This is a genomic window from Kitasatospora sp. NPDC088160 (assembly GCF_044741445.1).
Lineage (GTDB): Bacteria > Actinomycetota > Actinomycetes > Streptomycetales > Streptomycetaceae > Kitasatospora.
Window position 1 is genome coordinate 165,831 of sequence record NZ_JBIUSS010000012.1, and the last position, 96,905, is coordinate 262,735.

78 protein-coding genes, 1 tRNA gene, 1 other RNA gene and 1 riboswitch (1 of these 81 only partly in view) are annotated in these 96,905 nt (G+C 73.4%); of the genes, 21 read left to right on the top strand and 59 right to left on the bottom strand.

Going from position 1 to position 96,905, the window contains the following annotated elements:
* Together ACIOGZ_RS20585 and ACIOGZ_RS20590 are read left to right on the top strand one after the other, a co-directional pair.
* On the top strand, positions 1-83 hold the 3' portion of the coding sequence (locus ACIOGZ_RS20585; RefSeq protein WP_400986676.1) for a hypothetical protein. It extends 514 nt beyond the left edge of the window; only the last 83 of its 597 coding nucleotides appear in the window; its start codon lies beyond the left edge, outside the window; it ends in the stop codon at positions 81-83.
* A gap of 714 nt (positions 84-797) precedes the next feature.
* The gene (locus ACIOGZ_RS20590; protein WP_063349204.1) at positions 798-1,238 is read left to right on the top strand and encodes a hypothetical protein; all 441 of its coding nucleotides are present in this window, start codon (positions 798-800) and stop codon (positions 1,236-1,238) included.
* Positions 1,239-1,244: 6 nt separating this feature from the next.
* Here the strand turns inward: ACIOGZ_RS20590 and ACIOGZ_RS20595 are convergent, their stop codons facing one another.
* From ACIOGZ_RS20595 to ACIOGZ_RS20615, 5 genes are all read right to left on the bottom strand, one after another.
* Positions 1,245-1,775, bottom strand: coding sequence for a DinB family protein (locus ACIOGZ_RS20595; protein ID WP_400986678.1), 531 nt, complete (start codon positions 1,773-1,775; stop codon positions 1,245-1,247).
* Between the two features lie 123 nt (positions 1,776-1,898).
* Positions 1,899-3,068: a S8 family serine peptidase gene (locus ACIOGZ_RS20600; protein ID WP_400986679.1), complete on the bottom strand. Its 1,170-nt coding sequence runs from the start codon at positions 3,066-3,068 to the stop codon at positions 1,899-1,901.
* A 149-nt stretch (positions 3,069-3,217) separates the two neighbouring features.
* Entirely contained in the window at positions 3,218-4,657 is a 1,440-nt protein-coding gene (locus ACIOGZ_RS20605) for a WXG100 family type VII secretion target (protein ID WP_400986680.1), read from the bottom strand.
* Positions 4,658-4,700: 43 nt separating this feature from the next.
* A complete protein-coding gene (locus tag ACIOGZ_RS20610) occupies positions 4,701-5,126 on the bottom strand; it encodes a hypothetical protein (protein WP_400986681.1) in 426 nt (141 codons plus the stop codon).
* Positions 5,127-5,223: 97 nt separating this feature from the next.
* Entirely contained in the window at positions 5,224-5,970 is a 747-nt protein-coding gene (locus ACIOGZ_RS20615) for an endonuclease V (protein ID WP_363628108.1), read from the bottom strand.
* Between the two features lie 202 nt (positions 5,971-6,172).
* Between ACIOGZ_RS20615 and ACIOGZ_RS20620 the strand changes: the two genes are divergently transcribed.
* Positions 6,173-6,415 (top strand): hypothetical protein, encoded by a 243-nt coding sequence (locus ACIOGZ_RS20620; RefSeq protein WP_363587192.1) that lies wholly within the window; start codon positions 6,173-6,175, stop codon positions 6,413-6,415.
* Between the two features lie 42 nt (positions 6,416-6,457).
* Here ACIOGZ_RS20620 and ACIOGZ_RS20625 read toward each other — a convergent pair whose 3' ends face one another.
* Both ACIOGZ_RS20625 and ACIOGZ_RS20630 read right to left on the bottom strand, forming a co-directional pair.
* The gene (locus ACIOGZ_RS20625; RefSeq protein WP_400986682.1) at positions 6,458-7,228 is read right to left on the bottom strand and encodes an RDD family protein; all 771 of its coding nucleotides are present in this window, start codon (positions 7,226-7,228) and stop codon (positions 6,458-6,460) included.
* A gap of 128 nt (positions 7,229-7,356) precedes the next feature.
* Positions 7,357-8,997: an RDD family protein gene (locus ACIOGZ_RS20630; RefSeq protein WP_400986684.1), complete on the bottom strand. Its 1,641-nt coding sequence runs from the start codon at positions 8,995-8,997 to the stop codon at positions 7,357-7,359.
* Positions 8,998-9,443: 446 nt separating this feature from the next.
* Between ACIOGZ_RS20630 and ACIOGZ_RS20635 the strand changes: the two genes are divergently transcribed.
* Entirely contained in the window at positions 9,444-9,860 is a 417-nt protein-coding gene (locus tag ACIOGZ_RS20635; RefSeq protein ID WP_063349195.1) for an SsgA family sporulation/cell division regulator, read from the top strand.
* 107 nt (positions 9,861-9,967) lie between these two features.
* On the opposite strand, the gene ACIOGZ_RS20640 is transcribed toward ACIOGZ_RS20635, so the two are convergent.
* The 4 genes from ACIOGZ_RS20640 to ACIOGZ_RS20655 all read right to left on the bottom strand — a co-directional run bounded on the left by ACIOGZ_RS20640 (position 9,968) and on the right by ACIOGZ_RS20655 (position 15,685).
* Positions 9,968-11,368: a glycosyltransferase 87 family protein gene (locus ACIOGZ_RS20640; RefSeq protein ID WP_400986685.1), complete on the bottom strand. Its 1,401-nt coding sequence runs from the start codon at positions 11,366-11,368 to the stop codon at positions 9,968-9,970.
* Positions 11,369-11,616: 248 nt separating this feature from the next.
* Entirely contained in the window at positions 11,617-13,212 is a 1,596-nt protein-coding gene (locus tag ACIOGZ_RS20645) for a cellulose binding domain-containing protein (protein WP_400986686.1), read from the bottom strand.
* 335 nt (positions 13,213-13,547) lie between these two features.
* Positions 13,548-14,963, bottom strand: a complete 1,416-nt coding sequence (locus ACIOGZ_RS20650; protein ID WP_363628196.1) for a HAMP domain-containing sensor histidine kinase — start codon at positions 14,961-14,963, stop codon at positions 13,548-13,550.
* 17 nt (positions 14,964-14,980) lie between these two features.
* Positions 14,981-15,685 (bottom strand): response regulator transcription factor, encoded by a 705-nt coding sequence (locus ACIOGZ_RS20655; RefSeq protein ID WP_350881149.1) that lies wholly within the window; start codon positions 15,683-15,685, stop codon positions 14,981-14,983.
* 133 nt (positions 15,686-15,818) lie between these two features.
* Here ACIOGZ_RS20655 and ACIOGZ_RS20660 point away from each other — a divergent pair, with 133 nt between their 5' ends.
* Positions 15,819-16,376, top strand: coding sequence for a hypothetical protein (locus tag ACIOGZ_RS20660; protein ID WP_400986687.1), 558 nt, complete (start codon positions 15,819-15,821; stop codon positions 16,374-16,376).
* Positions 16,377-16,383: 7 nt separating this feature from the next.
* Here ACIOGZ_RS20660 and ACIOGZ_RS20665 read toward each other — a convergent pair whose 3' ends face one another.
* The gene (locus tag ACIOGZ_RS20665) at positions 16,384-16,914 is read right to left on the bottom strand and encodes a VOC family protein (RefSeq protein WP_400810311.1); all 531 of its coding nucleotides are present in this window, start codon (positions 16,912-16,914) and stop codon (positions 16,384-16,386) included.
* A gap of 203 nt (positions 16,915-17,117) precedes the next feature.
* Here ACIOGZ_RS20665 and ACIOGZ_RS20670 point away from each other — a divergent pair, with 203 nt between their 5' ends.
* Positions 17,118-17,678, top strand: coding sequence for an Lrp/AsnC family transcriptional regulator (locus tag ACIOGZ_RS20670; protein ID WP_350881144.1), 561 nt, complete (start codon positions 17,118-17,120; stop codon positions 17,676-17,678).
* A gap of 32 nt (positions 17,679-17,710) precedes the next feature.
* Here ACIOGZ_RS20670 and ACIOGZ_RS20675 read toward each other — a convergent pair whose 3' ends face one another.
* The 3 genes from ACIOGZ_RS20675 to ACIOGZ_RS20685 form a co-directional block, all read right to left on the bottom strand.
* Complete coding sequence (locus ACIOGZ_RS20675; protein ID WP_400986689.1) at positions 17,711-18,517, bottom strand: S16 family serine protease; 807 nt, start codon at positions 18,515-18,517, stop codon at positions 17,711-17,713.
* Between the two features lie 35 nt (positions 18,518-18,552).
* A complete protein-coding gene (locus ACIOGZ_RS20680) occupies positions 18,553-19,203 on the bottom strand; it encodes a helix-turn-helix domain-containing protein (RefSeq protein WP_350881140.1) in 651 nt (216 codons plus the stop codon).
* Between the two features lie 454 nt (positions 19,204-19,657).
* Entirely contained in the window at positions 19,658-21,490 is a 1,833-nt protein-coding gene (locus ACIOGZ_RS20685; RefSeq protein ID WP_363587210.1) for a DEAD/DEAH box helicase, read from the bottom strand.
* Positions 21,491-21,800: 310 nt separating this feature from the next.
* Here ACIOGZ_RS20685 and ACIOGZ_RS20690 point away from each other — a divergent pair, with 310 nt between their 5' ends.
* Positions 21,801-22,241, top strand: coding sequence for an SsgA family sporulation/cell division regulator (locus ACIOGZ_RS20690; protein ID WP_350881138.1), 441 nt, complete (start codon positions 21,801-21,803; stop codon positions 22,239-22,241).
* A gap of 74 nt (positions 22,242-22,315) precedes the next feature.
* Here the strand turns inward: ACIOGZ_RS20690 and ACIOGZ_RS20695 are convergent, their stop codons facing one another.
* The 3 genes from ACIOGZ_RS20695 to ACIOGZ_RS20705 are packed head-to-tail and all read right to left on the bottom strand — an operon-like array spanning position 22,316 to position 26,810.
* Entirely contained in the window at positions 22,316-24,856 is a 2,541-nt protein-coding gene (locus tag ACIOGZ_RS20695) for a phosphatidylglycerol lysyltransferase domain-containing protein (protein ID WP_400810313.1), read from the bottom strand.
* A complete protein-coding gene (locus tag ACIOGZ_RS20700) occupies positions 24,853-26,169 on the bottom strand; it encodes an alpha/beta hydrolase-fold protein (RefSeq protein ID WP_363628101.1) in 1,317 nt (438 codons plus the stop codon). The genes ACIOGZ_RS20695 and ACIOGZ_RS20700 overlap by 4 nt, the downstream gene beginning before the upstream one ends.
* Positions 26,166-26,810, bottom strand: coding sequence for a class F sortase (locus ACIOGZ_RS20705; protein ID WP_363587202.1), 645 nt, complete (start codon positions 26,808-26,810; stop codon positions 26,166-26,168). The genes ACIOGZ_RS20700 and ACIOGZ_RS20705 overlap by 4 nt, the downstream gene beginning before the upstream one ends.
* A gap of 404 nt (positions 26,811-27,214) precedes the next feature.
* Between ACIOGZ_RS20705 and ACIOGZ_RS20710 the strand changes: the two genes are divergently transcribed.
* Positions 27,215-28,501 carry a hypothetical protein gene (locus ACIOGZ_RS20710; protein WP_363628100.1) on the top strand — a complete coding sequence of 429 codons (1,287 nt, stop codon included), beginning with the start codon at positions 27,215-27,217 and terminating at the stop codon, positions 28,499-28,501.
* Between the two features lie 3 nt (positions 28,502-28,504).
* On the opposite strand, the gene ACIOGZ_RS20715 is transcribed toward ACIOGZ_RS20710, so the two are convergent.
* Together ACIOGZ_RS20715 and ACIOGZ_RS20720 are read right to left on the bottom strand one after the other, a co-directional pair.
* The gene (locus ACIOGZ_RS20715; RefSeq protein WP_400810315.1) at positions 28,505-29,962 is read right to left on the bottom strand and encodes an MFS transporter; all 1,458 of its coding nucleotides are present in this window, start codon (positions 29,960-29,962) and stop codon (positions 28,505-28,507) included.
* 116 nt (positions 29,963-30,078) lie between these two features.
* Positions 30,079-30,393 carry an SMR family transporter gene (locus ACIOGZ_RS20720; protein WP_350881126.1) on the bottom strand — a complete coding sequence of 105 codons (315 nt, stop codon included), beginning with the start codon at positions 30,391-30,393 and terminating at the stop codon, positions 30,079-30,081.
* Between the two features lie 43 nt (positions 30,394-30,436).
* Positions 30,437-30,503: riboswitch (guanidine-III (ykkC-III) riboswitch) on the bottom strand.
* Between the two features lie 85 nt (positions 30,504-30,588).
* Between ACIOGZ_RS20720 and ACIOGZ_RS20725 the strand changes: the two genes are divergently transcribed.
* A tRNA-Cys gene (locus tag ACIOGZ_RS20725) sits at positions 30,589-30,660 on the top strand.
* Positions 30,661-30,756: 96 nt separating this feature from the next.
* Here ACIOGZ_RS20725 and ACIOGZ_RS20730 read toward each other — a convergent pair.
* The 6 genes from ACIOGZ_RS20730 to ACIOGZ_RS20755 all read right to left on the bottom strand — a co-directional run bounded on the left by ACIOGZ_RS20730 (position 30,757) and on the right by ACIOGZ_RS20755 (position 38,121).
* On the bottom strand, positions 30,757-33,084 hold the full coding sequence (locus tag ACIOGZ_RS20730) for a xanthine dehydrogenase family protein molybdopterin-binding subunit (protein WP_079135849.1): 2,328 nt from the start codon (positions 33,082-33,084) through the stop codon (positions 30,757-30,759).
* Positions 33,081-34,277 (bottom strand): 2Fe-2S iron-sulfur cluster-binding protein, encoded by a 1,197-nt coding sequence (locus ACIOGZ_RS20735; protein WP_400986691.1) that lies wholly within the window; start codon positions 34,275-34,277, stop codon positions 33,081-33,083. Before ACIOGZ_RS20735 ends, ACIOGZ_RS20730 begins: the two co-directional genes overlap by 4 nt.
* Entirely contained in the window at positions 34,274-35,140 is an 867-nt protein-coding gene (locus ACIOGZ_RS20740; RefSeq protein WP_363587211.1) for an FAD binding domain-containing protein, read from the bottom strand. The genes ACIOGZ_RS20735 and ACIOGZ_RS20740 overlap by 4 nt, the downstream gene beginning before the upstream one ends.
* 310 nt (positions 35,141-35,450) lie before the next feature.
* Complete coding sequence (locus ACIOGZ_RS20745; RefSeq protein WP_400810320.1) at positions 35,451-37,061, bottom strand: beta-N-acetylhexosaminidase; 1,611 nt, start codon at positions 37,059-37,061, stop codon at positions 35,451-35,453.
* A 129-nt stretch (positions 37,062-37,190) separates the two neighbouring features.
* On the bottom strand, positions 37,191-37,475 hold the full coding sequence (locus tag ACIOGZ_RS20750; protein WP_063349181.1) for a DUF3039 domain-containing protein: 285 nt from the start codon (positions 37,473-37,475) through the stop codon (positions 37,191-37,193).
* Between the two features lie 61 nt (positions 37,476-37,536).
* Positions 37,537-38,121, bottom strand: a complete 585-nt coding sequence (locus ACIOGZ_RS20755) for a YqgE/AlgH family protein (RefSeq protein ID WP_063349180.1) — start codon at positions 38,119-38,121, stop codon at positions 37,537-37,539.
* A gap of 299 nt (positions 38,122-38,420) precedes the next feature.
* Between ACIOGZ_RS20755 and murA the strand changes: the two genes are divergently transcribed.
* Positions 38,421-39,761 (top strand): UDP-N-acetylglucosamine 1-carboxyvinyltransferase, encoded by a 1,341-nt coding sequence (gene murA / locus ACIOGZ_RS20760; protein ID WP_363587206.1) that lies wholly within the window; start codon positions 38,421-38,423, stop codon positions 39,759-39,761.
* 97 nt (positions 39,762-39,858) lie between these two features.
* Here the strand turns inward: murA and ACIOGZ_RS20765 are convergent, their stop codons facing one another.
* From ACIOGZ_RS20765 to ftsE, 8 genes are all read right to left on the bottom strand, one after another.
* On the bottom strand, positions 39,859-40,140 hold the full coding sequence (locus ACIOGZ_RS20765; protein WP_030059737.1) for an HU family DNA-binding protein: 282 nt from the start codon (positions 40,138-40,140) through the stop codon (positions 39,859-39,861).
* A gap of 509 nt (positions 40,141-40,649) precedes the next feature.
* Complete coding sequence (locus ACIOGZ_RS20770; RefSeq protein ID WP_063349178.1) at positions 40,650-42,122, bottom strand: NAD-dependent malic enzyme; 1,473 nt, start codon at positions 42,120-42,122, stop codon at positions 40,650-40,652.
* Positions 42,123-42,445: 323 nt separating this feature from the next.
* Positions 42,446-44,749, bottom strand: a complete 2,304-nt coding sequence (locus ACIOGZ_RS20775) for a UvrD-helicase domain-containing protein (RefSeq protein WP_363587207.1) — start codon at positions 44,747-44,749, stop codon at positions 42,446-42,448.
* A gap of 128 nt (positions 44,750-44,877) precedes the next feature.
* Positions 44,878-45,259: a transfer-messenger RNA gene (ssrA, locus tag ACIOGZ_RS20780) on the bottom strand.
* 85 nt (positions 45,260-45,344) lie between these two features.
* On the bottom strand, positions 45,345-45,821 hold the full coding sequence (gene smpB, locus ACIOGZ_RS20785) for an SsrA-binding protein SmpB (protein WP_350881115.1): 477 nt from the start codon (positions 45,819-45,821) through the stop codon (positions 45,345-45,347).
* Positions 45,822-45,864: 43 nt separating this feature from the next.
* Positions 45,865-47,001, bottom strand: a complete 1,137-nt coding sequence (locus tag ACIOGZ_RS20790) for a S41 family peptidase (protein WP_363628098.1) — start codon at positions 46,999-47,001, stop codon at positions 45,865-45,867.
* Positions 47,002-47,111: 110 nt separating this feature from the next.
* A complete protein-coding gene (gene ftsX / locus ACIOGZ_RS20795) occupies positions 47,112-48,023 on the bottom strand; it encodes a permease-like cell division protein FtsX (protein ID WP_350881111.1) in 912 nt (303 codons plus the stop codon).
* A gap of 86 nt (positions 48,024-48,109) precedes the next feature.
* Positions 48,110-48,799, bottom strand: coding sequence for a cell division ATP-binding protein FtsE (gene ftsE / locus ACIOGZ_RS20800; protein WP_063349173.1), 690 nt, complete (start codon positions 48,797-48,799; stop codon positions 48,110-48,112).
* A 351-nt stretch (positions 48,800-49,150) separates the two neighbouring features.
* On the opposite strand from ftsE, the gene ACIOGZ_RS20805 reads away from it, so the two are divergent.
* Positions 49,151-49,345 carry a hypothetical protein gene (locus ACIOGZ_RS20805; protein WP_363370334.1) on the top strand — a complete coding sequence of 65 codons (195 nt, stop codon included), beginning with the start codon at positions 49,151-49,153 and terminating at the stop codon, positions 49,343-49,345.
* A gap of 67 nt (positions 49,346-49,412) precedes the next feature.
* On the opposite strand, the gene prfB is transcribed toward ACIOGZ_RS20805, so the two are convergent.
* The 3 genes from prfB to ACIOGZ_RS20820 form a co-directional block, all read right to left on the bottom strand.
* Positions 49,413-50,525: a peptide chain release factor 2 gene (gene prfB, locus ACIOGZ_RS20810; protein WP_363587366.1), complete on the bottom strand. Its 1,113-nt coding sequence runs from the start codon at positions 50,523-50,525 to the stop codon at positions 49,413-49,415.
* Between the two features lie 80 nt (positions 50,526-50,605).
* Positions 50,606-51,865: a serine/threonine-protein kinase gene (locus tag ACIOGZ_RS20815; RefSeq protein ID WP_363587364.1), complete on the bottom strand. Its 1,260-nt coding sequence runs from the start codon at positions 51,863-51,865 to the stop codon at positions 50,606-50,608.
* Positions 51,866-52,093: 228 nt separating this feature from the next.
* Positions 52,094-54,013: a protein kinase gene (locus ACIOGZ_RS20820; RefSeq protein ID WP_400986693.1), complete on the bottom strand. Its 1,920-nt coding sequence runs from the start codon at positions 54,011-54,013 to the stop codon at positions 52,094-52,096.
* Positions 54,014-54,333: 320 nt separating this feature from the next.
* Between ACIOGZ_RS20820 and ACIOGZ_RS20825 the strand changes: the two genes are divergently transcribed.
* Positions 54,334-57,288: an FtsK/SpoIIIE domain-containing protein gene (locus ACIOGZ_RS20825; protein ID WP_363587360.1), complete on the top strand. Its 2,955-nt coding sequence runs from the start codon at positions 54,334-54,336 to the stop codon at positions 57,286-57,288.
* A gap of 356 nt (positions 57,289-57,644) precedes the next feature.
* Here ACIOGZ_RS20825 and ACIOGZ_RS20830 read toward each other — a convergent pair whose 3' ends face one another.
* The 14 genes from ACIOGZ_RS20830 to ACIOGZ_RS20895 all read right to left on the bottom strand — a co-directional run bounded on the left by ACIOGZ_RS20830 (position 57,645) and on the right by ACIOGZ_RS20895 (position 76,005).
* Positions 57,645-58,499 (bottom strand): hypothetical protein, encoded by an 855-nt coding sequence (locus ACIOGZ_RS20830; RefSeq protein WP_363587358.1) that lies wholly within the window; start codon positions 58,497-58,499, stop codon positions 57,645-57,647.
* A 70-nt stretch (positions 58,500-58,569) separates the two neighbouring features.
* Positions 58,570-59,379, bottom strand: coding sequence for a hypothetical protein (locus ACIOGZ_RS20835; protein WP_363587356.1), 810 nt, complete (start codon positions 59,377-59,379; stop codon positions 58,570-58,572).
* Between the two features lie 166 nt (positions 59,380-59,545).
* The gene (locus ACIOGZ_RS20840; RefSeq protein WP_400986695.1) at positions 59,546-60,481 is read right to left on the bottom strand and encodes an enoyl-CoA hydratase/isomerase family protein; all 936 of its coding nucleotides are present in this window, start codon (positions 60,479-60,481) and stop codon (positions 59,546-59,548) included.
* Entirely contained in the window at positions 60,478-61,668 is a 1,191-nt protein-coding gene (locus ACIOGZ_RS20845; protein WP_363587376.1) for a cytochrome P450, read from the bottom strand. The genes ACIOGZ_RS20840 and ACIOGZ_RS20845 overlap by 4 nt, the downstream gene beginning before the upstream one ends.
* 266 nt (positions 61,669-61,934) lie before the next feature.
* Positions 61,935-63,320, bottom strand: coding sequence for a cytochrome P450 (locus ACIOGZ_RS20850; protein WP_363587352.1), 1,386 nt, complete (start codon positions 63,318-63,320; stop codon positions 61,935-61,937).
* A gap of 111 nt (positions 63,321-63,431) precedes the next feature.
* Positions 63,432-64,022: an ATP/GTP-binding protein gene (locus ACIOGZ_RS20855; protein WP_350881092.1), complete on the bottom strand. Its 591-nt coding sequence runs from the start codon at positions 64,020-64,022 to the stop codon at positions 63,432-63,434.
* Complete coding sequence (locus tag ACIOGZ_RS20860; RefSeq protein ID WP_350881090.1) at positions 63,997-64,371, bottom strand: DUF742 domain-containing protein; 375 nt, start codon at positions 64,369-64,371, stop codon at positions 63,997-63,999. Before ACIOGZ_RS20860 ends, ACIOGZ_RS20855 begins: the two co-directional genes overlap by 26 nt.
* Positions 64,368-64,778: a roadblock/LC7 domain-containing protein gene (locus ACIOGZ_RS20865; protein WP_400986697.1), complete on the bottom strand. Its 411-nt coding sequence runs from the start codon at positions 64,776-64,778 to the stop codon at positions 64,368-64,370. Before ACIOGZ_RS20865 ends, ACIOGZ_RS20860 begins: the two co-directional genes overlap by 4 nt.
* Positions 64,775-66,082: an ATP-binding protein gene (locus ACIOGZ_RS20870; protein WP_363628094.1), complete on the bottom strand. Its 1,308-nt coding sequence runs from the start codon at positions 66,080-66,082 to the stop codon at positions 64,775-64,777. Before ACIOGZ_RS20870 ends, ACIOGZ_RS20865 begins: the two co-directional genes overlap by 4 nt.
* 420 nt (positions 66,083-66,502) lie before the next feature.
* Positions 66,503-71,449: an NAD-glutamate dehydrogenase gene (locus ACIOGZ_RS20875; protein WP_400986699.1), complete on the bottom strand. Its 4,947-nt coding sequence runs from the start codon at positions 71,447-71,449 to the stop codon at positions 66,503-66,505.
* Positions 71,450-71,732: 283 nt separating this feature from the next.
* Positions 71,733-73,358, bottom strand: coding sequence for an L-glutamate gamma-semialdehyde dehydrogenase (gene pruA / locus ACIOGZ_RS20880; RefSeq protein ID WP_400986708.1), 1,626 nt, complete (start codon positions 73,356-73,358; stop codon positions 71,733-71,735).
* A gap of 150 nt (positions 73,359-73,508) precedes the next feature.
* Entirely contained in the window at positions 73,509-74,168 is a 660-nt protein-coding gene (locus ACIOGZ_RS20885; RefSeq protein WP_363587346.1) for a haloacid dehalogenase-like hydrolase, read from the bottom strand.
* A gap of 85 nt (positions 74,169-74,253) precedes the next feature.
* Entirely contained in the window at positions 74,254-74,763 is a 510-nt protein-coding gene (locus tag ACIOGZ_RS20890; RefSeq protein ID WP_350881082.1) for a DUF6912 family protein, read from the bottom strand.
* A gap of 90 nt (positions 74,764-74,853) precedes the next feature.
* Positions 74,854-76,005 (bottom strand): patatin-like phospholipase family protein, encoded by a 1,152-nt coding sequence (locus tag ACIOGZ_RS20895; RefSeq protein WP_363587344.1) that lies wholly within the window; start codon positions 76,003-76,005, stop codon positions 74,854-74,856.
* A 360-nt stretch (positions 76,006-76,365) separates the two neighbouring features.
* On the opposite strand from ACIOGZ_RS20895, the gene ACIOGZ_RS20900 reads away from it, so the two are divergent.
* A complete protein-coding gene (locus ACIOGZ_RS20900) occupies positions 76,366-76,806 on the top strand; it encodes an Rv3235 family protein (RefSeq protein WP_063349159.1) in 441 nt (146 codons plus the stop codon).
* Positions 76,807-76,946: 140 nt separating this feature from the next.
* Here the strand turns inward: ACIOGZ_RS20900 and secA are convergent, their stop codons facing one another.
* Complete coding sequence (gene secA / locus ACIOGZ_RS20905; RefSeq protein WP_363587342.1) at positions 76,947-79,709, bottom strand: preprotein translocase subunit SecA; 2,763 nt, start codon at positions 79,707-79,709, stop codon at positions 76,947-76,949.
* Between the two features lie 242 nt (positions 79,710-79,951).
* Between secA and ACIOGZ_RS20910 the strand changes: the two genes are divergently transcribed.
* Positions 79,952-80,524, top strand: coding sequence for a GNAT family N-acetyltransferase (locus tag ACIOGZ_RS20910; protein ID WP_363587340.1), 573 nt, complete (start codon positions 79,952-79,954; stop codon positions 80,522-80,524).
* A gap of 56 nt (positions 80,525-80,580) precedes the next feature.
* Positions 80,581-81,804 carry a DNA glycosylase AlkZ-like family protein gene (locus ACIOGZ_RS20915; protein WP_363587338.1) on the top strand — a complete coding sequence of 408 codons (1,224 nt, stop codon included), beginning with the start codon at positions 80,581-80,583 and terminating at the stop codon, positions 81,802-81,804.
* Between the two features lie 19 nt (positions 81,805-81,823).
* On the opposite strand, the gene ACIOGZ_RS20920 is transcribed toward ACIOGZ_RS20915, so the two are convergent.
* Together ACIOGZ_RS20920 and hpf are read right to left on the bottom strand one after the other, a co-directional pair.
* A complete protein-coding gene (locus ACIOGZ_RS20920; protein ID WP_079135841.1) occupies positions 81,824-82,582 on the bottom strand; it encodes a response regulator transcription factor in 759 nt (252 codons plus the stop codon).
* Positions 82,583-82,787: 205 nt separating this feature from the next.
* The gene (gene hpf, locus ACIOGZ_RS20925) at positions 82,788-83,480 is read right to left on the bottom strand and encodes a ribosome hibernation-promoting factor, HPF/YfiA family (protein WP_363587336.1); all 693 of its coding nucleotides are present in this window, start codon (positions 83,478-83,480) and stop codon (positions 82,788-82,790) included.
* A gap of 370 nt (positions 83,481-83,850) precedes the next feature.
* Here hpf and ACIOGZ_RS20930 point away from each other — a divergent pair, with 370 nt between their 5' ends.
* Positions 83,851-84,570: a phosphoribosyltransferase family protein gene (locus ACIOGZ_RS20930; RefSeq protein ID WP_363628092.1), complete on the top strand. Its 720-nt coding sequence runs from the start codon at positions 83,851-83,853 to the stop codon at positions 84,568-84,570.
* Positions 84,571-84,631: 61 nt separating this feature from the next.
* On the opposite strand, the gene ACIOGZ_RS20935 is transcribed toward ACIOGZ_RS20930, so the two are convergent.
* The 3 genes from ACIOGZ_RS20935 to mtrA form a co-directional block, all read right to left on the bottom strand.
* The gene (locus ACIOGZ_RS20935; protein ID WP_363587332.1) at positions 84,632-86,497 is read right to left on the bottom strand and encodes an LpqB family beta-propeller domain-containing protein; all 1,866 of its coding nucleotides are present in this window, start codon (positions 86,495-86,497) and stop codon (positions 84,632-84,634) included.
* Positions 86,472-88,508: an MtrAB system histidine kinase MtrB gene (gene mtrB, locus ACIOGZ_RS20940; protein WP_400331400.1), complete on the bottom strand. Its 2,037-nt coding sequence runs from the start codon at positions 88,506-88,508 to the stop codon at positions 86,472-86,474. The genes ACIOGZ_RS20935 and mtrB overlap by 26 nt, the downstream gene beginning before the upstream one ends.
* Before the next feature lie 70 nt (positions 88,509-88,578).
* On the bottom strand, positions 88,579-89,256 hold the full coding sequence (mtrA, locus tag ACIOGZ_RS20945) for an MtrAB system response regulator MtrA (protein WP_030247322.1): 678 nt from the start codon (positions 89,254-89,256) through the stop codon (positions 88,579-88,581).
* A gap of 288 nt (positions 89,257-89,544) precedes the next feature.
* On the opposite strand from mtrA, the gene ACIOGZ_RS20950 reads away from it, so the two are divergent.
* The 5 genes from ACIOGZ_RS20950 to ACIOGZ_RS20970 all read left to right on the top strand — a co-directional run bounded on the left by ACIOGZ_RS20950 (position 89,545) and on the right by ACIOGZ_RS20970 (position 94,975).
* Positions 89,545-90,720, top strand: a complete 1,176-nt coding sequence (locus tag ACIOGZ_RS20950) for a hypothetical protein (RefSeq protein ID WP_400986702.1) — start codon at positions 89,545-89,547, stop codon at positions 90,718-90,720.
* Between the two features lie 5 nt (positions 90,721-90,725).
* Positions 90,726-91,385 carry a DUF4129 domain-containing protein gene (locus ACIOGZ_RS20955; RefSeq protein ID WP_363587328.1) on the top strand — a complete coding sequence of 220 codons (660 nt, stop codon included), beginning with the start codon at positions 90,726-90,728 and terminating at the stop codon, positions 91,383-91,385.
* A complete protein-coding gene (locus tag ACIOGZ_RS20960) occupies positions 91,382-92,614 on the top strand; it encodes a DUF4350 domain-containing protein (protein WP_400986703.1) in 1,233 nt (410 codons plus the stop codon). The genes ACIOGZ_RS20955 and ACIOGZ_RS20960 overlap by 4 nt, the downstream gene beginning before the upstream one ends.
* Before the next feature lie 101 nt (positions 92,615-92,715).
* Positions 92,716-93,636: a MoxR family ATPase gene (locus ACIOGZ_RS20965; RefSeq protein ID WP_363587370.1), complete on the top strand. Its 921-nt coding sequence runs from the start codon at positions 92,716-92,718 to the stop codon at positions 93,634-93,636.
* A gap of 28 nt (positions 93,637-93,664) precedes the next feature.
* Positions 93,665-94,975: a DUF58 domain-containing protein gene (locus ACIOGZ_RS20970; protein ID WP_363587324.1), complete on the top strand. Its 1,311-nt coding sequence runs from the start codon at positions 93,665-93,667 to the stop codon at positions 94,973-94,975.
* 125 nt (positions 94,976-95,100) lie between these two features.
* On the opposite strand, the gene ACIOGZ_RS20975 is transcribed toward ACIOGZ_RS20970, so the two are convergent.
* Both ACIOGZ_RS20975 and ACIOGZ_RS20980 read right to left on the bottom strand, forming a co-directional pair.
* A complete protein-coding gene (locus ACIOGZ_RS20975) occupies positions 95,101-96,246 on the bottom strand; it encodes an RNA polymerase sigma factor (RefSeq protein WP_400986710.1) in 1,146 nt (381 codons plus the stop codon).
* Between the two features lie 8 nt (positions 96,247-96,254).
* A complete protein-coding gene (locus tag ACIOGZ_RS20980) occupies positions 96,255-96,662 on the bottom strand; it encodes a YciI family protein (RefSeq protein ID WP_063351357.1) in 408 nt (135 codons plus the stop codon).
* Positions 96,663-96,905: the final 243 nt, after the last annotated feature.

Consider the following 96,905-nt stretch of genomic DNA (forward strand, 5'->3'; position numbering starts at 1 on the left):
TCGAGTCCTTCCCCGCCCAGGTCGAACGGAGCAGCGCCGTCGACGACCGCCTCTCCCCGACGGAGGCCCGACCGCAGTCCTGACGGCAGACCACCCCACCCGCGCCTCGACCCCCGGGCCGGACGGCCCCAGGCCGCCGAGGCGTGGCCGACGTGCACGGTGGCGGCCAGCAGGCGCGGGACCGTCCGGATCAGCGCCTGCTCCGCCCCCTCGGCCACCCGGTGCGCCGCCGCCGCGGCGAGCGCACCGCCCACCCACCACCCCTGCCGCCACGCCCGCCTCGGCGCGCAGCGCGGCCACCTCGCATCCACCGCGCGCATCCACCGTCCGTACCCACCGCCCGCACCCGGGCTGCGCGCCCCCGGTGGAGACATGCACGTCGGAGTCCACCCGGCCCGTCACGCCACGCCGGAACGGGCGCGACCGAAGGTGTGGTTGCGCGGACGGTTGTGCGGCCGCAGCTTCGCGCCGTGGGCGTGGACGCCAGCCTCCATAAGCCCTACGGTGGCACATCAACCGTCCTGCAACCACGGCCCTTCTGCACCCCCTGACCAGCCGCGACGCGCTCGCAACTACACCCCCCGCACCACTGCGCCACCCTCCCCCACCGATCCCCCGCCCGGCCGCCCCACCACCGCCGCACCACCACGCCCCACCGGTCGACACCGGAACCGGCCGAGCGGCGGCGGGTTCCGGGCATTCAATCCGATTGGTAACCCAGCGCACCGAGGGCATATCGTAGAGTGAGCGCAGATGATCGACCGTCAGCCACCCATCTCCCTTTCCGAGAAGCCGAGATGACCAACCGTCACGCGAGTTCCGCCGAGCCGCCCCCAAGGCCCGGTGAACCGGAGGACGTACCACTGGAGTTCGCCGCCTTCTGCGAACTCCACCGCCCCCGGTACCTCAGCTACGCCCGGGTGTGGCTGACCGAGCACAGCAGCGCGGCCACCGCCGTCCAACAGGCGTTCGCCGAAATCGCCGTCCAATGGCGCGAGTTGCTGGGCAGCTCCAACCCCACCGCGAACGCCTGGCAGATCCTGCGCAGCACCGTCGCCGACCACACCCGGCACGTGCCCGCCGCACCGGACCGCCACCCCGCCGACGACGACCTGGCGATCCTGCACTACGTCGTCGGCCTCGCCGCCCCCGAGATCGCCGACGTCATCGGCACCGACACCGCCAGCGTCGCCGGCCGGCTCCGGCGCACCATGCTGTGGGAGGCCTCCGGCTGGTGAGCCCCCTCAGACCCGCTCACCCGTCACGTCGAACAAGTGATGCACCGGGTCGTGGATCAGATAACGGGCGAACGACTCCACCGTGAACCGTGCCCCGTCACTACGGCCCCCGGTCCGCCCCCACTGCTCGCCCGCCACCCGCCCGAACGCCGCCGCCAGCGCCTCCGCGGCCGCCGCCAGTTCCCCGGCCACCACCGCCGGCACCTGCTCCCCGTACCGCTCGGCGACCGCCGTCTCGTCCTGGTCCCAGTTCGGGAACAGCGGGTCGCCCTCGGCCAGCATCAGGTCCAACCGGACCCGGAACAGCCGGAACACGTCCCGGACATGGCACGCGTACTCCAGCCCCGACCACACCCCCGGCCGCGGCCGCCGACGCAAACCCTCCTCGGCCCCGGCCAACAACGCCACCCAGGCCTCCGCATTGGCCCGGACCATCCCCGCGACGTCCTCCCGCACCACCGCCGGAACGTCCAGCCCACAATCCGGACACGGACGTTCCAACACCCACGTCCAGTCCTTGCCGTCCGGCACGACCACACCCACCGGATCCACGCCACGCTCAGAAGCACTCATGACCCCAGCATGGCCACCCCACCACCCGCCCCACCAGCGGCAAGGACGCCAACCGCCACCAAAATGCTGCCACCCCGCCCGCAGCCCTCAGCCACCCGCACCCCTGCGCCGCCGCACCCGCACCACCCACACCACGACCGCCACCACCCCGCCGACCAGCACCCCCCACAACGCCACCCCCACCGCAACCCCGACCCCGAACCAGCCGCCCCCGCCGGCCCCACCGGCCCCACCGGCCCCAGCCGCAGGCACCACGGCCTCGCCCCCCGGCGGCTCCGTCACCCCGTCCCCCGCAGCCCCCCGCGACTCCGCCCGCCCCACCAACGGATTCTCCCGAGACCCGCCGTCCACCCCCGGATCGGCCTCCAACGCCTTCGCCGGCGCCAGCACCCCGAAGCCGTACCTGCTCCCCGGCACCGCCGACCCGTCCTGCGGCGGCGTGGCAGTCCTGATCATCCGGTTGATCACCTGCCCCGCCGAAAGCTCCGGATACTTCGCCCGGATCAACGCGGCGGTGGCGGAGACGTAGGCGGTGGCATCCGAGGTGCCGTTGCCCACGCCGTAGCCGGCAGAGGTCTTCGCACTGGCCCGGTAGATCTCTGCCCCGGGGGCGACCAGTGTGGTCTCCGGTCCGTAGCTCGACTTCTCCCACAGTCGCCCCTGCCGGTCCACCGCGCCGACCGCCACCACTCCGGGGAAGGCCGCCGGGTACTCGACATGGGTGGCCTGGTTCCCACTGTTTCCCGTCGCGGCAACCATGACCACGTCGTGGTCGACGGCGTACTTGACTGCCGCCCTGGTCTCCTGGTCCGCCCCGGCGTAACCGCCGATGGACATGTTGACCACCTTGGCACCGTGGTCAACGGCGAACCGGATCGCCCGGACGAGACCGGCCTGCGCCACGGCGTCAGTGGAGTCCCAACTCACGCGGACCGGGAGGATCTTCGCCTTCGGCGCCAGGCCCATGATGCCGGCTCCGTCGCCATGGCCGTGACCGGCGATGAGACTCGCCATCCCGGTGCCGTGGCCATCCTTGTCAACCGTGCCGTCTCCGCTGTCACCGGAGAAGTCGGCCCCGGGCACCACCTGTCCGGTCAGATCCTGATGGCTCGTCATCACACCGCTGTCGATGACAGCCACCGTGATACCTCCGCCCTGCGACACCGGCCACAACGCCGTTTCGGCCCGGTAGTCGCCGAGCACCCACTGCTCGTCGCGGACACTGTCCGCGCCGGCCCGACCCGCCCCGATCGCCACAACCAGACTTCCTGCCGCCAGCACGGCCAGTCCGCGCCCAAGTCGCCCGTCCCTCAAGCCCGGTCACCCCACTCAGCACAGCGACGCCCCCGTGGTCCACGAACCGCGAGGGCCCCGATCGAATCACCCGGTCGTCTGCGGACCAGGAGTCATTTCACCACGTTCGGATTGACGGGCCCTTCCGATGCCCAGGTCTGCTCGTCCTCGACCAGGTAGTCCGGCCGTTTGCGGCCGCCCTCCTTGTCCTTGGCCCGCCCCTGGGCGCCCCCGTACGGAACTGCCGACACCTGGGACGACGTGGGGACGCCCGCAGACTCCGGCCGCGGGCGATTGCGCAGCCCGAGACCGGACCCACCCTCGGTGAAGGCCCGCCTGCCGCCGGAGGCGCCCTCCCCGGCGGGCGCCCGGCCACCCGGTACGGCTCCCGGTCGTTCGCCGACACCCACCACCCCGCCCCCGACCCGACCGGCCACCGAACCACCTCTGCCCCCGTCACCCTGGCCGCCGCCGTGGACGCCCTCGGGGACCTGGCCGCCGCGGCCTGCACCGGGTCCGGCCGGTAGGTTGCCGCGGCCCCCCAGCTCTCGCTCGACGACCGCCGGCTTCTCCCTCACCCCGTCGAACAGACCCGGCGTCGTTGCGCCACCGCCCGGCCCGAACCCTCCTGGGCCGGCAGCGGTCTGGGTGCCCGGCCCCGGGGAGGCCGGCGTGCCCGTCACCCCGGTCGACGCCGGCCTCCCGGCCGCCGTCGGCGGCGCGATGCCCGCACCGTCCACCGTCGTGCCCGCGCCGAAGTTGACCGGCCCCGGCTTGACCGTGGCCACCCCGCCCTTGATCCCGGGCTCCGAGACCACCAAGGTCTTTCCCGAGGCACCCGGCGACTCCGGGGCCGCACCGGCGCCGCTCGGCCTGCGACCCCGAGGCTTCGAGGGCTCCGTCTCCGATGGAGTGAAGAGGCCTCCGAGCGAGCCCATGTTGCCAACCCCCATGCCGGCCATGAGGCCGCCCACCGCAGCCGCCCCGCCTTGGTCGGCACCGGTCTTGTCGGCGAAGTCGTCGCGAGCTCCGGGCTTCGACGGGGTTCCCGGTGGGGGTGGCGGCTTCAGGGTGGGGGTGGCGATGCGGTAGTGCATGGCGAGGGTTTGCATGACGGTGGCGGCTTCGGCTTTTCGGCGGTCGGCGACGGGGATGTGTTCGTCGTCGCCACCGAAGACGGAGGAGACGCCGTCGCCGACGGTGTCCTTGACCTTTTCCCAGGTGCTGGGTTCCTCGGGCATGTCGCGCTTGGCCTTGGCGATGGCCTCGGACATGTTGTGGAGGGTGTTGGCCGCGTCGTTGGCGTAGGAGGCGGCGTTGTTGATGCTGTCGGCGAGGTGGAGCATGCGGGTGTGGAAGGCGTCGCTGGTGGCGCCTTCCCAGGTGACGGCGGCTTCGGTGCTGGCGCGGGTGAGGGTGGCGCGGATGGCCTTGAGGGTGTCTGCGGCGTGGCGCCAGGGGTCGCCGGCGGCCATGACTTCGCCGGGGTTGAGGGCCTGGGCCATGGTGCGGAGTTGGGCGTGGCTGTAGGCGGTGAAGTCGGTGTAGGCCATGGGGGGTCGCCTCCGTTCGGGCTCGGCCGGTGGTGGCCGGGGGTCAGGGGGCGGGTGGGGCGACGGTGTGCTCGTAGGCGGCCTTGCTGCTGGCGGAGGGGTTGGCGACGGACCAGCCGTCGTCGCCGAGTTTGAGTTTCTTCGCGGTGTGCTGGTCGTGTTCTTCGTAGGTGGTGGCGGTGAGTTCGGCGTTCTTCTGGGCTTCGTCGACGGCTTGTTGGAGTTGGTTGAGGACGTCGCGCAGGCCGTCGCGCATGGTGTTGTAGCGGTTGTGGATCTCGGTGGCTTCGGCGAAGGTGCCGAAGGCGGTCTTGCCGATGCCGCTGCGCCCGTGGGTGCCGGTGCCGTCGGCGTGGCGCTGGAATTCGGCGAGGAGGAGCCGGACTTGGGCGGCGAAGGCGCGGAGTTGTTCGACCTCGACGCGGTAGCCCCGGCCGGCGCCTCCGGTCGTACCGGTTCCTGTTGCCATTTCGGCGCCTCCCCCGTGCGTCCGTGGGTCGCTGCCGGGGTTGGGCCCCGGTGTCTCATGTCTAACACACGGGGCCCGAATTCCGCCTGGTACCTGGTCAGTTCGCAGGCGTCCTCGCGTGGAGGGCGTCGGCGAGGGCGCGGCGGCAGAGGGAGTCGGCGTGCCGGGTGGTTTCGGGGAGCCGGTAGTGGGGGGCGAGTTGGAGGGTGGTGCGGACGGCGGTGTCGAGGCTGATGCGGTGGCCGACGGAGACGTAGACGGGTTTGACGCCGGGCCGGGTGCGGAGGGCGCGCCCGACTTCTTCGCCGGTGGCGGGGTCGGTGAGCGGGGTGGTGGAGCCGCGGGGGGTGTCGGGGTCGTGGTGGTGGAAGGTGAAGGGGGTTTTGGCGACGCCGAGGGTGCGCAGGCCGGTGAGGACGCCGAGGTGGCTGGCGAGGCCGAGGCGGCGGGGGTGGGCGAGGCCGTAGCCGTCGCAGACGACGGTGTCGGGGGTGCGGGTGAGGGCGGCGAGGGCGTCGAGGACGGCGGGGAGTTCGCGGAAGGCGAGCAGTCCGGGGGTGTAGGGGAAGGGGATGCGGCCGACGGCGGTGGACTGTTCGACGACGGCGAGGGTGTCGTGGTCGAGGAGGACGGCTGCGGCGGCGACGAGGTCGTGTTCGTCGTCGTAGGCGACGTCGACGCCGGCGATGAGCCGCCCGACCCCGCCACCGCCGGAGCCGGAACCGGAACCTGAGCCGGAACCGTCGGGGTCGTCGGAGTCGTGGGTCTGGACGAGGGGGCGCAGGCGTTCCTGTTCGGCGAGTGCCTGGGCTTCGGTGGTGGGCCAGTCGGCGGGGATGGGCACGGGTGTTCCCCCGGGTGGGTGGGGCGGGCGCGGTCGGGTTCACCGTACCGAGGGGCGGACGACCCCGGGGTGAGCCTGTGCGCCCCCCGTGCTCCCGGTCCGGCGGGTTAGCCTGGACTTACCGAACTCCCTTGCCGGGCAGTACTTCTGGGACCGGCGCCATTCCCGCTCGTTCCCCCCGACGTGCGAAGGACCCCCCGCCATGCCTCGTCCGTCCGCTGCCCAGTACTGCCTCGGCTCGTTCACCGTCGTCGCCGCCACTGTGGCGCTGCTGGCCGTTTCGGGCGCCTCGGGCGTCCTGGAGGTCGCGGTGCTGGAGGGGTTCGCCCTGGCGCTCGGCACCGTGGTGACGGTGTTGTCGCTCGCCGTGTCCGGCCGGTCGGCGGCGAGGGCGGGAGCGGCCTCCCCGGCCCCGGCCGGACACGAGTACGCCCGGCAGCGCTAGCAACGCCAGTCCGCCGCCGGGCGTCGCAGCCCGCTCGGCCGGTCAGTCGGTGGTGACCACCACGGTCTTCGCGGCCTTGTCGTGGATGCACTGCCGGTAGGGCTTGTCGAAGACGCCGAACATCCCGTCGATGATCCACCAGAAGGCGGCGCAGCAGATCACGGCCGGGAGGATGTAGACGGCCGCGCGGGTCCAGGCGGCGCCCTGGGTGGGCTTGTTGCCGTCGATCAGCATGGCGACGCGGACGTGCATCGCCTTCTTGCCGAGGGTCTGGCCGTCCCGGCCGAGCATCAGGCCCTCGTAGAGGAGGTAGATGCCGCAGCCGAGCCAGAACGCGCCGACCTCGCCGGAGCGGTTGCCGAAGTCGGCGAAGGGGGCCACCACGATCACGGCGACGGCCTGGACGAGGAGGTAGTCGATCAGGCGGGCGAGGATGCGCCTGGGCCAGCTGCCGATCGGCGGCATGCCGGGGACGGGCCCGGCGCCGGGGGTTCCGTAGCCGGGGGTTCCGTAGCCGGGGGTTCCGTAGCCGGGCGGGGGCTGGTCGTAGGGGTTCTGGCCGTAGGGGCTGCCACCGGGCGGGCTCTGGCCGCCGGTCGGGCCGCCGTAGGTGCCGCCGTACGCGCCGGGGCCGTCGGACGGGGTGTCGGAGGTGCCGTCGGACGGGCCGTCGGCGGGCGGCGGGGCGGGCGGCGGGTTCGGGTCCGACGGCCGGTCTTCCGGCGTGCCGCCGCCCGGCTGCGGGGACTGCTTGTCGAAGGAGGGCTGGCCGCCCCCCTCCGGCTGGGAGCCTGAGGGGTCGTGAGTGCTCATCCGTCGAGTAGAACATCACACATTCTCGCCGTTTGGGACATTATGTCCGTTTTGCCGCCAGGGCCGGACGACGCCTCCGCTCCGGATGATGCCTCCGCGCCGGGAGCCGACCGCCACGCCGGGAGGCCTCAGTCGCGGACCACCCGGGTGCGGGCGGCCCGGTCCTGCCAGCCGCGCCGGGCCGGGCGGTCGAACACGGGCCAGACCAGGCCGACGAGCAGCAGCAGGCCGAGCTGCCTCACTGCCCACCGGAGCAGCGAGCGGCCGAGGCTCAACCTGGCCCGGGCGCCGGGGGCGGCGGCGTCCGCCACCCGGATCCGGGCCAGCCGTTTGCCGAAGGTCTGGCCGGTACGGGCGGTCGGCAGCACCTCGTAGAGCAGGCTGACGAAGAGCAGGATGCCGAGCAGGACCGCGACCTTCCCCAGCACCACGTCGTCCACCAGCCAGACCTGGACCTGGCGCCGGGTGAGGGAACTGGCCATCCTGGCCTGATCGAGCTTCTGCTGGAGGTGCTCGGACGCCGAGCGGCCGAGCGGGATTCCGGCGGCGACGGCGACCACGAGGAGTACGACGGTGTCCACGGCGCGCGCGGCCAGCCGACGTCCGAGTCCGGCGGGCGTCACGGAGGCGGGCACGGTGGGGGCAGGCGCGGCCGGGGCGGGTCGGCGCCGCGCGACGGCCTCCCGGGCCGGGCGCACGACCGGCAGCGACCCGGCGGGCGCGGCAGGCGCGGGGGGTCGGCCCTGAGCCCGGACCGGAACCGCTCCGGCGGCGGCCGGGGCCGGGGCTGGTACGGCGGGCTCGGACGCGGACTCGGACGCGGACTCGACGGCACGCCCGGCCCCGCGCACAGCCGCCGGAACGGACGCCGCGACGGGTGACGCAACGGGCGACGGCGCCTCCCGCACCGCCACCGCCGCCGGGACGGTCGCGGGCGCTCCGGAGGCGGCGGCCACCTCCACCCCGACCGAAGCGGCGGCCGGCCTTCCGGCCGAAGCCCCGGCCGGAACAGCAACCGAAGCGCGGACCTCCCTCACGCGCCCCTCCTCCCCGTCGGGCGCCCCCGAAAGCACCCCCCAGGAGACCCGGTGCGGCTCGCCACCCGTCTCCATCAGCCCCCGCTGCGCCTGCGGAACGACCTGCCAGCCGAGCTCCTCCACATCGCCCTGGCCTGCCGCACCCCCGACCGCCGAAACCTCGACCACCGGCTCGCCCAGGACCGCTTCGCCCAGGACCGCCTCGCCGAAGACCGGCACCTCGACTGCCGCCATCTCCGGCCCGGACGCCCCAGCCATCCCGGGCACCCCAGCCATCCCGGACACCTCAGGGTTCTCGGACGCCTCCGGCTCCCCGACCGTCCGGAACACCGGCCCGCCGATCACCTCCGCCACCCGCGACCCGAGGACGAACTTCGCCCCGCCCGCGGTCTGGTCGAAGTACACCGGCCCGGTGTCCCCGCCCCCACCCCCGCCGTGCGCGGTCCCGCCCCAGGACGGCTCCGGGGACGCCGCCTCCGGAACGGCCGCCTCCGGCACCGCCGGTGGCGGCACCGCCCGCGCCGTCCCCGCCGCGCCGGCGGCGGGCCGCCGGGACGCGAACCGGGGCGGATCCAGCACCTCGCCCTCGGCGGGTGCGAGCCGGCTGGTGCCCGGCACCCAGGCCGAGCCGCCCCAGTACCGGACGAAGCCGGGGATGGAGGGGTCGGGGTAGTAACCCGGCTCGGGTCCGACGGCCGAGTCGCCGGCGCCGGCGAAGGGGCGGTCCGTCATGGGGTCTTCTCTCCTGGCGGGTCCTGGCGGGGCCGACACGGCACGCCCGCCCGGCGCACCCGCGAGCCGTCCGGCGCGCGTGGGTGGGGGGCACCGCCGGTAGGCGGACAGTCGCCGGACAGTAACAAAGGGTAGTGCCTCGTCGAGGTGTCGACGGAAAGTTGGTCAATCACCGGACAGCGGAGGGCCCTCCGGGGTAAGGGCGGCCGAACCGTCCCGGCGCGCGGCGGGCGTCCGCGCGCCGCGGTCCCCACCGGTCACCACCCCGCGTCTCACCACCCGTCGCCTCACCACCCCGCGCCTCACCACCCGTCGCCTCACCACACCCCTCGTCGAACTTCCCGAAGAAATCCCGGAAACGTGTGTAAGAGCCGGCGTGGACCGCCCTCTCAAAGGTCACCGGGCCCGGAACCGGGCAGGAACCCAAGGCCGAGAGGAAAACGATCATGGAGCGCCCCACCAGCGTGGTCGAGCACGAACTGGAGCTGAACCTGGTGCTCTCCCCCGAGCACAGCGTCCCCGTCCCGGCCCGGCTGTCCTACGGCAGCCACGACCCGTACGCGGTGCACATCACCTTCCACCTGGACACCGGCTCCCCGGTGACCTGGGTGTTCGCCCGCGAGCTGCTGGTCGAGGGCACCTTCCGGCCGTGCGGCCAGGGCGACGTGCGGATCTGGCCGACCCGCTCGGGCCGGCGCAGCGTGCTCTGCCTGGCGCTGAGCTCCCCGGCCGGCGACGCCCTGCTGGAGGCACCGCTGCCGGTCGTCGCGGCCTGGCTGGAGCGGGCCCACCGGCTGGTCCCGCCGGGCAGCGAGATGGCCGCGCTGGACATGGACGGCTCGCTCGCGGACCTGCTTGCGTGAGCACGCGCACGACCACCAGCACGCGCACGACCGCGAACGCACCGGCCGGCCACAGCACGCACCCTGCCGGGACCTCGCGACGCGACGGGAGCCGCGCCCCCGCCGGCTCAGCGGGCCGCGGGGGCCTGCTGACGGCCGCGGGTGGCATCCGGGCCACCGCCGTCGCGCTGTCCGGGCAGCCGGACCAGCGGTGCCCCGGCGGAGCGTCGCCTGGCCCTTATCCGGATGGCGGCGGCGAGCAGGAAGCAGAGCCCGACCCACGGGTAGACCGAGGTCGGCAGCTGGCGCAGCGGCGCCATGTGGAGGACGGCCGGCCCGAGCGGCTTGGCGGCCCACATCGCGAAGGAGAGGAACGCGAGCAGTGTCGCCCAGAAGGCGGCCCGCCAGCGCAACCGGCGGACGCCGACCGGACGGGCGTGCTCGACGGAGGCCTCGGTGGCGAGCAGGACGAGCACCGGCACGCACCAGACCCAGTGGTGGGTCCAGCTGATCGGTGAGATCAGCACGGCGGTGACGGCGGCGCAGCAGACGCCCCAGGCCTCGGCCCGGGGCAGCCAGCGGGCGCTGCGGTGGGCCCAGGCGGCGACGGCGAGGCCGGCCACCGCGACCAGGCCGGCCGCGAGGGTGGCGAGGGTGCCGGGGTCGGCGGTGTGCAGCAGCCGGGCGAGGGCGCCGCGCAGCGACTGGTTGTCGACGATCTCGGTCTTGCCGACCCGGGAGGAGTCGTAGAGGTACTTGGTCCAGAAGCCCCAGGTGGCGTCGGGCAGGACGACGGCGCCGATCAGGAAGGTGCCGAGGAAGGTGAGGCCGGCCACGAAGGCGGACCGGACCCGGCCGGTGATCAGCAGGTAGACGGCGAACAGGCCAGGGGTGAGCTTGAGGCCGGCGGCGATGCCGATCGCCATGCCCTTGCTGCGGCGGGCGTCCGAACGGGTGAGGTCCCAGAGGATCAGGCAGGCGAGCGCGAGGTTGATCTGGCCGTACCGGAGCGTGGTGAAGACGGGTTCGAGCCAGACGCCGAGGCCGGTCACCAGGATGACGCCGATCGGCCGCAGTTCGCGGCGCGGCCAGCCGACCAGCTTGAAGGACAGGTGGGTCAACAGGGCGAGCAGCCCGAGGTTGCCGAGAGTGATCGCCACCCGGAGGAACGGGACCGGGAACCAGGTGGTGGGCACGAACAGCATGGCCGCGAACGGAGGGTAGGTCGCGGGCAGGTTCCACTCGGTGACGCGCAGTGCGTACAGGTCGGTGCCGTTGGCCACGGCGGCACCCTCGGCCCGGTAGACGATCATGTCGACCATCGAGGTGTTGACGAAGTGGCGGACCACCGCGTACACGACCAGGGAGAGGAGCGCCAGGGCCGAGGCGGCCAGCAGCGGTCGACGGGGGGCCTCGCGCAGCGCGCGGACGGGGGCGCCGAGCACGGTCCGCAGCCGGTCCGACAGGGGGGCGGGCGCGGGGTCGGGTGCGGTCCGCACCGGGCTGCGCTCGTCTTGCACCGCTGTCACCAGTCCACTCCGTCCACCGCTCGACCAATCGCCGACGATACCGGATGCGGGCCGACCGGGCCTGGGCACAGGCAGTCACGCAGGGTGACGAATGGGCCCCGACCGGCCGTACTCCGTTGCGGGCGGAGCACGGACGGCCGAGGCCACCGGGGGGAGGCTCAGGGCCTCAGCGGCCTCAGCGGCCCCAGGGGCTCAGGGCCTCAGTGCCTCAGGGGCTCAGCGGCCCCGTGCCTCAGCGGCCCCGTGCCTCAGCCCGTGTAGGCGCCGAGGGCCCGGGTGAAGTCCAGCGGCTGCTGGACGACGCTGCTGCAGCTGGCATCGGCGTAGGCCTTGGCCCCGCCGTCGCAGGCCTTGTCTCGGGTGCCGGACCACACGGCCAGCCACGCGAGGTGCCTGGACGTCGCGAAGTCGGCGAGCTGCTTGGCGTCGGCGACGGTGAAGACCTCGCTGGCGACGTCGTTGACGCCGATCATCGGGGTGACGGCGACCTTGCGCCAGGCGGCCGCGTCGTCCAGTCCGAGCACGCTCTTGACCTGGGCCTGGGTGGCGGTGGCCGCGGCGATCGCGTACTTGCCCATCTGGCCCTGCGGGTTCGGGGCGACGCCGTCGCCGAAGTCCATGGCCATGATGTTGACCGCGCCGATCGCGACGCCGTTGTTCTTGGCGTCGGCGACCAGGTTGACGCCCTCCTGGGTCAGGCCGGAGGGCAGCGCGGGCAGTGTGAAGGAGACGTCGAGCGCCTTGCCCTTGGCGGCGGCGTTCTTCTGCAGCTGGGCGATGGCCTGGGCGCGGCGGGTGTTGGCGGCGGTGTTGGCGATCGCGCCGCCCTCGACGTCGAAGTCGAGCCTGGTCAGGCCGTAGGCGTCGACGGCCTTCTGGTAGACGGCGGCCAGGTCCGCGGTGGAGCCGCAGGCGAGGGCCAGCTCGCTGCCGTTGGCGCCGCCGAAGGAGACCCGGACGTCGCCGCCGATCGCCCGCAGGGCGCCGATCTGGGCGGCCACCGCGTCGGCGGACAGGTCGCTGACGCCGCCCCACTTGGGCTGGCAGCCGCCGCCGGACACCACGAAGGCGAGGGTGTAGTTCTTGACCCCGGTGGCCTTGGCGGTGGCGACCAGGTCGTACGGCGGGTAGAGCGAGGTGTCGACGTACGGGGCGAAGCCGGCCCCGGCGCCGGCCGGGGGTACGGGCACACCGGTCGCCGTGGGGGTGGCGGTCGGGGTGGGGGTCGGCGCCGGGGTGGTCGGCTTCGCCGAGGGGGTGGCACTCGCGGTCCCCGTGGGGGAGGGGGCCACGGTGGGGGTGCCGGTCCCGGTCGGCTTGGGAGCGGTCGACACCGGACTGGTCGGCGCGGTGGTGGTGGGGCGGCCCGAGGGGGTGGGCGCGGTGCCGTCACCGGCCTTGCAGGAGGTGTTGTCGATCAGGCAGTTGCCGGGTTCGGCCTGCGCGGCGCCGGCGCCCTGGGCGACGAAGCCGACCACCACGCTCTTGCCCGGCTCCAGCCGCTTGCTCCACGCCTCCGGCTTGACGGTGACGTGCTGGCCGGCGGCGGTGAAGGTGGCGTTCCAGAGCGAGTCGATCTTCGCCCCGGCCGGGAGGTCGAAGCTGAGCGTCCAGTCCTCGATCGGGCCGCTGTCCGGGTTGGTGACCAGGTACTGGCCGGTGTAGCCGGAGTCCCAGCTGCTGGTCCGGCTGTAGACGGCGCCGAGCGAGGCGGCGCTGGCCGAGGAGGCGAGGACGACGACACCGCCCGCGACCAGGGCGGCGGCGACCGCCGAGGCCCCGACGATCGCGCCCTTGCGGCTGCGCCTGCGGCGGCCTGGGCGGCGGTTGGGCTGGGTGGTCATGGCGCGTTACCTCCGGGGTGCCGTCGGTCGGCCGCGGTCCGGGCGCGGGTGCGTGCGGACGTCCGGGCGGCCGGCCCGGCTCGGTCGGGTGACCGGCGCGACCGACGCTAGCGGCGGCCGGGGGGCCGAACCGGCGGGCTGAGCGAGGGGAAGAACTCCCTTAGGCCGCGCTTAAGGAAGATCCCGAAGCCGACAGGGCGTCAGGCGCGCACGAAGACCGGCCACCACGGTTCCCCGGGCCTCGGCCGAGGTCGAGGGAGCGATCGAGGAAGCGGTCGAGGAAGTGGCTGAGGGAGCGATCGAGGAAGCGGCCGAGGCAACAGCCGAGGAAGCGGTCACTTCTGGAACAGCGCGCCCCGGCCGCGCCGCCGCCCCGCCCGCGCGGGGGTGCCGTCCGGGCGGGTCCGCAGCCGCAGCCGGACCTCGGCGCCGCCGAGCACGGCGGAGCGGCCGAGCGCCAGGTCGCCGCCGGTGGACTCGGCGAGTTTGCGGACGATGTCGAGGCCGAGGCCGGTGGAGCCCTCGCCGCCGTGGCCCTCGCCGCGCTTGAGGGCGGCGGCCGGGTCGCTGAAGCCGGGGCCGGCGTCGCCGACCAGGACGATCACCGAGGTCTCGGTGGCGAGCACGTCCACCGAGAAGGCGGTGCCGACGGCGGTGTGCCGGAAGACGTTGCCGAGCAGCGCGTCGACGGTGGCGGCCAGGTCGGCGCGCTGGACCGGGACGGGCGTCGCCCGGTCGGCGCCGGCCAGTTGCCAGCAGCGGCCCTCGTCCTCGGCCAGCGCGGACCAGAAGCCGACCCGTTCGCGGACCACCTCGGCGACGTCGCAGCCGACCGCGACGGCGGGCACGTCCTCGGGGTCGCGGCGGGCCGAGCGGATGATCTGGTCGACCTCGCGCTCCAGTTGGGAGACCGCGTGCCGGGTGGCGTCGGCGGCGTCGCCCTCGCCGAGCGAGGCGGCGTTGAGCCGCAGCACGGTCAGCGGGGTGCGCAGCCGGTGGGACAGGTCGGCGGCCAGTTCCCGTTCGGCGGCGAGGAGTTGGACCACCCGGTCGGCCATGGTGTTGAACGCGTGGGCGGCCTCGCGCAGTTCCTCGGGGCTGCCGGCGGCCTGCTTGCCGTCCACCGGGACCCGTACGGCGAGGTTGCCGGCGCCGAGCGAGCGGGCGGCGCCGGCGAGCCGCCGGGCGGAGGCCACGATCCGGCCGCCCATCCGGTCGGCGACCAGGACCGAGATGGCGACCAGGCCGAGCGCGACGCCCGAGAGCACCAGCCAGGCGGTGGAGACGCCCCGGGTGAGGTCGCCGTCGGCGACGAACACCTCGACCACGGCGGTGCGTCCGGTGTCCACCGCGACCGGCTGGAGCAGCGCGTAGCCGCCGGGCACCTCGACGGTGAAGGAGCGGCCCTGGCCTCCGGCGGTGGACACGTCGCCGGCGGCGGCCCGGGCCTCGCCGATGGTGGGCCCGCCGGGGCCGCCGGGGCCGGGGAGCGCGTCCGGGGCGGCCGGGGCGGGCAGGTGGACCGCCATCCTGCCCTGCCCGCCGGCGTCGGTGCTGGCCAGGGCTCGGTCGATGGCGATCTGGTCGGTGGTGATGGCGAGGGCCGGGCCGAGCGCGGCGGCCTGCCGCTCGGCGGCGGTGAAGGCGTGGTCCCGGGCGGTCTGCTGGACCATCAGGCCGAGCGGGATGAGGAAGGCCAGCGCGACCATGGTGGTCCCGGCGACGGCGGCCTTGATCAGGGCCCAGCGCAGCGAGCGCCCGAACCTCCTCATGTCCGGTGCTCCGCCAGTCCCCCGGCGGCCTCCAGCCGGACCCCGACTCCCCGGACGGTGTGCAGGTAGCGGGGGCTGGAGGCGGTCTCACCGAGCTTGCGGCGCAGCCAGGACAGGTGGACGTCGATGGTCTGGTCGCCGCCGTAGGTCTGCTGCCAGACCTCGGCCAGGATCTCCTTGCGCGGCACCACCACGCCGGGGCGTCCGGCCAGGAAGGCCAGCAGGTCGAACTCACGGCGGGTCAGGTCGAGCAGCCGCCCGTCCAGCGAGGCCTCGCGGCGCTGGAGGTCGATGGCGAGGCCGCCGACCCGCAGCACCTGGGCGACGGGGGCGGCGCCGCCGCCGAGCCGGCGCAGCACGGCGGCCATCCGGGCGCTGAGGTGTTCCCCGGAGAAAGGTTTCACCAGATAGTCGTCGGCGCCGTCGTTGAGCAGCCGGACGATCTCGGCCTCGTCGTCGCGGGCGGTCGAGATGATCACCGGCACATTGGTCAGGCCCCGGATCATCTTGAGTGCCTCGCTGCCGTCCAGGTCCGGCAGTCCCAGGTCGAGGATCACCAGGTCACAGCCGACCTGGGCGACCTCCCGCAGCGCCTCAAGTGCCGTGCCCACGCTGCGGACCGCATGACCGGTGTCGGTCAGGTGCCGGATGAGGGCGGAGCGTACGAAGGGGTCGTCCTCGACCACGAGCACTGTTGCCATGGCCCTGCACGGTACGCCATCGACGGGCAGTGGTCTGTACCTCGGGGTGGCCTCCGGACATTGTGCAACTCCCCTGACTAATAACGGGGCTGCCCGGCTGCGCAGGCCCGGAATACGGCAGGATGAGCGGACGATGCGGAACGGACTGGTACAGCTCGGCGCCTGGGCGGCGGCCACCGGGGCGGCGGTGGCGCTGTCCTGGCTCGGCGTGCACGCGGTGCTGACCGGTGCCGCGTTCGAGCAGCCCACGGCCCTGCCGCTGCCCTCGCCGAGGGCCGACGGCACGCCGCACACCGCGACCGTCACCCCCGACCAGGCGCGGTCGGCCACCCAGACCGGGACCCCGACCCCACCACCGGCCTCCCCGACCGCCGCCACGACGACGCGCGGGCCGGCCCCCGCCACCACCCTCGCCGCCGCCTCTTCGCCGGCCACCCGCCGCCCCGCTCCCGCCACCACCACGGCGGTGTCCTCCGTGAAGAGCTACCCGGTGCCGGGCGGCAAGGTCGCCCTGGACATCCGGCCCGACAAGGCCTCCCTGGTCTCCGCCACCCCCGACCCGGGCTGGCAGATGCAGGTGTGGAACGGCGACCAGTGGATGCGGGTGGACTTCACCAAGGGCGAGCAGGCCAACTCGGTCTTCGTCTACTGGAACGGCCACCCGCCGGTGGTCGAGACGGTCATCCGCTGAGCCCCCCTCACCAGGTCTCGAACGGCAGGTACCCCGGCAGGTACGGCCCGGCGTAGCCGGACCGGTCGACCAGGGTGTGCCTGGTCCCGCCCGGCACACCGATCGTCGCGAGCACCGCCGTGCCGAAGCGGTCCCGCGCCTCGTACGGCTCGGCCAGCGACAGGGCGCCCCGGTCCACCGCGTAGTCGTAGGCGTAGAAGACGTCCGGCACGCTCACCGCGAGGTCCAGCACCCCGTCCCCGTGCCGGGCCAGGTGCGCGGCCAGCTCCCGGCCGCGCGGGCCGATCACCTGGACCAGCGAGGTGAGCACGATCCTGGTCCCGGGCGCGTCCAGCACGTACGAGACCGTCTCCGGCTCCCCGGTCTCCGGCCCGGCGTACGCGGTACAGCGCAGTCCGAGCGCGGCGGTGTAGCGGCGGGCGGCCCGCTCGGCATCGCCGACCGCGAAGACCACCGCGTCGGCGCGGCCCATCGGGAGGGGGTCGGACTGTCCGGGTCCTGCGGCGAGCAGGACGGGTTCGGCGGCGGTGTCGGTCATGACGGCCCTCCCGGTAGGCGTGCGGACCACGGCGGGTGCGACCGTGCGCCGGTGTGGGGCCCGGCGCACGGCGTTGTGGCTGGAGGGTGGCGCCGAGCCGACCGGCGCGCAACTGTTCCGTTTCCTCCTGGTCAAGCTGTGCGTCGGGGCGGGAGAATCGGCGGCGCCGCTGTACAGAATGCCCACCGGAGGACGGAGCCGCGATGCCCCCCGCCCAGTCCCCGAGCTCCCCCGGCTCGCCCAACTCCCCCGCCCCGCCGGGCGCTTCGGCCGCCCCCGGGACGGGCGGCGGGAACGACTCGATCGACGCGCTGGACGGCCGGCTGATCCGGCTGCTCGCCGAGGAGCCCCGGATCGGGGTGCTGGAGTGCTCGCGCCGGCTCCAGGTCGCCCGGGGCACCGTGCAGGCCCGGCTGGACCGGTTGCAGGCCAAGGGGGTGATCGGCGGCTTCGGCCCGGAGGTCGACCCGGCGGCGCTCGGCTACCCGGTGACGGCCTTCGCCACCCTGGAGATCTCCCAGGGCCAGGGCGCCGACGTCCGGACGCACCTGGCGAACGTGCCGGAGGTGCTGGAACTGCACACCATCACCGGGGCCGGGGACATGATGGTGCGGATCGTGGCCCGCTCCAACGCCGATCTGCAACGGGTGATCGACCGGGTGGTGGGCTTCGACGGGATCGTCCGCTCGGCGACCGCGATCGCGCTGGAGAACCCGGTGCCGTACCGCATCCTGCCGCTGGTGGACCAGGCCGCTGCCGAGTAGGGCCCGCGCGACGGCAGAGGCCTCCGCCCCCGTCAGCAGCTGGGGACGCCGCCGCCGCTCTTCAGCGCCTCCAGCACCGAGACCGCCTCGCCGAGCGTGCCGACCGGTACCAGGCGCAGCGTCTTGGGCGTGTTGACCTTGGCGTCCGTGCACTCGTCCTTGGGCAGCAGGAACACCGTCGCGCCGTCCCGGGCGGCCGCCTGGGTCTTGAGCGGGACGCCGCCGACCGCGCCGACGACGCCCTGGTCGTCGATGGTGCCGGTGCCCGCGATCGTGAGCCCGCCGGTGAGGTCGCCGCCCTTGCCGTCGCCGGCGAGCTTGTCGATGATGCCCAGCGCCAGCATCTGCCCGGCGCTCGGGCCGCCGACGTCACCCAGGTCGACCTTCACCTTGACCTGGTCCGGCGAGAGGTGGAGGTAGCCGAGCGCGGCGGCGGTGGCGCTGTTCTGCGACTCGGCCATCTGCTGGGCGGTCTGCTCCTCGGCCTTGGCCGGGTTGCCCGGCGGGTAGACCGTGTCGGTCGGGCGCACCGCCTCGTCCTGGTCGAACCAGGCCTGGAGCGCGCGCCAGAAGGTGGTCTTCTCCCCCGGGTTGGTGGCCGAGATGGTGACCATCCGCAGCTCGCCCTCGGTGGTGCGCAGCGGCGCCCCGGTCACGGTGAGGACCGGCTTGTCCTTGTACGTGCCGAGGGTGTCCGCGGTCAGGCCCGGCCAGGTCAGCGTGTACGGCAGCGGGACGAAGGCGGCCACGCCGAACAGCGCGGCGACCAGCACCCCGCAGAGCGTGAGCGCGCGGGTCCGCGGGGAGGTGAGGGCCTTGGGCAGCTTGGTGTCGGACACAAGGGGAATCCAAACACACCGGGGCCCGTGCCGGCCTACCGCAGCGCGTCGGCCACCTCGGTCGCCGCCTCCACCACCCGGGGGCCGACCCGCTCGGGGACCAGCCCGTTCAGCATCACCACGCCGACGCTGCCCTCGATGCCGCTCAGTCCGATCAGCGCGGCGGCCGCGCCGCAGGCCCCGGACTGCTCCTCCGCACGGGTGATGACGAAACCCTGCTCCGGCCGGCGCTGGCTGGGGAAGGTGCGCGCCTCCAGGATGGCCCGGCCGGCCGCGCTCTCGCCGAGCGGGTGGCGCAGCCCGGTGCGGTAGGCGACGTGGAAGTCGGTCCAGCTCGGCTCGACCACGGCGACGGCCAGCGCCTCGTTGCCGTCCACCAGGGTGAGGTGGGCGGTGGCGCCGAGGTCCTCGGCCAGGCTGCGCAGGGCCGGCAGCGCGGCCTCGCGCAGCAGCGGGTGCACCCGGTGGGCCAGGCGCAGGACGCCCAGGCCGACCCGGGCGCGGCCGCCGATGTCCCGGCGGACCAGGCCGTGCTGTTCCAGGGTGGCCAGCAGCCGGTAGACGACGGTGCGGTTGACGGCCAGTCGGGCGGCCAGCTCGGTGACGGTGAGCCCGCGCTCGGAGTCGGCGAGGAGTTTGAGGACCCGGACTCCACGGTCCAGGGTCTGGGAGGTCTCGGCAGTCACGACGGGCATCCTTTCCGCGGCGCTCGCGGGGCAGGCGGCGCCGGACCGGGTTCGGTGTCGCGCGCAGGTGGGGTGGCCGCGCTCGGACCGCTCGCGGTGTCGTCCTTGACGTGCGTGCGGTCCTGCGGCGCCCGTCCTGTGGGGGTTGCCCGGTGGAAGAGCGTGGGGGAAAGGTAGTGAAGGAAATGTCGCGACGGAAGTGGTTGTCCAAAATTCGGGCGTGATCGACTTCAACAGCGCGACGGAACCGGGACAAATGCCCGCATTTCTCCGGGCCCGCCGGCGCGCGGGTCCGGCCGCGCTCCGGAGTCCGGACACGCGGGAACGGAGCGGCCGGCCCGCGGCCGCGCGCCGTGCCGTTCCCGCGCCTGATTCCGCGGCTGACTCCAAGCCCGTTTCCGAGCCCGTTCCCGAACCCGCCTGCCCGGCCCGCCTGCCCGCCTGCCCGCCGCGGCTACTTCGCCCACTCGCGGATCTTGGCGATCCGCGCCTTCAGCTGGTTGGCCGTGGCCTGCGCGGTCAGCGGGCCGCCGCACTGGCGGCGCAGCTCGTTGTGGACGGTGCCGTGCGGCTGGTCGGTGCGGTGGTGCCAGGCGGCCACCAGCGCGTTCAGCTCCTTGCGCAGCTCCCGGAGTTCCTGGTGGGTGACGACCGGCCGCTGCTCGGCCGGCAGCTCCAGCAGGTCGGCCTCCTCGGCGGGCTTGCCCTTGCTGCGCTGGATCTGCCGGTGCTGGCGCTTCTGCAGCAGCATCTGCACCTGGTCCGGCTCCAGCAGGCCCGGGATGCCGAGGTAGTCGTCCTCCTCCTCGCTCCCCGGGTGGGCCTGCATGCCGAACTCCATGGAGTTGTACAGCACCCGGTCGAAGACCGCGTCGGAGCCGATCGCCTCGTAGGAGAACTCGTCGCCGCCCGCGCCGTCCGGCCCGTCGTTGGCCCGCTCGGCCTCGGCGAGCAGCCGGTCCTCCTCGTCGAAGAGGCCCTCGCCCTCCTTCTTCGGCCGGTCCAGCACGTGGTCGCGCTGGACCTCCATCTCGTTGGCGAAGCCGAGCAGCGTCGGGATGGTGGGCAGGAACACCGAGGCGGTCTCGCCGCGCTTGCGGGCTCGCACGAAGCGGCCGACGGCCTGGGCGAAGAACAGCGGGGTGGAGATCGAGGTGGCGTACACCCCGACGCACAGCCGGGGCACGTCGACGCCTTCGGACACCATCCGGACCGCGACCATCCAGCGCGAGTCCCCGGCCGCGTAGTCGGAGATCCGCTGGGAGGCCTCGGTCTCGTCGGAGAGCACCACGGTGGCCTTCTCGCCGGAGATCTCGCGCAGGATCTTGGCGTAGGCGCGCGCGGTGTTCTGGTCGGTGGCGATGACCAGCCCGCCGGCGTCCGGGATCGCCTTGCGGACCTCGGACAGCCGCCGGTCGGCAGCCTGCAGCACGGACGGGATCCACTCGCCCTGCGGGGCCAGCGCGGTGCGCCAGGCCTGGGCGATCAGGTCCTTGGTCATCGGCTCGCCGAGCCGGGCCTCCAGCTCGTCACCGGACTTGGTGCGCCAGCGCATGTTGCCGCTGTAGCTGAGGAAGATCACCGGGCGGACGACGTGGTCGGCGAGCGCGTGCCCGTAGCCGTAGGTGTAGTCGGCGACGGACTTGCGGATGCCGTCGCCGCCGGCCTCGTACTGGACGAACGGGATCGGGTTGGTGTCGGAGCGGAACGGCGTCCCGGTCAGCGCCAGCCGGCGGGTGGCCGGCTCGAAGGCCTCGAAGCAGGCCTCGCCCCAGGACTTGGAGTCGCCGGCGTGGTGGATCTCGTCCATGATCACGAGGGTCTTGCGCGCCTCGGTCCGGTTGCGGTGCAGCATCGGGTTGACCCCGACGCCCGCGTAGGTGACCACGATGCCGTGGTAGTCCCGGGAGAGCGGGCCGGAGGAGTAGGCCGGGTCGAGCCGGATGCCTATCCGCGCGGCGGCCTCGGCCCACTGCTTCTTCAGGTGCTCGGTCGGCGCGATGACGGTCACCTGCTGCACCAGGTGGTTGTGCAGCAGGTACGAGGCCAGGGTGAGCGCGAAGGTGGTCTTACCGGCGCCCGGGGTGGCGACCGCGAGGAAGTCGCGCGGCTGCGTCTCGATGTACCTGTCCAGCGCGCCCTGCTGCCAGGCCCGCAGCTTGCCCGCGGTGCCCCAGGGGGCGCGGCCGGGGAAGGCCGGCGAGAGGTGGTGCGAGGCGGCGGACGCGGCGGGTCCGGCGCCCCGGGCGGGCGCCTGCGGCTCCGGCACGTCGGAGAACAGCGGCATCGAGGAGGCGGCGGCAGTACTCACGGTCTCCGAGGGGGGATCATCGCAGGTCAGGGGCGGTTTCTCAGCCCCGCCCCGCGGAAGGGCGGCGATCGGACAACCCGCCCAGCGTACCGGCCCGGCGCCGTCGGGGCGGCCAGGCGAGGCTCCGCGCCGGGCCCGGGCGGCCGGAAATCGACGTGACCCGGATCACATCCGATCGATTCCGAAACCGAGTAATCACGGCCGGTCCCGGGACTCTCACCAGGGTGAGGCCGCCCCAACCCTCCCCCTTGTCGACCGGCCTCACACCGACCCGAAGGGACTCGCCGTGCACACCGCCGCCGAAGAGACCGTCCAGGCCCGTCTGATCCTCTCGCTCCACCGCTCCGTCCGGCTGCGGGTGCTCCTGAGCTACCTGCCGGAGGACCCGCTCGCCGTCCGGATGGCCTTCCCCGCCGAGTTCTCGCTGGACGAACCGGCGGACGGCGGCGCGGGCTCGGACGGCGCCGACGACATCGTCTGGGTCTTCGCCCGCCAGCTGCTCTCGGCCGGCCTGGAGCTGCCGGCCGGCGTCGGCGACGTCCACGTCCGGCCCGCGGTCGGCCGGCGCACCATGGTCGAGCTGCGGGCGCCGGAGGGCACCGCGCTGCTCCAGTTCGACACCACCGACCTGCGCCGCTTCCTGTGGCGCAGCCGGCTGCTCGTCCCCGAGGGCGAGGAGCACCTGCACCTGGACGCCGACCGCGCGCTCGCCGAGCTGCTCGGCTGAGCGGCGCGCGGGGCCGGCGTCCGGGGGCGTCAGCGCGCTTCCGGCCGTCACCCGGGTCCGGGGCCCAGGGCGCCTCAGCCCGACAGCCTGCGCATCAGCCGGACGCCCTGCGCCGGCGTCAGGTGCGGCAGGTACGCCTTGCCGATCGCCCTGGTGATGCTCGGCAGCGCGGCGGGGTCGGGGTAGGCCATGTACATCGGCCGGTACTCCGGCTGGAACTTCGCCTTGAACGCGAGCAGCGAGCGGAAGCCGTACACCGGCTCCAGCACCCGTCCCATCCAGTCCAGCATCCGCTGCAGGCCGGAGGGCTCCTCGTCCTGCCCGGAGCGGGCCAGCGGCGCGCCGGACAGCGACAGGAAGCGCGCGCCCTCCTCCTTGAAGCCCAGCGCGGCCGAGGCGATCAGGAACTCGTTGACGCCGCGGAAGCCGTCCGAGCGCCGGCGCATGAAGTCCAGCGTCCAGCCGACCGGCACGCCGTTCTCGTACACCGGCATCCAGCTGGTCAGGCCGTGCACGACACGCTGCTCGTCCACCGCGATCAGCACCCGCACGTCCGGGTCGTCCAGCTCCTCCAGTCCGCCGAGCGTGAAGCCCATCTCGGGCAGGCCCTTCTCGGAGACCCACTCCTCGGAGATCGCCCGGATCTGGTCCCGCAGCGCGCGCGGCGCCTCGTGGTGGGACCACCACTCGGCGGTGATGCCCTGCTTGCCGGCCTTGTTCAGCGCGGTCCGGATGTCCTGCCACTTGCGGCCGGTGAAGGCCAGCTCGGGCAGCGCCACCACGGTGTCCTCGGCGACCTGCACCGAGCGCCAGCCGAGCTGCGCGGCGGCCTCCCGGGTCTGCGGGGAGACGCTGTAGAAGCACGGGGTCCAGCCGCGCTGGTCGCAGAACCGGGCGAACCCGGCCACCGCCCGGGCCCGGGCCTCCGGCGCGCCGAACGGGTCGCCGGTGGTCAGCGCCACCGTGTTGTGCACCCGGTAGGCGACGGCCGCCCGGCCCTCCTCGTCGAACCAGTAGTGGTTGCCGTCCCAGGTGGTGATGAAGGACAGCGTCCCGCCGCCGTACGCGGTGAGCAGCGCCCTGGCCCGGGCGGCCGCCTCCGCGTCGGTGTGCAGCACCGGCCGGCGGAAGGCCAGCAGCAGCGCGGTCAGCGCGACCACCCAGAAGGCCAGCCCGCAGTACGTCTCCAGGAACAGCGCCACCGGGCCGACCGCGATCGGGTAGTCCGGCAGCAGGTCGTTGTAGGCGGGCGGCAGGAACTGCGCGGGCAGCCCGTGCAGTAGCCGGCGGATGTTCGCCCCCGGCTCGAACTGGTCGGCCGCGAGGCGCCCGAGCCCCACGTACGCGGCCGAGGCCGCCAGGGCGGCGCCGCCGAGCAGCGCGCCCAGCCGCAGCACCGCCCGGCCGGCCAGCCGCAGCCGGAAGCGCTGCCGGGTGGCCAGCAGCAGGCCGAGGGTGAGCAGCGGCAGCAGCAGCGCCTCGACGAAGTACTGGACCACGTCGCCGCTGACCGGGCCGGAGTCGAGGTACAGCCAGCCCAGCAGCGCCGCCCAGAGCAGCTCGGTGGCGACGGTGATCCGCCAGGCGAGCCGCAGCCCCCGGCGCAGCCCCTCGGCCAGGACCAGCAGCAGCGCCGGGAACAGCGCGGCCATCAGCCGGCCCGGGGTGTCGAAGATCCGCTCGACGGCGTGCGCGCGGGCGCAGTCGTGCGCCGACAGCGCGCAGAAGTCGGCCACCTCCTCCGGGCTGAGCCGGTGCGAGAAGTACAGCTCGGAGAAGGTGTTGAACGGCCCGCTGGCGTTGTCGTACAGCGAGGCGATCAGCGGGCCGAGGGCGGCGGCGACCAGGCAGAGCGCCACCAGCACCCGGGTCTCGGAGTGCGAGGAGCGGTGGGTGCGCAGGTGCAGCCCGCCCCGGGCGAGCAGCGCGCCGGCGCCCAGCCCGACGAACGCGGCGGCGCACCGCTGGACGCTCTGCAGGTGGCCCACGTACAGCGTCATGACCAGCGGGGCGAGCAGCACCAGCAGGTGCAGCCGGCGGCGCCAGAGCACGGTGAGCCGGTAGCCGAGCACCCCGGCCAGCGCGAACAGGCCGACACCGGGGCCGACCGAGGTCTGGTCGGCCACCGAGACGGTCCACTGCTCGCCGACCCGGGAGCCGACCGCGATCAGCCCGGTGCCGAGCAGGGTGCCCGCCAGCTGCCCGCCGACCAGCACCGCGAGCGTGCGCAGCCACCCGAGCCGGTGCTCGGCGGCCGGGCCGACCAGGACCAGCAGCAGGCTGGTGAACACGTACGAGCCCAGGCCGGAGCACCAGAACAGCGAGGTGAACGGCGTCCACCAGTGGCCCTCGGCGAGCGTGGGCACGCCGGCCCCGACCCGGTCGAGCAGCCGCTCGGACGGCCCGTGGGCCAGGCTGCCGGTGGCCGCGCCGAGCGCCCAGAGCCCGGCCAGCAGCACCAGGGTGAGCGGCGCCGAGCGCAGCCACACGCCGAACGTCCGGGTCGCCCGCCAGGCCCGCTGCGGGCGCGGCTCCGGCGTCCCGGCGACCGGCGCGCGGTCCGACGGCCACTCCTGCTCCTTGGCCGGCGCGGGGGCCGCGGGGAGCCGGATCACCGGATCAGCCCGGTCTGCTGGGAGAGCCAGGCCAGGTTCTGTTCGAAGGCCTGGCGGAACACGACCCAGCTGTGCCAGCCGGGGATGGTCTGGTAGCCGACCTTCATTCCGGCCGCCTGTGCCGCCGCATAGGCCTTCTCCTGCATGGGTCGGAAGTCCGGGTCGTTGGCGCCGACCACGAACATGCCTGCGGTGTCGGGGAACTTCTGCCGGGCCATGACGTGCACCGGGTCGACGGCGTCGAACGCGGCCTCGTCGCCGCCGAAGGCCTTGTCGACGGTCTCGCCGCGGTCGCCCAGGGTCGGCTCGTCCTGGCCGGAGATGTCCAGGAAGGTGCCGTAGACCCCCGGCGCGTTGACGGCCAGCTGGAGCGAGCAGGTGCCGCCGAGCGAGAGCCCGCCGATGGCGAAGGCGCCCCGGCCGGTGGCGGTCTGCAGGTTGTGGTGGATCCAGTCCGGGACGTCGGTGGCCAGGTAGGTGTGCGCCTTGGCGATCCGGGAGTCCATGCAGAGCGTGTTGGTGAACGGGCTGCCGGTGGGGTCGGCGACCACCACGATCGGGGCGAGGCCCTGGTGGTCGGCGGCGAAGGCGTCCAGGGTCTCCTGGATGGCCCCGGAGGTGATCCAGTCCACCGGGGCGCCGGGCTGGCCGGGCAGCAGCACCACGACGGGCAGCAGCGGCCGGGGGTTGGCCTGGTAGGCGGGCGGCAGGTAGACGTACCCGTCGCGGGCCGTGAAGCCGGACTTGGTGCCGGGGATGGTCACCGTGGAGAGGGTGCCCTTCGCGGGCAGGCCGGGCGGCGCGTGCCAGAGCTCCTCGACGGGCTTGCCGGGCGTGGCGGCGACGGTGCTGGCCACCTTGCCCGTGGTCAGCGCCTGGACCCCGGGCACCAGCATGGCCCGGGCGGTCGGGTACTGGTCGAAACCCCGGTTGACCTGCGAGGCGGCCATCAGCAGCACCAGGACGGCGGCTCCGGTCGCCAGCAGCCGGCGGCGGACGGCGAGCAGCGGCGCGCGGAAGCAGACCAGGGATATCGCGAACAGCGCGACGGCTATCCAGCGCAGGACGAAGTCCGGTGTGCCCTCCGGGAAGGGGTGCCACCAGCCGTCGACGCCGAGCTTCACCAGGGCGGTGAGCGTTCCGGCCAGCATCAGGGCGCCGAAGAGGCGCGGGGCCCGCCAGCGTTCGTGGCGGGAGAACGCGAGCAGGACCAGCGACCCCCAGCCCGCGGCGAGCACGGCGTACGGGATCGGGCCGTGGGTGAGCGGCCAGTCGATCGGGTTCCAACGGGTGGCGAGGGTCAGCGTGGTCATGCGGCTTTGCCCGGCCGGGTGGTGTCGGCCAGGAAGCCGTAGGCGACGACGTTGCCCTCGTAGCCGTGCTCGGCGCTGTACGCGCCGCCGCAGGTGATGACCCGCAGCTGAGCGTCGGCGGCCTGGCGGTAGACCCGGTCGTCCGGGAAGTCCTTTCGGTCGTGCACTTCGATGGCGTACAGCTGGTAGACGGCGACGGCGCCGTCCGCGCGGGCGATCTCGATCCGGTCTCCGCGCCGGAGCGCCCCCAGGTTGTAGAAGACGGCCGGGCCGGCCTTGTTGTCGACGTGCCCGGCCAGGATGGCGGTGCCGCGCTGCCCGGGGCTGGCTCCGCCGCGGTACCAGCCCGCCAGGTTGCGGTCCGCCTCGGGCGGGGCCTGGAGGTGGCCGTCGGGGTCGAGCCCGAGCGCGGTGACCGGGGCGTCCAGCCGGACGGCCGGGATGCGGATGCGGATGGGGTCGGAGGGGCCCAGCGGCGGGACGACGGAGACCGGGGCGAAGCCGGACAGCGTCTGCGTGCTGCCGGGGGCGGGCGGCAGCGCGCCCTGCCCGCCGTCGTGCAGCAGCCAGGCACCGAGCACCAGCGCGGCACCGGCCGCCAGGGTGCCCGGCCACGGGCTCCTGCTCTGCTGGACGCCCACGGGCGCTCCCCTCTACCGACGGATTCCCGATCCTGGGAGTTTCCTGGGAAACAATTCAATCGGATCGGACCTTAAAGCACGTCCACACGATGGGCGTAATGACACCCCCCGATCGGCAGGGCAACCGCCCGAATCCGTGCGCCCAGTGGGCATCCGGTGACGGAACGCGACGGCCGTTTCCCAGGTGACGGCGCCACCGGAACGCCTCGGTACGAGCTTCGACGGCGCGGGGGGTCGGTCCGGTTGCGTCAATCGGGCGATCGATGACGACCGCCAGTGGCGCCTGGCCGACCGATCGAGCCCAGCTGCCATGCTGACCCGGTCACGGGTTCTATCACCCCACTTGTCCGACCGGATTTCCGCACGCCTGTACGCCTGCCGAACGCCTCATGAACGGAGTGACCATGGCCGCTCTCTCCCGCCGCACCCTGCTGGCCGCCGGTGCGGCCTCCGCCGCCACCCTGGCGACCGGCTGCGGAAGCAACAGCGCCGACAAGCCGATGATCGGTTCGGCCGTTCCCCCCACCGGCGCGGCCGTCGACCAGAGTTCGGACCCCACCGACGCCACCGAGCAGCAGGCCGTCCTGATCGGCGACGGCTCCACCTCCGACACCGGGGCCCAGCCCCACCAGCCCACCCCCGAGCGGCTCAAGGCCGGCGAACGGCCGCCGCAGTTCGTGGTCTTCTCCTGGGACGGCGCCGGCGAACTCGACAACGGACTGTTCGCCCGCTTCCGCCGGCTGGCGCAGGAGCACAACGCCTCGATGACCTTCTTCCTCAGCGGCCTCTACCTGCTGCCCGAGTCCAAGAAGGACCTCTACCGCCCCCCGCAGCACAAGGTCGGCGCCTCCGAGATCGGCTACCTCACCGACCAGCACATCCACGACACCCTGGAGAACGTGCACGCGGCCTGGCTGGAGGGCCACGAGATCGGCACCCACTTCAACGGCCACTTCTGCGGCGCCACCGGCGTCGGCAAGTGGTCCCCGGAGGAGTGGGACAGCGAGATCCAGCAGGCCATGGACTTCGTGACGAACTGGCGCACCAACACCGGCTTCACCGACCTGCCGGCCCTGCCCTTCGACTACCGCAGGGAGCTGATCGGCAGCCGCACCCCCTGCCTGGAGGGCCAGCGCAACCTGCTGCCCACCGCGGTCAAGCGCGGCTGGCGCTACGACAGCAGCGGCAACGGCACCCAGGTGTGGCCGCAGAAGATCCAGGGCGGTGCGCTCTGGGACCTCCCGCTGCAGTCCATCCCCTTCCCCGGGCACACCTTCCAGGTGCTGTCGATGGACTACAACATCATGTACAACCAGTGCGGCCCCAACACCAAGGCCGACCCGGCGCTCTACCCGGGCTTCCAGGCCCAGGCCCGCGACTCCTACCTGCTGGGATTCGACCGCACCTACAACGGCAACCGGGCGCCGTACGTCATCGGCAACCACTTCGAGGAGTGGAACGGCGGCATCTACATGAACGCCGTCGAGGACGTGCTCCGGACGATCGCGGACAAGCCGGAGGTCCGGCTGGTCTCGTTCCGCCAACTGGTGGACTGGCTGGACGCCCAGGACCCGGCGGTGCTGCGCAAGCTCCAGGGCCTCGCCCCGGGCCAGGCGCCGACCGGCGGCTGGGAGGCCTTCCTCGGCACCCCCGGGGCACCGCCGGTGCCCTCCGCCGCCGCTGCCGGCTGACCCTCAGGACCTGGCCCGGACCCGGCCGGCGAGCAGCGCCCCCAGCAGCGCCACGCCGGCCATGGCCAGCAGGATCACCGCGAAGGCCCCGGGCGAGCCGGCGGCCCCGGACGAGGCGGTGGCCCCGGCGCCCTCGTGGGCGGCGGCGAGCGAGCCGCCGCCCAGCACCGCGAACATCACCCCCGCCAGGCCCGTCAGCAGGACGTTGCCCAGCGCGTCGCTCATCTGCAGGGCCGCCGAGTTCACCCCGGCGTCCTCCGGCGCGGAGAGCTTCATCATCAGCACGCTGACGCTCGCGACCGTCAGTCCCATCCCGATGCCGCCGACGCCCCAGGCCACCGCCGCCACCCAGGCCGGCACCGCCGGGACCAGCACCAGCGCGGCGCCCGCGATCGCCACCGCGGTCAGCACGAACCCGCCCCGGATCATCGCCTCGCGGTAGCGCTCGGCTCCCGGCCGCCCCTGTAGCCAGGAGCCCAGCGCCCAGGTGAGCCCGCCGCTGGTCAGGGTGAGCCCCGACATCGTCGGCGAGAGGCCGCGCTCGGTGGTCATCATCAGCGGAACGAAGGCCTCGGCCCCGAGGAACGCCCCGGCCGCCAGTCCGCGCAGCAGGATCACCGCCGGCAGCCCCCGCCCTGCCCGCAGGGTCCGCTCGGGCAACAGCCCCAGGACGGCCGGCACCAGCAGCGCCGCCCCGACGATCCCGGGGAGCAGCCCGATCAGGTCGTGCCGCCCGCCCGCGTACTGCAGCAGGCCGGCACCGAGCGCCGCCATCGCGGCCAGCAGGGTGCGCCGGCGGTCGAAGTCCGAGCCCCTGGCCACCGGGTGCTCCCGCTCGGAGCGGGTCAGCGCGGGGCCCATCACGGCCAGCGGCAGCAGGATCAGCACCGGCACGGCCAGGAACACCCAGCGCCAGCCGAGGTGCTGGGTGATCGCGCCGGAGACCAGCGGCCCGATGATCGAGGGCAGCACCCAGGCCGAGGAGAAGGCCGCGAACACCGCCGGCCGCAGCCGCTCCGGGTAGGCCCGGCCGACCACCACGTACAGCGCGACGATCACCAGCCCGCCGCCCAGGCCCTGGATCGCCCGCCCGGCCACGAACACCCACATGCCCGGCGCCGTCCCGGCCACCACCAGGCCCACACCGAACACCGCGATGCCGGTGAACAGCGGCTGCATCGGCCCGCGCCGGTCGCACCACTGCCCGGAGACGACCAGCGCGAACAGCGTGGTGGTGAAGTAGCCGGAGAAGGCGAAGGCGTACAGCCCGATGCCGTTCAGCTGGCGGGCCGCGGTCGGCATCGCGGTGTTGACGGCGGTCGCCTCGAAGGCGATCACCAGGACCACCGACACGATCCCCAGCGTCAGAGCGCGGTAGCGGCCGCTGAGGACCCCGCCACCTGGGTCGAGTTCGGAGGGTATCGAGGCGGAGTCGACCGAGGTGGGGGAGGCAGTGGTCATACGTAACATCGTAAGGGCCGTCTGCCTTCATGACCCCTGACCCGAGTCGGTGACCAGCTAGGTCGCTGGGCCTAGGACCGGGGTCGGGGGAAGGGCGGGCGAAGCTCAGGCGGCGGTCAGTGGAGCACCTTCAGGCCGACCACGCCGGAGACGATGAGCAGCAGGCAGCCGATCCGGGCCGCCGTCACCGCGTCCCCCAGGACGGCCATGCCGTAGAGCGCGGTGCCGACCGCACCGATGCCGACCCAGACCGCGTAGCCGGTGCCGATCGGAATGGTGCGCATCGCGTACGCCAGCCCGCCCATGCTCAGCAGCAGGGCCACACCGAAGACGAGGCTGGGGGTGAGCCGGGAAAAGCCCTTGGACGACTCCAGGGCCACCGCCCACACGGTCTCCAGGACACCCGAGATGATCAGAACGAGCCATGCCATGACGGCCTACCTCCGCAGTCCACAGCGGCCGGATTGCCGCTGAACTGCGCCGTCTTGTCGTCACCGGGTACGACGCGCTCGTCCGGGGCGGCCGGGCAACCGACCACCTGGTTCCGACCGTAGCACAAGCCGCCATACAGAATTTACATTCCGCCGTTGACGGCCCCCCGCGCATTCCGCCACTATGAATTCACTGGCCGTGTGCCCGAGTGGCTTAGGGAACCGTCTGCAAAGCGGTGTACACGGGTTCGATTCCCGTCATGGCCTCGCCGGAAATGGAATTGCCGGTCGACATTCCGTCGACCGGCAATTCCTGTTTCCGGTATTTCCGGGGCGGTCGGCCGAAGCCGCCGCCCCCGCCCGTCAGACCGCGACCGCGTCCTCCGGCCGGATCGGCAGCCGGCCGACCGGCAGGCCGGTGGCCGCCCGGACGGCGGCGGCCACGGCCGCCGGGGCGACCACCGCGGGGGCGGCGCTGACCGCCTTGGCCCCGAAGGTGGCGACCACGTCCCGCTCCTCCAGCAGGGCGGCGATGCGCACCTGCGGGGTGTCCAGCGCGGTGGGCAGCCGGTAGCCGGTGAGCGAGGGGTTCAGCAGCACGCCGCCCTCGGTGCGCAGGTCCTCCAGCAGCGCCAGGCCGACGCCCTGGGCCACGCCCGCCTCGATCCGGTCCTCGATCTGCCGCGGGTTCAGCGCCCGGCCGACGTCCTGGGCGACCGTCATCTCGACCACCCGGACGGCGCCCAGCTCGATGTCCACGTCCACCACCGCGCGCATCGCGCAGAACGCGATCGACACGAAGGCGTCGCCCTGCCCGGACTCGTCCAGCGGCTCGGTGGGGTGCGGGCGGCACTGGGCCGTCGCCCAGAGCTCCTTGCCCTCCAGCGCCTCGGCGACCGGCATGCCGAGCACCCCGTCGTACGAGGTGATCTTGCCGTCGGCGATCTGCAGCAGTTCCACCGACATCCCGAAGTTGGCGGCGATCGGCTGGAGCAGCTGGTGGCGGACCATCAGCGCGGCGCGCTCGACGGCGCCGCCGGAGACCCAGGTGTGCCGGCCACGGGCGGAGGGACCGGCGATGGACTGGTCGCTGTCGGCCGGCGCGATGTACACCTCGCTGACGCCCAGCACGGTCTGCACGATCTGCCGGGCCAGCGTGGCGAAGCCCTGTCCGGAGTCGACGGCCGCGCAGATCACCGTGGCGTGGTCGCCGCTGACCCGCACGGTGGCGGTGGAGACCTCGTCCTCGCCCTCGGCGCCGAGCATGTGCACCATGCCGACGGCGTAGCCGATCCCGCGCCGCACCGCCGCCGGGTCGCCGGCCCCACCGGGCCCGCCCGGCAGCAGCCACTCGGCGTCCGGGTCGTCCACCGGCAGGGCCGGCAGCGGCTCGGCCGCGACGGCCTCCAGCAGCGCGCCGACCGGCGCCGGGCAGGTGACGGCCTGTCCGGTGGGCATCGGGTCGCCGGTGGCCATCGCGTTGCGGCGGCGGATCTCCACCGGGTCCACGCCGATCCGGGCGGCCAGCTGGTCCAGCTGCGACTCGTAGGCGAAGCAGGCCTGCAACGCGCCCTCGCCGCGCATCCGCCCGGCCGGCGGGTTGTTGGTGCGCACCGCCCAGGCGTCCACGAAGACGTTCGGGCAGACGTACGGGCCGACCGAGAACGCGGTGGCGGCGGCCAGCGCCTCGGCGGAGACGTCCGCGTACGCGCCGCCGTCCAGCAGGATCTGCGCCTCGACCTTCACCAGGGTGCCCTCGGCGTCGGCGTGGTGGCGGTAGCGCAGCAGCGCGGGGTGGCGCGAGGGGTGGGTGTGGAAGGACTCCTCGCGGGTGAGGGTCATCTTCACCGGGCGGCCGGTGCGCAGCGCCAGCAGCGCCAGGGTGACCTGGAAGGAGAGGTCCTCGCGGTCGGTGGTGGCCCCGGGCACGCCGGTGACCACCAGCCGGACCCGGTCGGGCTCCAGGCCGAGGCAGGCGGCGGTGCGGTCGCGGTCGCCGTGCGGGTCGGTGGAGGACAGGTGCAGTTCGACGCCGCCGTCCGGGCGCGGCACGGCCAGCCCGGCCTCGGCCCCGAGCGGGGCCGGGTCCTGACGGCCGACCTGGTAGAGGCCCTCGATGATGATCTCGCCGGCCGCGTCCGGGTCCCCGGTGCGCAGCGGCAGGTGGCGGAACAGGTTGCCGTCCGGGTGCAGCGACGGGGCGGTGAAGGCCTGCTCGGGGTCGGTGACGGCCTCCAGCGGCTCGTAGTCGACCGCGATCAGACCGACCGCCAGCCGGGCGGTGTCCGGGTGGTCGGCGGCCACCGCGGCGATCGGCTCGCCGTGGTGGCGCACCACGCCCGCGGCCAGCACCGGCCGGTCGGCGACGATCGGCCCGGCCGGGGCGCCGTCCGGGGTTCCGTCCGGGCCGGGCGGCAGGTCGGCGGCGGTGACCACGGCGTGCACGCCGGGCAGCGCGAGCGCGGCCGCGGTGTCGATGCCCCTGATCCGGGCGTGCGGGTGCGGCGAGCGCAGCACCGCGCCCCAGAGCAGCCCCTCGGCCCACAGGTCGGCCGCGTACGGGTAGATGCCGAGCGCCTTGGGCAGCGCGTCGCTGCGCAGCGGTGAGCTGCCCAGGCCGAACGGCTCCGGTGCGCCGCCCTCGCCGCCGTCCTGCTGGAGTGCTGCGCCGATGTCGGTAGGCGACGTCATGATGCGTGGTCGTCCTCGGGGAGCCGGATGCCGTGGGCGGGGGTGGCGCCGTACGGGACGCCGGCCGGGGCGGTGCCGCCGGCCGGAGCGCCGTGCGGGGGCGTGGCGACGTACGGCGTGCCGTGCGGGGGCGTGGCGACGTACGGCGTGCCGTGCGGGGGCGTGCCGTCGAAGGCGGCCCCGGGCAGCGGCGTGCCGTGCGCGGGGGTGGGTTCGTAGACCGGGGCGTCGTACCCGGCGTCGTAGCCGTTCTGCTGCGGGTAGCCGCCGGGCACGTAGGTGCCGTGGGCGGGGGTGCCCTGGTACGGCTGCTCGGGGTAGCCCTGGGGCGGGTAGTACACCTGGTCGTCGGCGGTCTGGGCGGGGATGCCCTGGACCGGCGTCAGGACGGCGGTGTCGTACACGCCGGTGTCGTAGCCGCCCTGGCCGTCGCCGTACGGCTGGTCGGTGCCGGCCGGGGGCTGCTCGGCGGGCGGCTGCGGGACGTGCTCGATCCAGGCGTCGGCGTCGGCGTAGACCGGCGGTTCGGCGGCCGGCTCCGGTCCGGCGGCCGCTTCCCCGGCGGGCTGTTCGGCGGGCTGTCCCGCGACCGGGGCGGCGGCCTGGGCGGCGACCGGAGAGGCCGCTTCCTCCGTCTCCTCGGCGTCCTCGGCGCGCGCGTCGGCGATGCTCTGGACGGCGGCCAGCACGCCGCGGTAGCCGGTGCAGCGGCAGAGGTTGCCGCAGAGCGCCTGGCGGGCCTCGACCTCGGTCGGGCGGTGGTTGCGCTGGAGCAGGTCGTGCACCGCCATCGCCATGCCGGGGGTGCAGTAGCCGCACTGCACCGCGCCGGACTCGGCCAGCGCCTGCTGGACGTCGCTCGCGCCGCCGGCGGCCGACAGGCCCTCGACGGTGTTGATCTCGCTGTCGGCGGCCAGCGCGGCGGGCACCAGGCAGCCGGCCACCAGCTGGCCGTCCACCTGCACCGAGCAGGCCCCGCACTCGCCCTGCTCGCAGCCGTCCTTGGCACCGGCCAGGCCGAGCCGCTCGCGCAGCACGTAGAGCAGGCTCTCGCCGATCCAGGCGTCGGTGACGGGCCGTTCGAAACCGTTGACCCGCAAGGTGTACGAGGCGCACGGGCGCAGCTCGCGACTGACCTGCGGGGTGAGGCCGAGCGGGTCGGCGTCGAGGGTCTCGATGGGGTCTGTGGTCACTTCAGCGCCCTTCCCAGTGCCCGTCGGGCCAGCACCGATACGGTACGCCGCAGCCGAACGGCGGCCGCGCTCGGCCCCTCGGTCACGGCCTCCCAGGCGCCTTCGGCGCCGTAGCTGTCGGGGACGCAGGCGGTGGCCACGTACTCGCCGAAGGCGGCGGTCGCGGCCGGGTCGATCTCCCGGCTGCCGTCCCAGTCGATGCAGCCGGCGACCCAGGCCTCGGCCTCCAGCGGGCGCAGCGGCACCGGTGCGACGGCGCCGACCGCGCAGCGCACGGCGCGCCGGGCGGGGTCGAGGACCAGCGCGACGGAGGCGGTGGCGCGGGCCGGGCCGCTGCGGCCGGTGGCCTTGAGGAAGACCTGCGGGGCGTGCAGCAGCGGGACGCGCACCCAGGTGAGGAGTTCGCCGGGGCGCACCGGGTCGAGGCCGGTGAGCAGGTGACTGACCGGCACCTCGCGGCTGGCGCCGGCCCGGGCGAGGGTGACGCTGGCCTCCAGGGCGGTGAGCACCGGGAGGGTGTCGCCGGCCGGGGCGGCGGTGACGATGTTGCCGCCGAGGGTGCCGACGTTGCGGACCTGCGGCGGGCCGGCGGTGCGGGCGGCGTCCGCGAGCGCGGGGATGAGCGCGGCGAAGTCGGGGCGGTCCATCCGGGCGTGGGTGAGTCCGGCGCCGAGGACGGCGGTGCCGCCGTCCTCGTAGCGCCAGCCGCGCAGTTCGGTGATCCGGCCGAGGCCGACCAGGGCGGCGGGGCGTAGCCGTCCGGCGTTGACGGCTTCCATCAGGTCGGTGGCTCCGGCCACCGGTACCGCGGCCGGGGTGGCGGCCAGCGCGTCGACGGCCTCGTCGAGGGAGGCCGGCAGCATGATCGTCCGGTTCACCTGGGTCCCACCGTGCTCCACTTGCTCATCGATCGGCTGCCGCCCGCGGCCTTCGGCCGTGGTGTCCGCGTCAGCAGCCCGGCCTGGCCCGTAGGGTACGGGCGATCGGGCCGGGTTGGGCAACTCTGGCACACAATGCTCGATGATCATTTCGGGGCAGGTGAACGGGACTGCCCGATTGGGACGGATACCGGGCGGTATCTGCCCCGGCCCGAACCGGACCAGGGCAGATGTTCATCTGTTCTTGACGTCAGATGACCACTCAGAAGTTCCCGCCGGAACGAGTCCGTCGCGCTCAGCGCACCGGCGGCGGGCCCTCGATCGGCCGGCCGGCCACCCCAGGCCAGCGCTGCCAGGGGTGCGGGCCGTCCGCCGGGCGGTACTCCACGCCGAGCGCGTCCAGCACCTTCAGGTGCGCCTCCAGCCGGTGCTGGAAGCCGGCGTAGTCGCGCTCGGCCGGATCGGTGGGCAGGTCGGACCAGGCGACCTCGGCGAAGGCCACCAACCGGGGGAAGGCCCGGTAGTCGATGTCCCGGGCGCTGTCCATGAACTCGCTCCACAGGTTGGCCTGGGTGCCGATCACGTGCCGGGCCGCGGTCTCGTCCAGCTGCCCGGGCACCGGCTCGAAGCGGTACACGTCCTCCAGCGTGCGCACGAAGCCGACCGGGATCGGCTCGTCCGGGCCGTCGGCCTGCCGGTGGTCGAAGTAGACGTGCTGCTCGGGGCACATCACCACGTCGTGCCCGGCCTTGGCCGCGGCGATCCCGCCACCGAACCCGCGCCAGGAGGAGACGGCGGCGCCCGGGGCGAGCCCGCCCTCCAGGATCTCGTCCCAGCCGATCAGCCGGCGGCCGCGCTCGGCCAGCCAGCGGTCGAAGTGCCGGATCACGAAGCTCTGCAGCTCGTCCTCGTTGGCCAGGCCGAGCTCGCGGATCCGCGCCTGGGCGGCCGCGCTGTCCTTCCACTGCTCCTTGGGGCACTCGTCGCCGCCGAGGTGGATGAACTCGGACGGGAAGAGTTCCAGGACCTCCTCCAGCACGCCCTCGAAGAAGCGCAGGGTGTCCTCGGAGGCGTTGAGCACGTTGTGGCTGACGCCCCAGTCCGTCCAGACGCCGAGCGCCGCGGTGTCCACCACGTCGGTGTTGCCCAGCTCGGGGTAGGCCGCGACGGCGGCCTGGGTGTGCCCGGGCAGGTCGACCTCCGGGACGACGGTGACCCCGCGCGCGGCCGCGTAGGCGACGATCTCGCGCAGGTCGTCCTGGGTGTAGTAGCCGCCGTGCGGGCGGTCGTCGCGGCGCTGGCCGGCCCGGTAGCCGACCATCGAGCGGTCCCGCCAGGCGCCGCGCTCGGTCAGGCCGGGGTAGCGCTTGATCTCCACCCGCCAGCCCTGGTCGTCGGTCAGGTGCAGGTGCAACACGTTGAGCTTGTGCGCGGCCAGCAGGTCGACGAAGCGCAGCACGTCCGACTTGGGCAGGAAGTGCCGGGCGACGTCGAGCAGCGCACCGCGCCAGCCGAACCGCGGGGCGTCCTCGATGTCCGCGCCGGGCAGCACCCAGCCGGTGCCGCGCAGCGGGGAACGGCGGAAGGCGTCCGGGCCGAGCAGCTGCCGCAGGGTCTGCGCCCCCCACAGCGCACCGGCCGGCCCGCCCGCGGCTATCAGGGCGTGGCCGCGGCGCACCGTGATCCGGTACGCCTCGGCGGCCAGCGCGTCGTCCTGGACCAGTTCGATGCCCGCGCCCGGCCGGCCCGGGCCGAGCGGCAGCCCGGTGGCCGCGGACAGCGCGGTGCGCAGCCACCGCTCGGCGTCGGCCAGCCCGGGCGGCGCGGTCAGCGTGGTGGCGTCGTCGAGGGGGAAGTCCTCGTCCGGGCGGCGGACGGCACTCGAAGGCACGGGAATGAGGTCCATTCCGACATCCTGCCCCCGCCCCGGACGACTGGCATAGACCACTTCGGAAACGCGGCACTATGCAAAACGGCGCTGTGCACAACCACACCGTGCGCAACGGCGCCGGGCACCGGCCCGCGGCGGTCGGTGCTACTTGCCGCCGTTGTTGTCGTCGCCGCCCTGCGGCTTGCCGATGCCGTCGTAGATCTCCTTGCACATCGGGCAGACCGGGTACTTCTTCGGGTCGCGCCCGGGCACCCAGACCTTGCCGCAGAGCGCCACCACGGGCGAGCCGGAGAGCGCGCTCTCCATGATCTTGTCCTTCTGGACGTAGTGCGCGAAGCGCTCGTGGTCGCCGTCCCCGTGGGACACCTGGGGGACTGGCTCGACCAAGGTGCCGGTGCCGAGGCCGCGCTCGGGCTCAAGAGTGCTCATAGGTGCCAAGTCTATGGGCGCCCCGCGAAACCCGGCCAGTATCGCGACGGCGGCCCGTACGTCAGTTCAGCGTCGGGTCGTCCGGATAGGTCGCGAGCAGCGCCAGCGGGCCGCGCTGGCGGCGCAGCACCGAGCGCCACAGCCGCTCCGGTTCCGGGCTGGAGATGTCCCCCGGCTCGCAGTCCACCAGGTACCAGGCGCCGCTCCCCAGTTCCGTCTCCAGCTGGCCCGGCGACCAGCCGGCGTACCCGGCGAAGATCCGCAGCGCGCCCAGCTCGCCGGCCAGCACCTCGGGCGGCGCCTCCAGGTCCACCAGGCCGATCGCGCCGTGCACCCGCCGCCAGCCGAGCGGCTCGCCGGTGCCCGGCTCCCCCGGCGCCACGGCGAGGCCGAGCGCCGAGTCCAGCGCCACCGGTCCGCCCTGGAACACCACGGCGGGCTGCCCGACCAGCCGCCCCCAGCCGTCCAGCACGCTGCCCACCTCGACCGGCGTCGGCCGGTTGAGGACCACGCCGAGCGCCCCCTCGACGTCGTGGTCGAGGAGCAGCACCACCGCCCGGGCGAAGTTCGGGTCGGTGAGCAGGGGCGTCGCGACGAGCAGACGGCCGGTGTGGGACCGTCCTGCGTGCGAGTGGGCCGCCGTCATGCCCACATGATCCCGCAGAACGGCCGGAGTCGGACACCTCAACGATCGAAACCCCGCCACGCCGGACAAACACCCGAACGGCCCCTCCGGCGGGCGGGAGCGAGCCCGGAGAGAGGACCATCACGGGAGAGGCTCACGGGAACCATCGGCACGCCCACTACCATCTACGGATGGTGGACGCCCTTCTACGGTGCCGACTCGGTTTTGCCGGGGGCCCGAGCGCGCCCGTACCAACCGGTCCACCACCGGCTCTCTACCGGAGCCTTCCCACTCCTCTGGCACCCCGGATTGCGAGAACGATGACCGACGACGTCCTGCTGGTCCACGGCGGAAACCCGCTCGAAGGCGAGATCCGCGTCCGCGGTGCGAAGAACCTGGTGCCCAAGGCCATGGTCGCCGCCCTCCTCGGCCAGGGCCCCAGCAGACTGCGCAACGTCCCGGACATCCGCGACGTCAAGGTGGTCCGCGGACTGCTCCAGCTGCACGGGGTCACCGTGCGGACCGGCGACGAGGACGGCGAGCTGATCCTCGACCCGTCGCACGTGGAGAGTGCGAACGTCACCGACATCGACGCGCACGCGGGCTCCTCGCGGATCCCGATCCTGTTCTGCGGCCCGCTGCTGCACCGCCTCGGCCACGCCTTCATCCCGGGCCTGGGCGGCTGCGACATCGGCGGCCGTCCGGTCGACTTCCACTTCGAGGTGCTGCGCCAGTTCGGCGCCACCATCGAGAAGCACCCGCAGGGCACCTACCTGGTCGCCCAGCAGCGCCTGCGCGGCACCAAGATCGAGCTGCCCTACCCCTCGGTCGGCGCGACCGAGCAGGTGCTGCTCACCGCCGTCCTCGCCGAGGGCGTCACCGAGCTGCGCAACGCGGCCATCGAGCCGGAGATCGTCGACCTGATCTGCGTGCTGCAGAAGATGGGCGCGATCATCACCCTGGGCACCGACCGGACCATCCTGATCACCGGCGTCGACGAGCTGGGCGGCTACACCCACCGCGCGCTGCCGGACCGCCTGGAGGCCGCTTCCTGGGCCTGCGCGGCGCTGGCCACCAGGGGCGACATCTACGTCCGCGGCGCCCGCCAGCTGGAGATGATGACCTTCCTGAACACCTTCCGGAAGGTCGGCGGCGCCTTCGAGGTGGAGGACGAGGGCATCCGTTTCTGGCACCCGGGCGGCGAGCTCAAGGCGATCGCCCTGGAGACCGACGTGCACCCGGGCTTCCAGACCGACTGGCAGCAGCCGCTGGTCGTCGCCCTGACCCAGGCCACCGGCCTGTCCATCGTCCACGAGACGGTGTACGAGTCGCGGCTCGGATTCACCGGCGCGCTCAACCAGATGGGTGCACACATCCAGCTGTACCGCGAGTGCCTGGGCGCCACCCCGTGCCGCTTCGGCGCGCGCAACTTCCTGCACTCGGCGGTCGTCTCCGGCCCGTCCAAGCTGATGGGCGCCGAGCTGGTCATCCCCGACCTGCGCGGCGGCTTCTCGTACCTGATCGCGGCGCTGGCGGCCGAGGGCACCTCGACCGTGCACGGCATCGACCTGATCAACCGCGGCTACGAGAACTTCATGGACAAGCTGCGCGACCTGGGCGCCCACGTCGAGCTGCCGTCCGAGCAGCTGGTCGACGCCTGATCCGCAGGGCCCACCGGGCCACGGGCCCGCGGGCCCACGACGAGAGGCCGGGCTCCCCAGAAGGGGAGCCCGGCCTCTCGGGCGTTCAAGGGGTGGTTCAGGCGCCCTTGGCGGCTTCCTTCAGCTTGGAGCCGGCGCTCACCTTGGCGCTGTAGCCGGCCGCGATCTGGATCGGCTCACCGGTCTGCGGGTTGCGGGCGGTGCGGGCGGCGCGGTGGGTGCGCTCGAAGGTCAGGAAACCGGGGATGGTGACCTTCTCGTCGCCCTTGGCGACGACCTCGCCGACGATCTCGGCGAAGGCGGCCAGAACGGCGTCGGCGTCCTTGCGGGTCACCTCGGCGCGCTCGGACAGCGCGGCCACCAGCTCACTGCGGTTCATGTGTACTCCTGTGGTCTGTTCGCTTGCGGTGTGCGGGGGCCCATCGGTACTCCCACCGGGGGGCACCCGGATAGGCCGCAGGTCCGCACACTGTGCTCATGCAGGCAATGCGTGGTCGCAGGCCGGGTCCGTACCCGATGCCGCGCGCCGGTGCCGTCGAAGGCCCGTCCGCCTGCCTGGATACGAATCCTGCCCCGACCAGCCCCGAGAAAGCCAATCGGGCCCCGGCCACGACACCCGAACGAACCCCACCCGTTGGAGGTGTGACGCTCCGTCGGCTCCGGCGGACCGGGCCCGGGCGGCGGTCGGGATGACGCGCCGGAAGACCAGGGGGACGTTCCGTACTTGTCGGACACGCCTGCCCCGTGCAGGGCTACCGTACGCCCTAGGCACGACAAGCCCAAACACGCCCCTCGCCCTTGTGTCGCAAGGGTTCGGGGCGGGCTCGGGCGGGTAAGGCCGCTATTCGGACATTTGACCGATCAGCGACACGTCGGCCGCCTCGCCGGTCAGAGCTTGACGGTGGGGAAGGAGGAGGCGTCGAGCGTGCCGACGATTCCCGGGGTCGGACGGGCCGGCTCCGTGCTCTCCTGGACGCCCGCCAGCGCCGCCTCGCGCACCGCCGAGGCGACCGTCTTGGCGACGTCCTTGTGGAAGACGCTCGGGATGATGTAGTTGGCGTTCAGCTCGTCGTCGGCGACGGTGGTGGCCAGCGCCCGGGCGGCGGCGATCATCATCTCGGTGTTGACGGTGCGGCTCTGGGCGTCCAGGAGGCCGCGGAAGACACCCGGGAAGACCAGCACGTTGTTGATCTGGTTGGGGAAGTCGCTGCGGCCGGTGGCGACCACGGCGGCGGTCTGCCGGGCGATGGCCGGGTCGACCTCCGGGTCCGGGTTGGCCAGCGCGAAGACGATCGAGTCCTCGGCCATGGTGGCCAGGTCGTCGCCGTCCAGGACGTTCGGGGCCGAGACGCCGATGAAGACGTCGGCGTCCGCCACGGCCTCCTTGAGGCTGCCCGTGCGGCCCGAGCGGTTGGTGTGCTCGGCGATCCAGCGCAGGCTGTCGTTGAGGTCCTCCCGGCCCTGGTGGACCACACCGCGCACGTCCGCCACGGTGGCGTGCTCGACGCCGGCCGCCAGCAGCAGCTTGAGGATCGCGGTACCGGCGGCGCCGGCGCCCGACATCACCACCCGGATGTCGCTGATCTCCTTGCCGACCACCTTCAGCGCGTTGGTGAGGGCGGCCAGCACCACGATCGCGGTGCCGTGCTGGTCGTCGTGGAAGACCGGGATGTCCAGGGCCTCGCGCAGCCGGGCCTCGATCTCGAAGCAGCGCGGCGCGGAGATGTCCTCCAGGTTGATGCCCGCGAAGCCGGGGGCGATCGCCTTGACGATGGCCACGATCTCGTCGGTGTCCTGGGTGTCCAGGCAGATCGGCCAGGCGTCGATCCCGGCGAAGCGCTTGAACAGGGCCGCCTTGCCCTCCATGACCGGCAGCGCGGCGGCCGGGCCGATGTTGCCCAGGCCCAGCACCGCCGAGCCGTCGGTGACCACAGCGACGCTATTGCGCTTGATGGTGAGGCGGCGGGCGTCCTCGGGGTTCTCGGCGATCGCCATGCAGACCCGGGCGACGCCCGGGGTGTAGATCATGCTGAGGTCGTCACGGTTGCGGATCGGGAGCTTGGACGACATCTCGATCTTGCCGCCGAGGTGCATCAGGAAGGTGCGGTCCGAGACCTTGCCGATCGACACGCCGTCGATCGCCCGCAGCTTCTCGACGATCTCCTCGCCGTGCGCGACCGAGGAGGCCGCCACCGTCACGTCGATCCGCAGCGCCTCCAGGCCGGAGGCGGTGACGTCGAGACCGGTCACCGAACCGCCGGAGGACTCCACGGCCGTGGTGATCGCACTGACGGCGTTGCCCCGGGCCGGGACCTCCAGCCGCACCGTGATCGAGTTGGAGACACTGGGCACCGTCGCCATCGACGCTTCCTTCTTCCGTCCGTGCGGCAGGTTCAACATTTTGTTGAAGGCATCGCCTGCGCATGCTAGACCTCGATCGTCGCACCTTCCAAGGGATAGCCAGAAATAACGTTCATTGAGTGTGCGGACCCGACAACTTCTTGCCTCTCCGGGCCGATGCGTTACATTGGACGGGACACCGGCTCGATCCAAGCCCCCGGGCCCAACCTTCGTCCCTTCGAGGGACCACTTGCCGCGAGGCGAGCATGGCGGGTCGGTGTCACTAACGTCTGAAGGCCCCTCACCATCCGGTGAGGGGCCTTCTTCGTCCGGCGGACCGGCCGTCAGCCGTGCAGCAGCGCGGGCACGCCGGCCGCGTCCGGCAGGTCGTCCGGACCGGACAGCACGGTCAGCCGCTGGGTCGCCCGGGTGAGCGCCACGTACAGCACCCGCAGGCCGGCCTCCGACTCGCCGGCGATGCCGGTCGGGTCGGCCACCACGGTCGCGTCGTACTCCAGACCCTTCGCCTCCAGGCTGCCCAGCACCACCGCCCGCTCGCCCAGGCCCTCGGCCCAGCCGGCCGCCTCGGCCCGGCGGTCCATCGGCACCACGATCGCCACGGTGCCGTCCACCTCGCCCAGCAGCCGCTCCAGCTCCGCCCGGGCCGCCGCGCCGAAGGCCTCCGGGGCGGGGTCCACGACGGCCGCGAAGCGCGGCTCGACGCCGACCCGGCGCACCGCGGTCGGCGACGGGGTGCCCGGCGCGGCCAGCGCCAGCACCTTGGCCGCGACCTCGGCGATCTCCGCCGGGTTGCGGTAGTTGACGGTCAGCGTGAAGCGGCGGCGCGGCTTGCCGGACAGCACCTCGTCCAGCGCGGCCTGCGCCTCCTGCGGGAACGGCCAGGAGGACTGCGCCGGGTCGCCGACGATCGTCCAGGTCGCCATCCGGGCCCGGCGGCCGATCATCCGCCACTGCATCGGGGTGAGGTCCTGCGCCTCGTCCACGATCACGTGCGCGTACTCGGTGCGCTCGACGGGGACGCGCTCGCGCTGGCGGGAGCTGCGGTCGGCGAAGGTGGTGACCTCCTCCAGCCCGCTCAGCAGGTCCACCGCGTCCACCTCGCGCACCTTCGGCCGGGCCGCCTCGCCGAGCAGCACCTGGAGCTCGTCCACCAGCGCGACGTCGTGCGCGGACAGCGCGCCCTCGCCGTTCGGGGACAGCCGGCGCCAGGACGCCGCCAGCAGCCTCGCCTCGTCCGGGGAGACGGCGCGGCGGGCGATCCGGTTGATGTGCCGGTGCTGCTTGAGCGTGCCGAGCACCCGGCGCGGGGTCACGGCGGGCCACCAGGCGTCCAGGAAGTCCAGGAACGACGCCTCGTCCGAGACGTACTCGTCGAAGGACTCCTTCTCCTCCTGGCGCTGCTCGCGGGCGTAGTGGTCGGTCGGCTTCGGCAGGTGCCGGGTGACCTCCTGCCACAGGGCGTCCAGCAGCAGGCGGCGGGCGCGCGGGCGCAGCAGGTTCAGCGGGGTGCCGCCGGAGCCGATCACGTTGCCGCGCACGGCCTTGAGTCGGCCCGCGTCCAGCTTGAGCACCTCGCCGCGGGCGACCACCTTCAGCTCCTGCGGCGCGCCCAGCTCCAGCGCGGCCCGGGCCGCCCGGCGCAGCAGCTGAACCATCCGGCCCGAGCCCTTGACCCGGGCCGCCTCCGGACTGTCGTAGGTGCCCGCCTCGATGCCGTCCACCAGCGAGCCGACCGCGCGGATGGCGACCTGCCCCTCCTCGCCGAGCGAGGGCAGCACGCCCTCGGTGTAGGAGACCAGCAGCGGGGTCGGCGAGACCACCAGGATGCCCCCGGCGTAGCGGCGGCGGTCCTGGTACAGCAGGTACGCGGCGCGGTGCAGGGCCACGGCGGTCTTGCCGGTGCCCGGGCCGCCGGTGACGAGCGTGGCGCCGGCGGCGGCCGCCCGGATCACCTCGTCCTGCTCCTTCTGGATGGAGGAGACGATGTCGCGCATCGAGTGGCTGCGGGCGCGGCCGAGCGAGGCCATCAGCGCGCCGTCGCCGACCACCGCCAGCTCCCGGCCGTTCAGGGTCGGGGTGAGGTCGGGACGCAGCAGGTCGTCCTCGACGCCGATCACCCGGCGCCCCTTGGACCGGATCACCCGGCGGCGGACCACCCGGCCCGGCTCGACCGGGGTGGCGCGGTAGAACGGCGCGGCGGCGGGCGCCCGCCAGTCGATCACCAGCGGACCGTACTCGGCATCCAGCACGCCCAGACGGCCGATGTGCAGGGTCTCGGCGACGGCCGGGTCGGCCGGGTCGAGCGGCGTGTCGGAGGGGATGCCGTGTTCCTCCGGGGCGTCCGCCCGCTGGAGGTCGATCCGGCCGAACAGGAAGTCCTCGAACTCGTTGTTCAGGCGCTGGAGGTGGGCGCCGGCCCGGTAGACCTGGGCGTCGCGCTCGGCGAGCGCGCCGGGGGTGCCGACGTGGACCCGCTTGGCGGCGTCCTCCAGGATGTACTCGGCCTCGGCGAGTTTCTCCTCCAGCCGGCGGTAGACGGTGTCGAGGTGCTGCTGCTCACCGGCGATCTCGCGCTCGCGCGCGGTCTCGCGGTCGGTGGCGGCGGTGGTGTCCGTGTTGCTCTGCATGGCCTCGGTGGTAGCGGCGGAATCCGGCTCCGGAAAACGAGCGGACGGATGATCCTACGCCCCAACCGGGGTAAACGTGAAGGCCGCCCACCGCAAAGCGGTGGACGGCCTTCACTGTCAACATGGGGTGGTGGAGATGCCGGGAATCGAACCCGGGTCCAGTGGAGTTAATTCAGGGCTTCTCCGAGCGCAGTCCGCTGTGATTTTCTCGGCCCTGGCAGTCACACGGACAAGCCGCCAACAGGCCCAGCTGCTGTTTGATTTCCCATCCACCCTCGCAGCCCGGGTGGACGGTTGAGTTCCCTAGATTATGCCAGGGTCCGGGTCGGGAACTCCCCGGTCTGACACCCAAGCGCTATCGGTGCTTATTAGGCAGCGAGAGCGAACTGCTGGGAATCGCGCTTAGAGTTGGCGATTATTTTTTTGCGACACGTGGTTAACGAGATCATTGCCGCGTTCCTCGGCTCGCTTCCCCTGTTTCAACATCCCCTGTCGAAACCGATCATCCCCATGTTTTGTTGAGAAACAGCCGGACGGTGACCGTCCGTGTTGCTGCCGCCATAGTACGCGAGGCAGCGGGTGAGGGTCCAGCGGATTAACGCTGGCGCCGCCGGGCGGCCGCCACCGCACGGGCCGTCTCGCGGGTGTCCTGCTTCTCGCGCAGCGTCTGCCGCTTGTCGTACAGCTTCTTGCCGACCGCGAGCGCCAGTTCGAGCTTCACCCGGCCGTCCTTGAAGTACAGCGAGAGCGGGACGAGCGTGTGGCCCGCGTCGCGGACCGTGCTCTCGATCTTGCGGATCTCCAGCCGGTGCAGCAGCAGCTTGCGCTTGCGCCGGGCCGCGTGGTTGGTCCACGTCCCCTGGGTGTACTCGGGGATGAACACGTTGTCGATCCAGGCCTCGTGGTTCTGGATGTAGGCGTAGCCGTCGACCAGGTTGGCCCGCCCCTCGCGCAGTGACTTCACCTCCGTACCGGTGAGCACGAGGCCGCACTCGTAGGTGTCGAGGATCGTGTACTCGTGTCGCGCCTTCTTGTTCTGCGCGATCAGCTTCTGTCCGGTTTCCTTTGCCATAGCGCGGCCATTCTCGCACTTCGGCCGGTTCGGGGCAGCCCCTTTAGGCCCGGGTACCGAGCCCGGCCAGCACCCGCAGGGCGAGCGCGTCGGCGTCCTCGCCAGCCGCCGCCGGGACGTCCGGGGTCAGGCCGGTGCCCTCCGGGGAGCGGCCGGCCGGGGTGTAGTAGCGGCCGACGGTCAGCTCCAGCACGGCGCCGTCGGCGAGCCGGCTGGGCTGCTGGACGGTGCCCTTGCCGAAGGTCCGGGAGCCGACCACCACGGCGCGGCTGCGGTCCTGGAGCGCGCCGGTGAGCAGTTCGGCGGCGCTCATCGTGCCGCCGTCGACCAGCACCACCAGCGGGGTGCGCTGGTCGCCCCCGGGCGGGGCGGTCAACTCCCGGGTCTCGCCGCGCTCCTGGTACGAGCCGACCGCTCCGCCGTCCAGGAAGATCCCGGCAGTGCCGGCGGCCTCCTCGACCAACCCGCCCGAGTTGCCGCGCAGATCGAGCACCACACCGGCGTGCGGGGCGCGCAGCGCGGCGCGCACCTGATCGGTCACGCCGCTGGTGAAGGCCCGCACGGCGATCCGCAGCACGCCCTTCTCCAACTGCTCGGCGGTGACCTGCTGGCTGTCCAACAGGGCCCGCCGCAGCCGCAGTTCGCGGACCTCGCCGACACCGCGCCGCACGGCGAGGGTGACCTCGGAGCCCACCCCGCGCTCGCCGTCGCGCCCGCGCAGCCGGGCCACCACCTCGGTGACCGGCAGGTGGTCGGCCTGGTCCTGGTCGATCCGCAGCAGCCGGTCGCCGGCCTCGATCCCGGCCGTGGCGGCGGGCCCTGCGGGCGCCACCTGGGAGATCGCGGTGACGCCGTCCTGGCCGCGGCCGACCGAGAGCCCGACGCCCAGGTAGCGGCCGTCCAGTCCCTGGCTGAACGCGGCATACTCCTGGGCGCTGTAGTAGGCGCCCCAACGGTCGCCGTTGGCCCCGAGCAGGTGCTCGGCCTGCTGCTCGGACAGGGCGGTGCCGGCCGGGTCCGCCGGGAGGCCCGGGGCGGCGCCCGCGACCGGGGCGGCACCGGCGGCCGGGCGCCGCGGCGGGTCGCCCCAGGCGCCAGTGGCGGCCCCGGCGATCAGCACGACGCCGAACACCAGGCTGAGGGTGGCCACCTGACGTGCCCTGCGCGGAGTTTCCAGCATGGCACCGGAGTGTAGACACCGCGTCGGGCCCGACGGGCCGCAACGGCGGGCGAAACGGCGGCGGCCCCGGACGGCGCAGTGCCGTCCGGGGCCGCCGGGGCCGGGGATGGTCAGACCTTGAGGTACTTGCGCAGGGTGAAGAACGCCGCCACGCCGGCCATGCCCATACCGACCACGATCAGCAGCGGTATCACCGCGAGCACCGAGCCGAGGCCGATGAAGTGGATGAACTGCACCCGGTCGGCCAGCCAGTTCTGGACGAAGAAGTGCCCGCCGACCAGCAGCCCGGAGGCCATGGCCGCGCCGAGCAGCGCGGAGAACGCGGCCTCGGCGATGAACGGCATCTGGACGTAGAAGTTCGAGGCACCGACCAGGCGCATGATGCCGGTTTCGCGCCGCCTGCTGTACGCCGACACCCGGACGGTGTTGACGATCAGCAGCAGGGCGACGAACAGCATCAGCACCATGATCACGAAGGCCGCCGTCTGGAGGCCGTTGAGCAGGCCGAACAGGTTCTCCAGGATCTTCCGCTGGTCCTCCACCGACTTGACGCCGGGTTTGCCGGCGAAGGCGCTCTGGATGACGTCGTACTTGGTCGGGTCGTTCAGCTTGACCCGCCAGGACTGCGGCATCGCGTCCGGGCCCAGGACGGAGATGAGCGGGTTGTCCGGGTTCATCTCCTTCCAGTGCTTGTACGCCTCGGCGGAGCTCTCGAAGGTCGACGACTGGACCACCGAGTCCATCTTGTCCAGCTGGGCCTTGATGTCCTGCACCTGCTGGTCGGTGGCCGCACCCTTGTCGCACTGCGGCGAGTTGCGCGCGTCCGACTTGGTGCAGAAGTAGATGCTCACCTCGACCTTGTCGTACCAGTACCCCTTCATGGAGTTCACCTGGTCACGGACCAGGAGCGAGGAACCGGCCAGGGCGAGGGAGAGCGCGACACTGACCACGACCGCGATGGTCATCGTCAGGTTGCGGCGGAGACCCACACCGATCTCCGACAGGACGAACTGGGCACGCATGCGGGTAACAACTCCAGGGTCGGTACTGCTGGTCTGGCGACGCGGGCGGACGGCCCTACGGGTTCAGCGCCGGCTGCGCCGGTCGGTCAGTGCTGGTATCCGTAGACGCCGCGGGCCTGGTCGCGGACGAGCAGCCCCTTGTCGAGCTCGATGACGCGCTTGCGCATCTGGTCGACGATGGCCTGGTCGTGGGTGGCCATCAGCACCGTGGTGCCGGTGCGGTTGATGCGGTCGAGCAGCTTCATGATGCCGACCGAGTTCTGCGGGTCGAGGTTGCCGGTGGGCTCGTCCGCGATCAGCAGCATCGGACGGTTCACGAACGCGCGGGCGATCGCCACGCGCTGCTGCTCACCGCCGGAGAGCTCGCCCGGCATGCGGTCCTCCTTGCCGCCGAGGCCGACCAGCTCCAGCACCTCGGGCACCACCTTGTTGATGGCGCTCTTGGGCTTGCCGATCACTTCGAGGGCGAAGGCGACGTTCTGCGCGACCGTCTTGTTGGGCAGCAGGCGGAAGTCCTGGAAGACGGTGCCCAGCTGGCGGCGCATGTGCGGCACCTTCCAGTTGGACAGCTTGCCGAGGTCCTTGCCCAGCACGTGCACCTCGCCCGTGGAGGGACGCTCCTCGCGCAGGCACAGGCGCAGGAAGGTGGACTTACCCGAGCCGGACGAGCCGACCAGGAAGACGAACTCACCCTTCTCGATCTCCAGCGAGACGTTGTCCAGGGCGGGACGGTTCTGCTTGGGATAGGTCTTGGAGACGTTGTCGAATCTGATCACGGCTGCATCACGGAGGCCATCCTAGGCGGCGCCAGTCCTCGGTCGATCCACCCCGGGCGCCCGGCCCTGGGGCGGGTGGCGGGAGCGGAAAGGGCCGCTCCCGGTCTGGGACCATACGCGAATCGGCGGTCGGCGTGCAGGGCCCGCCCAGGACAGCCGTCGGAATCTGGGGGAGAATGTCTGGTTATGCCCCGAAAATTGGGAGGCATCTCACAGCCCGGGAGCCGGAACGGTCAGAACCTGGCAGAGTGGAGGTGGCGTCCCCGTGTTCGGGCGCTCCCCCGCACAGGGCAAGAAGAGGAACCAAAGCCCCGTCCGGTGCGTTGGCTGTAGCAGCGAGGAGGAGATCGCATGACCTGCGACCATCTGGTGTGCGCCAACTGCAACGGCCGCGTGAGTGACGGGCGCTGCGCGGTCTGCCGCGCCAACCGGGCCCGGCTGCAGGAGCAGCAGGGTCCGTTCGCGGCGCTCTCCCCCGCGATGCTGCTGGCCCTGCTGGCCGGTCTGCTCGCGGTGGCGCTGATCGCCCGGCAGGCACTGGCCTGAACCCACCGAGGCACACGAAAGGGCCCCCGACCACTGCGGTCGGGGGCCCTGTTTCGTCCGTCGGCGCCTACTGCGCGGCGGTCTCGCGCTGCTTGCGCCAGCGGATGCCGGCCTCGATGAAGCCGTCGATGTCGCCGTCCAGCACGCCCTGCGGGTTGCCGACCTCGTACTCGGTCCGGACGTCCTTGACCATCTGGTACGGGTGCAGCACGTAGGAGCGCATCTGGTTGCCCCAGGAGCTGCCGCTGTCCTTGAGCGCGTCCATCGCCGCCCGCTCCTCCTGGCGGCGCCGCTCCAGCAGCTTCGCCTGGAGGACGTTCATCGCGGACGCCTTGTTCTGGATCTGCGAGCGCTCGTTCTGGCAGGAGACCACGACACCGGTCGGGAGGTGCGTGATGCGCACCGCCGAGTCGGTGGTGTTGACGCCCTGGCCGCCGGGACCGGAGGCGCGGTAGACGTCGATCCGCAGGTCGCCCTCGTCGATGTCGACGTGGTCGGACTGCTCGACGACCGGGAGCACCTCGACACCGGCGAAGGAGGTCTGCCGGCGGCCCTGGTTGTCGAAGGGCGAGATGCGGACCAGGCGGTGGGTGCCCTGCTCGACCGACAGGGTGCCGTAGGCGTACGGCGCCTTGACCGTGAAGGTCGCGGACTTGATGCCGGCCTCTTCGGCGTACGAGGTGTCGTACACCTCGGTGGGGTACCCGTGCCGCTCGGCCCAGCGCAGGTACATGCGCATCAGCTGCTCGGCGAAGTCGGCGGCGTCGACGCCACCGGCCTCGGCACGGATGTTGATCAGCGCCTCGCGGGCGTCGTACTCGCCGGACAGGAGGGTGCGGACCTCCAGCTCCTCGACCGCCTTCTGGAGGGAGACGAGCTCGGACTCGGCCTCGACCCGGGTGTCCGCGTCGTCCTCGGCCTCGGCCAGCTCGAACAGCACGCCCAGGTCGTCGATACGGCTGCGCAGGCCCTCGACCTTGCGCAGTTCACCCTGGAGGAAGGAGAGCCGGCTGGTCACCTTCTGCGCGTTCGCGATGTCGTCCCACAGGTTGGGGGCGCCTGCCGCCTCCTCCAGGACAGCGATGTCGGCCCGGATCTTGTCCAGGTCGAGGACGGCCTCGATCGACCCCATGGTCGATTCGAGGTTCTTGAGCTCTTCGGAAGGATCGACGGCTGCCACGCCCCCAGGGTAATGGTTCCGGGGGTGGTCATGACGACACCGGGGTCCTCTGGCTCTCGCGGTACCCGCCCGACGGCCCTCTACGGCGCCCGCGGGGCCGTGCCGGACACCGTCGGGCGGGCCGGGTGGCCGGCGTCCGGGGCGGTGGCCGCGAAGGCCGTCCAGGCCGCGGCGGCGCCCGCCAGCAGCAGGACGGTGGCCAGCAGGACGGCCAGCAGCCGGCGGCGGCGCAGCAGCGCCTGCCGGTCCCGGCGGTGCCCGGTGCCCGGGGCGGTGCGCTGGGCGCGGGACTCCGCGGCGTACGCGGCCAGCTCGTCCGCGGAGGGGCGGCGCAGGCTGGTGTGGGTGTCCCGGGTGGAGTCGGGGGCGACGCCGGGCACCAGCGGGACGGCCGGGCCCCGGCGGCGCTTGTGGATGCCCGGGCCGGCGTCCACCTCGGCGTACACGGCCTCACCGGGGGTCAGCGCCTCCTCCGCCGGGGCACGGCCCTGGGAGGGGACGGCCAGCACCGGCAGGCCGGCCAGCGAGGGCAGCTGCTCGCGCAGCCGGGCGGCCAGCTCGGCGGCCCGCAGCCGGGAGGCCGGGGCCTTGGCCAGGCACTCGGAGATGATCCGCCACAGCCCGTCCGGCAGGCCCGGGATCGGCGGCACCTGCTCGGTGACGTGCCGGCGCAGCACCGCGCCGGTGTGGCCGCCGCCGAACGGGGTGAACCCGGCCAGCAGCTCGTACAGCACGGTGGCGAGGGCGTAGATGTCGACGGCGGCGCGCGGCTCCAGGCCCTCGATGATCTCCGGGGCGAGGTAGTCGGGGGTGCCGATGATCCGGGTGGCCCGGGTGCGGCGCGGGGCGTCGACCAGGCGGGCCACGCCGAAGTCGGTGAGCTTGGCGCGCGGGGCGCCGCCGGGGCCCGGGGCGGCGGCGAGGTCGAGCAGGACGTTCTCCGGCTTGACGTCGCGGTGGACGATGCCGGCGGCGTGCGCGGCGGCCAGGCCGTCGGCGACGTCCGCGATGACCGAGGCGGCGGTCTGCGGCGGGAGCGCGCCGTCGCGCTCCAGCCGGGAGCGCAGGTCGGTGCCCTGGACCAGCTCCATCACCAGGGCGAGGTCGCTGCCGTCCACGACCATGTCGCGCACGCCGACCACCCGGGGGTGGTCGAGGCTGGTCAGCGCGGCGCGCTCCTGGACGAAGCGGCCGACCAGCACCTGGTCGGCGGCCAGGTCCTCGCGCAGCAGCTTGACCGCCACCGGGCCGTCGGGCCCCTCACCGAGCCAGACCGTCCCGGCCGAACCCCGGCCGATCACCTGGTGGACGGTGTACCGGCTGCCGATCTTGCGTGCCAATGCTGCTCCGTGGGCGGCGCGGGAGCGCGCCCGGGGGTCCGGTGCGCTCGATGGGGCGGGACAACAGCGACCAACCTACGCGCCCCGGCGCCCCGCGCGGGCCGCCCGAGGGCCCTGGGCGGGCAGTCTCGGGCGAGAAATCTTATGAATTGTCGACAAAGCGTCAATCCCGCCGCGCGGGCCCGGTCCTGGACCGGGCGGCCCCGCGCGGCGGGGCCTGGCCCGGCGTCAGTTCTTCGAGCTGCCGAACAGGGCGTCCGCCCAGTCGCGCACGGTGTTGAACCAGCCCTGGACGTTGTCCCAGTAGTGCGGCAGCGACGTGAAGTTCCACAGCGCCACCCCGGCCACCACCAGCACCACCAGCACCATCAGGCACCCCTTGAGGCAGCCGAGCCCGGGGATGTACATCCGGTTGCGGCTGCGCGGGCGCCGCTCGCGCGGCGGGGCGGGCTCGCGGCGGTCCTGCTCGCGCGGCTCCTCCCGACGCTGCGGGGGCTCGCGGTGCTGCGGCGGCTCGCGGTGCTGCGGCGGCTCGGCCCGGCGCGGGACCGGGGTGGGCGGGGGCGGCGGCGGGTAGCCGCCCTGCGACTGCCCGTACGCGGCCGGAGCCGGCCGGTAGCCGCCGGGCGGCTGCGGACGTCCACCGGGCCCGGGCTGCGGCTGGCCGCCGTGACCGGTCTGCCCGGCCTGGTAGCCCTGGCCGCCCTGACCGCCCTGGTACGGCGGCGGGGCCACCGGCGGCCGCTGGGCGTACCCGGGCGGCGGCGGGCCCTGGCGCCGCTGGTCGGGGTGGTAGCCGGCCGGCGGCTGCGGTTGCTGGTAGCCCGGGCGGCCGCCCGGCCCGGCCTGGAAGGGCCGCGGGGCGACCTGCGGGTCCTCGAAGTCCTCCGGGCCGAAGTAGCCGACCTGGGTCTGCTGGTTGCGGTCCCGGGCCGCCCGTAGCTGCGTCTGCCACGGGTGCGGCGTCTCCTCCCCCGGAGCGCCCGGAGTGCCCGGAGCGCCCGGCGGGAGCGGCGGCACGACGGTGGGCGGCATCACCTGGGTGCGGTCCGGGGCCCCGAACGGCGGGGCGGGCGGCGGCTGGGTGCCCATCACCCGGGTCGCCGCAGCCGGGTCGTACTGCGCGGCCGGGTCGTACTGCGCGGCCGGGTCGTATTGCGGGGCCGGCGGGGCGGCCGGAGCCGCCGGCGACAGGCCGGGGACGCCCGCGCCTGCGCTCGGGACGGAGGTCGGGCGCGGGTCCGGCAGCAGCAGCGAGCCGACCGCGAGCGCCTCGTCCACCGCCGCCGGGGAGGCGTGCACCCCGACGCCGGCCGCCACCACCCGCAGCGCGCCGGCCAGCGAGGTCGCGGACGGCCGCTGCGCCGGGTCCTTGCGCAGGCAGCGCTCGATCACCGTCCACAGCGGCTCGGGCATGGTGCTGGGCCGCTGCGGCTCCTGCGCCAGGTGGGCGTGGAGGAGCGCGATCGCGCTGTCGCCCTGGAACGGCTGGCGGCCGGTGACCAGCTCGTACAGCATGATCCCGGCGCCGTAGACGTCCACCGCGGAAGTCTGCGGGCGGCCCTCGGCGGACTCCGGCGCGATGTAGGCGGGGGTGCCGACGAACTCGTGGGTGCGGGTGATGCCCGGGGAGTCGGCGAGGCGGGCGATGCCGAAGTCGGTCAGCATCGGGTGCATCTGCTCGGTGCCGTCCAGCACCGTGGAGGCGAGCAGCACGTTGGCCGGCTTGAGGTCGCGGTGGACGATCCCGTCCTCGTGGCTGGCCGCCAGCGCGTCCGCGACCTGGGCCATCAGCAGGGCGCCGGCGATCGGGCTGAACGGGCCGTTGGAACGCAGGTAGCGGGCCAGGTCGGGGCCGTCGATCAGGTCCATCACCAGGGCCAGCAGCTCGCCCTCGACCACCAGGTCGCGGACCCGGACGATGTTCGGATGGGTCAGTCGCAGCAGCAGCGAGCGCTCGCGCAGGAAGCGCATCACGACGTCCGGGTCGGCCGCCAGTTCCTCGCGCAGCACCTTGATCGCCACCAGCTGCCCGGGCTCGCTGCCGGGCACCTGGACGTCGGGGCGCACCCGGCCGCGCCAGACCGTCCCGGTGGCACCCCGTCCGAGGGTCTCCTCAAGCAGATACTTGCTGCCGACTGGCCGCACCTGTCGCACTCCTCGTCGTGCCGCCCGCGCGGGGCGCTCCTCCGCCGGTGCGGTGAGCCTGCCGGGCCCGTGTCTGCGGCCACTCTAACGGTGTCCGTTCAGGTTTTTGGGGCGACCGGCAGGCCATCCCGGAGGGGTTGGGGGACATCCCCTAGGGGAGTTCCCGGACCGGTTCGGCGGGCCCGCCGACAGGGCCCCCGCCGCACCGGTTGACCTGACCCTCCGTCGCCTCCACCATGGCGATGATCGCAAGATCGTCAAATCCGGTACGGTGCGCGGACTGTCCGTGACGGATGGCAGGATGGACACTCGCCACTCGTGTGGCCCAAAGGGTCGCCGCGGCCGCCCCGCGCGCCCGCGACGACACCGGGCAGCGGTACCAGGCTCCACACCAGCAGAAGGGACCCGCGGGCGAGATGCAGATCCGGCTGACCGTCCTCCGACCGCGCAGCGGCCCGACCGCCGCCGGCTCCGCCATCCCCTACGTGGACGTGCTGGTCACCGCACCCGTCGGCACCGCGCTCGGCTCCCTCGCGGGCGCCCTCGCGGGCGCCGTCGGCGTGCGCGGGCCCCGGGCCGCCACCCACGTGCACCTGTACGCCGGGGCGCACCGGGTCGACGAGCACACGCTGCTCGGCCACCCCCCGCTCCTCGACGGGGCCGTCCTCAGCCTCAACGAGGCCGACCCGACCGCCGACGACCCCGACGACACCCCCGCCGCCGCCGAACTGCGCGTGGTCGGCGGCCCGGACGCCGGCGGAGTGCACCGGCTGCACGGCCGGGAGATCCGGATCGGCCGCTCCGGCGAAGCCGACGTCCCGCTCGACGACCCCGACGTCTCCCGGCTGCACCTGGCCCTGCACCTCGCCGACGACGGCAGGATCACCGTCCGCGACCTCGGCTCCACCAACGGCACCACCCTGGACGGTCGGCTCGTCCCGCCCGGAGCCCCCGAGGAAGCCGTCCCGCTGGAAGCCGGCGCCCTGCTGCGCATCGGCGAATCCACCCTGCACGTGGCCGCCCCCGACCCGGCCGACGGCACCGGCCGCGCCGCCCTGCCCGACGGCCACGGCCACCTCCAGCTCGCCGCCCCCGGCCCGGTCCGCCCCACCCCGCCGGTGGCCGAACCGCCAGCGGCCCCCGAACCCGCCCCCGGCCGCGGCCGCGGCCTGCTCTCGCTGCGGCTCGGCCGCACCGCCGAACCGCCCGGCCAGGAGAGCGCCGAACGCCACCACACCGCCGTACGGCTGCGCCAGGCCGCCGCCCAGCGCGAACGATGGCCGGATCTCGCCACCCTGCTGCTCAACGCCGTCGGCCCCGGCCCCCGGCTCTGGGAGCGCGGCCCCGGCCACCCCGACGCGCTCACCCTGCGCCTGGGCACCGCCGACCGCCCCGGCGGCCCCGGCACCGCGCCCGGCACCATGCTGCCCGCCGTCCCCGTCACCCTCGACCTGCAGACCGCCGGCAGCCTCGGCCTCAGCGGCCCGCGCGAACGCCTGGACGCGCTCACCCGCGCCGTCGTCGCCCAGCTCGCCGCCCTGCACCCGCCGACCGGCCTGAGCCTGGTCGTCGTCGACGCCGACCAGGCCCGCACCCCCGAAGAACGCGCGGACACCTGGGCCTGGGCCCTCTGGCTGCCCCACCTGCGCCCCGCCGACGGCCAGGACTGCCGCCTGCTGCTCGGCCTCGACGACGAACAGGCCACCGCCCGGCTGACCGAACTCACCGCCCGGCTCAGCGGCCCGGCCGGCCTCGGCGGCCACCCCGCCACCGTCGTCGTGGTGGACGGCCGCCCGACCACCGAGACCGCCCGGCAGGCCGTCGACCTGCTGCTGCGCCAGGGCCCGGCCGTCGGCATCTTCCCGGTCTGCCTCGCCGAGCAGCCCGAACTGCTCCCCCGCGGCCTCGGCGCCACCGCCCTGATCACCGGCGAGGTCGGCACCCAGCTCTCCCTCGACCGCCCCGTCGCCCGCGGCCGGGAGACCTTGCACGAGGTCTCCCTGGACGCCGTCTCCGACGCCTGGGCCGAACGGCTCGCCCGCGTGCTCGCCCCGCTGCGCGAGGCCGCCCCGGCCGCCCGCGGCCCGCTGCCCGACGCGCTGCGGCTGCTCGACCTGCTCCAGCTCGACACCGTCACCCCGGCCAAGCTGTCCGCCCGCTGGGCGGCGCACGCCGGCGGCATCGGAGCCGCCACCGCGCTGCTCGGCACCACCCGGGACGAGCTCTGCACGCTCGACCTGGCCGACCCCGAACTCGCCCTCCCCTCCCCCGACCCGGGCGGCCCGCACCTGCTCATCGGCGGCGCCCGCGGCTCCGGCAAGACCGAGCTGCTGCGCACCCTGGTCGCCTCGCTCGCCGTCTCCGAACGCCCCGAGCGCCTCACCGTCACCCTCATCGAGGGCCGGTCCACCGAGGACGGCCTGGACGGCTGCACCGAACTGCCGCACGTCACCGGTCTGGTGAACGCCGCCGACGACCCGCGGGCCGCGCTGCTCGCCGCGGAGGCCCTGGAGGACGAACTCGCCCTGCGCGAGCGGCTGTTCGACGGACTGGACTTCGCCTCCTGGCACGCCGCCCGCATCCTGGACGGACAGAGCCTGGACGCACAGAGCCTGGACGGGCAGGGCCTGGCCGGACAGAGCCTCGTCGGACACCCGGCCGTCCCGGTGCCCGCCGTCGTCGGCGCGGCCTCCGCCGCCACCCCGAAGATCATCCACCCGCGCAGCGGCGACGGCGCCCGGCCGGTCACCTCCCCCGCCGCCGTCCCCTGCCCCGCCCGCCTGGTCGTCGTCGTGGACGACTACGACGCCCTGCTCTCCCCCACCTCCCCGGCCGGCCGCCCGCTCGCCCGCGCCCTCGCCGCCGTCGCCCGCCACGGCGGCCCGCTCGGCGTCCACCTCGCGGTCACCACCGGCCACCCGGAGGAGAGCGCCGGCACCGAGGTCGACGAGGCCGCCCTGCTCCGCATCGCGCTGCGCACCGAGGACCCGGCCGACTCCGACCTGCTGATCCACCTCGGCGACGCGGCCGCCCTGCCCGAGGACACCCCCGGCCGCGGCTACCTGCGCCTGCCGGACGGCGGCGTCACCGCCTTCCAGACCGCCCGGATCAGCGGCCGCATCCCGCGCACCGCCACCCTGCGCCCCACCGTCGTCGCGATCGACCCGCTCCAACTCGGCGCCCCACCCGCCCGCCGCCCGGTCCGCGAACTCGGCAACGGCCCCACCGACCTCGCCCTCCTCGCCAGCGCCCTCCAACGCGCGGCCGCCCACTGACCGGGCAGAACGACCTCCACCGCCCCTGCCGCGATCACCATCGCGGCAGGGGCGGTGCGTGTACGGACCTCCCCGAGACACTCGGGAGCCGGCGGGCCCACATCCGAGGACGCGGACCCGCCCGACCGGCCTCGTACGCCGAATGCGGGCGCTGCCACGACCCGGTGCCCCGCCCGGGGATCTGCCGCGCCCGTGCGGGCCTCGGCGGCAGGGCCGTCGCCGTCGACGCCGGAGCACCGTCGCCCCCCGGCGGCGTCACCCGGGCCCGTGCGGCCCTGCGCGGACGGCCCGGGCTTCCCGTGGTGGCGTTCGACGGCTGATCACCACGGGCGGCCCTTCATCCAACCGTCAGGCGGTCAGGCGCACTTGATCTCGCGGTTCACCACGGCCATCCCGGCGACCTTGTCGCCGTCCACGGTGAACTCGTACTGCCAGCCCTGCTGCCCCTCGACCGGCATCACGTACTTGCCGCCCTTGGCGAGCTGGAGGCCCTTGGCGCCGTACGCCTGCTGGAGCGCCTCCACGGTGGAGCCGGCCCCGAGGCCCTCGGCCGTCTTCGCCTCGGCCGGGGCAACCAGTTCGCGCAGGCCCGTCGCCGCGAAGGAGACCCGGCCGGTGGCCAGGTACGCCTTGTCCTTGGCCTCCTGGGCGAACCGCAGGTCGACCAGGGCCATCGTCGCGTCCGCGATCGCCTTGGCGGCGTCGGCCAAGCCCTTGGCCCCGGCGGCGGAGCCCGCGGCGGCGGCGGCCGCGTCCTTGGCGGAGGCGTTCGGCGGCAGGGTGCCCCCCGGGGCGGGCGCCTTGCCCGAGGCCGCGTCGGCCTTGGCGTTCAGGTCCTTGTAGCGGGCCTCGGTGGCCGCCTCGGCGGTCATCCGGGCCTGGTCCGGCGCCGGGCCGCCCTTGTAGACGAAGTCCGTGCAGCCGTCGAGCAGCGAGACCGGCACGCCCTCCAGAGCGCCGGTGGCCAGCCCGGCGTCCTTGGCCATCCCCGGCTTCAACCCCCGGTACCCGGCCGCCGCGAAGGCCTCCGGGCCCTTCGACGTGGACGCGGGCGCGGGCGTCGCCGCGGGCGCCCCGGTCGTGGCCGGAGCCTTCGCGGTGTCCTTCTCGTCGTTCTTGTCGTCGGACGTACAGGCCGCCGCACCGGCGACCAGCAGTGCCACCGAGATGCCCACGCCCACTGCGCGGACCAAGGCTCGGTTCTTCCTCATGCCACAACCTTCACTTGATCATTCGATGGTCGCCGCATCGAGAGTGCGACCACGGTCTACAGGCGGTCTCTCAGGAGCAGTACGTGTTGTGCTTGACCAGGGCGAGGCCGGCGACCTTGCCCTCGGCCATGGTGAACTCGTAGAACCAGTCCGGGCCGCCGTTGCCGCCCTCGGCCGGGAGTTCGTACTTGCCGTCCTCGGTCGGCTTGAGGGCCTTGCCCTCGTAGGCTCGCTCGAGCTCGTCCTCCGCCGAACCGGCGCCGACTCCCTCGGCGGTGCGGGCGTCCGCCGGGGCGACCAACTGGCGCAGGCCCTCGGTGCCGAAGTTGACCCGGCCGGTGGCCAGGAAGGCCTGGTCCCGGTTCTTACGGGCGGTCACGATGACGTCCGCCTCCTTGAACAGCGCGTCGGACTCCTGCCGTTCGGCGGCCTCCTGCTTCAGCCGCTCCTGGAGGCGCTCGCTGTGCTTCACCATCTCCTCCGGCGAGGCCCCGGGCGCCAGGGTCTCGAACGGCTTCCGGTTCGCCCGCATCTCGTCGATCCTGGCAATCGCCTTGTCGGACTTCGCGCGGGCCTCCGTCTCGGCCGCCATCCGAACCGGGTCCGGCGCCGGGCCGCCCTTGTACGCGTAGTCGGTGCAGCCGTTGAGCAGCGAGACCGGCGACGGCTCCAGGGCTCCGGAGGCGAGCGCCTCGTCCTTGGTCATCGACAGCCGCAGTCCGCGGTAGCCGCCGGTGCCGAACGGCTGCGGCGGCGTGCTGGCCGCCGAGGTCGCGCCGGTCTTCCGCCCCGCGTCCTTGCCGCCCTCGCAGGCCGCCGCTCCGGCCACGACCAGAGCCACCGTCAGTACGGCCCCCGCCGTGCGCGCGCTGCGCGTCATCCCCACGGTGATCCCCTCCCCTGTGTCGATCACACACGGTAGCGAATATGCGGGCATGATCCACAATCGGTTTCCACACCAGCGGAAGGGCCGTCGCCGTGAACGGCCGACGACTGGCCACCCCGCCGTCCGCCGTCTTCCGTAGGCGGCGGACGGCAGCTGCCGGTCAGTGGGCCGGGGGCTGCGCGGCGAGGCCGCGGGTGTAGTGGGCGGCGGCGAGGACCGAGGCCATCAACTCGGCGTCGAGCACGGAGGCGTCGGCCAGCCGGGTGGCCGCCGCGTGGGAGGCGAGCAGCGTCTTGGTGACCCTCAGTGCGGCCTCGGGGCGGCGGGTGACGGGCCTGACCCACTCGGCCACCGCCCCGTCCAGGTCCTGCTCGGGGACGACGCGTTGCAGGATGGCGAGCTCCCGCGCCTCCACCGCGCCGACCGGGCGGCTGGTGAGGATGATCTCGCGGACCCTGGCCGCGCCGACCTCGTGGAGCAGCCGGGGCAGCAGGCCGCCCCAGGCGACGGGCAGGCCCAGGGCCAGCTCGGGCAGCCGGAAGACGGCGTTGTCGGCGCCGACCCGCAGGTCGCAGGCGAGCGCCAGGGCAAAGCCGGCACCGGTGGCCCGGCCCTGGACCCGCGCGACGGTCACGGCGGAGCTGTTGGTGAGGGCATCGCAGACCCTGCGGGCCTTCTCCCCGTAGTTCCGTATGCCGCCGCCGGTCGGGTCCTGGTCCAGGCCTGCGAAGAGTTCGTCCCGGTCGCCGCCGAGGCAGAAGTCCCGGCCGGCCCCGGACAGCACGATCACGCGCACGGCCGGGTCGGGTACGGCCAGCACGGCGAGGAGTTCGTCCAGCATGGCCGAGGTGACGGCGTTCCCGGTCGCCGGGCTGTCCAGCTCGATGTGGAGCACGGGGCCCTGGCGCTCGGTACGGACCGTACGGGCCACCGCGGGCGCGGGGACGGGCTCCGGGGCGGGCGACGGGACGGGCGACGCGACGGGCTCGGGGTACGGGTACGGGTACGGGAGGTACGACGGCTGCGCCGCGTACGGCGGGTACTGCGGAACCTGGGGAACCTGGGGAACCTGGGGAACCTGCGGGGACACGTTCATGCGGCCACTCTCAGGGACGTCACCCGGTGGAAGACCATCCGGGGTGCGTACTCGGGCGGGCTCACCGCCCGCAGGGTCGGGAAGCGCCGCAGCAGCTGGCCGAGCAGGGCACGTGCCTCCAGCCTGGCCAGGCCCGCGCCGAGGCAGTAGTGGGCGCCGCCGCCGAAGGTGAGGTGGGTGCCCCGGCGGAGCACGTCGAAAGCGTGCGGGTCCGGGTTGCGGCGCGGATCGCGGTTCGCCGCGCCGTACATCACGTGGACCATGGTGTCCTTGGGCAGGAACACCCCGGCCAGCTCGGTGTCCTCGCCCGCGACGCGGCTGTTGACGCGGATCGGCGGGTCGTAGCGCAGCGCCTCGTCGATCGCGGCGTCGATGTGCTCCGGCCGCTCCCGCAGCCACTCCCACCGGCCGGGCGACCGCAGCAGCGACCACACCAGCGAGGAGAGCAGCGTCGCCGTGGTCTCCAGCGAGGCGATGGTGACGAACATGGTGAGCTGGTAGACCATCCGGTCGGTGGCCTCGCGGTCGGACTCCAGCGCGTCCCAGGTGCGGATCCAGCCGGCGATCACGTCGTCGCCGTCGTTGTCGCGGCGCTCCCGGACGAGGCGGGTGAAGTACTCGCGCAGGTCCATGGTGGCCTGCTCCGAAACCGCCAGCTGGCTCTTGGTGGGCAGGAGTTCCTGGGCGTGCACCTGGTTGTGGGTCATCGTCAGGATGTGCGGGTAGTCCGCCGGGGCGATGTCCAGCCAGCGCCCGACGGTGCCGATCGGCAGCTGCTCGCTGACCAGGGACGAGAGGTCCGCCTCGCCGTCCGCCCGTATTCGCTCGGCCAGGCGGTCGAGCAGCCCGGTGACGTCGGCCTCGATCTCCGGCTGCATGTCCCGCAGGGTGGCGTGGTTGAAGAGGTTTCCGAGGCTGCGCCGCTGCCGGGTGTGCTCGGGGGCGTTGAGCCGGGAGAGCGTCCGGCTCATCTCCTGGGTGGCGACGGCCTCCCAGCGCTCCGTCCCGGTCTGCCGTTCCTGCCAGGCGAAATCGGGGACGAGCCAGGTCCTGCCGCGCAGGACCTGGTCGCACGCGTCGTACCCGGTGACCAGGTAGCCGCCCCAGGGCGCCGGGACGAGGTCTCCCAGCGCCCGCAGCCCGTCGTAGACCGGGCTCGGGTCGGCGAGTCCCTCGGCCGACCGCAGCCTGCGCAGGAGCGGCACGGCGGCGCGGCGGTCGACCACCCTTCCGTCCGGGCGCTCCGGGTCTGCGGGGCGGGCTTCCAACGTGGCGGTCACACGGGGCTCCTTACGCGCGGGCGGGCAGTACGGCGGCGATCTACCCAGCAACAGCGCGCTCAAGCGTCGATCCGTGTTGCCCCCGTCACGTACCCGCACCGCCGTCGGACTCCGTTCACGCCGCGGTGGCGGAACGGCTTCCGACGGCGCGTCGGATCGGAGCCCGGGGTGTGTCAGACCCGGAAGACGTCCAGGAAGGAGCTCCACCACCCCTTCTTCTGCCCGGCCCGGCCCGGCGCGGGGGCGGTGGCCTGCGGGTACGCCTGCGTCGCCTCGGGGCCGACCGGTGATCCGCCCGGCGCGGTGTCCGCACCCGCGGCCGGCCGCGTGGTGCGGGCGGGCGCCGGGCTGAACCGCACCGGCAGCGAGACCAGGCCGCGCTGGAACGGGCCCGGCCGCCACTCCACGCTCTCCGCGGGCACCGCGAGCGTGACGTCCGGGAGGGCGTTGAGCAGGCACTCGATCGCGCTCAGGGCGATCAGCTGGGCCGGGGACTTGGCCGGGCACGCGTGCGGGCCGGCGCCCCAGGCCAGGTGGGCCCCCTTGCTGAGGGTCAGCCGGGCGTCCGTCAGCGCGGGGTCGCTGTTGGCGGCGGCGAAGCTGATCACCACCGGGCTGCCCGCGTCCATCGGGACCCCGCCCACGTCGAGGTCCTGCATCGGGTAGTGCGTGGCGTAGTTGGCGATCGGCGGGTTGTTCCACAGCACGTCGTCGAGGGCGTCCTCGATGCGCAGTCCGGAGCGGCCCTCGCCGGACAGCAGCAGGAGCAGCGCGTTGCCGATCAGGTTGCGCTCGGGCTCGACGCCGGCGCCCATCAGCATGACCAGCTGGTCCTTGAGCTCCTCGTCCCGCAGGCCGGCCGGGTGCTGGATGAGCCACGAGGTGATGTCGTCGCCGGGCTGGCGGCGCTTCAGCGCGACCAGGTCCATCAGGCAGGCGGTCAGCTCCTCGTTGGCCTGGATCACGTCGAGGCCGTCGAAGAGCGCGGACATGCTGCGGGTCAGCCGGTCGCCGATGTCGGCCGGGCAGCCGAACAGCTGGTTGAACAGCAGCAGCGGCAGCAGCTTGGCGTAGTCGTTGAGCAGGTCGGCCCGGCCCAGCGGACTGAACTGGTCGATCAGGTAGCCGGCTATCCGTTCGACGTGCCGGTTGAGCCGGTTGTCGTTGAGCCGGCCCAGGCTCTCGGTGACGGCCTTGCGCAGCCGCAGGTGCTCGGCGCCGTCCGTGAAGAGGCAGTTGGGCCGGTAGAACATCATCGGCAGGACGGGGCTGTCCAGCGGCACCCGTCCTTCGTTGAGCGCCGCCCAGCGCCGCGAGTCCCGGGCGAACATCCCCGGGTTCTGCAGCACCCGCAGAGCGGCCTCGTGCGAGGTGACCAGGGTGGCCTCGACCCCCGGGGCCAACTCCACCGGCGCGGCGGGACCGTTGGCGCGCAGCTTGTCGTAGACCGCGCCGGGGTCGGACGAGAACATCTCCCCGTAGAGCGGTGTGCTCACGCCGACGTGCATCGGGCAGCCCTGCGGAGGCGACTGCGGGGCGGGTCGCTGCGGAGATTCCATGGGTCGTTCCTTGGAGGTGGCCCCGGGCGGGTGCGGACCCGGGAGGCGTGAGGGGAGGGAGGCGTGGGGGAGGTCAGGAGTCGCGGGGGAGGTCAGGAGCCGCGGTCGAGGTCAGGAGGCGCGGTCGAGCAGGTGCCGGACGAGCGTCAGCAGGGCGTTGGCCGAGGAACGCTGGTCCCGCGCGTCGCAGAACACCACCGGTGTGTGCGGCAGCAGGTCGAGCGCCTCGCGCAGCTGGTCCTCTGTGTACTCGTCCTGCCGGTCGAAGCTGTTGACCGCCACGGCGTACTCCAGGCCGTACTGCTCGATCAGGTCGATGACGGGGAAGGTGTCCGCGAGGCGGGTCGGGTCGGCCAGCAGCAGCGCCCCCAGCGCGCCCCGCGCCATGTCCTCCCAGAGCTGCATGAACCGTTGCTGCCCCGGCGTGCCGAACAGGTACAGCACCAGGTCGTCGCCGAGTGTCAGCCGGCCGAAGTCCAGGGCGACGGTCGTGGTCTTCTTGTCCGGTACGCCGCGGAGGTCGTCGACACGGATGGACGCCTGCGTCATGCTCTCCTCGGTGCTCAGCGGGGCGATCTCCGACAAGGCCCCGATGAGCGTGGTCTTGCCGACCGCGAAGTGCCCCACGACCAGGATCTTGACCGCGGTCGTCACCGCGCCCGGGACGTAGATGTCCTCAGGCGAACCGGCGTTGAAGTCCATGCAGTACCTTCTCTAGAAGTCTCGGATCCGGGGCCTGGGCCGGGGGCGGGGCCGACCGGCACAGCAACCGTCCCTCATGGATCAGGTCCGTCAGCAGCAGCCTCACGACCCCCACCGGCAGCTCCAGCCGGGCCGCGACCTCGGCCACCGAGAGGTAGCCGCCGGAGCACAGCTCCCAGATCGCCCGGGTCTCCGGGCTCGGCAGGGCAGGGAGGTCCTGCTCGGGCGCGACGGTGACCAAGGTGATCAGAGACAGGGCTTCCGCACTCGGTAACTCGCGCCCACCGGTGATCACGTAGGAGCGGATGAAGCCGCCGGTGACCCGCTGTTCCTCGCCGCCGGCCGTCATGAGCCGCTGAGCGTGCTCTGGCGCGGCGCCGCCGACATCGCCCGTCCGAGCGCGCCCACCTGCTGCTGCATCCGGAAGGACATCGCCTCCATGTCGACGTCGGGGGCGGTGGAGGCGGCCAGGTACGCGCCGCTGCCGGCCGCGATCAGGAAGATCCAGCCGTGGTCGTACTCCAGCAGGGTCTGGCGCCAGACCCCGCCGCCTGCGCCGTCTCCGCCGACGAACGGGGCGACCGCGCGGCTCAGCGACTGCATCGAGCTCATCGCGGCGGCGTTGGTCTCCGCCTCGTCACGGCCTATCTCGCTGGACCGTTCGAGCAGGAGGCCGTCGGCGGAGACGAGGATGGCGTGCCGGGCGCCGGGTACCTGGAGTACGTCGTTGAGCACCCAGGAAAGATCGCGGCTCACTGGATCTCGGTTCCTTCCGTGTTCGTGGTGTTACGCCCGGACAGCGTGCCGCGCTGGAACGCGCCGAGGCGGGACGGCGTGTTCTGGCCGGGGCTCCGCGCCGGCGCCTCGGCCCGGCCGGGGTCCTGCGGGGAGGGGAGGACCGACACCGGGCGGTGGCGGCGGCGGCGGGGCAGCTGTCCGTCCGCGGTCATCTCCGGTTCCGTCACCGCCGCCGGCGGCACCGGGGCCAGGGGCGCCGCCGGTTCGGGCAGCGACACGAGTCGCTGACCGGGGGCCTGCGCCCAGGCCGGCGCGGGCTGCTCCGCCGGCGGGGCCTGGTAGTCGCCGCGCGCGCCCTGGTGGTCACCGTGCGCGGCCTGGTGCTCGCCGTGCACGGCGGTGGCCGGGGCCGCGACCTCGCTGCTGAGCAGCTCGGCCGGCAGCAGCACCACGGCCCGCACGCCCCCGTACGGGGAGACCGAGTCGACGGAGACCCGGAAGCCGTAGCGGGCGGCCAGCATGCCGGAGACGGCGAAGCCGAACTTCGGGGGGTTGCCCAGGCTGGTGAGGCCGATCGGCGCGCCCGGGTTCAGGAGCACCGCCGCGCGGTCCTTCTCCTCCTGGCCCATGCCGAGGCCGGCGTCGTCGACGATCAGGCAGACGCCGGTGGGGACGGCCTGGACGCTGACCTCCACCGGGGTGTCCGGGGCGGAGTAGTTGGTCGCGTTGGCGAGCAGCTCGGACAGCACGACGGCGACCGGCTCGACGACCTTGCTGACGAGCGCGACGCTGACCTGGGAGTGGATCCGCACCCGGTCGAAGTGCCGGATCCGGCCCTGGGCGCTGCGGACCACGTCGTAGACCGAGGCGACGCTCTCACGGCGGCCCAGCCAGCCGCCGCAGAGCACCGCGATGCCCTGGGCACGCCGGCCGAACTGGCTGTTCGTGTGGTCGATCGTCATCAGGTCGGCCAGGATCTGCGGGCTGTCGCCGTACTTCCGCTGCACCTTGTCGATGACGACCTGCTGCTCGTCGGCCAAGCCCTGCAGCGTCCGCATCGCCGCCTTGAGGACGGCCTTGGTGTCCTCCTCGGCGTCGCGGCGGACGTCCGTCAGCTCGGACGCGTGCTGGCTCCGCAGGTGGTCGTGCAGCACGGCGAACTCGTCGCGCTGCCGCTGCGCCAGGGCGCCGGCCTCCTCCAGGGAAACGTTTCGCCGCCGCAGGGCGAGGTTCGTCCTGCGGGCCTGGAGGGCCGCTCCGACGGCTACGAGCATCACCACGATGAAGACCCAGAAAAAGGGTTCCTGCACAAATGACGTCATGAAACTCTCTTCAGGTGGCACCGCGTGGAGCCGGTCCGGGCCCCAAGGCGCGAATGGGACTGGCGGCCTGAACCCCTCCGAAAGACACCTGATGTCACATCACATCGCGGTGCTTTCCGGCACGGGACCTGCGGCGACGCCTATCGCGGAGTCAGCCTACTGCAACTCCTGGTAGGTCAGAACAGCTACCAAAAAGGGCAGTTGGGGCGAAGTTCCGCGACCGGCCGGGAACTCCGGTGGGACTTGGCGGACTTCGTAGCGCGACGTTAATCGCAAGGACATATCCCGACCACGCCCCGGCTCGTGCGCAGCGTGACGACTCCGTCACCATCCGGAATCCGCCGCCCGTCGGCCGGTCGCGAAAAGCGGCGGGCCCGCGTCCGTGGACGCGGGCCCGCCGCCTGGCTGTACCGCCGGCCGTCAGCGCATGGAGCCCGTGCGCAGGAGGGTGCGGATGACCCGCATCGCGACCGAGAGGCTGGACAGCTCGTAGTTGTCCGAACCCCTTATGTCGTCGAGGGTGCTCTTGGCGCGGTTCAGCAGGGTGGCGTTGAGGTCCGCCCAGGCGCTGTAGCGCTCCTCCGGGGTGGCGCCCTCGGGGCCGCAGGCGAGGATGTCGGCGGTCAGCGCCGCGTGCGCCGCGAAGAGGTCCTCGCGGATCGCGGCCCGGGCCATCGACGACCAGCGGTCGGTGCGGGGCAGCTCGATGATGCGGTCGAGCAGGTGGGTGATCTGGAGGCGGTCGGCGAGGTCGTAGTAGAGCTCGGCGACCTCGGCGACGTCCTTGTCGGAGCGGTCCGCGACCTCGCTGATGTCCAGGGTCGGGAAGGTCGAGGAGAGGCCGGCGATCCGGGTGGCCAGTTCCTCCGGCACCCCGGCCGAGGCGAGCTCGTTGTAGACGGCCTCGAACCAGACCAGGTCGTCGCCGCGCAGCGGCTTGGGCAGCGAGCCCCAGACCTGGTCGACCCGGTCGTGGAAGAACTCGATGGTGCCGGCGATGTCGAGCGGCTGGCGGCGGTTGTTGAGCATCCACCGGGTGGCACGCTCGACCAGGCGCCGCGAGTGCAGCCGCATCTTGGTCTGGACCCGGGCCGTGACCTCGTTGTCCAGGCCCTCGATCTCGGCCCAGATGTCCTCCAGGTCGAACACGGCCCTGGCGGCGGTGTGGGTCCGGGCGATCTCCTCGTAGGTCGCGCCGGTCTCCTCCTTCAGCCGGAAGGCGAAGGTGCAGCCGCCGCGGTTGATCGTGTCGTTGACGATCAGGGTGGTGATGATCTCGCGGCGCAGCGCGTGGTTGTCGATCGCGTCGGCGAACCGGGCCCGCAGCGCGCTCGGGAAGTAGTCGTGCAGCGCGGTGCGGAAGTACGGGTCGTCGGGCAGCGCGGTGGCGAGCAGCTCCTCGGCCAGCGTGATCTTGGTGTACGCGAGCAGGACGGACATCTCGGGCTGCGAGAGGCCGCGGCCGTTCTGCTGGCGCTCGCGGATCTGGCGCTCGGTGGGCAGGAACTCCAGGCCCCGGTCGAGCTGGCCGGCCGACTCCAGCCGGTTGATCATCCGGGAGTGGACGTTGACCATGCTGTGCGCCTGGGCGACGGCGTTGGCCAACACCACGTTCTGCGCGTAGTTGTTGCGCAGCACCAGGTGGCCGACCTCGTCGGTCATCTCGGCGAGCAGGACGTTGCGCTGCTTGACCGTCATGTCGCCGTCGGCGACGACCTGGTTGAGCAGGATCTTGATGTTGACCTCGTGGTCCGAGGTGTCCACACCGGCCGAGTTGTCGATGGCGTCGGTGTTGATCCAGCCGCCGGCGCTCTCGGGGCCGCCGACCGCGGCGTACTCGATGCGGCCGAGCTGGGTGCAGCCGAGGTTGCCGCCCTCGCCGATGACGCGGGCCCGGACCTGGTCGCCGTTGACGCGGATGGCGTCGTTGGCCTTGTCGCCGACCTCGGCGTTGGTCTCGGTGGAGGCCTTGACGTAGGTGCCGATGCCGCCGTTCCAGAACAGGTCGACCGGCGCCTGGAGGATCGCCTTCATCAGCTCGGCCGGGGTGAGCCGGGTGTCCTGGACGCCGAGGGCGGCCCGGACCTGCGTGCTGAGCTGGATCGACTTGGCGGTGCGCGGGAAGACGCCGCCGCCGGCCGAGATCAGCGACTTGTCGTAGTCGTCCCAGGAGCTGCGGGGCAGTTCGAAGAGCCGGCGCCGCTCGGCGTAGGAGGCGGCGGCGTCCGGGTTCGGGTCGAGGAAGATGTGGCGGTGGTCGAAGGCGGCGACCAAGCGGATGTGCTCGCTGAGCAGCATGCCGTTGCCGAAGACGTCGCCGGACATGTCGCCGATGCCGATGACCTTGAAGTCCTCGGTCTGGGTGTCGACGCCGAGCTCGCGGAAGTTGCGCTTGACCGACTCCCAGGCGCCGCGGGCCGTGATGCCCATGCCCTTGTGGTCGTAGCCGGCCGAACCGCCGGAGGCGAACGCGTCGCCCAGCCAGAAGCCGTAGGACTCGGCGACGCCGTTGGCGATGTCGGAGAAGGTCGCGGTGCCCTTGTCGGCGGCGACGACGAGGTAGGTGTCGTCCTCGTCGTGGCGGACGACGTCGGCCGGGTGGACGACCTCGCCGGCGACCAGGTTGTCGGTGATGTCGAGCAGCGCGGAGATGAACGTCTTGTACGAGGAGATGCCCTCGGCCAGCCAGGCGTCCCGGTCGACCGACGGGTCCGGCAGCTGCTTGGCGACGAAGCCGCCCTTGGCGCCGACCGGCACGATGACGGTGTTCTTGACCATCTGCGCCTTGACCAGGCCGAGGATCTCGGTGCGGAAGTCCTCGCGCCGGTCGGACCAGCGCAGACCGCCGCGGGCGACCTTGCCGAAGCGCAGGTGCACGCCCTCGACCTGCGGCGAGTACACCCAGATCTCGAACGCGGGGCGCGGGGCCGGCAGGTCCGGGATGGCCTTCGGGTCGAACTTCATCGACACGTAGGAGTGCCAGTCACCGGAGCCGTCGTGCTGGAAGAAGTTGGTCCGCAGGGTGGCCGTGATGAGGTGCAGGAAGGAGCGCAGGATGCGGTCCTCGTCCAGCGAGACGACCTCGTCGAGCGCGCCGGACAGCTCCTCCAGGATGCCCTCGGTCAGCTCGGCGGCGCCCTGCTGGTGGCTGGGGCTCAGCCGGGCCTCGAACAGGTTGACCAGCAGCCGGGTGGTGTGGGTGTTGTTGCGGAGCGCGTCCTCCATGTAGTCCTGGGAGAACGTGGAGCCCGCCTGGCGCAGGTACTTGGCGTACGCGCGCAGCACCGTCGCCTGGCGCCAGGTCAGCCCGGCGGTGAGGACCAGCTCGTTGAAGCCGTCGTTCTCGGCCTTGCCGGTCCAGGTGGCGGCGAAGGTCTCCTGGAAGCGCTCGCGGGCCTCGTCGGTGAGCTCGGTGGCCTCGCGCAGCCTCAGGCCGAAGTCGTACACCCACGCGGTGGTGTCGTCGGAGCGGCGCAGCGCGTACGGGTGCTCGTCCAGCACCTCGACGCCCAGGCGCTGGAGCACCGGCAGGACCTCGGTGAGCGAGATCGGGCCGCCGACCCGGTAGACCTTGAAGCGGCGCTCGTCGTCGCCCGCGCCGACCGGCTGGTACAGGTTGAGGCGGAAGTCGCCCTCGCCGTGCAGCGACTCGATCTGCTTGATGTCGGCGACGGCGGTGCGCGGCGGGAAGTCGGCGCGGTAGCCGTCGGGGAAGGCGTTGGCGTACTTGTGGCCGAGCTCGGCGGCCTTCTCCTCGCCCAGTTCGGTGTGCAGCTGGTCGTGGAAGCCGTCCATCCAGAACCGGGCGGCCTCGGCGAGGCGGTTCTCGATCCGCTCGATGTCGGAGTCGGTGAGCCGCGGCAGTTCGGTGCCGGGGGCGACGCGGACCACGAAGTGCAGACGGGTCAGCACCGACTCGGTGGCGTACACCGTGTAGTCGATGGTGGCGCCGTTCAGCTCCTCCTTGAGGATCTCGGTGAGCAGCAGCCGGATCCGGGTGGTGTAGCGGTCGCGCGGCAGGTAGATGAACGCGGAGAAGTAGCGCCCGTACTCGTCCTGGCGCAGGAAGAGCCGCAGCTTACGGCGCTCCTGGAGGTACAGCACGCTGGTGGCGATGGAGATCAGCTCGGAGGCCGCGGTCTGGAACATCTCGTCCCGCGGGAAGGTCTCCATGATCTGCAGCAGGTCGCGGCCGTCGTGGCTCTCGCTGGAGAAGCCGGAGCCTTCGAGCACCTCCTGCACCTTGCGGCGCACGACCGGGATGCGGGTGACCGACTCGGTGTAGGCGGCGGAGGAGAACAGGCCGAGGAAGCGGCGCTCGCCGATCGGCTCGCCGGCGGCGTTGAACTTCTTGACGCCGACGTAGTCCAGGTAGGACGGGCGGTGCACGGTGGAGCGGCTGTTGGCCTTGGTGAGGACGAGCAGCTTCTTCTCGTGGGCCTTGGCGCGGACCGGCGCGGAGAGGCGGCCGAAGGCCTCGCTGGCCGGGTGGTGGTGGTCGTCGTGGCCGCGCGGGTCGGAGCGCAGGATGCCGAGGCCGGTCCCGGCGACGGCCTTCAGGACCTCCTCGCCCTCGTGCTCGACCAGGTCGTACTCGCGGTAGCCGAGGAAGGTGAAGTGGTCGTCGGCGAGCCAGCGCATCAGCTCCCAGGCCTCGCCGACCTCCTGCTCGGGCAGGCCGGTCGGGGGCTCCTCGGCGAGCTCGTCGGCCAGGCGCAGCGCGCTCTCGCGCATCTTGCTCCAGTCCCCGACGACCTCGCGGACGTCGCCGAGCACCCGGCGCAGGTCGGTCTCGATCGCGCGCAGGTCGTCGCGGTCGGTCTCGCGGTCGATCTCGATGTGCATCCACGACTCGACGGTCGCGTCGGCGGGCCACTCGGTGCCGGCGGCCTGGCTGCGGGAGCAGGCGTCGACGTCCAGGATCTCCAGCAGCTTGCCGGTGATGTCACGGCGGACGACCAGCTGGGGGTGGATCACGACGTGGATGGCGCGGTCCTGGCGGGACAGCTCGTTGGTGACGGAGTCGACCAGGAAGGGCATGTCGTCGGTGACGACCTCGACCACGGTGTGGCCGCAGGACCAGCCGTTCTCCTCGACCGAGGGGGTGTACACCCGCACCTCGGCGGTGCCCTGCGGGCGCTTGAGGCCCAGCCGGTAGTGGGAGGCCGCCGCGCCGTAGACGTCGACCGGGTCGCGGTCGACCAGGTCCTCGGGCGCGGTGTGGAGGTAGTAGTGGTGCAGGTACGCGGTCAGAGCGCCGTTGCTCAGGCCTTCCCCCGGCGCCGCTCCCCCCACCTGGCTGTTCTCAGCGGCTGTGGCTGCCTTCTTGAGCAGGTCTGCCTTGGCTGCGTCCAGCTTGGTCTGCATGACTTCTTGGCTCCTGTCGCGCGCCGTTGCGTGACTCGGTGGTGTGTGGGTGTACACCGACGGGTCACTCGCAATCCTGCCGCACCTTCCAACTGAAAAGGCTTCATGGCACGCATGAAATACCTTCGCAGCGGGTAGGACGATTCGTCCTGCGGAGCCACCCGACGACGCCAGCCAGCCTAACCGGATCAATCGAAGGTGGACAGGGACAGGGAGGCGCAAACCCGCAGGATGATCGGTCCGTCCTGGACACCATGTCCAAACCGGAGCCTCCCGTTCACTCTCAGCCCATGTGCGGGTACCGCAGGTCCGTGGGGGGAACGAAGGTCTCCTTGATCGCGCGGGCCGAGGTCCAGCGCAGGAGGTTCTGGGCGGCGCCCGCCTTGTCGTTGGTCCCGGAGGCCCGGCCGCCGCCGAAGGGCTGCTGGCCGACGACCGCGCCGGTCGGCTTGTCGTTGATGTAGAAGTTCCCGGCGGTGAACCGCAGCGCCTCGACCGCCTGGGCGATGGCGTAACGATCCTGCGCGATCACCGAGCCGGTCAGGCCGTACGGGGCGCCGGAGTCGACCCGGCGCAGCACGTCCTCCCAGCGGGCGTCCTCGTAGACGTGGACGGCCAGGATCGGACCGAAGTACTCCGTCCGGAAGATCTCGTTGCGGTAGTCGGAGGAGACCAGGACGGTCGGCCGGACGAACCAGCCGATCGCGTCGTCGTACTGGCCGCCCGCCGCCAGCTCGATCGTCGGATCGGCCTTGGCCCGCTCGATGGCGTCCCGGTTCTTCTCGAACGCGCGCCGGTCGATGAGGGCGCCCATGAAGTTGGAGAGGTCGGTGACGTCGCCCACCGTCAGCGCGTCCACCTCGGCCACCAGCTCGTCCTTGATCTTCTGCCAGAGGCTGCGCGGCAGGTAGGCCCGGGAGAGCGCCGAGCACTTCTGGCCCTGGTACTCGAACGCGCCGCGGACCAGCGCCGCCTTCAGGATCGCCGGATCGGCCGAGCGGTGGGCCAGCAGGAAGTCCTTGCCGCCGGTCTCGCCGACGATCCGCGGGTACGTCCGGTAGCCGCCGATGTTGGCGCCGATGGTCTGCCAGAGCGACTGGAAGGTGGCGGTGGAGCCGGTGAAGTGCAGCCCGGCGAGCGCCGGGTCGGCGAGGGCGACCGCGGACAGCTGGACGCCGTCGCCGGTGACCAGGTTGACCACCCCGGGCGGCAGACCGGCCGCCTCCAGCAGCCGCATCAGGTAGTGCGCGGCCAGGGTCTGGGTCGGCGCGGGCTTCCAGACCACGGTGTTGCCCATCAGCGCGGGCGCGGTCGGCAGGTTGCCGGCGATCGCGGTGAAGTTGAACGGGGTGATCGCGTAGACGAAACCCTCCAGCGGGCGGTGGTCCACCCGGTTCCAGACGCCCGGTGCGGAGATCGGCTGCTCGGCCAGGATCCGCCGGGCGAACTGGACGTTGAACCGCCAGAAGTCGATCAGCTCGCAGGCGGAGTCGATCTCGGCCTGCTGCGCGGTCTTGGACTGGCCGAGCATGGTGGCCGCGTTGAGGGTCTCCCGCCAGGGCCCGGCCAGCAGGTCGGCGGCCCGCAGGAAGACCGCCGCCCGGTCGTCGAAGGACAGCGACCGCCACTGCCGGCCCGCCGCGAGCGCCGAGTCCACCGCCGCGCGGGCGTCCTCCCGGGTGGCGTTGCCGAGCACCCCCAGCTTGGCGGCGTGGTGGTGCGGCTGGACGACGTCGATCCGCTCACCGCCGCCGAACCGCTGCTCGCCGCCGATGGTCATCGGCAACGGGATCTGCTCGGCCGCCAGCTCGTCCAGCCGCCGGACCAGCCGGTCCCGCTCCGGGCTGCCGGGCGCGTACCCCAGCACCGGCTCGTTGACCGGGAGGGGCACCTCGGTGACTGCGTCGATCGGCATGGCGGCTCCGTCCTGCTGACTGCTCCGGTGGGAGGGCCCGATCCACCGGACAGGCCCTGGTCCAGCCTGACCAGCGGCCGCGCGATCCGCCCGCTCAGACACGCGGACGGCGGACGTGGCGCCCGCCACGCCCGCCGCGGACGGTCAGCCCCGCCCCAGCCGCCCGGCCAGCTCGACCGCCTCCGCCAGGCTGTCCACCACCGGCACCCCGAGCGGCTCCAGCTTCTCCCGGGTGTGCGAGCCGCCGGTGTAGAGCACCGCGTGCGCACCCGCGCCCAGCGCCGCCCGGGCGTCGTCCGCGGCGTCGCCGATCAGCACCGTACGGGCCGGGTCCACCCGCTCGCCGAGCGCGGCCAGGTGCCGGGCCAGCTGCTCCGCCTTCTGGCCGCCGGACGGGCCGCTGCGGCCGTCCACCCGCAGGAACCGGCCGGTCAGGCCGAAGGCGTCGACCAGCGGCAGCAGCTTCTCGTGCTCGTACATCGACAGCAGCGACTGGCTGTGCCCGGCCTCCCGCCAGCCGTCCATCAGCTCGTGCACGCCGTCCGTCAGCCCGCAGGCCGGGCTCAGCTCCCGGTAGCGGTCGTGGAAGGCCTCGTCCAGCCGGAGCCACTCCTCCTGGGACGGCATCCGGCCGAGCAGCCGCTCGTAGAACCGGGGGATCGGGATCTCGTACTGCTCGCGGTACTCCCGCATGGTCATCGGCCCGACGCCGATGGTCGCGAACGCGGCGTTGCTCGCGCCGAGCACCGCCTCCATGTCGTGGAAGAGCGTGCCGTTCCAGTCCCAAACGATGTGTGTAGCCACGCGCGAAACGGTAGCCCCGACCACCGACACGCCGGTAGGACGGGGCTCACGCACCCTGCTGCTCCGCTCCGGCGCGACCGGCCGTTCAGGCCAGCAGCGCGGAGATCTCCTGGGTGGCGAACCAGAGCAGGTCGTGGTCCTCGGCCCCGTCCACGGTGAACTGGGCGTCCTGGTCGCCCGCGTCGGCCGCGGCCACCGCCGCCACCGCCGCCGCGACGTCCTCGACCACCTCGCCGTCGGCGACGTCCGCGTGCACCGCCGCCGCCTTCGCCAGCGGCAGCGGGCCGGCCAGCACCACCCGGCCGAGCGAGGCCTGGTCCTGGTACTCGTCGCCGGGGAACGGCCGGACGGCCGAGTCGGCCACGTCCAGGGCCACCACGACCCGGCGGCGCGGGGCGTCCGGGTCGGCGGCCAGCAGCCGCAGGGAGGACTGCGCGGCCCGGTTCAGCGCCGCGTACTCCAGTTCCTCCAGGTCGTCACTGACGTACCACTCGCGCAGCGCGGGCGTCACGGCGTAGGCCGCGGACTGGTCCAGGGCACCACCCGGGTGCGCCGCCGCCAGGCCGTTCAGGGTGGTGGGCACGTACACGCGCATCGGTGGCACTCTCCGGTTCGTCCAGCGGCACAGCTTCCAGCGCCCCAAGAATAAGCGCCGCCGGGCCGGGCGTGATCACCTCGGCCCGACTCAGCGGGCGGCCCGCAGGGCCTCACCGCACGTGCGCAGGGCGCTCTCCAGCACCGCGTCGCGGCGGGCCGGGTCCATCATGTTCGGGCCCATCACGGCCAGGTCGGCCGGCGTCGGCGCGAGCAGCCGCACCCGTACGCCCTCGGCCCGCAGCAGCACGGCCTCGCGCAGCAGCTGCCGGGTGACGGCGCGGCGGTAGCGACTGACCAGCTGGGCCAGCACGCCGCGCGGGCGGTCCCGGGCGCGCCACTCGCGCAGCGCGGCGAGGGAGCCCGCGAGCCCGCTGGTGCCGGCGACCCCGCCGGCGTCGGCGTCGGCGTCGGCGCGGTCGGCGCGGTCGGCACGGGGGCGCAGCCGCAGGGCCATCGGGGCGAGCACGTACACCTCGTCCAGGCCGCGGCCGAGCAGCAGGTCGGCGTTGGTGGCGGACCAGCAGCCGCCGTCCACGTACGCCGAGCCGTTCAGCCGCACCGGCGCGAACCAGCCGGGGATCGAGCAGGAGGCCATCACCGCGTCGGCGACCGCGACCGCCGGGGCGTCCGGGTCCCCGAAGACCACCCGGCGGCCGCTGCGGTAGTCCACGGCCGCCACCCGCAGCGCCGCGGCCCCGGCGCCGGCCTCGCCGTCGGCGCCCGGCGGCGGCCAGCCGCCCGGGCCGAGCAGGCCGCGCACCAGCTCGCCGACCGGGGCCAGCGAACCGCGGCCGGGCGGCGCCATCGCCGACACCATGGTCAGCAGCGGGTACTCGCGCGGGTGCCGGACGGCGTCCCGCAGCAGGCCGGGCGAGCCGATGCCCGCCCCGGGGCGGGGCGGCAGCGCGCCGCCGGCGGCCGTGTCGTAGTCGAAGTCCACCCCGGCCAGCGGGCCGTCGGTGATCGGCAGGCCGCGCTGGTGGTCACGCAGTTGCTCGGTGCGGACCCCGCCGGCCAGCATCGCGCCGAGGATCGAGCCCGCCGAGGTGCCGAGCAGCACGTCCGCGCGGCCCGGCCGCCAGCCGGTGGCCTCCTCGACGGCGCAGAGCGCGCCGACCGTCCAGGCCGCACCGAGCATCCCGCCGCCGCCCAGCACCAGGCCGCGCCGGGGTGCGTCCCCGGTCGGCGGGGCGGTGCCCGCGACTGCCGGAGCCGGAACCGCCGCTACCCGTGTCGTCATCGCGGCCGCCCGTCGTCGTGGGTGCGGTCGTGGCCGCCCGGCCCCGTCCCGCTCCGCGCGGTTCCCGATCAGGCTCCGATGGTGCGCGCCGACGGCCGGGCACCGCAACGGGGGCGGCGATTCGGGCCACCCGGTCCGGCGCATCGAACCGTCCTCTTTCGGACCGTACGGCCCGCCCACGCACGTCAATCGGGCACCGTGCGACCGCGCGCCGGGCCCGGCACCGCACTGATCGATTCACTCGGATAGGTGAACTTGCCGGTCACTCCGGGGGCAGCGGCAAAAGCCCTTGCCGCCCGACGCGGCCCACCGCTAGCAAGGACCCGTCCGCACCCGCACCACCGTGTCGAGGAGCCCACCGTGACCGCACCGCTCACCGCCCGCCCGCACCGCCGGCCGCGCACGACCGCCGCCCACGACCCGGCCGGGCGCCGCCCGCGCCACCCCCGCGCCGCCTGCACCGGCCCGGGCGGCCACGACCCCCGGGCGCTGGCCTCCCGCTTCGCCCACCAGCTGGTCGAGGTGCTCACCGGCGCCCGGCCCTCCGGCCAGCTGATGCGGCACACCAGCCTGGACGGCTACGGGCAGCTCGCCTCCCTGGTCCGGGCCGGCGCGCTGCGCCGCGGCGGCGCCGCCGACCGGCCCCGGCTGGGCCCGGTGCACGACCGGTCGCCCTCGCCCGACGCGGTCGAGGCCTGCGTCCGGGTCGACCTCGGCCGGCGGCACCACATGGTGGCCTTCCGGCTGGAGCAGCGCGGCCAGGCCGGGCAGTGGCAGTGCACCGCCGTGGAGGCCCGATGACCACGGCCGTCACGGCGACCACGGTCGTCACAGCGGCCAGGGCGGCCACAGCGGCCCCCACGACCGCGTGCCGGCCCGGGACGGCACAGGGCGCCACCCCCGTCCGGGAGCGGCGCCCTGTGCGGCGTCCTGCGGCCTGCTCAGCCCTTGCGGCGGCGGCCCTTGGCCGACTTCGCGGCCTTGCGGCGCTCGGCGCGGGTCAGCCCGTCGCCCTCGTCCTCCGGCGCGAGGTCCTCGAAGTCGCCCTCGATGACACCGCCGCCGACCTCGTCCGAGGGGGCCGTGTAGTGCAGCCGCTGCGGCTTCGGGGCCTCCAGGCCCTTGGCCTTGATCTCCGGGCGGGCGGCGTCCTTCTCCAGCTTGTCGAGCAGCACCTCGGCGTCCGCGACCGGGACCTCCTCGACCTGCTGCTCGACCTGGACCTCCAGGTTGAACAGGTAGCCGACGGACTCCTCCTTGATGCCCTCCATCATCGCGGTGAACATGTCGAAGCCCTCGCGCTGGTACTCGATCAGCGGGTCGCGCTGCGCCATGGCCCGCAGGCCGATGCCCTCCTGGAGGTAGTCCATCTCGTAGAGGTGCTCGCGCCAGCGGCGGTCCAGCACCGACAGCACGACCCGGCGCTCCAGCTCACGCATGATCTCGGCGCCGAGCTGGTCCTCGCGGGCGCCGTACTGCGCCTGGATGTCCTCCTGGACGACCTTGACCAGGAACTCGGAGGTCATCCCGGCGGAGCCGCCGGCCTCCTCCTCCAGCTCCTCCAGGTCAAGGGTGAGCGGGTAGAGCTGCTTGAGCGCGGTCCAGAGCTTCTCCAGGTCCCAGTCGTCCTCGAAGCCCTCGCCGGTGGCCGCCTTGACGTAGGCCTCGACGGTGTCGTCCATGAAGTGGCCGACCTGCTCCTGCAGGTCCTCGCCCTCCAGCACGCGGCGGCGCTCGCCGTAGATGACCTCGCGCTGGCGGTTCAGCACCTCGTCGTACTTGAGGACGTTCTTGCGGATCTCGAAGTTCTGCTGCTCGACCTGGGTCTGCGCGGAGGCGATCGCCCGGGTGACCATCTTGGACTCGATCGGCACGTCCTCGGGCACGTTGGCCATCGACAGCACGCGCTCGACCATGCCGGCCTTGAACAGGCGCATCAGGTCGTCGCCCAGCGACAGGTAGAAGCGGGACTCGCCCGGGTCGCCCTGACGGCCGGAGCGGCCGCGCAGCTGGTTGTCGATCCGGCGGGACTCGTGCCGCTCGGTGCCCAGCACGTAGAGGCCGCCGGCCTCCTTGACCTCGTCCTGCTCCGCCTTGACCGAGGCCTTGGCCTTCTCCAGGGCGGCGGGGAACGCGGCCTCGTACTCCTCCGGGGTCTCGGTCGGGGTGAGCCCGCGCTGCGCCAGCTCGGCCGCCGCGAGGTGGTCGGAGTTGCCGCCGAGCATGATGTCGGTACCGCGGCCGGCCATGTTGGTGGCGACAGTCACGGCGCCCTTGCGGCCCGCCTGCGCGACGATCTGCGCCTCGCGCTCGTGGTGCTTGGCGTTCAGCACCTCGTGCGGGATGCCGCGCTTGCGCAGCTCCTGCGAGAGGTACTCGGACTTCTCCACCGACACGGTGCCGACCAGCACCGGCTGGCCCTTCTCGTGCTTCTCGGCGATGTCCTCGACCACGGCGGCGAACTTGGCCGGCTCCGACTTGTAGATCAGGTCGGGCTGGTCGATGCGCAGCGGGTTCTTGTTGGTCGGGATCGGCACCACGCCGAGCTTGTAGATCTGGTGGAACTCGGCGGCCTCGGTGGTGCCGGTACCGGTCATGCCGGCGAGCTTGTCGTACAGGCGGAAGAAGTTCTGCAGGGTGATGGTGGCCAGCGTCTGGTTCTCGTTCTGGACCTCCACCCCCTCCTTCGCCTCGATCGCCTGGTGCATGCCCTCGTTGTAGCGGCGGCCGGCCAGGATGCGGCCGGTGTGCTCGTCGACGATCATGACCTCGCCGTTCATGACGACGTAGTCCTTGTCCGCCCGGTACAGCTCCTTCGCCTTGATGGCGTTGTTCAGGAAGCCGACCAGCGGGGTGTTCACCGACTCGTAGAGGTTGTCGATGCCGAGGTAGTCCTCGACCCGGGTGACGCCCTCCTCCAGGATGCCGACGGTGCGCTTCTTCTCGTCGACCTCGTAGTCGCGGTCGATCTTCAGGCGCAGCACCAGCTTGGCGAAGTCGGCGTACCACTTGGTCGCCTGGTCGGCCGGGCCGGAGATGATCAGCGGGGTGCGGGCCTCGTCGATGAGGATCGAGTCGACCTCGTCGACGACCGCGAAGTTGTGGCCGCGCTGGACGAGTTCGTCCTTCGACCAGGCCATGTTGTCGCGCAGGTAGTCGAAGCCGAACTCGTTGTTCGTGCCGTACGTGATGTCCATCGAGTACTGGTGCTTGCGCTCGGCGGGCGTCATGTTGCCGAGGATCACGCCGACTTCGAGGCCGAGGAAGCGGTGCACCCGGCCCATCCACTCCGAGTCGCGCTCGGCGAGGTAGTCGTTGACGGTGATCAGGTGGACGCCCTTGCCGGTGAGCGCGTTCAGGTACGCGGGCAGGGTGCCGACGAGGGTCTTGCCCTCACCGGTGCGCATCTCCGCGACGTACCCGTGGTGCAGGGCCGCGCCACCCATGAGCTGAACGTCGTAGTGCCGCTGACCGAGCACCCGCTTGGCGGCCTCGCGCACCGTGGCGAACGCCTCGGGGAGGATGTCGTCCAGGGTCTCGCCGTCCGCGAGCCGCTGCTTGTACTCGTCGGTCAGCGCGCGCAGCTCGGCGTCGGTGAGGTTGACGAAGTCCTCTTCGATGGAGTTGACCTGGGCAGCAATCCGCTGCAGCTTGCGAAGGATCTTGCCTTCGCCGGCGCGCAGGATCTTGTCGAAGACGGACACTTGGGCGGGCTCCTTGCCTGTATTGGCACTGGACGACTGCACGGCGGGTTCACCCCACCGCACGGGCCATCGTATGCGAGGAGTCCAATGCCCCGGGAGGTGCGTCAGCACGGTATTCCCGTGTCACCCGCGCGAGCACTTGATCCGATAGCACCGCCCACCGGGACAAACCGGTCAGCGGATCGAGGGGTCGGCTCGATATTCGGATGCCCGAATTCCTCTCTCCACGGAATAATCCGCCCATGGAAGAGCCCCGCACCGTCACCCTCACCACGGACCGCCTCGTCCTGCGGGCCCCGCAGGAGTCGGACATCGACGCCGTCTTCGCCGCCTGCCAGGACGCCGAGATCCAGCGCTGGACGGTCGTCCCGAGCCCGTACCGGCGCGAGGACGCCGAGTACTTCGTCCGCGACCTCGCCGCGCAGGGCTGGCGCACCGGCGAGAACCGGATCTGGTGCGTGTTCGAGCGCGGCTCCGACGCCCTGGTCGGCACCCAGGGCCTCGTGCTGCGCCACGGCGACCCGGGCTCCGCCGAGGTCGGCTGGTGGGCGACGAAGGAGTTCCGCGGCCGCGGCTACACGGTCGAGGCCGCCCGCGCGGTCGCCCGCCACGGCCTGGTCGAACTCGGTCTGCGCCGCCTGGAGTGGCAGGCCTACGTGGGTAACGAGGGCTCCCGCGCGGTGGCCGAGAAGGTCGGCTACCGCTTCGAGGGCACCCTGCGCTCGTACGCCGAGCAGCGCGGCACCTTCCACGACGCCTGGGTCGCCTCGCTGCTCGCCTCGGACCTCCCGGACCTCCCGGACCTCCGCCCCTGACGTCCGCGCCGGCGCCCCCCGACCGGCTGTCGGTGCCCCGGACTACCCTCGCCGACATGACCGCCCTGCCTGCCGCCGGCTCCCCCGCCGGCCCGCCGCCCGTCACCGTCCTGAGCGCCGACGAAGCCCGCCGGATCGCCCTTCGCGCCCAGGGCCTGCTCGGCGCGCCGGACCGCCGGGCCGGGGTGCGCGGGGTGCTGCGGCACCTGGGCGCCGTCCAGTTGGACACCATCTCGGTGCTGGCCCGCTCGCACGAACTGGTGCCGTACGCCCGGCTCGGCGCGGTCGGCCGTCCGGCCGTCGAGGCGGCGTACTGGGGCGCGGGCACGAGCTTCGAGTACTGGTCGCACGCGGCCTGCATCCTGCCGGTCGAGGAGTGGCCGCTGTTCGCGTTCCGGCGCCGCCGCTACCGCGAGCGCGGCCACCTCTGGGGCCACCAGGTGACGCCCGAGACGTACCGGCACGTGCTCGACAAGCTGCGCGCCGAGGGCCCGTTGACCTCCACGGAGCTGGGCGGCGCCAAGAAGACCGCCGAGTGGTGGGACTGGTCGGACACCAAGATCGCGGTGGAGCGGGCGCTGGCCTTCGGCGACGTGGTCTGCACCGAGCGCCGGAGCTGGAAGCGCGTCTACGCGCTGGCCGAACAGGCCATCCCCGAGGCGCTGTTCGGGCAGGACCGCACCGACCGGGAGTGCGTGCGCACTCTGGTCGCCCAGGCCGGGGCCGCGCTCGGCGTGGCCACCCGGGCCGACCTGCTGGACTACCACCGGCTGCGCGCCGAGGAGCTGGACCCGGTCCTCGCGGACTGCGGGCTCGTCCCGGTCGAGGTGGCCGGCTGGGGCCCGGGCGGCGGCGCGGCGGCGGCCTGGGCCGACCCGGCCGCGCTGGCCACCACCCCGCGCGGGCGCCACCGCACCACGCTGCTCTCGCCGTTCGACTCGCTGATCTGGGACCGCGCACGCACCGAGCGGATCTTCGGCATGACGCACCGACTGGAGGCCTACACGCCCAAGCACAAGCGGGTGCACGGCTACTTCGCGATGCCGCTGCTGGCCGGCGGCCGGCTGGTGGGCCGGGTCGACCCGGCCCGGGAGGGGCGCACCCTGGTGGCCCGTCAGGTCTCGCTGGCCGGCGACCGAGGGCACGGCGCCCGGCACGTCGAGGCGCTGGCGGCGGCCCTGCGCGAGGCGGCCGCCTGGGTGGGCTGCGACGGCGTCCGGGTCGAGGCCCTGCCGGACGAACGGCTGCGCCCGGCCCTCGAGAAACTCCTCGCGAGCTAGGGCCGGGGCGCAGCCACGGTCACCCTATTTCGAGGATCTTCTCGCGCATCGCGTACACCACCGCCTCCATCCTGGAGTGCAGTTGGAGCTTCTCCAGGATGTTGCGCACGTGGTTCTTCACGGTGTTCTCGCTGATGAACAGCTCCTTGGCGATCTCCCGGTTGTTCATCCCGGTCGCCACCAGCTTGAGCACCTCCAACTCCCGGTCGGTGAGCCGGGGTGCGGGCACCAGGTCCCGGTCGTCGGAGCGACGCTGGATCATCGACTTGAACTCGGTGAGCAGCTTGGACGCCATCGACGGGCTGATCTGGGACTGCCCGTCGGCGACCGCGCGGATCGCGGTGGCGACCTCGTCGGTGGAGATCTCCTTCAGCAGGTAACCGGTGGCGCCCGCCTTGATCGCCTCGTAGAGGTCGGCCTCCTCGTCGCTTATCGTCAACATGATGATCTTGGTGCTGGGTGCCACGTCCTTGATCGCCGTGCAGGCCTCGATCCCGCTGCGGCGCGGCATCCGGACGTCCATCAGGATGATGTCCGGCAGCAGGTCGGCAGCCTTCAACACGGCCTCGGCGCCGTCGCCGGCCTCGCCGACGACCTTGATGTCCGGCTCCTCCGCGAGCACGATCTCCAGCCCCCGGCGGAACAACGCGTGGTCGTCCACCACCAGTACGCGGATCGGCTCACCCCGGTGCGGCGCGTACGCGGGTTCCTCCTCCGGTCCCGGTGACAGTCCGGTGACCGGCCCCGTAGCGGGCCCCAGCCCGAAGTGATCCCCCATCCGCTCCTCCCCCTTCGCGGGTCGTCGTGCGCCAATCATTCCACGCCGCGCGGCCGTTGCTGTCACCCTCCGACGCCGCCGTTCCGCATCGGGTGACCTCCCGGGCCCGCCCTCGACTCCCGCTCCACCCGCCCTGCCCCGAAACGCCGGTGACCCCGGCGGACTCGGCCGCCGGGGTCACCCCTCCAGGATTGTCTTCGGACGGTCAGTCCTCGTCGTCGCTTTCGCCGATCGCCCCGCCCGCGCCGCCGCCCGCGCCGGCCGACCCGTCGGTCTGCAGGTGGATGACGCCGTAGTGGTAGCCGTGACGGCGGTAGACGACGCTCGGCAGGCCGCTGTCCTTCTCCACGAAGAGGTAGAAGTCGTGGCCGACCAGTTCCATCTCGTACAGCGCCTGGTCCAGCGCCATGGGGGCGGCCGGGTGGGTCTTCTCCCGGACCACCAGCGGGCCTTCGCCCTCCACTTCCAGGGATCCCATCATGGTCTTGCGGACGGCCCCGTTGGTCTCGCCCTCCCGCACCGCCGTGTCCGGCAGCGCGGCCAGCGCCGCGGTCGCCTCGGCGACGCTGATGGGGGTGCGGCCGTTGCCGCCCTTGTGCACTCGGCGCCGGTCCGCGGACTTGCGCAGCTGGGCGTCGAGCTTCGCCGAGGCCAGGTCGAGCGCCGCGTACGGGTCGGCGGCGGCGGCTTCGGCCCGGATCACCGGCCCACGGGTACGGAGAGTGATCTCCACCCGCTCGGACCGGTCGGCCTGCCGCGGGTTGTGCTCCTTGGACACCTCGACGTCGAGGCTGATCACCTTGCCGTCGAACTTCTGGACCTTCTCCAGCTTCTCGGCCACGTGCTCGCGGAACCTCTTGGGCACCTCGGTCTTGCGGCCCTTGACGACGATGTCCACGCAGAACTCCGATCCCTCGTGCTGACGCCGATCCGGGTGCTACCGGACCGGACTGAGACCCAGCTGGACCAGCCCATCCACTGCCGGCCCCCCGCCCCCGCCGCCAGCGGCGGGAAACGACTGGCCCTCACCTCACTTCCTCCCCACCAGGGACGGTTGAAACCCCTTGGAGCTTTATCGAACACCTCACACGGGGTTTTCGCCTCCCCAGGCGCGGAGTCGGGTATGACCCGATACTGCGGGCGGGCGGTCAAGCTGTTGGACCCTGTCTACCCTCCTGCGAGTGAAGCACGGGTAAATACCTGGACAACACCCCCCGTACGGCGCATCCTTTGCTCACTCTCCGTGCCTGCCGTCGCCAGGAGCAGCCGTGCCACCACCCCCCGCCCCCACCCGTCCGCCGTCCGCCCAAGGGCCGTTCGGCCACGCACTGGCCGGACTGCTGGACGTCCTGGTCCCGGCCCGCTGCGCCGGCTGCGGCGCCGAGCGCACCCAGCTCTGCCCGGCCTGCCGGCACGCGCTGGCCGCCACCCGGCCCGGCCCCACGCTGCTGCCCTGGGCGCACGCCGCCGCCCCGTACGCCGACTCCGTCCGGCAGTTGCTGCTCGCCCACAAGGAGCGCGGCGCGCTGCGGTTGGCGGGCCCGCTCGGCGAGGCGCTCGGCCGGGCCGTCCGCTCCGCCCTGGGACCGCGTGCCGCTGCCGCGCCGCTGCTGCTGGTCCCGATGCCCTCGGCCCGATCCGCCGTCCGCGCCCGCGGCCACGATCCGACGCTGCGGCTGGCCGGGGCCGCCGCCCGCTCGCTGCGCCGGTGCGGCCTGGACGCCCGGGCCGAGCCGCTGCTGCGGCACGCCCGCCCGGTCGCCGACCAGGCCGGGCTGAGCGCGGCCGAGCGCCACCGCAACCTGCACGGCGCGCTCACCGTGCTGCCGCGCGCCCGGCGCGACCTGCTGGGCCGTCAGCCGGTCCTGGTGGACGACCTGGTGACCACCGGTGCCAGCCTCGCCGAGGCGGCCCGGGCACTGGCGGACGCCGGACTGCCCGCCCGGGCGGGCGCCGCGGTCGCCGCCACCGCGCACCGGCCCGGCTGAGGCACCGGGCGGCCCGACGTGGCGTCAGGGATCGGAACGTCAGAGCGTGATCGGCGGGTTCCTAGCCCGCGTAGAAGAAGGACCCGGCCTTGTCGGCCAACTGGACCTCGCGCCACTGACTGCCGATCAGCCGGTAGATCGCGCCTCCGGCCGCCGCGAGCACCGACGGCGCCTGGGCCAGGACGTTGCCCCGGGACTCGGAGGCCGAGACCGTGAGCATGTTCTCGGCCTGCAGCGTGGTGTCGGCGCTCTGCGTGCCGTCGGTGCCGATGTAGTACAGCTGCTTGATCCGGTCGGCCTCCTTGCCGAGCACCAGCAGCTGGTCGGCCTCCGCCCAGGAGACCGAGGCGACGTCGGTGAGCGAGGGGGCCGCCCGGCGCAGGCCGGTGATCCGCGCGGTCGGCGCCTCCGGGGTGCCGCCGTGCACCACCAGGCCGAAGTACAGCGAGCGGCTGGGCACGCCCGCGGTCTTGACCACCAGGGCGGCCCGGGCGCCGTCCGAGGAGATCTTCAGGGCCTGCACGGTCTGCCCGTCCAGCCCCTCGACCGCGACGGGGTACGTCCGGTTGCCGCGGACCATCACCACCCGCGGGCCCTGCGGGTTGCGGTCCACCACCCAGAGGTCGCCTCGGCCGTCCCAGCTGGGCGAGGCGAGGCCGTCCTCCTTGTCGGCGGTCTTCACCGGCGAGGTGAGCACCGGGTCGGGCAGCGCCACCGCGCTGTCCGCCAGCGGCACCGAGTAGAGCTGGTGGCCGTCCCCGCTGATCGCGGCGGCCCGGGAGCCGTCCCGGTTGACGGCCATGGTGCCGAGCGGCGCCTTGCCGGCCGGCTGCGGCTTGCCGAGGACGCCGCGCACCGGCTCGCCGTTGCGCTGCTCGTCGGTGACCATCAGGAGGCCGTTGTCGGCGCGCTGGTAGTACTGCTGCGCGGGCAGCGGCCCGGCCAGGGCGCCGGGGCCGGTGGCCGGCAGGTCGTTGCGGCTGGCGAAGCAGTTGCCCCGCTGGCCCTTGAGTTCAAGCCGTTCGACCTGTCCCTTGCCTTGGTCGGCGAGGGTGTAGAAGAGCTGGGTCGCCATCCGCCGGCAGGACACCGGTTCGCTGACGTCCGCCCCGCCGAGCTGCACGTGGGCGATCCGGCCGTCGTCGACGCTCACCCGGTCGACGCTGACGCCGCTCGGGAAGGACGTCCGGGCGACCGGCGCGAGCCAGGTCGAGGGCCCGGCGACCAGGGCCTTGGCAGCGGCGGTCAGCGGGTCTGTCCGGCGCCGCAGGTAGATCGGGTCGGGGATCAGGACCTGCTGGCCGGCGCTCCCGGTGACGGTCGAGGACGGGTCCGGCGTGGTGTAGAAGTACCGGTCGACCTGGCGGTAGCTGTTGTTGAAGTTGGTCTCGTTCATGATCACGCCGGTCGGCAGCTTGTCGATCCGCCACTCGCCGTCCTTCTCCCGGACGAGGGTGAAGTCGGCCGAGACGTCCCGCTGCCCCTCGGCCAGGTACGAATGCTTCTCGTCGATCCTGGCGATCAGCGACCCGGTCACCGTCGCGGAGACGCTGGTGTCGGTGTCGGCGATCTCCTGGCCGGCCGGGAGGTTCGGGGTGGCGGCGGAGAGCACCTGGATGCCGGCGTCCGGGTTCCAGTGCGCGGAGGCGTTCTCGGTGAGGTACTGGCGCGCGGTCTCGTACCCCTCGTCGGCGGTCACCGCGTCCAGGAACCCGGTCAGCAGGGCGCGCGGCTTGGCGCCCTTGGCCGGCGCCACCGGGTAGACCTTGGCCTGCAGGTTCTTGTCGGCCGCCCCCTGCGACAGCTCCACCCGGGAGATGCCGCCGGAGTCCGGCATGGCCGCGCAGCCGCTCGCCACCAGGGCGCCGAGCACCACGCCGGCCACCGCCGTGAACCGCGGCTCAGTCCTGCTGCTCGTCCTTCGCACGCTGCGACCCCTCCAGGTCCGTCCCGCCCGTCCCATCCGTCACGTCCGGCTCCGCCGTCCGCTGTGCCACCGACGGCCGTCCGGGCGTCGGGTCCACCATCACCTGGGCGCCGGTGGCACCGTACCCGCTCCCCGCCGTCCGGACGTCCGAGGGGTCCGCGCGCGGCCCTTCGGGCAGCCGGCGCTTGCCCAGGTCGGGGCCGATGTTCAGCACCCCGCCGAGCCCGCTGCCGAAGCCGTTGACGGGCCCCTCCGGCGTCTCCGCCTGCTCCTCGGCCGCGGTCATCGCGGTCGCGCCGGGCGGGCTGATCGCCCGCCGGTACGGCACGCCGTAGGTGCCCAGGCCCCGGTTGTTGCGGGAGTCCTCCGGCTCCAGCCGGAACGGCGCCCGGCTGATCTCGCCGCCCCGGGTGCGCGGCAGGGTGAGCCGGAAGTGCGAGCCGCCGCCGGGCTCGCCCCAGGCCTGCAGCCAGCCGCCGTGCAGGTGCGCGTCCTCGACCGCGATGGACAGGCCGAGGCCGGTGCCGCCGGTGGTCCGCACCCGGGACGGGTCGGCCCGCCAGAAGCGGTGGAACACCCGGGACGCCTCGCCCGGCTTGAGGCCGATGCCGTAGTCGCGCACGCCGACCGCGACCGCGCCGTCGGCCGAGCCCAGCCGCACCACCACGTCGCGTCCCTCGCCGTGTTCCAGGGCGTTGACCACCAGGTTGCGCAGGATGCGCTCGATCCGGCGGGAGTCCACCTCGGCGACGACCGGCTCGCCGTCGCCGCGGATCACCACCGCACTGCCCTTGGCCTGGGCCAGCGGGTCGGCGGCCTCCACCACCCGGGCGACGATGTCGCGCAGGTCGACCGGCTCGCCGTCCAGGATCGCGGCGCCGGCGTCGAAGCGGCTGATCTCCAGCAGGTCGGCGAGCAGCGACTCGAAGCGGTCCAGCTGGCCCTGCAACAGCTCCGCCGAGCGGGCCGCCATCGGGTCCAGGTCCTCGCGGCTGTCGTAGATGAGGTCCGCGGCCATCCGGACCGTGGTCAGCGGGGTGCGCAGCTCGTGCGAGACGTCCGAGACGAAGCGCCGCTGCACCCGGGACAGCTCCTCCAACTGGCGGATCTGGGCCTGGAGGGCATTGGCCATCCGGTTGAACGACTCGCCGAGGCGGGCGATGTCATCCGTGCCGGTGACCTTCATCCGCTCTTCCAGGTGCCCGTCGGCGAGCCGCTCGGAGATGCCGGCGGCCATCCGGACCGGGGTGACCACCTGGCGCACCACGACCCAGGCGATGCCGCCCATCAGGATCACCACGAACACGCCGGCGGTCGCCAGGGTGCCGGTGATCAGGTCGAGGGTGTCGGTCTCCTGGCCGAAGGAGAACACGTAGAACATCTGGTAGCTGTTGCCGGCCGGGCCGGTGAACTGCATGCCGAGGGCCAGCCCGGGCTCGGTCCGCTCGTCGGCCCGGTGGATCCGGGCCGGCTGGTCGAACATCTGGCCGGGCTCGGAGTGGACCCTGTCCCGCAGGGTGTCGGGGACGCTGCTGGGCAGGATGTCGCCCGAGAAGCGCGGCGCGAAGCCGTTCTCCGGGACGATGGCGTCGGTGCCGGCGGCCATCGCGATCACCGAGTAGACGGTCTGCCCGCTCGCGGCCAGGTCGTTGACCTGCCGCAGCAGCCAGGTGCCGGTCTCCTCGATGGTGGGGTCGGGCGTGGCGCCGACCCGCAGCCGCTGGTCCTTCGCCTCGTCGATCTTCTTCAGTTCCGCCTGGAACCCGATCCTGGCCTGCTCGCGGGCGGCCGCCATCTTGGTGCCGAGCAGGCCGGTGCGCACCTGCGCCATCACGACCACGCCGAGCACCAGGACGACCGCGATGGACGCGAGCAGCGAGACCGCCACCACGCGCAGCTGGATCGACCGGCGGTACAGCGCCGTCACCCGGCGCGCGGGCCGACGCAGCTGACGGGTCAGCAGCGCGAACGCGGCCGCCCGGCGCCGACGGCGGGTGGTCGAACTCAGCACGGACCCGCGAACCGCGTCGGCCCCGTCGGTCGCGGAACCCGACGGGGCTTCGTCAGCCAGGTGCGTCACGTCAGCTGGGTCCGGCCTTGTAGCCGACGCCACGGACGGTCACCACGATCTCGGGGCGCTCCGGGTCCTTCTCGATCTTGGACCGCAGGCGCTGCACGTGGACGTTGACCAGGCGGGTGTCCGCCGCGTGCCGGTAGCCCCAGACCTGCTCCAGCAGCACCTCACGGGTGAACACCTGCCAGGGCTTGCGGGCCAGCGCGACCAGCAGGTCGAACTCCAGCGGGGTCAGCGGGATGCCCCGGCCGTCCCGCTTCACCGAGTGGCCGGCCACGTCGATCACCAGGTCGCCGATGGTCAGCTGCTCGGGCGTCGGCTCCTCGGCACGGCGCAGCCGGGCACGCACCCGGGCCACCAGCTCCTTGGGCTTGAACGGCTTGGTGACGTAGTCGTCGGCACCCGACTCCAGGCCCACCACGACGTCGACCGTGTCGGTCTTCGCGGTCAGCATGACGATCGGAATGCCGGACTCCGCCCGGATCTGCCGGCAGACGTCGATACCGTCCCGACCGGGCAGCATCAGGTCGAGCAGGACCAGGTCGGGCTTGGTCTCCCGGAACGCAGCTAGCGCCCTGTCCCCATCCGCGACGAAAAACGGCTCAAAACCCTCACCACGCAGCACGATACCGAGCATCTCGGCCAGTGCGGAGTCGTCATCAACGACGAGGACGCGTCCCTTCATGCGTCCATCCTCTCATTACCGGATTGTGACCTGCCGCACAGCAGTGCCAATGCTCCACAACGGCCAACTCCCCCCACCGGTTAATTCCGGCCATACCGGTCTAATGTGCCCGGCTGGAACGTCTTCGAACGGCCCGCGGCCCACCGCCCAACCACCGGAAGGCCCCCGTTTCCGATCAGCGGCCGGATACCCATGGGGCCTCCCCAGGCCCCATGGCACGATGGGCGCTGCGCGCGGGCGAAAGATCCGCCCGCAACCGCGCCCGTGACGCCCCTCCGAGGAGCAGTGATGACCGACACTCCGGGCTGGGCCTCGCCCGGCTCGCCCGAGCCGCCCCGCGACGACGCCCGGCCCCCGGCCGACGCGCCCGCCGCCGTGCCCGGGCCGTCGGTACCACCGCAGGGCGCCCCCGCCCCGGCCCCCGGCTGGAACGGCCGGCAGGCCCGGCCCGACTGGAGCCGGCCCGCACCGGGCGGCCACCACCCCTACGGCTGGGGCGCTCCGCAGAGCCCCAAGCCCGGCGTCATCCCGCTGCGCCCGCTCGGACTCGGCGAACTCCTCGACGGCTCCGTCGCCACCATCCGCAAGCACTGGCGGACGACCCTCGCCCTCTCCCTCGGCATCGCCGTCGTCGAGCAGGCCGGCAACGTCGCCGCCCGGCTGCTGGTCAAGGGCAAGACCGGCCCCGCCACCCAGGTGACGACCATGCTGGCCTCGATGCCGCTGACGGTGCTGCTCGGCGTGGTCGCCACCGCGCTGCTCACCATGGTCGTCAGCCGCGCCGTCCTCGGGCAGTCCGCGAACGCCGGGGACGCCTGGCGCGACGCCCGCCGCCGGCTGCCGCAGCTGCTCGGGCTGACCCTGCTCACCGGCCTGATGTCCGGCGGTGTGGTGCTGCTCGGCTTCAGCCCCTGGTACTTCTACGCCTCCGGCTCGGCGGGCGCCCCCGAGACGGAGGCCCTGCTGTTCCTCGTCGGCATCCTGACCATCCCGGTCGGGTTCTGGCTGTGGATCCGGTTCAGCCTGGCCGCCCCCGCCCTGATGCTGGAGAAGCAGGGCGTGCGGACCGCGCTGTCCCGCTCCCGGCGGCTGACCCTCGGCTCCTGGTGGCGCATCTTCGGCATCTCGCTGCTCGGCGAGGTGCTGACCTTCATCGTCGCCATGGTCATCGCGATCCCGTTCCGCTTCGCCGGACTCGTCCTCGGCTTCAGCGACCTCGACCGCCAGGTCGACCTCAGCTCGGCCCACGAGCCCACCGCGATGCTGATCACCACCGCGATCGCCGGCATCATCGCCGCCACCCTCACCATCCCCTTCCGGGCCGCCCTCGGCGTCCTCATCTACGTCGACCAGCGGATCCGCCGCGAGGCCCTGGACATCGAACTCGCCCGCGCCGCCGGCCTCGCCGAGTCCGGCGCCACCGGCTGGGGCGACCAGGCCGGCCGACCCCCCGCGAGGCGCTGACCCGGATGCCTACCTGGGGGGACAGGCTCCTCGTCGCGGGCGGCGCCCCGGTCACCGTCCCGCGTGACCCGGCCCGCGACGCCGCCCGCGACGAGCTGCTCAACGCCGAGTACCACAAGCACGACCCGAGCGTCCTGGAACGGGTCATGACCTGGCTCAACGACCACATCACCGACGCGCTCGACAGCATCTCCGGCAACGGCACCAGCGGCACCACCGGCCTGGTGCTCTTCCTGATCGTCGCCCTGCTGATCGGTGCCGCCCTCTGGTGGCGCCTAGGCGCGCCACGGCGCGCGGCCCGCACCGTCCTCGACGTCTACGGCGTCGAAGGACCGCGCGGCGCCGGCCAGTACCGGGCCGACGCCGAACGGCACGCCGCCGCCGGGCACTGGAACGAGGCCGTCCGCGCACAGATGCGAGCCCTGGTCCGGGCCCTGGAGGAACGCACCCTGCTCGACGTCCGCCCCGGCCGCACCGCCGACGAGGCCGCCACCGAGGCCGGCCGGGCCCTGCCCGACCACGCCGCCGCCCTGGCCGCCGCCGCCCTCACCTTCGACGACATCGCCTACGGCGAGCGCACCGCCGACCAGGCCGCGTACCAGCTGCTGCGCGAGCTCGACCGGACCCTGGAACGCGCCCGCCCGGCCCTGGGAGGAGCGGCATGACCAGCACCGCCCCCGCACCGCCCGCGCCGCAGCCGCCCGCCACCCCTGCCCCCGGCGGGCCGGCCACGACCAGCCTCGCCCCCACCGGCCGCGGCCTCTGGCGCCGGGCCCGCTGGTACCTGCTCGTCCTCGCCGTCCTGCTGATCGGCGCCACCGCCGTGGCCGCCCTCGGCCAGGACCGCCGCTACCCGCCGCTCGACCCGCGCTCCTACGACCAGGACGGCAGCCACGCCGTCCTCGCGCTGCTCGAACACCAGGGCCTCAAGACCGACCTCACCACCGACCTCACCGGCCACCCGGGCGGCGCCGACACCCTCGTCCTGCCCGAGCCCGACCTGCTCGGCCCCGCCGAACTGCGCTCCGTCGCCGCAGCCCGGCACAGCCGGCTCGTCCTCGTCGCCCCCGGTCCGGCCGCACTCAGCGCCCTGGCCCCCGGCATCCGCCCCTCCGACGAGGACGGCGGGCCCTCCTACGCCTCCGTCCGCAGCACCACCGCACAGTGCCCGCTCACCGAGGCCGTGCGGGCCGGCAGCGCCGAGATCGGCGGAATGCTCTACACCAGCGGCAGCCGCGGCGCCGGCTGCTACCCGCGCGGCCACGGCTACCCGCTGGTCAGCGCCCCGACCGCCGGCGGCGACGTCATCGTGCTCGGCACCGGCGCCTTCCTCCACAACGAGCAGCTCGCCAAGGACGGCAACGCCGCCCTCGCCCTCGGCCTGCTCGGCTCCCAGCCCCGCCTCACCTGGCACCTGCCCGACTACAGCGCCCCGCTCGCCCAGGGCACCCGGGACAAGACCTTCGGCGACTACATCCCGGACGGCTGGCGCTGGGCCGGCTACCAGCTCGCCGCCGCCGCCGTCCTGACCGCCCTCTGGCGCGGCCGCCGACTCGGCCCCGTGATCAGCGAGAACCTGCCCGTGGTGGTCCGCGCCGCCGAGACCACCGAGGGCCGCGCCCGGCTCTACCGCCGCGCCAAGGCCCGCGGCCGCGCCGCCGAGGCCCTGCGCCGGGCCGCCGCGCACCGCCTCGCCCCGGCCCTGGGCGTCCCGCTCCACGCCGGCGCGCCCGACCCCGACACCCTCTGCGCGGCCGTGGCCGACCGCCTCCCCGAGCAGCCCGCCGGCGACGTCCGGGCCCTCCTCTTCGGCCCGCCCCCGACCGACGACACCGCACTGCTGCGGCTCGCCGACGACCTCGACGCCCTCGAAAGGCAGGTACGGAACCCGTGACCGAACAGGCCACCGCCACCCCGTCCAGCACCCCCGGCGCGGCGGCTGCCACCCCGGGCACCCCCGACACCGCCGCCGACCCGCGCGCCGCACTCACCGCCCTGCGCGCCGAGATCGGCAAGGCCGTGGTCGGCCAGGACGCCGCTGTCACCGGCCTCGTCGTCGCCCTGCTCTGCGGCGGCCACGTCCTGCTGGAGGGCGTCCCCGGCGTCGCCAAGACCCTGCTGGTCCGCACCCTGTCCACCGCGCTCAACCTGGACACCAAGCGCATCCAGTTCACCCCCGACCTGATGCCCGGCGACGTCACCGGCTCCCTCGTCTACGACGCCCGGACCGCCGAGTTCTCCTTCCAGCCCGGCCCGGTCTTCACCAACCTGCTGCTCGCCGACGAGATCAACCGCACCCCGCCGAAGACCCAGGCCGCCCTGCTGGAGGCCATGGAGGAGCACCAGGTCACCGTCGACGGCGTGCCGCGCGCGCTGCCCGTCCCGTTCCTGGTCGCCGCGACCCAGAACCCGGTCGAGTACGAGGGCACCTACCCGCTGCCCGAGGCCCAGCTGGACCGCTTCCTGCTCAAGCTGGTCCTGCCGCTGCCCGACCGGGACCAGGAGTTCCAGGTCCTGTCCCGGCACGCCGCCGGCTTCGACCCCCGCGACCTCGCCGCCGCCGGCGTCCGCCCGGTCGCCGGGCCCGCGCACCTCGCCGCCGCCCGCGAGCAGATCGCCAAGCTGACCGTCTCCCCCGAGATCCTCGCGTACATCGTCGACCTCTGCCGGGCCACCCGGCAGTCCCCGTCGCTGTCCATCGGCGTCTCGCCGCGCGGTGCCACCGCCCTGCTGGCCGCCTCGCGTGCCTGGGCCTGGCTCGCCGGCCGCGACTACGTCACCCCCGACGACGTCAAGGCCCTGGCCCTGCCCACCCTGCGGCACCGCGTCGCGCTGCGCGCCGAGGCCGAGATGGAGGGCGTCACCGCCGACTCCGTCATCCAGGCCGTCCTCGCCCAGACGCCCGCCCCCCGCTGAACCGCCCGTTCCCGAAGGAGCGCACCGCATGGCCCTCACCGGGCGAACCGCCCTGCTCGCCGCGCTCGGCACGCTCGTCGTGGGCCTGTTGCTGCCGTCCTGGGCCGGGATCGGCCTCGTCACCGGCGCCGTGCTGCTCGCCGCCGCGATCGACCTGGTGCTCGCCGCCCCCGTCCGCGGTCTGGAACTCGGCCGGGGCGGCGACACCACCGTCCGGCTCGGCGAACCCGCCTCCGTCGAACTGACCGTCACCAACCCCTCCGGGCGGCCCCTCCGGGCCCGGATCCGCGACGCCTGGGCCCCGTCCGCCTGGCGGCCGGGCACCGCCGAGGCCGCCTCCCGACACACCCTGCACGTCCCCGCCGGCGAGCGGCGCCGGGCCGTCACCGTGCTCACCCCGACCCGCCGCGGCGACCACCACGCCCGACGGGTGACGGTCCGTTCGCTCGGGCCGCTCGGCCTGGCCGGCCGCCAGGGCTCGCACCACCTGCCCTGGACAGTCCGCGCCCTGCCCCCGTTCAACAGCCGCAAGCACCTGCCCTCCCGGCTCGCGCGGCTGCGCGAACTCGACGGCCGCACCTCGGTCCTGACCCGCGGCCAGGGCACCGAGTTCGACTCCCTGCGCGAGTACCTGCCCGGCGACGACGTCCGCTCCATCGACTGGCGGGCCAGCGCCCGCCGCAACACCGTCGCCGTCCGCACCTGGCGCCCCGAACGCGACCGGCACATCCTCGTCGTCCTCGACACCGGCCGCACCTCCGCCGGCCGGGTCGGCGACGCGCCCCGCCTCGACGCCGCCCTCGACGCCGCCCTGCTGCTCACCGCCCTCGCCACCCGCGCCGGCGACCGGGTCGACCTGCTCGCCCACGACGCCCGCAAGCGCGCCGCGGTCGCCGGCAGCTCGCCCAGCGAGATCCTGCCGGCCTTCACCAACGCGATGGCCTCCCTCCAACCGGCCCTGCACGAGACCGACATGCGCTCACTGGTCTCCACCGCCCTCAAGATGGCACCGCACCGCTCGCTGATCGTCCTGCTCACCGGCCTCGACACGGCCCCGGTCGAAGACGGCCTGCGCCCGCTGCTGCCGCTGCTCACCAAGCGCCACGAGGTGGTCCTGGCCTGCGTCGCCGACCCCCACCTGGACGCCCTCGCCGCCGGCCGCGGCACCCTGGAAGCCGTCTACGGCGCCGCCGCCGCCGAACAGACCCGCGCCGACCGCCGCGCCACCGCCGACCTCCTCACGCGCCACGGCGTCACCGTCCTCGACGCCTCCCCCGCCCAGCTCGCCCCCGCCCTCGCCGACACCTACCTCGCGCTCAAGGCCGCCGGCCGCCTCTGAGCCTCGCCCGTACGGGCGGTCCCGCCTCTTGGTCCCGTTCCTTGGTCCCGTTCCTTGGTCACGTCGTACGGTCTCGTCCCTTCAACGGGCAGTCCGTGGTGACGCCGCGCCTCCTGCCTGGTCCGTCAGCGAGGCCGACGGGCGTTCAGCCGGGCGGCCTGGCGCATGAGGTGGTCGCGCTCGGCGAGGTTGGGGGCCTGGTGGGCCGCCTCGGCATACAGCCGGGCCGCCGTCTCCAAGTCACCGTCGCGCTCGTGGAGGTACGCCGCCACTGCCGTGTGGCGGGGCAGCGAACCGTCCAGCTCCCCGAGCGCCGCCAGCCCGGCGCGCGGCCCGTCGGCCTCACCGACGGCCACCGCGCGGTTGAGCCGGACGACCGGGCTCTCGGTCAGGCGGGCGAGCTCGTCGTACCATTCGACGATCTGCACCCAGTCGGTCTCCTCCGCGGTGGGCGCGTCGGCATGGAGGGCCGCGATGGCGGCCTGGGCCTGGAACTCGCCCAGCCGGTCGCGGCCCAGGGCCGCTTGCAGGATCCCGACGCCCTCGGCGATCAACCCGGTGTCCCACCGGCCACGGTCCTGCTCGGCGAGCGGCACCAGGCTCCCGTCGGACGCGGTCCGGGTCCCGCGCCGGGCATGGTGGAGCAGCATCAGGGCGAGCAGCCCCGCCACCTCGGGGTGGTCGATCACCTCCGCGAGCTGCCGGGTCAGCCGGATGGCCTCGGCGGCGAGGTCGACGTCCCCGGAGTAGCCCTCGTTGAAGACCAGGTAAAGGACGCGCAGCACGGTGGCGACATCGCCGGGCCGGTCGAATCGCACCCCCGAGATGGTCCGCTTGGCCCGGCTGATGCGCTGCGCCATGGTCGCCTCGGGCACCAGGTAGGCCTGGGCGATCTGGCGGGTGGTCAGCCCGCCCACGGCGCGCAACGTGAGCGCGACCGCCGACGACGGCGTCAACGACGGGTGCGCGCACAGGAAGTAGAGCTGGAGCGTGTCGTCCACCGCGGACGCGGGCCCCGGCTCCGGTTCCCCGTCGACCCGGTCCTCGCGCCGGCGGCGGGCCGCGTCCGCCCGGGCCGCGTCGAGGAACCGGCGCCAGGCCACGGTGACCAGCCAGCCCTTGGGGTCCCGCGGCGGACCGGCCGGCCAGACGCGGACCGCCTCGACCAGCGCGTCCTGCACGGCATCCTCGGCCGCCGCGAAGTCGGCTCCGCGGCGGACGAGGATACCGAGCACGCTCGGCGCGAGACTCCGGAGCAGGACTCCGTCCACCGGCGAGGTCACTCGGTGACGGTGGGCGGCGCGGCCAGGAACGGACGCAGCTCCAGCCACTCGTGGATCGGCCGCCCGCCCGCCCCGGGAGCGGCCGACAGCTCCCCGGCCAGCTCGACGGCGCGCTCGTAGCTGTCGACGTCGATCACCATCCAGCCGGCGATCAAGTCCTTGGTCTCGGCGAACGGGCCGTCGGTCACCGGCGGGCGCCCCTCGCCGTCGTACCGGACGAAGGTCCCCTCGGGAGCGAGCGCCTGGCCGTCGACGAACTCGCCGGTCTTCTCCAGCCGGTCCGCGAAGTCCTGCATGTACCGCACGTGCGCCGAGATCTCCTCGGGCGTCCATCGGTCCATGGGCACGTTGTTGACCGGAGCCGGGGCGCCTCGGTAGTGCTTGAGCAGCAGGTACTTGGCCATGATGTTCTCCTCGGTGCTGGTGCGACCCATTGTGGCCGCGTTCACCCCGGGGACGGAGCCAGCCACGGGTTCTCGACATGGCCGGCCGAACTTTTTTGAACTTTCGTGAGGGACCCTGGTGAGGTGCTCCTGTGGGCCGGAAACGCAAAGAACCCCCATCCGGTTTCCCGGATGGGGGTTCTCTGTGAATGATTGTTCGGCGGCGTCCTACTCTCCCACAGGGTCCCCCCTGCAGTACCATCG

Coding starts and splice junctions, on each gene's coding strand:
- ACIOGZ_RS20630 (WP_400986684.1), bottom strand. CDS start 8,997: ATGACGGACCGCCCCTTCGCCGGCGCCGGCGACTCGGCCGTCGGACCC.
- ACIOGZ_RS20620 (WP_363587192.1), top strand. CDS start 6,173: ATGCCTCGTCCGTCCGCTGCCCAGTACTGCCTCGGCTCGTTCACCGTC.
- ACIOGZ_RS20960 (WP_400986703.1), top strand. CDS start 91,382: ATGACCAGCACCGCCCCCGCACCGCCCGCGCCGCAGCCGCCCGCCACC.
- ACIOGZ_RS20685 (WP_363587210.1), bottom strand. CDS start 21,490: ATGCCGCTGTTCTCCGACGTGCCGGAGCCGCAGGCGCCCGCCCGGGGC.
- ACIOGZ_RS20855 (WP_350881092.1), bottom strand. CDS start 64,022: ATGGACTTCAACGCCGGTTCGCCTGAGGACATCTACGTCCCGGGCGCG.
- ACIOGZ_RS20645 (WP_400986686.1), bottom strand. CDS start 13,212: ATGACCACCCAGCCCAACCGCCGCCCAGGCCGCCGCAGGCGCAGCCGC.
- ACIOGZ_RS20895 (WP_363587344.1), bottom strand. CDS start 76,005: ATGACGACACGGGTAGCGGCGGTTCCGGCTCCGGCAGTCGCGGGCACC.
- ACIOGZ_RS20790 (WP_363628098.1), bottom strand. CDS start 47,001: ATGCTGGAAACTCCGCGCAGGGCACGTCAGGTGGCCACCCTCAGCCTG.
- ACIOGZ_RS20915 (WP_363587338.1), top strand. CDS start 80,581: ATGACCGCCCTGCCTGCCGCCGGCTCCCCCGCCGGCCCGCCGCCCGTC.
- ACIOGZ_RS20730 (WP_079135849.1), bottom strand. CDS start 33,084: ATGACGTCGCCTACCGACATCGGCGCAGCACTCCAGCAGGACGGCGGC.
- ACIOGZ_RS20665 (WP_400810311.1), bottom strand. CDS start 16,914: ATGACCGACACCGCCGCCGAACCCGTCCTGCTCGCCGCAGGACCCGGA.
- ACIOGZ_RS20605 (WP_400986680.1), bottom strand. CDS start 4,657: ATGGCCTACACCGACTTCACCGCCTACAGCCACGCCCAACTCCGCACC.
- ACIOGZ_RS20955 (WP_363587328.1), top strand. CDS start 90,726: ATGCCTACCTGGGGGGACAGGCTCCTCGTCGCGGGCGGCGCCCCGGTC.
- ACIOGZ_RS20830 (WP_363587358.1), bottom strand. CDS start 58,499: ATGAGGAAGAACCGAGCCTTGGTCCGCGCAGTGGGCGTGGGCATCTCG.
- ACIOGZ_RS20860 (WP_350881090.1), bottom strand. CDS start 64,371: ATGACGGCCGGCGGCGAGGAACAGCGGGTCACCGGCGGCTTCATCCGC.
- ACIOGZ_RS20700 (WP_363628101.1), bottom strand. CDS start 26,169: ATGACCACGCTGACCCTCGCCACCCGTTGGAACCCGATCGACTGGCCG.
- ACIOGZ_RS20720 (WP_350881126.1), bottom strand. CDS start 30,393: ATGGCATGGCTCGTTCTGATCATCTCGGGTGTCCTGGAGACCGTGTGG.
- ACIOGZ_RS20750 (WP_063349181.1), bottom strand. CDS start 37,475: ATGAGCACTCTTGAGCCCGAGCGCGGCCTCGGCACCGGCACCTTGGTC.
- mtrA (WP_030247322.1), bottom strand. CDS start 89,256: ATGAAGGGACGCGTCCTCGTCGTTGATGACGACTCCGCACTGGCCGAG.
- ACIOGZ_RS20840 (WP_400986695.1), bottom strand. CDS start 60,481: ATGAACGTGTCCCCGCAGGTTCCCCAGGTTCCCCAGGTTCCCCAGGTT.
- smpB (WP_350881115.1), bottom strand. CDS start 45,821: ATGGCAAAGGAAACCGGACAGAAGCTGATCGCGCAGAACAAGAAGGCG.
- ACIOGZ_RS20875 (WP_400986699.1), bottom strand. CDS start 71,449: ATGCAGACCAAGCTGGACGCAGCCAAGGCAGACCTGCTCAAGAAGGCA.
- ACIOGZ_RS20655 (WP_350881149.1), bottom strand. CDS start 15,685: ATGGCAACAGTGCTCGTGGTCGAGGACGACCCCTTCGTACGCTCCGCC.
- ACIOGZ_RS20770 (WP_063349178.1), bottom strand. CDS start 42,122: ATGGCGACGGTGCCCAGTGTCTCCAACTCGATCACGGTGCGGCTGGAG.
- ACIOGZ_RS20755 (WP_063349180.1), bottom strand. CDS start 38,121: ATGACGGCGGCCCACTCGCACGCAGGACGGTCCCACACCGGCCGTCTG.
- ACIOGZ_RS20610 (WP_400986681.1), bottom strand. CDS start 5,126: ATGGCAACAGGAACCGGTACGACCGGAGGCGCCGGCCGGGGCTACCGC.
- ACIOGZ_RS20590 (WP_063349204.1), top strand. CDS start 798: ATGACCAACCGTCACGCGAGTTCCGCCGAGCCGCCCCCAAGGCCCGGT.
- ACIOGZ_RS20745 (WP_400810320.1), bottom strand. CDS start 37,061: ATGGACCTCATTCCCGTGCCTTCGAGTGCCGTCCGCCGCCCGGACGAG.
- ACIOGZ_RS20740 (WP_363587211.1), bottom strand. CDS start 35,140: ATGCTGCCGGCCTCCCTCGACGAGGCCGTCGACGCGCTGGCCGCCACC.
- ACIOGZ_RS20950 (WP_400986702.1), top strand. CDS start 89,545: ATGACCGACACTCCGGGCTGGGCCTCGCCCGGCTCGCCCGAGCCGCCC.
- murA (WP_363587206.1), top strand. CDS start 38,421: ATGACCGACGACGTCCTGCTGGTCCACGGCGGAAACCCGCTCGAAGGC.
- ACIOGZ_RS20870 (WP_363628094.1), bottom strand. CDS start 66,082: ATGACGTCATTTGTGCAGGAACCCTTTTTCTGGGTCTTCATCGTGGTG.
- ACIOGZ_RS20625 (WP_400986682.1), bottom strand. CDS start 7,228: ATGAGCACTCACGACCCCTCAGGCTCCCAGCCGGAGGGGGGCGGCCAG.
- ACIOGZ_RS20835 (WP_363587356.1), bottom strand. CDS start 59,379: ATGACGCGCAGCGCGCGCACGGCGGGGGCCGTACTGACGGTGGCTCTG.
- ACIOGZ_RS20765 (WP_030059737.1), bottom strand. CDS start 40,140: ATGAACCGCAGTGAGCTGGTGGCCGCGCTGTCCGAGCGCGCCGAGGTG.
- ACIOGZ_RS20980 (WP_063351357.1), bottom strand. CDS start 96,662: ATGGCCAAGTACCTGCTGCTCAAGCACTACCGAGGCGCCCCGGCTCCG.
- ACIOGZ_RS20660 (WP_400986687.1), top strand. CDS start 15,819: ATGCGGAACGGACTGGTACAGCTCGGCGCCTGGGCGGCGGCCACCGGG.
- ACIOGZ_RS20635 (WP_063349195.1), top strand. CDS start 9,444: ATGGAGCGCCCCACCAGCGTGGTCGAGCACGAACTGGAGCTGAACCTG.
- ACIOGZ_RS20970 (WP_363587324.1), top strand. CDS start 93,665: ATGGCCCTCACCGGGCGAACCGCCCTGCTCGCCGCGCTCGGCACGCTC.
- ACIOGZ_RS20775 (WP_363587207.1), bottom strand. CDS start 44,749: ATGCAGAGCAACACGGACACCACCGCCGCCACCGACCGCGAGACCGCG.
- ACIOGZ_RS20715 (WP_400810315.1), bottom strand. CDS start 29,962: ATGACCACTGCCTCCCCCACCTCGGTCGACTCCGCCTCGATACCCTCC.
- ftsX (WP_350881111.1), bottom strand. CDS start 48,023: ATGCGTGCCCAGTTCGTCCTGTCGGAGATCGGTGTGGGTCTCCGCCGC.
- ACIOGZ_RS20890 (WP_350881082.1), bottom strand. CDS start 74,763: ATGCGCGTGTACGTGCCCACCACCCTGAACGGCCTGGCGGCGGCGCAC.
- ACIOGZ_RS20910 (WP_363587340.1), top strand. CDS start 79,952: ATGGAAGAGCCCCGCACCGTCACCCTCACCACGGACCGCCTCGTCCTG.
- ACIOGZ_RS20710 (WP_363628100.1), top strand. CDS start 27,215: ATGGCCGCTCTCTCCCGCCGCACCCTGCTGGCCGCCGGTGCGGCCTCC.
- ACIOGZ_RS20805 (WP_363370334.1), top strand. CDS start 49,151: ATGACCTGCGACCATCTGGTGTGCGCCAACTGCAACGGCCGCGTGAGT.
- ACIOGZ_RS20850 (WP_363587352.1), bottom strand. CDS start 63,320: ATGGAATCTCCGCAGCGACCCGCCCCGCAGTCGCCTCCGCAGGGCTGC.
- ACIOGZ_RS20670 (WP_350881144.1), top strand. CDS start 17,118: ATGCCCCCCGCCCAGTCCCCGAGCTCCCCCGGCTCGCCCAACTCCCCC.
- ACIOGZ_RS20920 (WP_079135841.1), bottom strand. CDS start 82,582: ATGGGGGATCACTTCGGGCTGGGGCCCGCTACGGGGCCGGTCACCGGA.